At 70.6% G+C, this 113,944-nt stretch carries 107 protein-coding genes, 5 tRNA genes and 2 pseudogenes (2 of these 114 only partly in view); 74 read left to right on the top strand and 40 right to left on the bottom strand.

All coding sequences use genetic code 11. The annotated features are described in order from the left end of the window. Both OG700_RS09820 and OG700_RS09815 read right to left on the bottom strand, forming a co-directional pair. Positions 1-647 carry the start of a protein kinase domain-containing protein gene (locus tag OG700_RS09820; protein ID WP_405611874.1) on the bottom strand. It extends 1,663 nt beyond the left edge of the window, so the window shows 647 of its 2,310 coding nt (coding positions 1-647); the start codon lies at positions 645-647; its stop codon lies beyond the left edge, outside the window. A gap of 157 nt (positions 648-804) precedes the next feature. Further along, on the bottom strand, positions 805-3,003 hold the full coding sequence (locus tag OG700_RS09815; RefSeq protein WP_405611872.1) for a PQQ-binding-like beta-propeller repeat protein: 2,199 nt from the start codon (positions 3,001-3,003) through the stop codon (positions 805-807). 184 nt (positions 3,004-3,187) lie between these two features. Between OG700_RS09815 and OG700_RS09810 the strand changes: the two genes are divergently transcribed. Then, complete coding sequence (locus OG700_RS09810) at positions 3,188-3,322, top strand: hypothetical protein (RefSeq protein ID WP_405611870.1); 135 nt, start codon at positions 3,188-3,190, stop codon at positions 3,320-3,322. A 26-nt stretch (positions 3,323-3,348) separates the two neighbouring features. On the opposite strand, the gene OG700_RS09805 is transcribed toward OG700_RS09810, so the two are convergent. Together OG700_RS09805 and OG700_RS09800 are read right to left on the bottom strand one after the other, a co-directional pair. Continuing rightward, complete coding sequence (locus tag OG700_RS09805) at positions 3,349-4,812, bottom strand: flavin-containing monooxygenase (RefSeq protein WP_405611868.1); 1,464 nt, start codon at positions 4,810-4,812, stop codon at positions 3,349-3,351. 127 nt (positions 4,813-4,939) lie between these two features. Continuing rightward, the gene (locus OG700_RS09800; RefSeq protein ID WP_405611866.1) at positions 4,940-6,094 is read right to left on the bottom strand and encodes a PucR family transcriptional regulator; all 1,155 of its coding nucleotides are present in this window, start codon (positions 6,092-6,094) and stop codon (positions 4,940-4,942) included. Positions 6,095-6,269: 175 nt separating this feature from the next. Here OG700_RS09800 and OG700_RS09795 point away from each other — a divergent pair, with 175 nt between their 5' ends. Beyond that, a complete protein-coding gene (locus OG700_RS09795) occupies positions 6,270-7,196 on the top strand; it encodes a proline dehydrogenase family protein (protein ID WP_405611864.1) in 927 nt (308 codons plus the stop codon). Positions 7,197-7,291: 95 nt separating this feature from the next. Then, positions 7,292-8,923, top strand: a complete 1,632-nt coding sequence (pruA, locus tag OG700_RS09790) for an L-glutamate gamma-semialdehyde dehydrogenase (protein ID WP_405611862.1) — start codon at positions 7,292-7,294, stop codon at positions 8,921-8,923. 141 nt (positions 8,924-9,064) lie between these two features. Here the strand turns inward: pruA and OG700_RS09785 are convergent, their stop codons facing one another. From OG700_RS09785 to OG700_RS09770, 4 genes are all read right to left on the bottom strand, one after another. Further along, positions 9,065-9,898 carry a DUF1206 domain-containing protein gene (locus OG700_RS09785; protein WP_405611860.1) on the bottom strand — a complete coding sequence of 278 codons (834 nt, stop codon included), beginning with the start codon at positions 9,896-9,898 and terminating at the stop codon, positions 9,065-9,067. 69 nt (positions 9,899-9,967) lie between these two features. Continuing rightward, complete coding sequence (locus OG700_RS09780; protein ID WP_405621558.1) at positions 9,968-11,107, bottom strand: lysophospholipid acyltransferase family protein; 1,140 nt, start codon at positions 11,105-11,107, stop codon at positions 9,968-9,970. Positions 11,108-11,352: 245 nt separating this feature from the next. Then, complete coding sequence (locus tag OG700_RS09775) at positions 11,353-12,231, bottom strand: phosphatidate cytidylyltransferase (RefSeq protein ID WP_405611858.1); 879 nt, start codon at positions 12,229-12,231, stop codon at positions 11,353-11,355. Continuing rightward, positions 12,228-12,803: a CDP-alcohol phosphatidyltransferase family protein gene (locus OG700_RS09770; protein ID WP_405611856.1), complete on the bottom strand. Its 576-nt coding sequence runs from the start codon at positions 12,801-12,803 to the stop codon at positions 12,228-12,230. The genes OG700_RS09775 and OG700_RS09770 overlap by 4 nt, the downstream gene beginning before the upstream one ends. A 101-nt stretch (positions 12,804-12,904) precedes the next feature. Between OG700_RS09770 and OG700_RS09765 the strand changes: the two genes are divergently transcribed. Then, the gene (locus OG700_RS09765; RefSeq protein ID WP_405611854.1) at positions 12,905-13,450 is read left to right on the top strand and encodes a GNAT family N-acetyltransferase; all 546 of its coding nucleotides are present in this window, start codon (positions 12,905-12,907) and stop codon (positions 13,448-13,450) included. 109 nt (positions 13,451-13,559) lie between these two features. On the opposite strand, the gene OG700_RS09760 is transcribed toward OG700_RS09765, so the two are convergent. Next, on the bottom strand, positions 13,560-14,393 hold the full coding sequence (locus OG700_RS09760) for a hypothetical protein (protein WP_405611852.1): 834 nt from the start codon (positions 14,391-14,393) through the stop codon (positions 13,560-13,562). Further along, positions 14,390-14,728 (bottom strand): PadR family transcriptional regulator, encoded by a 339-nt coding sequence (locus OG700_RS09755; RefSeq protein WP_405611850.1) that lies wholly within the window; start codon positions 14,726-14,728, stop codon positions 14,390-14,392. The genes OG700_RS09760 and OG700_RS09755 overlap by 4 nt, the downstream gene beginning before the upstream one ends. Before the next feature lie 292 nt (positions 14,729-15,020). On the opposite strand from OG700_RS09755, the gene OG700_RS09750 reads away from it, so the two are divergent. The 7 genes from OG700_RS09750 (at position 15,021) to cimA (ending at position 22,277) form a co-directional block, all read left to right on the top strand. Further along, positions 15,021-15,149 carry a hypothetical protein gene (locus tag OG700_RS09750; RefSeq protein WP_405611848.1) on the top strand — a complete coding sequence of 43 codons (129 nt, stop codon included), beginning with the start codon at positions 15,021-15,023 and terminating at the stop codon, positions 15,147-15,149. A 160-nt stretch (positions 15,150-15,309) separates the two neighbouring features. Next, the gene (locus tag OG700_RS09745; RefSeq protein WP_405611846.1) at positions 15,310-16,350 is read left to right on the top strand and encodes a 3-isopropylmalate dehydrogenase; all 1,041 of its coding nucleotides are present in this window, start codon (positions 15,310-15,312) and stop codon (positions 16,348-16,350) included. A 228-nt stretch (positions 16,351-16,578) separates the two neighbouring features. Beyond that, on the top strand, positions 16,579-17,682 hold the full coding sequence (locus OG700_RS09740) for a branched-chain amino acid aminotransferase (protein ID WP_405611844.1): 1,104 nt from the start codon (positions 16,579-16,581) through the stop codon (positions 17,680-17,682). 101 nt (positions 17,683-17,783) lie between these two features. After that, positions 17,784-18,389 carry a helix-turn-helix domain-containing protein gene (locus OG700_RS09735; protein WP_405611842.1) on the top strand — a complete coding sequence of 202 codons (606 nt, stop codon included), beginning with the start codon at positions 17,784-17,786 and terminating at the stop codon, positions 18,387-18,389. Further along, positions 18,386-19,645 (top strand): MFS transporter, encoded by a 1,260-nt coding sequence (locus OG700_RS09730; protein ID WP_405611840.1) that lies wholly within the window; start codon positions 18,386-18,388, stop codon positions 19,643-19,645. Before OG700_RS09735 ends, OG700_RS09730 begins: the two co-directional genes overlap by 4 nt. A gap of 59 nt (positions 19,646-19,704) precedes the next feature. Next, positions 19,705-20,304, top strand: coding sequence for a TetR/AcrR family transcriptional regulator (locus tag OG700_RS09725; protein ID WP_405611838.1), 600 nt, complete (start codon positions 19,705-19,707; stop codon positions 20,302-20,304). A gap of 365 nt (positions 20,305-20,669) precedes the next feature. After that, on the top strand, positions 20,670-22,277 hold the full coding sequence (gene cimA, locus OG700_RS09720) for a citramalate synthase (protein ID WP_405611836.1): 1,608 nt from the start codon (positions 20,670-20,672) through the stop codon (positions 22,275-22,277). A 118-nt stretch (positions 22,278-22,395) separates the two neighbouring features. Here the strand turns inward: cimA and OG700_RS09715 are convergent. Next, positions 22,396-23,370: pseudogene (locus OG700_RS09715) on the bottom strand (glycoside hydrolase family 30 beta sandwich domain-containing protein); the annotation flags it as partial. A gap of 322 nt (positions 23,371-23,692) precedes the next feature. On the opposite strand from OG700_RS09715, the pseudogene OG700_RS09710 reads away from it, so the two are divergent. The 8 genes and pseudogenes from OG700_RS09710 to OG700_RS09675 form a co-directional block, all read left to right on the top strand. Continuing rightward, a pseudogene (locus OG700_RS09710) lies at positions 23,693-24,667 on the top strand (LacI family DNA-binding transcriptional regulator); the annotation flags it as partial. Positions 24,668-25,026: 359 nt separating this feature from the next. Next, complete coding sequence (locus OG700_RS09705; protein ID WP_405611834.1) at positions 25,027-26,697, top strand: ABC transporter substrate-binding protein; 1,671 nt, start codon at positions 25,027-25,029, stop codon at positions 26,695-26,697. A 13-nt stretch (positions 26,698-26,710) separates the two neighbouring features. Then, the gene (locus OG700_RS09700; protein WP_405611832.1) at positions 26,711-27,904 is read left to right on the top strand and encodes an ABC transporter ATP-binding protein; all 1,194 of its coding nucleotides are present in this window, start codon (positions 26,711-26,713) and stop codon (positions 27,902-27,904) included. Continuing rightward, positions 27,901-28,881 (top strand): ABC transporter permease, encoded by a 981-nt coding sequence (locus OG700_RS09695; RefSeq protein WP_405611830.1) that lies wholly within the window; start codon positions 27,901-27,903, stop codon positions 28,879-28,881. Before OG700_RS09700 ends, OG700_RS09695 begins: the two co-directional genes overlap by 4 nt. Positions 28,882-28,884: 3 nt before the next feature. Further along, complete coding sequence (locus OG700_RS09690; RefSeq protein ID WP_405611828.1) at positions 28,885-29,976, top strand: ABC transporter permease; 1,092 nt, start codon at positions 28,885-28,887, stop codon at positions 29,974-29,976. Then, positions 29,973-31,094, top strand: coding sequence for an ABC transporter ATP-binding protein (locus tag OG700_RS09685; protein ID WP_405611826.1), 1,122 nt, complete (start codon positions 29,973-29,975; stop codon positions 31,092-31,094). Before OG700_RS09690 ends, OG700_RS09685 begins: the two co-directional genes overlap by 4 nt. A gap of 68 nt (positions 31,095-31,162) precedes the next feature. Further along, on the top strand, positions 31,163-32,572 hold the full coding sequence (locus tag OG700_RS09680; protein WP_405611824.1) for a GH1 family beta-glucosidase: 1,410 nt from the start codon (positions 31,163-31,165) through the stop codon (positions 32,570-32,572). A 220-nt stretch (positions 32,573-32,792) separates the two neighbouring features. Further along, a complete protein-coding gene (locus OG700_RS09675; protein WP_405611822.1) occupies positions 32,793-34,130 on the top strand; it encodes a hypothetical protein in 1,338 nt (445 codons plus the stop codon). Positions 34,131-34,214: 84 nt separating this feature from the next. Here the strand turns inward: OG700_RS09675 and OG700_RS09670 are convergent, their stop codons facing one another. Further along, positions 34,215-34,829 carry a YceI family protein gene (locus OG700_RS09670; RefSeq protein WP_405611821.1) on the bottom strand — a complete coding sequence of 205 codons (615 nt, stop codon included), beginning with the start codon at positions 34,827-34,829 and terminating at the stop codon, positions 34,215-34,217. Between the two features lie 733 nt (positions 34,830-35,562). On the opposite strand from OG700_RS09670, the gene OG700_RS09665 reads away from it, so the two are divergent. Both OG700_RS09665 and OG700_RS09660 read left to right on the top strand, forming a co-directional pair. Then, a complete protein-coding gene (locus tag OG700_RS09665) occupies positions 35,563-37,146 on the top strand; it encodes an acyl-CoA carboxylase subunit beta (protein WP_405611819.1) in 1,584 nt (527 codons plus the stop codon). 75 nt (positions 37,147-37,221) lie between these two features. After that, positions 37,222-37,443, top strand: a complete 222-nt coding sequence (locus OG700_RS09660) for an acyl-CoA carboxylase subunit epsilon (protein ID WP_405611817.1) — start codon at positions 37,222-37,224, stop codon at positions 37,441-37,443. Between the two features lie 181 nt (positions 37,444-37,624). On the opposite strand, the gene OG700_RS09655 is transcribed toward OG700_RS09660, so the two are convergent. The 8 genes from OG700_RS09655 to OG700_RS09620 all read right to left on the bottom strand — a co-directional run bounded on the left by OG700_RS09655 (position 37,625) and on the right by OG700_RS09620 (position 48,692). Continuing rightward, entirely contained in the window at positions 37,625-38,206 is a 582-nt protein-coding gene (locus OG700_RS09655) for an ATP/GTP-binding protein (RefSeq protein ID WP_031229389.1), read from the bottom strand. Then, on the bottom strand, positions 38,187-38,867 hold the full coding sequence (locus tag OG700_RS09650; RefSeq protein ID WP_405611815.1) for a DUF742 domain-containing protein: 681 nt from the start codon (positions 38,865-38,867) through the stop codon (positions 38,187-38,189). The genes OG700_RS09655 and OG700_RS09650 overlap by 20 nt, the downstream gene beginning before the upstream one ends. 96 nt (positions 38,868-38,963) lie before the next feature. Next, positions 38,964-39,377, bottom strand: coding sequence for a roadblock/LC7 domain-containing protein (locus tag OG700_RS09645; RefSeq protein WP_078079450.1), 414 nt, complete (start codon positions 39,375-39,377; stop codon positions 38,964-38,966). Between the two features lie 10 nt (positions 39,378-39,387). Then, on the bottom strand, positions 39,388-42,942 hold the full coding sequence (locus OG700_RS09640) for a nitrate- and nitrite sensing domain-containing protein (protein WP_405611813.1): 3,555 nt from the start codon (positions 42,940-42,942) through the stop codon (positions 39,388-39,390). A 339-nt stretch (positions 42,943-43,281) separates the two neighbouring features. Then, positions 43,282-43,863, bottom strand: coding sequence for an ATP/GTP-binding protein (locus tag OG700_RS09635; protein WP_189282429.1), 582 nt, complete (start codon positions 43,861-43,863; stop codon positions 43,282-43,284). Beyond that, positions 43,844-44,251 carry a DUF742 domain-containing protein gene (locus tag OG700_RS09630; protein WP_023538417.1) on the bottom strand — a complete coding sequence of 136 codons (408 nt, stop codon included), beginning with the start codon at positions 44,249-44,251 and terminating at the stop codon, positions 43,844-43,846. The genes OG700_RS09635 and OG700_RS09630 overlap by 20 nt, the downstream gene beginning before the upstream one ends. 109 nt (positions 44,252-44,360) lie before the next feature. After that, the gene (locus tag OG700_RS09625) at positions 44,361-44,774 is read right to left on the bottom strand and encodes a roadblock/LC7 domain-containing protein (RefSeq protein ID WP_023538416.1); all 414 of its coding nucleotides are present in this window, start codon (positions 44,772-44,774) and stop codon (positions 44,361-44,363) included. Positions 44,775-44,783: 9 nt separating this feature from the next. After that, entirely contained in the window at positions 44,784-48,692 is a 3,909-nt protein-coding gene (locus tag OG700_RS09620; RefSeq protein WP_405611810.1) for a nitrate- and nitrite sensing domain-containing protein, read from the bottom strand. A gap of 581 nt (positions 48,693-49,273) precedes the next feature. On the opposite strand from OG700_RS09620, the gene OG700_RS09615 reads away from it, so the two are divergent. The 3 genes from OG700_RS09615 to gltX all read left to right on the top strand — a co-directional run bounded on the left by OG700_RS09615 (position 49,274) and on the right by gltX (position 51,832). Beyond that, positions 49,274-49,450: a hypothetical protein gene (locus OG700_RS09615; protein ID WP_405611808.1), complete on the top strand. Its 177-nt coding sequence runs from the start codon at positions 49,274-49,276 to the stop codon at positions 49,448-49,450. Positions 49,451-49,563: 113 nt separating this feature from the next. After that, positions 49,564-50,364, top strand: coding sequence for a fumarylacetoacetate hydrolase family protein (locus tag OG700_RS09610; protein ID WP_405611806.1), 801 nt, complete (start codon positions 49,564-49,566; stop codon positions 50,362-50,364). Further along, positions 50,357-51,832, top strand: coding sequence for a glutamate--tRNA ligase (gene gltX, locus OG700_RS09605; RefSeq protein WP_405611804.1), 1,476 nt, complete (start codon positions 50,357-50,359; stop codon positions 51,830-51,832). Before OG700_RS09610 ends, gltX begins: the two co-directional genes overlap by 8 nt. A gap of 77 nt (positions 51,833-51,909) precedes the next feature. Here the strand turns inward: gltX and OG700_RS09600 are convergent, their stop codons facing one another. Both OG700_RS09600 and OG700_RS09595 read right to left on the bottom strand, forming a co-directional pair. Continuing rightward, complete coding sequence (locus OG700_RS09600; RefSeq protein ID WP_405611802.1) at positions 51,910-52,149, bottom strand: hypothetical protein; 240 nt, start codon at positions 52,147-52,149, stop codon at positions 51,910-51,912. Beyond that, on the bottom strand, positions 52,146-52,472 hold the full coding sequence (locus tag OG700_RS09595) for a DUF6247 family protein (RefSeq protein ID WP_405611800.1): 327 nt from the start codon (positions 52,470-52,472) through the stop codon (positions 52,146-52,148). Before OG700_RS09595 ends, OG700_RS09600 begins: the two co-directional genes overlap by 4 nt. Before the next feature lie 137 nt (positions 52,473-52,609). On the opposite strand from OG700_RS09595, the gene OG700_RS09590 reads away from it, so the two are divergent. The 6 genes from OG700_RS09590 (at position 52,610) to OG700_RS09565 (ending at position 53,908) form a co-directional block, all read left to right on the top strand. Next, the gene (locus OG700_RS09590) at positions 52,610-53,332 is read left to right on the top strand and encodes an HAD family hydrolase (protein ID WP_405611798.1); all 723 of its coding nucleotides are present in this window, start codon (positions 52,610-52,612) and stop codon (positions 53,330-53,332) included. Between the two features lie 89 nt (positions 53,333-53,421). Continuing rightward, positions 53,422-53,493, top strand: a tRNA-Gln gene (locus tag OG700_RS09585). A 19-nt stretch (positions 53,494-53,512) separates the two neighbouring features. Further along, positions 53,513-53,585 (top strand) — tRNA-Glu (locus OG700_RS09580). Between the two features lie 61 nt (positions 53,586-53,646). Next, a tRNA-Glu gene (locus OG700_RS09575) sits at positions 53,647-53,719 on the top strand. 25 nt (positions 53,720-53,744) lie between these two features. Further along, positions 53,745-53,816, top strand: a tRNA-Gln gene (locus OG700_RS09570). Between the two features lie 19 nt (positions 53,817-53,835). Next, positions 53,836-53,908: transfer RNA gene (locus OG700_RS09565), tRNA-Glu, on the top strand. A 97-nt stretch (positions 53,909-54,005) separates the two neighbouring features. On the opposite strand, the gene OG700_RS09560 is transcribed toward OG700_RS09565, so the two are convergent. Then, complete coding sequence (locus tag OG700_RS09560; RefSeq protein WP_405611796.1) at positions 54,006-54,671, bottom strand: MerR family transcriptional regulator; 666 nt, start codon at positions 54,669-54,671, stop codon at positions 54,006-54,008. A 116-nt stretch (positions 54,672-54,787) separates the two neighbouring features. Here OG700_RS09560 and OG700_RS09555 point away from each other — a divergent pair, with 116 nt between their 5' ends. Continuing rightward, positions 54,788-55,270, top strand: a complete 483-nt coding sequence (locus OG700_RS09555; protein WP_405611794.1) for a DUF4188 domain-containing protein — start codon at positions 54,788-54,790, stop codon at positions 55,268-55,270. A 159-nt stretch (positions 55,271-55,429) separates the two neighbouring features. Here OG700_RS09555 and ndgR read toward each other — a convergent pair whose 3' ends face one another. Continuing rightward, positions 55,430-56,146 carry an IclR family transcriptional regulator NdgR gene (gene ndgR / locus OG700_RS09550; RefSeq protein WP_078074883.1) on the bottom strand — a complete coding sequence of 239 codons (717 nt, stop codon included), beginning with the start codon at positions 56,144-56,146 and terminating at the stop codon, positions 55,430-55,432. 181 nt (positions 56,147-56,327) lie between these two features. Here ndgR and leuC point away from each other — a divergent pair, with 181 nt between their 5' ends. The 4 genes from leuC (at position 56,328) to OG700_RS09530 (ending at position 59,502) form a co-directional block, all read left to right on the top strand. Next, complete coding sequence (gene leuC, locus OG700_RS09545; RefSeq protein ID WP_405611790.1) at positions 56,328-57,752, top strand: 3-isopropylmalate dehydratase large subunit; 1,425 nt, start codon at positions 56,328-56,330, stop codon at positions 57,750-57,752. Between the two features lie 5 nt (positions 57,753-57,757). Beyond that, entirely contained in the window at positions 57,758-58,366 is a 609-nt protein-coding gene (gene leuD / locus OG700_RS09540; RefSeq protein WP_405611788.1) for a 3-isopropylmalate dehydratase small subunit, read from the top strand. 104 nt (positions 58,367-58,470) lie between these two features. Beyond that, a complete protein-coding gene (locus OG700_RS09535; RefSeq protein WP_405611786.1) occupies positions 58,471-58,698 on the top strand; it encodes a hypothetical protein in 228 nt (75 codons plus the stop codon). Between the two features lie 141 nt (positions 58,699-58,839). Next, positions 58,840-59,502, top strand: a complete 663-nt coding sequence (locus tag OG700_RS09530; RefSeq protein WP_405611784.1) for an HU family DNA-binding protein — start codon at positions 58,840-58,842, stop codon at positions 59,500-59,502. An 89-nt stretch (positions 59,503-59,591) separates the two neighbouring features. Here the strand turns inward: OG700_RS09530 and OG700_RS09525 are convergent, their stop codons facing one another. Further along, positions 59,592-59,792, bottom strand: a complete 201-nt coding sequence (locus tag OG700_RS09525) for a hypothetical protein (protein WP_405611782.1) — start codon at positions 59,790-59,792, stop codon at positions 59,592-59,594. Between the two features lie 17 nt (positions 59,793-59,809). After that, positions 59,810-60,529 (bottom strand): 2-phospho-L-lactate guanylyltransferase, encoded by a 720-nt coding sequence (gene cofC / locus OG700_RS09520; RefSeq protein ID WP_405621555.1) that lies wholly within the window; start codon positions 60,527-60,529, stop codon positions 59,810-59,812. Positions 60,530-60,717: 188 nt separating this feature from the next. Between cofC and OG700_RS09515 the strand changes: the two genes are divergently transcribed. The 3 genes from OG700_RS09515 to OG700_RS09505 are packed head-to-tail and all read left to right on the top strand — an operon-like array spanning position 60,718 to position 63,660. Further along, entirely contained in the window at positions 60,718-61,470 is a 753-nt protein-coding gene (locus tag OG700_RS09515) for a lysophospholipid acyltransferase family protein (RefSeq protein ID WP_405611780.1), read from the top strand. Further along, positions 61,467-62,468: an NAD(P)H-dependent glycerol-3-phosphate dehydrogenase gene (locus tag OG700_RS09510; RefSeq protein WP_405611778.1), complete on the top strand. Its 1,002-nt coding sequence runs from the start codon at positions 61,467-61,469 to the stop codon at positions 62,466-62,468. Before OG700_RS09515 ends, OG700_RS09510 begins: the two co-directional genes overlap by 4 nt. 34 nt (positions 62,469-62,502) lie before the next feature. Then, the gene (locus OG700_RS09505) at positions 62,503-63,660 is read left to right on the top strand and encodes a D-alanine--D-alanine ligase family protein (RefSeq protein WP_405611776.1); all 1,158 of its coding nucleotides are present in this window, start codon (positions 62,503-62,505) and stop codon (positions 63,658-63,660) included. Between the two features lie 38 nt (positions 63,661-63,698). On the opposite strand, the gene OG700_RS09500 is transcribed toward OG700_RS09505, so the two are convergent. Further along, positions 63,699-64,178, bottom strand: coding sequence for a DUF3515 domain-containing protein (locus OG700_RS09500; RefSeq protein ID WP_405621552.1), 480 nt, complete (start codon positions 64,176-64,178; stop codon positions 63,699-63,701). 32 nt (positions 64,179-64,210) lie between these two features. Continuing rightward, positions 64,211-64,444 carry an Lrp/AsnC ligand binding domain-containing protein gene (locus OG700_RS09495; RefSeq protein WP_354607567.1) on the bottom strand — a complete coding sequence of 78 codons (234 nt, stop codon included), beginning with the start codon at positions 64,442-64,444 and terminating at the stop codon, positions 64,211-64,213. 264 nt (positions 64,445-64,708) lie between these two features. Between OG700_RS09495 and OG700_RS09490 the strand changes: the two genes are divergently transcribed. Continuing rightward, on the top strand, positions 64,709-65,671 hold the full coding sequence (locus OG700_RS09490; RefSeq protein WP_405611774.1) for a thiamine-phosphate kinase: 963 nt from the start codon (positions 64,709-64,711) through the stop codon (positions 65,669-65,671). Between the two features lie 32 nt (positions 65,672-65,703). Beyond that, positions 65,704-66,540: a bifunctional hydroxymethylpyrimidine kinase/phosphomethylpyrimidine kinase gene (thiD, locus tag OG700_RS09485; RefSeq protein ID WP_405611772.1), complete on the top strand. Its 837-nt coding sequence runs from the start codon at positions 65,704-65,706 to the stop codon at positions 66,538-66,540. 197 nt (positions 66,541-66,737) lie between these two features. Here thiD and rpmB read toward each other — a convergent pair whose 3' ends face one another. Continuing rightward, positions 66,738-66,923 carry a 50S ribosomal protein L28 gene (gene rpmB / locus OG700_RS09480; RefSeq protein ID WP_003957616.1) on the bottom strand — a complete coding sequence of 62 codons (186 nt, stop codon included), beginning with the start codon at positions 66,921-66,923 and terminating at the stop codon, positions 66,738-66,740. 259 nt (positions 66,924-67,182) lie between these two features. On the opposite strand from rpmB, the gene OG700_RS09475 reads away from it, so the two are divergent. The 10 genes from OG700_RS09475 to mutM all read left to right on the top strand — a co-directional run bounded on the left by OG700_RS09475 (position 67,183) and on the right by mutM (position 77,243). Further along, a complete protein-coding gene (locus tag OG700_RS09475) occupies positions 67,183-68,928 on the top strand; it encodes a DAK2 domain-containing protein (RefSeq protein ID WP_405611770.1) in 1,746 nt (581 codons plus the stop codon). Between the two features lie 110 nt (positions 68,929-69,038). Continuing rightward, the gene (locus OG700_RS09470) at positions 69,039-69,374 is read left to right on the top strand and encodes a cupin (RefSeq protein WP_405611768.1); all 336 of its coding nucleotides are present in this window, start codon (positions 69,039-69,041) and stop codon (positions 69,372-69,374) included. 95 nt (positions 69,375-69,469) lie between these two features. Next, positions 69,470-71,665: an ATP-dependent DNA helicase RecG gene (recG, locus tag OG700_RS09465; RefSeq protein ID WP_405611766.1), complete on the top strand. Its 2,196-nt coding sequence runs from the start codon at positions 69,470-69,472 to the stop codon at positions 71,663-71,665. 228 nt (positions 71,666-71,893) lie between these two features. Continuing rightward, positions 71,894-72,475, top strand: coding sequence for a 16S rRNA (guanine(966)-N(2))-methyltransferase RsmD (rsmD, locus tag OG700_RS09460; RefSeq protein WP_405611764.1), 582 nt, complete (start codon positions 71,894-71,896; stop codon positions 72,473-72,475). A gap of 26 nt (positions 72,476-72,501) precedes the next feature. Then, positions 72,502-72,981, top strand: coding sequence for a pantetheine-phosphate adenylyltransferase (gene coaD, locus OG700_RS09455; protein WP_405621549.1), 480 nt, complete (start codon positions 72,502-72,504; stop codon positions 72,979-72,981). 135 nt (positions 72,982-73,116) lie between these two features. Continuing rightward, positions 73,117-74,316 carry a cell division initiation protein gene (locus OG700_RS09450; protein WP_405611762.1) on the top strand — a complete coding sequence of 400 codons (1,200 nt, stop codon included), beginning with the start codon at positions 73,117-73,119 and terminating at the stop codon, positions 74,314-74,316. 209 nt (positions 74,317-74,525) lie between these two features. Continuing rightward, on the top strand, positions 74,526-75,134 hold the full coding sequence (locus OG700_RS09445) for a YceD family protein (RefSeq protein WP_383640589.1): 609 nt from the start codon (positions 74,526-74,528) through the stop codon (positions 75,132-75,134). Positions 75,135-75,136: 2 nt separating this feature from the next. Further along, positions 75,137-75,310: a 50S ribosomal protein L32 gene (rpmF, locus tag OG700_RS09440; protein ID WP_003965982.1), complete on the top strand. Its 174-nt coding sequence runs from the start codon at positions 75,137-75,139 to the stop codon at positions 75,308-75,310. Positions 75,311-75,329: 19 nt separating this feature from the next. Beyond that, positions 75,330-76,199: a ribonuclease III gene (gene rnc / locus OG700_RS09435; RefSeq protein ID WP_405611759.1), complete on the top strand. Its 870-nt coding sequence runs from the start codon at positions 75,330-75,332 to the stop codon at positions 76,197-76,199. 183 nt (positions 76,200-76,382) lie between these two features. Continuing rightward, positions 76,383-77,243, top strand: a complete 861-nt coding sequence (gene mutM / locus OG700_RS09430) for a bifunctional DNA-formamidopyrimidine glycosylase/DNA-(apurinic or apyrimidinic site) lyase (protein ID WP_405611757.1) — start codon at positions 76,383-76,385, stop codon at positions 77,241-77,243. 132 nt (positions 77,244-77,375) lie between these two features. On the opposite strand, the gene OG700_RS09425 is transcribed toward mutM, so the two are convergent. Then, entirely contained in the window at positions 77,376-78,299 is a 924-nt protein-coding gene (locus OG700_RS09425) for a CAP domain-containing protein (protein WP_405611755.1), read from the bottom strand. A gap of 166 nt (positions 78,300-78,465) precedes the next feature. Between OG700_RS09425 and OG700_RS09420 the strand changes: the two genes are divergently transcribed. The 5 genes from OG700_RS09420 to ftsY all read left to right on the top strand — a co-directional run bounded on the left by OG700_RS09420 (position 78,466) and on the right by ftsY (position 86,323). Beyond that, entirely contained in the window at positions 78,466-78,747 is a 282-nt protein-coding gene (locus tag OG700_RS09420; protein ID WP_405611753.1) for an acylphosphatase, read from the top strand. 462 nt (positions 78,748-79,209) lie between these two features. Next, a complete protein-coding gene (locus tag OG700_RS09415) occupies positions 79,210-79,428 on the top strand; it encodes a hypothetical protein (protein ID WP_023538382.1) in 219 nt (72 codons plus the stop codon). Between the two features lie 178 nt (positions 79,429-79,606). After that, positions 79,607-83,452: an AAA family ATPase gene (locus OG700_RS09410; RefSeq protein ID WP_405611751.1), complete on the top strand. Its 3,846-nt coding sequence runs from the start codon at positions 79,607-79,609 to the stop codon at positions 83,450-83,452. Between the two features lie 135 nt (positions 83,453-83,587). Further along, positions 83,588-85,012, top strand: a complete 1,425-nt coding sequence (locus tag OG700_RS09405; RefSeq protein ID WP_405611749.1) for a sugar porter family MFS transporter — start codon at positions 83,588-83,590, stop codon at positions 85,010-85,012. Positions 85,013-85,099: 87 nt separating this feature from the next. After that, on the top strand, positions 85,100-86,323 hold the full coding sequence (gene ftsY, locus OG700_RS09400) for a signal recognition particle-docking protein FtsY (RefSeq protein ID WP_405611747.1): 1,224 nt from the start codon (positions 85,100-85,102) through the stop codon (positions 86,321-86,323). 179 nt (positions 86,324-86,502) lie between these two features. Here ftsY and OG700_RS09395 read toward each other — a convergent pair whose 3' ends face one another. Next, entirely contained in the window at positions 86,503-87,162 is a 660-nt protein-coding gene (locus OG700_RS09395; protein WP_405611745.1) for a bifunctional DNA primase/polymerase, read from the bottom strand. Between the two features lie 440 nt (positions 87,163-87,602). Between OG700_RS09395 and OG700_RS09390 the strand changes: the two genes are divergently transcribed. The 5 genes from OG700_RS09390 to ffh all read left to right on the top strand — a co-directional run bounded on the left by OG700_RS09390 (position 87,603) and on the right by ffh (position 95,460). After that, positions 87,603-89,075: a hypothetical protein gene (locus tag OG700_RS09390; RefSeq protein ID WP_405611743.1), complete on the top strand. Its 1,473-nt coding sequence runs from the start codon at positions 87,603-87,605 to the stop codon at positions 89,073-89,075. Between the two features lie 361 nt (positions 89,076-89,436). Then, positions 89,437-90,723 carry an ammonium transporter gene (locus tag OG700_RS09385; RefSeq protein ID WP_405611741.1) on the top strand — a complete coding sequence of 429 codons (1,287 nt, stop codon included), beginning with the start codon at positions 89,437-89,439 and terminating at the stop codon, positions 90,721-90,723. Beyond that, on the top strand, positions 90,720-91,058 hold the full coding sequence (locus OG700_RS09380; protein WP_405611739.1) for a P-II family nitrogen regulator: 339 nt from the start codon (positions 90,720-90,722) through the stop codon (positions 91,056-91,058). The genes OG700_RS09385 and OG700_RS09380 overlap by 4 nt, the downstream gene beginning before the upstream one ends. Positions 91,059-91,298: 240 nt before the next feature. Beyond that, a complete protein-coding gene (locus OG700_RS09375) occupies positions 91,299-93,749 on the top strand; it encodes a [protein-PII] uridylyltransferase (protein ID WP_405611737.1) in 2,451 nt (816 codons plus the stop codon). Between the two features lie 160 nt (positions 93,750-93,909). After that, a complete protein-coding gene (gene ffh, locus OG700_RS09370; RefSeq protein WP_405611735.1) occupies positions 93,910-95,460 on the top strand; it encodes a signal recognition particle protein in 1,551 nt (516 codons plus the stop codon). Positions 95,461-95,599: 139 nt separating this feature from the next. Here the strand turns inward: ffh and OG700_RS09365 are convergent, their stop codons facing one another. The 9 genes from OG700_RS09365 to OG700_RS09325 form a co-directional block, all read right to left on the bottom strand. After that, a complete protein-coding gene (locus OG700_RS09365) occupies positions 95,600-96,820 on the bottom strand; it encodes a phosphopentomutase (protein WP_405611733.1) in 1,221 nt (406 codons plus the stop codon). A gap of 12 nt (positions 96,821-96,832) precedes the next feature. Continuing rightward, a complete protein-coding gene (locus OG700_RS09360; RefSeq protein ID WP_405611731.1) occupies positions 96,833-97,993 on the bottom strand; it encodes an alanine racemase in 1,161 nt (386 codons plus the stop codon). A 2-nt stretch (positions 97,994-97,995) separates the two neighbouring features. Further along, positions 97,996-99,099 carry an aminotransferase class V-fold PLP-dependent enzyme gene (locus OG700_RS09355; RefSeq protein WP_405611729.1) on the bottom strand — a complete coding sequence of 368 codons (1,104 nt, stop codon included), beginning with the start codon at positions 99,097-99,099 and terminating at the stop codon, positions 97,996-97,998. 1 nt (position 99,100) lies between these two features. Further along, complete coding sequence (locus OG700_RS09350) at positions 99,101-100,072, bottom strand: phosphotriesterase (RefSeq protein ID WP_405611727.1); 972 nt, start codon at positions 100,070-100,072, stop codon at positions 99,101-99,103. Positions 100,073-100,129: 57 nt separating this feature from the next. Next, positions 100,130-101,509 (bottom strand): YhfT family protein, encoded by a 1,380-nt coding sequence (locus OG700_RS09345; protein ID WP_405611725.1) that lies wholly within the window; start codon positions 101,507-101,509, stop codon positions 100,130-100,132. A 90-nt stretch (positions 101,510-101,599) separates the two neighbouring features. Next, positions 101,600-101,956 carry a DUF2620 domain-containing protein gene (locus OG700_RS09340; RefSeq protein ID WP_405611723.1) on the bottom strand — a complete coding sequence of 119 codons (357 nt, stop codon included), beginning with the start codon at positions 101,954-101,956 and terminating at the stop codon, positions 101,600-101,602. Between the two features lie 13 nt (positions 101,957-101,969). Beyond that, positions 101,970-102,356, bottom strand: a complete 387-nt coding sequence (locus OG700_RS09335) for a transcriptional antiterminator (RefSeq protein WP_405611721.1) — start codon at positions 102,354-102,356, stop codon at positions 101,970-101,972. Positions 102,357-102,485: 129 nt separating this feature from the next. Beyond that, the gene (gene yhfZ / locus OG700_RS09330) at positions 102,486-103,424 is read right to left on the bottom strand and encodes a GntR family transcriptional regulator YhfZ (protein WP_405611719.1); all 939 of its coding nucleotides are present in this window, start codon (positions 103,422-103,424) and stop codon (positions 102,486-102,488) included. Between the two features lie 147 nt (positions 103,425-103,571). Continuing rightward, positions 103,572-104,501 carry a methyltransferase domain-containing protein gene (locus OG700_RS09325; RefSeq protein ID WP_405611717.1) on the bottom strand — a complete coding sequence of 310 codons (930 nt, stop codon included), beginning with the start codon at positions 104,499-104,501 and terminating at the stop codon, positions 103,572-103,574. Between the two features lie 737 nt (positions 104,502-105,238). On the opposite strand from OG700_RS09325, the gene OG700_RS09320 reads away from it, so the two are divergent. From OG700_RS09320 to OG700_RS09255, 14 genes are all read left to right on the top strand, one after another. Beyond that, on the top strand, positions 105,239-105,832 hold the full coding sequence (locus tag OG700_RS09320; protein WP_147878267.1) for a hypothetical protein: 594 nt from the start codon (positions 105,239-105,241) through the stop codon (positions 105,830-105,832). Between the two features lie 230 nt (positions 105,833-106,062). After that, positions 106,063-106,509: a 30S ribosomal protein S16 gene (rpsP, locus tag OG700_RS09315; RefSeq protein ID WP_405611715.1), complete on the top strand. Its 447-nt coding sequence runs from the start codon at positions 106,063-106,065 to the stop codon at positions 106,507-106,509. A gap of 2 nt (positions 106,510-106,511) precedes the next feature. Beyond that, positions 106,512-106,751 (top strand): RNA-binding protein, encoded by a 240-nt coding sequence (locus OG700_RS09310; RefSeq protein WP_003980229.1) that lies wholly within the window; start codon positions 106,512-106,514, stop codon positions 106,749-106,751. 170 nt (positions 106,752-106,921) lie between these two features. After that, positions 106,922-107,524 carry a ribosome maturation factor RimM gene (rimM, locus tag OG700_RS09305; protein WP_405611713.1) on the top strand — a complete coding sequence of 201 codons (603 nt, stop codon included), beginning with the start codon at positions 106,922-106,924 and terminating at the stop codon, positions 107,522-107,524. Then, positions 107,521-108,363 carry a tRNA (guanosine(37)-N1)-methyltransferase TrmD gene (trmD, locus tag OG700_RS09300; RefSeq protein ID WP_405611711.1) on the top strand — a complete coding sequence of 281 codons (843 nt, stop codon included), beginning with the start codon at positions 107,521-107,523 and terminating at the stop codon, positions 108,361-108,363. Before rimM ends, trmD begins: the two co-directional genes overlap by 4 nt. A gap of 131 nt (positions 108,364-108,494) precedes the next feature. After that, a complete protein-coding gene (rplS, locus tag OG700_RS09295; protein WP_385798545.1) occupies positions 108,495-108,845 on the top strand; it encodes a 50S ribosomal protein L19 in 351 nt (116 codons plus the stop codon). Between the two features lie 57 nt (positions 108,846-108,902). Next, positions 108,903-109,679 carry a signal peptidase I gene (gene lepB, locus OG700_RS09290; protein ID WP_405611709.1) on the top strand — a complete coding sequence of 259 codons (777 nt, stop codon included), beginning with the start codon at positions 108,903-108,905 and terminating at the stop codon, positions 109,677-109,679. Beyond that, complete coding sequence (lepB, locus tag OG700_RS09285) at positions 109,672-110,676, top strand: signal peptidase I (RefSeq protein WP_405611707.1); 1,005 nt, start codon at positions 109,672-109,674, stop codon at positions 110,674-110,676. Before lepB (OG700_RS09290) ends, lepB (OG700_RS09285) begins: the two co-directional genes overlap by 8 nt. Next, on the top strand, positions 110,645-111,601 hold the full coding sequence (gene lepB / locus OG700_RS09280) for a signal peptidase I (RefSeq protein ID WP_405621546.1): 957 nt from the start codon (positions 110,645-110,647) through the stop codon (positions 111,599-111,601). Before lepB (OG700_RS09285) ends, lepB (OG700_RS09280) begins: the two co-directional genes overlap by 32 nt. A gap of 60 nt (positions 111,602-111,661) precedes the next feature. After that, positions 111,662-112,432, top strand: coding sequence for a signal peptidase I (gene lepB / locus OG700_RS09275; protein ID WP_405611705.1), 771 nt, complete (start codon positions 111,662-111,664; stop codon positions 112,430-112,432). Continuing rightward, positions 112,422-112,913, top strand: coding sequence for an NUDIX hydrolase (locus tag OG700_RS09270; protein WP_405611703.1), 492 nt, complete (start codon positions 112,422-112,424; stop codon positions 112,911-112,913). The genes lepB (OG700_RS09275) and OG700_RS09270 overlap by 11 nt, the downstream gene beginning before the upstream one ends. Before the next feature lie 55 nt (positions 112,914-112,968). Next, the gene (locus tag OG700_RS09265; RefSeq protein ID WP_003965949.1) at positions 112,969-113,277 is read left to right on the top strand and encodes a DUF2469 domain-containing protein; all 309 of its coding nucleotides are present in this window, start codon (positions 112,969-112,971) and stop codon (positions 113,275-113,277) included. 235 nt (positions 113,278-113,512) lie between these two features. Then, entirely contained in the window at positions 113,513-113,875 is a 363-nt protein-coding gene (locus tag OG700_RS09260; protein WP_405611700.1) for a YraN family protein, read from the top strand. Next, positions 113,875-113,944, top strand: partial view of a YifB family Mg chelatase-like AAA ATPase gene (locus tag OG700_RS09255; protein ID WP_405611697.1) — the beginning only. It continues 1,559 nt past the right edge of the window; the window shows 70 of its 1,629 coding nt (coding positions 1-70); its start codon is at positions 113,875-113,877; the stop codon falls past the right edge of the window. Before OG700_RS09260 ends, OG700_RS09255 begins: the two co-directional genes overlap by 1 nt.

Genomic DNA, 113,944 nt, shown 5'->3' with positions numbered 1-113,944 from the left:
GCGAAGGGGCCGCTCCCGGTCACCGCGTACACCAGGACCGCGCCGAGGGCGAACACGTCGCCGGCGGGTCCGACGTCTCTGCCGACGAGTTGCTCGGGCGGCATGTAGCCGGGGGTGCCGACGGCGGACCCGGTCAGGGTGAGTTTGGTGTCGTCGGCGGCCACCGAGATCCCGAAGTCGATGACGCGTGGGCCGTCGGCGGCGAGCAGCACGTTCGAGGGTTTCAGGTCGCGGTGCACCACCCCGGCGCGGTGGATGGCCTCCACTGCCTCGGCCAGCGCGGTGCCCAGCGTCAGCGCCGGTTGCTCCGGCCAGGTGCCATGTGCGGCGACCGCTTCGGTCAGGGACAGGCCGGGCACGTAGGCGGTGGCGAGCCACGGCGGGTCGGCCTCGGGCGCGGCGTCGACCACGGCGGCGGTGAAGAAGCCCGTGACGCGCCGTGCGGCTTCGACCTCGCGGGCGAACCGTCGCCGGAACCCGGGGTCGTCGGCGAGCTCCTCCCGGATGACCTTCACCGCGACGGTCCGGCCGCCCGGCGACCGGGCGGCGTACACCCGGCCCATGCCACCCGAGCCGAGTCGGCCGACGATCCCGTACGGGCCGGCCTGACGCGGGTCTCCTGCCTCCAGCGGTGCGAACGCCGCCACCTGTCCTCCCTCACTGTCCTCACCGCTCCGTGCACGGCACGGATCGACGATTCCGATTTCGCCGGTACGCCGACGACTTGGCGACCGCCTCGCGGGTGCGCGCACCGGACCCCGCTCCCTGATGCGGCCTGATCCGGCCTGATCCGAACGACAGGCCCTAGTTCAGCAGCGAGACGGCGCGCAGTCGCTCGCCGTCCTCGAAGTAGAGGGTGCCGTTGACGATGCGCGGGCGCCAATGAGTGAGGGACGTCGGCAGGTTCTCCTCCCACTTCGGTCGACCGCTGCGGGCGTCCAGGGCGTACACCATCGCGGTCGCGTCGGTGAAGTAGACGGTGCCGGCGGTCACGGACAGGGTGCCGATGTCATCCTCCGTGTCCGGGCGGTGGCGCCACAGTGCCTTGCCGGTGTCGGCGTCGAAGGCCGACACGTAGCCGTCGTTCTCGAAGTAGACGACCCCGTCGGCCACGACCGGGGTGTCCGCCCCGTCCGCGATCCGGGAGTTCCACAGCTTCCCGCCGAAGTCGCCCCGCCACACCTCCTTGCCGGTCCGGGTGTCGACGGCGTACAGGGTGCCGTTCCGGCCACCGCAGTAGACCGTGCTGCCCGCCACGGTGGGAGCCGTCATCAGGGTGCTGTCGGCCTCGAACGCCCACTGCTTCTTGCCGGTTCTGGTGTCCACGGCGTACAGCTCCTGGTCGCCGTGGGCGTAGGCCCTGCTGCCGGAGACGGCGAATTCCCCCTGTGCCGCCCCTTCACCGAGGTCGTATGTCCACAGGATCCTGCCGGTGCCGACGTCCTGGGCCAGCAGCAAGCTGAGGATGACGGAGTACGCCGAGTCGTCGAGGGTGGTGGGGGAGGTCAGGATGCTTCTCGCCTTCCAGCGTGTCTTGCCGCTGTCCGCTTCCGCGGCGTACAGGTACTGGTCGCGGATGTAGTAGAGCGTCCTGCCGGAGGCGGAGGTGACTCTCGTGTCTTCCCCCTTTCCCTCCGCCTGCCGTTGCCACAGCCGGCTGCCGTCTCTGGCGTCCAGGGCCCGCAGGGTGCCTGATTCATCGCTGCTGAGGTAGACGGTGCCGTCCGCCACAGCACCCAGCGTCAACCCGCCGTCCAACGAGCGGGACCACAGCTGCTTCACGTTCGACGGTTTCACCTTCGGTGTGTCGTGTGACTTCTCTTCGCCGCCGGACCCGAAGCCGTTCAGGGGCGTTGTCGCGGTGACGGCGGCGAGGGCCGCGGCGACTGCGAGGCTCATCAGAACGCGGCGCCGGGTCAGGCGCTTGTGGCCGTCGGGGGCAGATGGTGCGGCGGCAGGCTCGGCAGAGGGCTCCGCCGCGGGCGGGGCGGCCGAAGGAGCGGGCTCGGGGGCGGGCTCGGGGGCGGTTCCCTCCTCCTGGGCGGGTGCCGCCGCGTCCGGCGACGGGGTGGTCGCGTTCGGCAGCGGTGCGGTCGCGTTCGGCGACGGGGCGGCCTGGATGCGGGCGATTCGCTCGGCCACCGGTCCGGGCAGCCAGTCGGTCGCTGTGAACCGGCCGTCCGGCCGCTCGCGCGGGACCCGCGCCAGCTCGTTCAGCAACTCCGGTACGGCGGGCCGATTGTCCGGGTTCTTCGCCAGGCACCGGGCCACCACCCCGGCGAGTCCGGACGGCAGGCCGCCCAGGTCGGGCTCCTCGTGCATGACCCGGTAGTTCACCGCGTGCCCCGCGCCGTTTCCGAACGGGCCGGTGCCTGTCGCCGTGTACGCCAGCACCGCGCCCAGAGCGAATACGTCGGCGGCCGGGCCGGTCTTCTCGCCACGCAGCTGTTCGGGCGCGATGAACCCGGGGGTGCCGATCACCACGCCCGGATCGGTGAGCAAGGTGTCCTCGGCCGCTACCGAGATCCCGAAGTCGATCACCCGCGGTCCGTCCGCCGCCAGCAGCACGTTCGACGGTTTGAGGTCCCGGTGCACCACACCCGCGCGGTGGATGGCGCCCAGCGCCTCGGTCAGCGCGGCCCCCAACTGCCGCACCGCTTGCTCCGGCCAGGCCCCGTGCTCGGCCAGGGCGTCCGCCAGGGACAGTCCGGGGACGTACTCGGTGGCCAGCCACGCCGGGCGGCCCTCCGGGGCGGCGTCGACCACCGCGGCGGTGAAGAAGCCCGACACCCGGCGGGCCGCCGCCACCTCCCGAACGAACCGCCGCCGGAACCCCGGGTCGTCCGCCAAGGCGGCCCGTACCACCTTCACCGCGACCATGCGTCCGCTCGGCGACCGGGCCAGATACACCCGGCCCATGCCTCCCTGACCCAGCCGTCCCGCCAGCCGGTATCGGCCGACCTGTTCGGGATTCCCCGAAGCCAACGGTGCGAACGCCACCACCACACACCCCTCCTGCCATCTCGCCCCTGCGAGGATCCATCTCCCGTGCACAACAGAGGACTTGAGCGACACGACCATGGTTGCGGGTCCGAGGCCCCAGTATTCACGCCTCGGGACGGCACATGTCAGAAACCGCACTCCTCAAGAGAGCGACCGAACGACACGCGACCCGCGAGGCGGCGGGATGCCGACGGTGATGGCGGCGACGGTGGTGGACGCGGTGGCGGTGGTGGCGGCGGGTCGAGTCGGGCCGGGCCGCTTCCGGCCCGGGAGTTGTCCTGTGCTGTCCAACCCGGTGCCGTCCAACCTGGGCTTGTGACAACGAATCCGCTTCGACCTCCGCGTTCATTTCGCCGAACGCGACCGAGTCAGGCCCGCGTAGCGGTGTGCCACTCCGCCGGGAAGCAGGTATTCGGCCAGCGGGTTGCCGGCGCGGCGGGACGGCAACCCCATGTCGTGCAGGAGTTCGTCCGCGCAGTGGATGTCGTACGAGCCGAAGTCGTAGCCGCCGGAGCCCGGCAGTACCCGCTCCTGCCAGGCCAGGCGGGCGTCGATGGCTTCCCGCATCCCCCGCTCGCCCGGGGTGGTGCGCGGCGTCGCCCGGAAATGGCCGGTCAACCAGTGCGCGGTGAGTTCCACGCCCATGATGTTGTTGAAGACCTGCCGGAGACCGACGAACGCCAGCCGGTCGGCACCGGGCGGCACGATGCCTCGGTAGAGCCGCAGCCGCCCGTCGTCACCGTGCACGCGCACGCTCGGGTCCAGGAACGGGAAGACTCTGCGGTGCCCCGTGGCGAACACGACGACATCCGCCGCCACTTCCTCGCCGGTCGTCAGTCGCAGCCCGTTGTCGGTGTACGCCTCGACAGCACTGACCTTGGCGGCGACCAGGCCGTGGCGGACGGCCCGTACGTAGCCGCGTGGCATCACACCCGCGTGGGCCAGGTGGAAGGGGAGCGGGTGAGCGGGCCGCAACTGCCTCGGCAGCCGGTACAGCCCGCTGGAAAGCGGCATGTCGCGGGTGATGAGCCACCACAGCGCTCGCTTGACCCGCTCGTCGACGCGGTCGATCGGACGGACGCAGGCCGGGTCGTGGTAGCGGGGCAGGAGCGCCTCACCGGGCCGGGTGAACAGGATCCACTTGTAGCCGACCAGACCGAGCGGCAACCGCTCGGGGATCATCCAGTTCACCTTGCGCTGCACCAGCGTGGCCGAGGCCGCCTCGCGGGCGGCGCGGGTGATCAGGTCCAACGCGGACTTGCCGCCACCCACGACGACCACACGCCGCCCGGTGAACGTCCCGGCCCGCACCTCGTTGGAGTGCAACACGGTCCCGCGGAACAACTCGCGCCCCGACAACTCGGGCAGTTGGGCGTGATGATGAGCCCCACTGGCGACAACGACGTAGTCGAATGTCTCGCGACGAACGTCCGCCGCCTCGTCCCCGGTGGGCCGGGAGCCGACCGACCAGCCGGCGGCGCCCACCCGCCCGGGACCCTCCACCGGCCGGAGGGAGACCACCTCGGTACCGGGCCGGACGCGGTCCAGTACACCGAAGGTCTCGGCGTACTCCTCCAGGTAGCGCTGCGTGTCCACCGCGCAGGCGAAGTGCAGGCGGTTGGGCAGGTCCGCGAACTCGAAGATGCGGAGCGCGGACTGGTTGGCCAGCCCGTCGTAGCAGCCCTCCGACGACCAGATCCCGCCGACCTGCCGGTACTTGTCGAAGACCGTGACGTCGAAGCCGTTCTCCAGCAGCACCTTGGCGGTGACGATTCCCCCGGGGCCGGCCCCGACCACGCACGCTCGCATCAGCAGTCACTCCCCAAGGGCGATCGCGGTGTCCGGCGCGCCCATCATTCCGGCTGCGGGCCTCCGTGCCCAGGGCGCCCGCCGGTACGTGAGGCACCAGAAGCCCGAACGAGCCGGGACGGTGCTGTCATCGCCGGCGAAGCCGCGGATCCTGCGACGACCTCAGCCGTGCCGACTTCAGCGCCATGTGCAGCAGCAGCCGGTCCTCGCCGTCCGCCAGGTCCAGGCCCGTCAGCTGTTCGATGCGGGACAGCCGGTAGTAGAGCGTCTGGCGGTGGATGCCCAGCTCGGACGCCGTACGGCCCGCCTGGCCCGCGTGGTCCAGGTAGACCTCCGCCGTGTGCGTGAGGTCCGTGTGCGCGGGCGTCAGCAGCGGGCGCACCGCGGGGTCGGTGACCGGCGGCAGCGCCGTCAGCAGCCGGTACGGGCCGATCCGCGACCACTGGGCGACGGGGCCGAACCGGGGCTGCGCCGCCGAGGCGCGGGCCGCCGCGACCGCTTCGTGCCAGGCGTCCGGGAGTTCCGCCAGGGCGCTGCGCGGCGTCGCCGCCCCGGCGGTGGCTCCCGGGTCCGCGGCGTCGCGCAGCCGCGCCGTGGCCGCCAGCGCGGGCGCCAGGGCGTCGCCGGACCGGAGCCGTACGAGCACGGCCAGCGACAGATCCGGCAGCGTGCACAGCGCCGCCGTGCCGGCCACCGCGCGCACCGTCGGGTCGGCGCCCCGCCACGGCGCGACGCACACCACCATGTGCGGCCCGTCCGCGCCCGGCCCCAGCGCGGTACGCAGCGCCTCCATCGCCATGTCGCGGTGCCAGCCGCGCTCCGCCGTCAGTACGGCGCGGAACTCACGCGCCAGGTCGGCGCCCGCCCGCACCTCCTCGGCGAGCAGCGCCCCGATCCGCCCCGTCACCTCCATGGCCGCCGCCAATCGGTCGTCGGCGGGACCCTGGCCGGTGTCGTCGAGCAGCCATACGTAACCGAGCACCGTGCCCCGGTGCCGTACCGGCAGACAGATCCGCCCCCGGAAGACCCCGGCGTCCGGTGCGGCCGGGATACGGACGGGGCCGGTCGCGCGGGTGATGCCGAAGCCCTCGAACCAGGCGCGCACCGCGGGGGTGGACTTGCGCGTCAGGATCGACCGCGTCCTGACGGGGTCCATCACGCCCTCGTCGTCGCTGTCGTGCACCCCGAAGGCGATCAGTCCGAAGTCGCGGTTCTCCAGCGTCAGCGGCATGCCGAGCAGCGCCGAGATCTCGTCGACCAGCTCCTGGTAATCGTCCTTCATCCGGACATTCTCGCACCGCCTTCAGACATATGTCTGAGATCCCGGCCACGGATGCGTGACAGGTGTCGATGGCAGAGGATCGGACCGATCCCTAGATTTCACAGTGGTTCTCCGTGGCGTCGCCGGGCGTTCGCGCCCCGTACGGCCTGCTCGTTCTCTCCTGTGGAGGTGCCCTGTGCTGGGTCCCGTGATTCTCGCCGCGTCGCGCAGCGACACGATGCGGCGCGTCGTCTCGGCCGCGCCGGTCACCAGGCCCGTCGTGGACCGCTTCATCGCCGGCGAGACCGTCGACGGTACGACGCCCGTCATCCAGGACATGGCCGAAAGCGGCCTCGAAGTCACCATGGATGTCCTCGGAGAGGACATCACCGACCCGGCCGAGGCGCTGCACGCCCGCGACGCCTACCTGAAGCTGATCGAGTCCCTGGCGCCGCTGGGGCTCGGTACCCGCGCCGAGATGTCGGTCAAGCTCTCCTCCTTCGGACAGGCCCTGCGCGGCGGCCACGACCTGGCGCTGCGCAACATCACCACCGTCGTCGAGGCCGCCACCGAGATCGGCACCACCGTGACCCTCGACATGGAGGACCACACCACCGTCGACTCGACGCTCGCCATCCACAGCACACTGCGCGAGCGCTTCCCCGAGACCGGCGCCGTCGTCCAGTCGTACCTCTTCCGTACGGAGGACGACTGCCGCGCACTCGCGGCGGCCGGCTCGCGCGTACGGCTCGTCAAGGGCGCCTACAAGGAGCCCGCGAGCGTCGCGTACCAGGACAAGGGCGACGTCGACAAGGCGTACGTGCGCTGCCTCAGGACCCTGATGGCGGGTGACGGCCACCCGATGATCGGGACGCACGACCCGCGCCTGATCGCGATCGCCCAGGAACTCGCGATACGGGCCGCACGCGCGCCCGACGCGTACGAGTTCCAGATGCTCTACGGCATCCGCGAGGCCGAGCAGCGCCGCCTCGCCGCCGAGGGCCACCGGGTGCGCGTCTACATCGCCTACGGCACCGACTGGTACGGCTACTTCATGCGCCGGCTGGCGGAACGCCCCGCCAACCTCGCCTTCTTCCTGCGCTCGCTCGCCACCCGAGGCTGAGCGGCCGTTCACGACCGCAGGCCACGACCCGCCGCACCCGCCGCCCACCAACCGTCGACCGTAAACCGTCTACTGAACAAGGAGATTCGGCACCCATGGACGCTGTGACCCAGGTCCCCACGCCGGTCAACGAGCCGGTGCACGGCTACGCCCCCGGCTCCCCGGAGCGCACCCGCCTCGAAGCCAAGCTCAAGGAGCTGGCCGACCACCCCGTCGACCTGCCGATGACCATCGGCGGAGAGAAGCGGATGGGCGGCGGCGAGCGCTTCGACGTCGTACAGCCGCACAACCACCGGGCCGTCCTCGGTACGTACGGCAACGCCACCGAGCGGGACGCCCAGGACGCCGTGGACGCCGCGCTCGCCGCCGCCCCCGGCTGGCGCGCGATGGCCTTCGACGACCGCGCCGCGATCATCCTGCGCGCCGCCGAGCTGCTCTCCGGGCCGTGGCGCGAGACGCTCGCCGCCTCGACGATGCTCGGCCAGTCGAAGACCGTCCAGCAGGCCGAGATCGACACCCCCTGCGAGCTGATCGACTTCTGGCGCTTCAACGTCTCGTACGCGCGAGGCATCCTCGCCGAGCAGCCGCCGGCCAACTCCACCGGCGTGTGGAACCGGCTCGACCACCGCCCGCTCGAAGGCTTCGTATACGCGATCACGCCCTTCAACTTCACCGCGATCGCCGGCAACTTGCCGACCGCGCCCGCGCTCATGGGCAACGTCGTCGTCTGGAAGCCGTCGCCGACCCAGACGCACGCCGCCGTGCTGCTGATGCGTCTCCTCGAAGAGGCGGGGCTGCCCAAGGGCGTCATCAACCTGGTGACCGGTGACGGACTCGCCGTGTCCGAGGTGGCCCTCAACCACCCCGAACTGGCGGGCATCCACTTCACCGGCTCCACCAAGACCTTCCAGCACCTGTGGAAGACCGTCGGCGGCAACATCGAGAAGTACCGCTCCTACCCGCGCATCGTCGGCGAGACCGGCGGCAAGGACTTCGTCGTCGCCCACCCGAGCGCCGACCGCGGCGTCCTCAAGACGGCGCTGACGCGTGGGTCGTTCGAGTTCCAGGGCCAGAAGTGCTCGGCGTCCTCGCGGGCGTACGTCCCGGCCTCGATCTGGAACGACGGTTTCAAGGAGGAGTTCGCGGCGGAGGTCGACGCCATCGCCATGGGCGACGTCACCGACCTGTCGAACTTCATCGGCGCCGTCATCGACGAGCGGGCCTTCGCGAAGAACAAGGCCGCGATCGACCGCGCCGCCGCCGACCCGACGTGCGCGATCGTCGCCGGAGGCACGTACGACGACTCCGTCGGCTACTTTGTCCGCCCCACGGTCATCGCCTGTACCGACCCGGCCAACGAGGTCTTCACGACGGAGTACTTCGGCCCCATCCTCGCCGTCCACGTCTACGACGACGCGGACTACGAGGCGATGCTGGCGCAGATGGAGTCCGTCTCCGCGTACGCGCTGACCGGCGCCGTCATCGCCGGTGACCGGGCGGCGGCGGCCGAGGCGATGGCCAAGCTCCGCTACGCCGCCGGCAACTTCTACATCAACGACAAGTCGACCGGCGCCGTGGTCGGCCAGCAGCCCTTCGGCGGCGGCCGTGCCTCCGGCACCAACGACAAGGCGGGCGCCCCGCAGAACCTGATGCGGTGGACCCTGACCCGTGCGATCAAGGAATCGCTCGTGTCCCCGACGGACTACCGCTACCCGCACATGGGCTAGCCGTACGTCCCCCGCAGCCCCCGCCCCCGTGCCGGCACCCCAACCCGGTTCGGGGGCGGTGTCTTCCTTGTGAAGAGGTCGCTCCGCCGCCCTCGCCTTCTTACGGAGGCGAGGGCGGCGGCAGTGCTGTCGGCGGCGGTGTCAGACCTTCCGGTGGCGTGCCATGCCGAACGAGAACATCCCGAAGAGCACCAGCCCCAGCGCGACCAGTACCAGCAGCCAGGGACCGGCGGGGGTGTCCGTGAACGCGCGCAGCGTGTCGTCGAAACCCTTCGCCTTGTCCGGCTCGTAGTCGACGGCCGCCTTGACCACGAACCAGCCCAGCGCCGCGAACAGCAGTCCGCGCGCCAGTCCGCCGCCCACCCCGGTCACATCGGTGTACCGCTTCGCCCCGGCGGACATCTGCCCGAGCTTGAGATGCTTGCGGTACGACCGCTTCGCGGCGCGTACCCCGATCCACAGGCCGGCGGCCAGGATGCCGATACCGCCGGCGCCGACGAGCCACTGGCCCGCGGGCAGTTCCAGCGCCTTGGCCGTGATGTCCTGCGACTGCTGGTCGCCCGACGAGCCGCCCTTGTCGCCGGCCGCGAAGCTGAGCACGGAGTAGGCCACGAAGCCGTAGAACAGGCAACGCCCGGCCGACAACAGCCGCTTGCCCGCCTTGTGGCCGTCGGGTCCCGAGGCGCCGAACAGCGCCTCGGACAGCCGCCACAGGCACATGCCGACGAGCCCGATCCCCAGCGCCCACAGGACGAACGACCCCATCGGCTTCTCGCCGATCTCGGCCAGCGCGCCACCGCGGTCGGCCTGCTTGCCGCCGCCCTTGAAGGCGATCTGGAGTGCCAGCAGCCCGATCAGCAGATAGATCACGCCACGTGCGAGGAAACCCCAGCGCGCCGCGGCGTCCATCGCCGAACTGTTCGCCGCCTGGCGGCCCTTGGAACGACCTCTGAGTGACATCGTGCGTGCGTTCATGTGACACCCTCCCCATCGCCCGTCGGGTGCCCCCGGCGCGGACGGGGAAACGGAGGGCGACGACGGCGCTCAGCTCCAGCCCGCCACGATCAGTGACAGTCCGGCGGCGAAACCGGCGGCGAGCAGGGCCACGTACGCGCCGTAGTGGCGGCGGAAGCGGCGCAGCAGCAGACCGAGCACGGCGAAGCCCGCACTGACCGTCAGGGTCCGCGAGCCCCGCGCCCGGGCGGACTCCGCGAGCCAGTCGGCCGCCGGCACGTCGGCGCGGCCCGCCTCGGCGGCGTACACCTTGAACGGGATGCCGTTCCACGGCTGGTGGCGTACGGCGGACGCCGATTCGACCGCCAGTTCGTGCCGCACCTCCGCCCGCATCCGGTCCGTCGTCAGCGGCGCGGGCAACTGGAGCCCCGTGTTCGCGAGTTGGAGCGCCAGCAGCCCGCCGGCCAGGCTTCCGGCGAGCGCGGCGAGGGAGAGCCGCAGCGCCGCACGGGGGACGGCCACACAGGCGACACCCAGCAGGAGTTCGGGCATCAGCGGCCAGCTCAGCGCCTCCGCACCGGCCCAGGCGAAGGCCAGCGGCAGGCCCCATCTGGAGGTGGCCACCGCCGCCACCCGGCGCCGGACGGGGGAGTCGCGCAGCGGCTCCGTACCCGTACGGGCGTGCAGCGCCGCGACCGCCGCCCGCGCGTCCTGCGGCGTCGCCGACCGCGGCAGCGGCTCGCCGATGCTCACCCGCACCAGCGACGCGCGCAGCCGCCCGTGCTTGGGCAGCAGCCGGTCCGTGCCCGCGATGGCCACCGGTACGACCGGGACGCCCGCGCGCTCCGCGAGCACCAGGGCGCCGCGGTGGAAGGCGCCGACCGCGCCGTCCGCCCCGCGGGTGCCCTCGGGGAAGAGGACGACGGCTCGCCCGGCCCGCAGCCCGTCCGCCATGGACATCAGGTCGTCCATGCCGCCACCGGTGCGGCGTACGGGGAACCCCGCCGCCAGCACCCGGCACACGCGCCGTCGCCACGGCGAGGCGAACCAGTAGTCGGCCGCCGCCCCGATCGCGGGCCGGTGCCGTGCGTCGAGCGCCGCCAACAGCGCGGCGGTGTCGGCGTGCGAGGAATGGTTGGCCACAACTACGCACCCACGGGGCGGCAGTTGACCGTTTCGCCGGACACCGCCGGTGACGGTGAGGACGACCCACCACAGGGCGCGCCGCAGTACCGCCCCGAGGCGCGAGACCGCGACGGCGGGGTCCGGCGCCGGTCCGGGGCCGCCGGAGACGGCGCGCCGCCCCCACCCACGCCCCCGTGTCCCGCGCTCGCAGAGCCCGCCGGGCCGACCGCCCGCGACAGCAGCCGCGCCCGCGCGCCTTCGCCGGTGCCCGACGACCGTCGCGCGGCGCAGGCGGCGCCGCAGTCGTCGCGGCCCCGCGCCCGCCGCCGTACGGGCAGTGGTCCGTGCGGTCATGCCGTCACCACCATCGCGAGCAGAAGAGCCAGCAGCAGGGAGTCGATCCGGTCGAGCAGCCCGCCGAAGCCCGGCAGCCAACCGCCCGCGTCCTTCACGCCCGCCTCCCGCTTGACCATGGATTCGAGCAGGTCGCCGAGGACGCAGCCGGCCAGCACCGCCGCCCACAGCAGCGGTGTGAACTCCCCCACGGCGGCCAGGGCGAGGGCGGTCGCCACCGCGGCGCCGAGGACCCCCGCCCAGGTCTTGCTTGGGGACAGGGGCGACAGCGGCCGGGCGAGCGGGCCACGCCGCCCCAGCGCCGTACCGCCGCACCACGCCCCCACGTCGCCGAGCGCCACCGCCAGCCCGACCGCGACCGCCGTGTCCTGAAGGACGACAAGTCCGGTGAGCGGGAGGGGAATCCACAACAGGGCGAAGACGGTGCGCGCGGAGCGGGTGAAGCCCCGCTCGTGGTCCCCGGCGAGCAGCGCCGGCAGCGCCGCCGCCACGAGCAGGAGCGCCACCACCCTGAGGTCGACCGCCCGCGGGTCCACCGCGTCCGGCACCAGCCACGCCAGGCCCGGCAGTACGACGGCGGCCACGGCCAGTACGGCGTGCTCCGCGGCCGGCAGCCCCGCCATCCGTACGTACTCACTCACCGCGGTCACCCCGAGCGCCGCGGCGAGCGCGAACGCGCCCCCGGCGCCCAGGAGCAGCGTCCCGAGGAACACCGGCGCGGCGATCGCCCACGTCCGCCACCGCTTGCGCAGCTCCGCCCGCACCGCGACCCGCGACGGCAGCGCCGCCACCGCGATCCCGCTCGCCCCGAGGGCGCCGGCGACGAAGGGGACGGCGCGCCCCACGGCCTCGCCCGCGACGATGACGGCGCTCATGCGAGTTTCCTCCAGATCCAGCCGAACCGGACGGCCGCGGTGAGCGCGGAGCCCGCCGCGATCACGACGAGCACCGGCACCGCCCAGCCGGTCGCGGCGGCGATGACGACGAGCAGGCAGCGTTCGGTCTTGCCGACGGGGCCGCCGTTACGGCGCGGCGCGCCCGCCGCCGTACCCGCGAGGGACACCCAGGACGGGAGCGTCGCCGCCAGGCCCGCCACCGCGACCAGCCACAGCGGTGCCAGCGCGACGAATCCGGCCAGGACCACCAAGTCCGCCGCCCGGTCGCCGAGTTCGTTGAGTACGGCGCCGCGCCGGGTCGTCCGGCCGGTGTCCCGGGCCAGCGCCCCGTCGAGATTGGCGAAGGCCAGCCGGGCGGCGAGGAGGGCGGCGACGGGGAGCGCGGCGAGCGGTCCGGCGGGCAGCCAGGCCACGGCGGCCGCCGCACCGGCCGCGCTGACGACACCCGCCGCGGTGAGCGTGTCGGGCGACACCTCGCGACGGACGAGGGCGGCCCGGACTCCGGAGAGCCGGGACGCGTACCAGGGCTTCAGTGCGTAGAGGCCGTTCATGCAGCCAACTGTCGCGGCAGGTACGTCTTTTCGACATCGAGCACCTACTCAACCGGGCACTGAGTACGTGCGCGGGCGCCCGGCCTGAAAGAGTGAGACGCATGTCAGACCCGCTGCGCACCGCCCACACCTTCGAACTCGACCCGGCGACCCTCGGCGAGATCCGCGCCCTCCTCGACGACGCCTTCGACGGGGACTTCAGTGAGGAGGACTGGACGCACGGGCTCGGCGGCGTCCACGTCCTCGTACGGGACGGCACAGGCGCGCTCGTCGCCCACGGCAGCGTGATCCAGCGCCGGTTGACGCACGCGGGGCGGTCGTACCGCGTGGGGTACGTCGAGTCCGTCGCCGTACGCGCGGACCGGCGCGGGGAAGGGCTCGGCGGCCGGGTCCTGGAAGTGCTGGAACGGGTGATCGGCCGGGCGTACGACGTCGGCGCGCTGGGCGCCTCCGACGACGGCGCCCGGCTCTACCTGTCGCGCGGCTGGCACCTGTGGCGGGGCCGGGTCGAGACGCTGAGCCCGGAGGGGGTGGTGCGGCTGCCGGAGGAGGAGGGCACGACCTACCTCTGGCCGGTGCCGGACCGTGAACTCCCGTCCGCCGAAGACGCGTTGGTCTTCGACTGGCGTGACGGCGACGTGCTGTAGACAACGGCCCGCCGCCCCGCCCGTCGCACCCCGCCCGGCCCCCGCCCCCGTCCTGCCCCGCCTCCGTCCTGCCCCCGCCCCTACGCCGGTGGCCGCGCCGCGCCGTTCCTCAGCCCTCGGCGCTCCGGTCCTCGGCCCTTCCCTCGGCCCTGTTCTCGGCTCCGTTCCCGGCCCCGTTCTCCGTCTCGTCCCGCGTCCTGTCCTCCGCGCCGTCGATCACGTCCTTGCGGACACCGGACTGGGCGGCGATCCCGACGGCGACGGCGATCGGGATCAGGACGGCCAGGTTGAACTCCACGGCCCCGGAGCCGTACAGGAACGCCAGGATCAGCGTGCTCACCGCCAACGCGCCCAGCAGCGCGAGCGTCTTCCGGCCGAAGTGGAAGCTCCACCGCGGCGTTCCGGGCCGGGTGGCGACCGTCGCCGCCGGTCCCGCGCTCGCCGCCTTGGGCCGCTTGAGATACAGGTAGTACGTCCACTGCCCGCACGGCTCCCAGCCGTCCGGGGCGAGTTCCGACTCCACGGTGTCGCGCTCGCGGTCGATCAGCACCTCGCGCCGGTACTCCCAGCGCAGCGCCGCGCCGACGGTGCGGCGGCAGACGAAGCGGCCGAAGACGTCCAGCCGTTCGACCTCCCAGCCCTGGTCGCCGTAGGCGTTGAGCAGCCTGCGGTCGTTGTAGATGTCGGTGGTCCACTTCCACGTCTCGGCGGTGGCCTCCGGCTCCTCGGGATCGCCGTCGTCGCCACCGCCCGTGAGCCGGGCGGCGAAGTCCTCGACCGGGCCGAACTCCTCCTCGGCGCGGGAGCCCGTCTCCGCCAGATACGCCGTCAGATCGGTGACGGTGACGGTCACTTCGCGCTGTGCCATGCCACCGGCGCGCAGAGCGGTGGCCAGTTGCTCGAAGTAGCCGGTCTCGTCGGCGGATCGCTTCGGGTCACTCATGACGCCCCCTCGGTGCGCAGCATGTTCCGCACGGTGGTGTGGAACTCCAGCCAGTTCCCGCTCTCGGTGGCGAGTCGGCGCCGGCCCTCGTCCGTCAGGCGGTAGTAGCGCCGCCCGGGGCCGCGTTCGGCGGCGCGGAACTCCCCGACGACCAGTCCGGCCTCTTCGAGCCGGTTGAGCACGGGGTAGAGCGTCCCGCCCTTGATGTCGCCGAGACCGGCGCCCGCGAGGGCCTTGGAGATCTCGTACCCGTAGCTCTCCCCGTCGGTGAGACAGGACAGGACAAGGAGGTCGAGTACCCCCTTGAGCCAGCTGGATCTGCGGTCTGCTGTCATGGCTGTATTCCATCACCACCTAGATAGGAATGCAACCTAGGTCGCTATGCCGTATTGAGGTCGCCGTCTCAGATAGTAGGACGTCCGACTAACTGTGGAGACAGAACGGCCCGGCTCCCTTAGCTTTGTAGGAGCCGAACGACTCGCTCGACCCAGCGAACGGCGGACGCGAGCAATCGCCCCACGCAGGCAACCCCTGCGGCGCGTGCTCCCCGCCCATCCGGCGCCTCGCAGATGCCTCATACGGCTTCTCCCCGCCGTATGCCTCAGCTGTCTCAAGGAGTCGATCATCATGGCCGAGACGACAGTCCGCCGCGTCCGTCATCACGCCCGTGGCAGTGAGTCCGACCGCAAGAACGCCGCGGCGGCCCTCCAGCGCGCCCTCGACCGCAGGGACAACGGCGGCTCCACCGGCCATTGAGCCGGGGCGTCCCACCACGTCAGCCGGTGCCGTAACGCGCGCCGTAATCCGCGCCGTACCGACGCGTCGTACCCGATGCCGAACCCCACGCGAAACACGCGACTGTCCGAATCGTGGACCACGCGTGTCAGGCACTGGGACGCGCAGTAAGGTGCCCGTCATGTCTCGCAGCATCAACCTCGCAGTGATCCCCGGTGACGGCATCGGCCAGGAGGTCGTGGCCCAGGGCCTGAAGGTCCTCGGCTCCGTGCTTCCGCAAGATGTGAAGCTGGAGACCAAGGAGTACGACCTCGGCGCCCGGCGCTGGCACCGTACCGGGGAGACCCTCCCGGACGCGGAGCTGACCGCGCTCAAGGCGCACGACGCGATCCTCCTCGGCGCCATCGGCGACCCGTCCGTGCCGTCCGGGGTCCTGGAGCGAGGGCTGCTGCTGAAGCTGCGGTTCGCCTTCGACCACTACGTGAACCTGCGCCCGTCCAGGCTCTTCCCGAACCAGGCGACCCCGCTGGCCGGCCGCCCGGAGATCGACTTCGTCGTCGTCCGCGAAGGCACCGAGGGCCCGTACACGGGCAACGGTGGTTCCCTGCGCACCGGTACGCCCGCCGAGGTGGCCACGGAGGTCAGCCTCAATACGGCGTACGGCGTGGAGCGTGTCGTGCGCGACGCGTACGAGCGTGCCGACTCCCGTCCCCGCAAGAAGCTGACGCTGGTCCACAAGAACAACGTCCTCGTCTACGCGGGCCACCTCTGGAAGAGGATCTTCGACCTGGTCGGCCAGGAGTACCCCGACGTCTCCACCGACTATCTGCACGTCGACGCCGCGACGATCTTCTTCGTCACCCAGCCCGAGCGTTTCGACGTGATCGTCACCGACAACCTCTTCGGCGACATCCTCACCGACCTCGCCGCAGCCGTGACCGGCGGCATCGGCCTGGCCGCGTCCGCGAACATCAACCCCGACCGGGCGTTCCCGTCGATGTTCGAGCCCGTCCACGGCTCGGCCCCGGACATCGCGGGCCAGGGCAAGGCCGACCCCACGGCCACGATCCTCTCGGTCGCACTGCTGCTGCGGCACCTCGGCTTCGACGCCGAGGCCGCCCGCGTCGAGGGGGCCGTCGCGGCCGACCTCGCGGAGCGCGGCGGTGTGCCCCGTACGACCGACGAGATCGGTGACGCGCTCGTCGTACGAGTAGCGAGCTGACCCGCCGACGACTCTCACAGCCGCCGGGTCACAGCACCCGGCGGCTGTGCTTTGCGGCCACCGGGTGTCACCATCATCCGTAGGGCCGCATTCACCCCGTTTCATGCACCGCCCCGCCACGCGCGACAATTGTGGTGGGCCGTGGCATCAGGGAAAGCTCGGACGTCCTAGTACCTGTAGCGGCGTGAGCGCGGTCCGTCACACACAACCGGTGAAGGACAAGAACTCATGACCACGCCCACGACGCAGTTGCCCACGCTCGCGCTCAAGCCTTCGTCGAATCCGCTGTCCGACGCGCAGCGCGAGGCGATGCTGGCCGCCCCCGGCTTCGGCCGCCACTTCACCGACAACATGGTGACGATCAGGTGGACGGAGGGCCGGGGCTGGCACGACGCGCAGCTCGTTCCGTACGGGCCGCTCTCGCTCGACCCGGCCAACATGACCCTGCACTACGCACAGGAGATCTTCGAAGGACTCAAGGCCTACCGCCGCCCCGACGGCACCGTCGCGACCTTCCGGCCCGAGGCCAACGCCCTGCGCTTCCAGCGCTCCGCGCGCCGGCTCGCGATGCCCGAGCTGCCCGTCGAGACGTTCATCGAGGCGTGCGACGCGCTGGTCCAGCAGGACGAGGCGTGGGTCCCGCCGCACGGCGGCGAGGCGTCGCTGTATCTGCGGCCGTTCATGATCGCGGCCGAGGTCGGCCTCGGGGTGCGCCCCGCGAACGAGTACCTGTTCCTGGTCATCGCCTCCCCGGCCGGCGCCTACTTCCCCGGCGGCCTGAAGCCCGTCTCGATCTGGCTCTCCGAGAACCGCGTCCGGGCCGTTCCGGGCGGCATGGGCGACGCCAAGACCGGCGGCAACTACGCGGCGTCCCTGCTGGCGCAGGCCGAGGCGGCGGCACAGGGCTGCGACCAGGTCGCCTACCTGGACGCCGTGGAGCACAAGTGGGTCGAGGAACTGGGCGGGATGAACCTGTACTTCGTGTACGGGGACACGATCGTCACTCCCGAGCTGTCCGGCTCGCTGCTCGCCGGAATCACCCGTGACTCGCTGCTCAGACTGGCCGGCGATCTCGGCTACACGTCGCAGGAGCGCCGGGTCTCCATCGACGAGTGGCGGCGCGACACGCAGAACGGCACCCTCACCGAGGTCTTCGCCTGCGGTACGGCCGCCGTCATCACCCCGGTCGGGCTCGTCAGGTCGGCGGGCGGCGAGTGGACGCAGTCGGGCGGCGAGCCCGGCGCGGTCACGTCGCGGCTGCGCGCGGCGCTGCTGGACATCCAGACGGGGCGGGCCGAGGACGTTCACGGGTGGATGCACCAGGTGGGCTGAGGGACGCGGTCCGGCACCGTCGTACTTTGAAGGGCCGGCTGTGAAGGGCTAGATGCAGAACATCTCTTCGCGAAGGGATGTTCTGCATCTATGCTCTCTTCATGACGACCGACTCAGGCGATCCGCTGGGCCCCGATCCGGAGCACGACATCACGCTCGACGCCGCGGCGCTGCGCGTGCTGGCCCACCCCATGCGGCTGGTCATGCTGAACGCGCTGCGCGAGCGCGGGCCGTCCACGGCGCGGAGGATGGCCAAGGAACTCGAACTGGACTCCGGGGCGGCCAGTTACCACCTGCGCCGACTGGCGGCCGGTGGACTCATCGAGGAGGACCAGGAACGGGGCACCCGGCGCGACCGATGGTGGCGGGCGCGTCACCATCGGTCGTACCACGATCCGGCCACCGCGGCGCCGGACGAGCGGCAGGGCAGCCGCGCGTACACGAACGCGGTGGTCCTCGGCTACGGCGACCAACTGCGCAGGCTCGCCGCGGTCGTTCCGCTCTTCCCGGACGACTGGTTCGAGGCCTCGATCTTCAGTGACTACACCATCAGCCTGACGCCGGACGAACTCAACGAGATGAAGCGTGAGTTGGTGGGCGTGATCGACAAGTACCGAACACGGGGCGCGGGTTCGGACGCGGAGCCGACGAGCGGGACGGAGTCCGCGACAGTGTCCGTACAGCTCCAGATGTTTCCGCGGCTGTGATACCCGAGCCCGCCCGGCCCGTACGGCCGCCGGCCGCCTACCGCGATCCGAACGTCCTGCGCTGGCTCGGTGCCCACACCACCTCCGTGACCGGCGACATCGTCTACTTCCTCGCCCTGACGTGGGCCGTCACCCAGGAGTCCGGTCCCGCCCAGGCCGGTGTCGTGCTGGCCGCCGGTGCCGTGCCGCGCGCCGTCCTCATGCTGGCGGGCGGCGTCGCCGCCGACCGGTTCGGGCCGCGCCGCGTCGTCATCGCCAGCGATCTCGTCCGCTGCGTGGTGGTCCTCGCCGCCGCCACCGCCGCCTGGCTCATCGGCACGGAGCTGTGGATGCTGGTCACGCTGGCCGTCGTCTTCGGCTCCGTGGACGCGCTGTTCATGCCGGCGGTCGGGGCGATGCCTCCACGGATCGCCGCGACGGATCAACTCGCCCAGGTGCAGGGCCTGCGCCTGCTGTCCGTCCGACTGAGCAACACCGTCGGCCCGCCGATCGCCGCCGTGGCGCTGTCCGTCAGCGGCTCCCCGGGAGCCTTCGGCCTCGCCGGGGCGCTCTTCACCGTGTCCCTGATCCTGCTCCTGGCCGTGCGCGTCCGCCCGTTGCCGCCCCGGAGCACGCGGGACGGGCGGGACGCGCGGGACGTCCCCTCGCCCCGGCGGGAATTCCGCGACGGCCTGCGCTATCTGCGCGTCAACCGCCGCGTCTCGTCCCTCGTCGTCGTGATCGGGCTCGGCGAGATGTGCTTCAGCGGACCGGTCAGCACCGGCGTCGTCCTCCTCGCCGACGAACGCGGCTGGGGCACGGCCACGGCGGGCTGGATCCTCGGCGCCTTCAGCATCGGCGGGGCGCTCGCCAGTCTGCTGCTGGGCGTTGTGCGCCGTGTCCCGCGCGCCGGACTCACCATGTCCTGCGCCCTGTTGCTGACGGCGGCCCTGGTCGTCGCGACGGGCAACGCCCCCACCGCTGGGCTGTCGATCGCGCTGGGGGCGCTGCTCGGTACGGCGAGTGGCGTGGCCATGGTGGTCAGCAACGCCCTGCTCCAGAAAGAGACCGATCCCCGCTACCTCGGCCGCGTCACCTCCGTGATGACGCTGTGCACCCTGGGCCTCAGCCCGCTGCTCTATCCACTCGTCGGACTCGTCGCCGCCGGCTGGGGAATCGGTGTCTTCTTCGCGGGCTGCGGCGTCATCTGCGTACTGGCGGCCGGCACCGGCCTGCTGGTGCGCTCCGTGCGTACCGCCGTGCTCCAGGACCGTTGAGCGATGCGATGTGTGACCCGACGGCAACCCCGTGTGCCCGCATCAGGTACAACGGACGAGTGACACCCACCGCGCGCCGCCGCAACTCCGCCCCGCCCCGCGAGGCCGTGCTCGCCGCCGCCATGGACACCATCGCCGGGGGCGGGCTCGACGGGCTCACCATGGCGGGGCTCGGACGTGACGTCGGAATGAGCAGCGGGCACCTCCTCTACTACTTCCGCACGAAGGACGAGCTGCTGCTCCAGACCCTGGAGTGGAAGGAATCCCAACTCGGCGTCGAACGCCGGGGCTTACTGTCCCGGCAGGTGACGGTGCGGGAACGACTCGACGCGTACGTCGACCTGTACGTCCCCACCGGCCACCGCGATCCGTACTGGACGCTGTCCCTGGAGGTCTGGAACCGCTCGCAGGAAGCCGCCGACGGCGACCGCGCGAGGCGGGCCGCGATCGGGCGGGCCTGGCACCGGGACCTGGTGGCGCTGCTCGCCGAGGGGATCTCGCACGGCGAGCTGCGGGCGGTCGACCCCGACAGATTCGCCGCGCGGCTGCGCGCGATGCTCGACGGCTTCAGTGTCCATGTGGTGGTCGGCATACCGGGGACCGGAAGAGACCAAGTCCTGGCACATGTTCGCGAGTTCATCGAAGATTCGCTGCTCTGAGCCGCCCCGCCCAGCGAGTCGGCCCCGCCCGCCCCACCGGACCCGATGATTCCGGAATTCTCGTCTCGCGACACCCGCACCGCCCGCATCGTGAGACGGGGCTTCCACCGCAGGACAAACGTGCCAGACTGCTTGCGTGTTCTCGTTCTCCATGATTATGGGCAGCAGGCGCGCCGGTCCGCAGTGACCGCTACGTACATCACCACGTACGGAGCGGCCAACGTGCCCCAGACCCGCGCGCAGACCTCTCGCACCCGCGAGGGGTTTTTTCGTTTTCCGGCCCCACCCCGGCCGAAACGGGACGCACGCGCAGACGGTGGCAAGTGGAGCCAGACCCTCCATCACTCGACAGGAGTCACAGAGTCATGACCACAGAGTCAACGGTCACCGACGACAGTTTCCATGTCTTCGACACCACGCTGCGCGACGGAGCCCAGCGCGAAGGCATCAATCTGACGGTCGCCGACAAGCTCACCATCGCGCGGCACCTGGACGACTTCGGGGTGGGGTTCGTCGAGGGCGGCTGGCCGGGCGCCAATCCGCGGGACACCGAATTCTTCGCCCGCGCCCGCGACGAGATCGACTTCAAGCACGCCAAACTCGTCGCCTTCGGCGCCACGCGCCGCCCCGGCGGCGCAGCCGCCGACGACCCGCAGGTCAGGGCGCTGCTCGACTCCGGCGCCCCGGTGATCACACTGGTCGCCAAATCACACGACCGGCACGTCGAGCTGGCGCTGCGTACGACGCTCGAAGAGAACCTGGCGATGGTCGCCGACACCGTGTCCCACCTGTGTGAACAGGGCAGACGCGTCTTCGTGGACTGCGAGCACTTCTTCGACGGCTACCGTGCCAATCCGGAGTACGCCAAGGCCGTCGTCAGGGCCGCAGCCGACGCCGGCGCGGATGTCATCATCCTCTGCGACACCAACGGCGGCATGCTGCCCGCCCAGATCCAGGCCGTGGTCGCCACCGTGCTCGCCGACACCGGCGCCCGGCTCGGCATCCACGCCCAGGACGACACCGGCTGCGCCGTCGCCAACACCCTCGCCGCCGTCGACGCGGGCGCCACGCACGTGCAGTGCACCGCGAACGGCTACGGCGAGCGCGTCGGCAACGCGAACCTCTTCCCCGTCGTCGCTGCGCTGGAGCTCAAGTACGGCAAGACGGTGCTGCCCCCGGGCGCGCTGGCCGAGATGACCCGGATCTCGCACGCCATCGCCGAGGTCGTCAATCTGACGCCCTCCACCCACCAGCCGTACGTCGGCGTCTCCGCCTTCGCGCACAAGGCCGGGCTGCACGCCTCCGCGATCAAGGTCGACCCCGACCTCTACCAGCACATCGACCCCACCCAGGTCGGCAACACCATGCGGATGCTCGTCTCCGACATGGCGGGGCGCGCCTCGATCGAGCTGAAGGGCAAGGAACTGGGCGTCGACCTCGGCGACGACCGCGATCTGGTCGGCCGTGTCGTCTGCCGGGTCAAGGAGCGCGAACTCAAGGGCTACACGTACGAGGCGGCCGACGCCTCCTTCGAGTTGCTGCTGCGCGAGGAGGCCGAGGGCAGGGCGCGGAGCTACTTCCGTACGGAGTCGTGGCGCGCGATCGTCGAGGACCGCCCGGACGGCTCGCACGCCAACGAGGCGACCGTGAAGCTCTGGGCCAAGGGCGAGCGCATCGTCGCCACCGCCGAGGGCAACGGGCCGGTCAACGCGCTGGACCGGGCCATGCGGGTCGGCCTGGAGCGTATCTACCCCCAGCTGGCCAAGCTGGAGCTGGTGGACTACAAGGTCCGCATCCTGGAGGGCAAGCACGGCACGGAGTCCACGACGCGCGTGCTGATCACCACGGGGGACGGGGCGGCGGAGTGGTCGACGGTGGGTGTCGGCGAGAACGTGATCGCCGCGTCGTGGCAGGCCCTGGAGGACGCGTACACCTACGGACTGCTGCGGGCCGGGGTCGAGCCGGCCGAGTAGCGAGCGGCGGAGCGACAGACGTACGTACTACGTACGGGGTGTCGGCGACCGCCCGGCCACCGGCACCCCCTCCGTAGGAGGAGAACCCGCGGAGAAGCACGGACTACGTCTGAAGCCGCCACTTCTGGTTGGCCGCCCCGGTGCAGCTCCACAGCTGCGTCTTCGCCCCGTTCGCCGACGAATTGCCGGTGACGTCGAGGCACTTGCCGCCGAGACCGGTCAGGGCGCCGGCGGTGCCACCGCCACCGCCGGACTGGCCGCCGGCCCAGGTGAAGGTGGCCGACGTCTTGGCGGGCAGCGAGTAACCGAAGTTCTGGCCGCCCCAGTTGACCCGGATCTCGCGCGCCTGTGATGCCTCGTTGTACGCGATCAGCGCCTTGGAGCCGTTCGGGTTCTGCCAGGCCACGTTGGGTACCGTGGTGCCGGCGGTGGACTCGATACGGTGCGCGCCCGGCGTCACGAACTTGGTGAGGTGGCCCATCGTGTCGTACTCGATCTTCAGCCGGCCGCCGTTGAGCCGGCCGTTGTCCTTCGTCCATGCCGGGGCGGGCCAGGGCGACGCCTTCGTCGTCAGCGCCGGGTTGAGCTGCTTCGCCTGCTTCGTCAGCGGCAGCACGTCCTGGGGATAATGTGCGATCGAGAATTCCGACAGGTCGGGGTCGGTCCGGCCGGCGGGCATGTCGACGAAGGTGTAGCCGAACCGCGCGAGGTCGGAGCCGCCCAGCGGGTTGCGGATGAATGAGAGCCCGATGCCGTCGGTCGGTGAGAAGAGCTTGCGCATCGTGTCGTCGCGGGTGGCCTGGGAGAGCGCCCCACTGCCCTTCATCGGCCAGGCGGCGGTGTTCGTGAACGAGGCGCCGCCGCCGGTGAAGGTCTGGTACTTGGTGTTCTCGTTGACGGTGAGGTTCGTACCGCCGCCGTTGCCCGGCTGGAACGTGACGGGCGTCTGCGGCTGGAGGCCGCGGGTCACGGTGCGGCCATCGCTGTCGCTGGTGGTCGTCAGCCAGATGTTCACCTGCTCGCCGGCGGCCTGCGCCGTACCCGCAAAGACGCCGGTGAGTCCGGCGGTCGTGAGCACGTCGGCGAGGAGCATTTCGTCAGCCGCCGTCGAGCGCCGCCGGGCCCTTTCTTTCTGCTCGGTCTGATCATGGGGCGCTGCCCTTCTTGGCAGAGGGGTGGGGGTCTTCCATGGATCGTGAGGCGAGCGTGAACTCCGATATGAACTCCAGTCCATGATTGAACCTTCAGAACCTGAACGCATAACTCCCTCTCGGCCCCCAGGAGTTACCCCCCGATCAATTCCGGTGTGAAGTCTTGACGGTGTTGGTCTGGACCGGTTAACTCACCGCTCACATTGGAACCGGTTCCGGTACCGGTACCGGAACTGATCCCACGCAACGATTCGAGGCCCGCCGATGCGCGTCACCATTGCCGACGTCGCCCGCGCGGCAGGTGTCAGCAAGACGACCGTGTCCCGGGTCATCAACACCAAGGGTGAGGTCGACGCGGGAACGGCCGCGCGGGTCCGTGACGTGATCGCATCTCTTGGATACGTGCCCAGCTCGGGCGCCGTCGGACTGGCCCGCGGCAACAGCCGTACGGTCGGGATGCTGGTGCCCTCGCTGACCTGGGCGTGGATGGGCGAGGTCCTTCAGGGCGTCGTGGACACGGTGGAGGCCGCCGGCTACGGCCTGCTGCTCTTCACCTTCAACCGGGGCGCGGACTCGGTCGAGCGTTTCACCACCCAGGTCTCCGCACGGGCCTTCGACGGACTGCTCGTCGTCGAACCCGAGAACACGCTCGACAAGATCATCGCCATGAGCCACAGGGGGCTGCCGGTCGTCCTCATCGACGATCGGGGCAGTCACCCCGACGAGTTCCCCTCCGTCGTGACCACCAATTTCGAAGGAGGAGCGTCCGCCGCCCGCCATCTGCTGGCCGACGGACGCACCAGACCCCTGGTCATCACGGGGCCGGAGCAGTTCGGCTGCGTACGTGACCGGCTCGGCGGCTTCCGCGAGATCCTCCCGACCGACCTGGTCGTCGTGGGGGACTTCACGGAGCTGTCCGGGCGCCTCGCCGTCGAGCGACTCCTGGCCGCAGGTACGCCGTTCGACTCCGTCTTCGCGCACAACGACATCAGCGCCGCGGGGGCGCTGAGAGCGCTGCGCGCGGCGGGACGGTCGGTGCCGGACGACATCGCCGTGGTCGGGTTCGACGACATCCCGATGGCGCAGCACACCGAACCGCCCCTGACGACCGTCCGCCAGCCCACCCGGCGGATGGGGGAGACGGCGGCACGGATGCTGCTCGGGCACCTGGGAGGGACGACCGCGCCGGACGAACCGGTCGTTCTGCCAACGGAGTTGGTCGTACGGCAGTCGGCACCGCTGGCGGGGGCGAACTCCGCCGCGCCTGCGGGGAGTTCGCCGGTCGTCGGGGCGGTCGCCGATTCCGTGCCCGCGTACCACCCGTAACTCGCAAGTCGTCACTCGCTAAACGCAGACGTCCGTACGCACCACCTGCTACACCGTCAGCACTGCACTGCACTGCACAGCCGCAACGCCGCACAGCCGCAACGCCGTATTGGTGCACAGTCCTCACCGTGCACACGCGCAACGCCGCACAGCCGCAACGCCGCAACGCCGCAACGCCGCGTCAACCCAACCCAACCCGGTCCTCAGGCCGCCGGCCCCACGGGCGGCCCGCCGCCGTCCCGCAGAGCTGCAATTCCCTTTCTGGAGTCGCCATGTCCGCACCCCGCAAGCTCCGGGCGCTGGCCGCCGCCACCGTCGTGGCCGCGCTCGCCGCCGGATGTTCCTCGGCCAACTCGGACGCCAACCGGTCCTCGGGCGGCGCCTCCGGCGTCCTCACCGTCGGTATGCCGAACGGCCCGCAGACCAACAACAGCAACCCGTTCCTCGGCACCTCCGCCGGCGCGTCGCTCGGCTACCGCTACATGATCTACGAGCCGCTGGTGATGCCGAACGACGTCCGCCCCGAGAAGAAGGGGACGCCCTGGCTGGCGACCGACTGGGCGTGGGAGTCGAACTTCACCGAGGTCACCTTCACCCTGGACGACCGGGCCAAGTGGTCGGACGGCAAGAAGCTGACTGCCGACGACGTGGCGTTCACCTTCGAGATGATCAAGAAGTACCCGGCGCTCAACTTCTACGGCGTCGCCTACGACGGCATAACCGTGGAGGGCGGCAAGGTCGTCCTGACGTTCAAGGACTCGCAGTTCGTCAACCAGAGCAAGATCGAGCGCACGTTCATCGTGCCGAAGCACATCTGGGAGAAGGTCGGGGACCCGGCGACCTGGCCCAACCGTGAGCCGCTCGGCTCGGGGCCGTACAAGCTCAAGACGTTCACGCCGCAGACCACCACGCTCGACACCACGTCCTCCTACTGGAAGGGCAAGACGCAGGTGAAGGAGCTCCGCTTCACCTCGTACAACGACAACAGCGCGCAGACCACCGCACTCGCCAATGGCAAGGCGGAGTGGTCGTTCGTGTTCATGCCGAACTACAAGCAGTTGTACGTCGCCAAGGACCCGAAGAACAACAAGCTCTGGTTCCCCTCCGGACTCGGCATCCACGGCCTCTGGTTCAACACCACCAAGGGCGCGCTCAGTGATCCGGCGCTCCGCAAGGCGATGGCCATGGTGGTCGACCGCGGGGCGATCCACATCCAGGCGCAGGCCACGCTCTACCCGGAGATCACCAACCCGACCGGCATCCCGCTGCCCGCCGGTGAGTCCTTCCTGGCTCCCGAGTACAAGGGCGTCACGATCAAGCCCGACGTCGCCGGGGCCAAGAAGCTCCTGGACGAGGCCGGCTACACGCTCGACGGCGGCGTCCTGAAGGACCCGGACGGCAAGGCCGTGAAACTGACCTTCACCGACCCCGCCGGCTGGAACGACTACATCACGGGTTTGTCCATCATCAAGGACAACATCAAACCCCTGGGCATCGACGCCAAGGTCAAGACGCAGACCGCCGAGGCATGGACCGCCGATGTCTCCAACGGCAACTTCGACGCCACGCTGCACTGGACCAACTCCGGTGCCACGCCGTACGACATGTACGCGAATATCATGGACGGCGCGCTGCTCCAGCCCATCGGCAAGACCGCACCGCTCGGCAACTTCGGCCGGTTCGACAGCGACAAGGCGACCACGGCGCTCAAGGAGTACGCGAACGCCACGGAGGACTCCGCGCGTACCACGGCCCTCAACACCCTCCAGAAGATCATGGTCGACGAGGCCCCGATGATCCCGACGGCGGCGGCACCCATCGGAGCGGAGTACTCCACGAAGAACTGGGTGGGCTGGCCGACCGAAGCCGACCCGTACGCCCCGCCGCAGCCGACCCAGCCCAACGCGCTGGACGTCGTGCTGCATCTCAAGCCCGCGAAGTAGACGGGGCCGGCCGATGACCAGCGAAGACCGAGAGCCCGCCGAGAACGTCGCCACTCACGACAACGACAACGACAACGACAACGGCGTCGTGCTCGAAGCGCGCGGCGTCACGAAGCACTTCCCCGTCAGACGGACCGTCGGCGACATCGTCAGCCGCAGGCGCCGCACCGTCCACGCCGTCGACGACGTCTCGCTGCGCCTGCGGCGCGGCAGTGTGACGGCGCTGGTCGGGGAGTCGGGGTCGGGCAAGTCGACAGTGGCCCGGCTGCTGTCACAGCTGTATCCGCTCACCGAGGGTGAGATACGACTCGGCGGCACCCCGGTCAAGGCTGGTCGCGGCCGGTCCTTCCGGGCGTACGTGGAACAGGTCCAGTTGATCTTCCAGGACCCGTTCGCCTCGCTCAACCCCGTACATACGGTGCGCTACCACCTCACCCGCTCGCTGAAGATCCACGGCAAGCAGGCCACCGAGGCGCAGGCGTGCGAACTCCTGGAACGCGTCCAACTGCTGCCACCTGTTCAGTACTTGGACAAATTCCCGCACGAGCTGTCCGGTGGCCAGCGTCAGCGCGTCGCCATCGCGCGGGCGCTGGGCGCCGACCCCAAGGTGCTCCTCGCCGACGAACCCGTCTCGATGCTCGACGTCTCCATCCGGCTCGGCGTGCTCAACCTGCTGCGTGATCTCAAGGAGCGTCTGCACCTCGCGATCCTCTACATCACGCACGACATCGCGTCCGCGCGGTACTTCGCGGACACGACCCTGGTGATGTACGCCGGCCGGATCGTGGAGGGCGGCGACAGCGAGCGAGTCACCCAGCAACCCGCGCACCCTTATACCCAGTTGCTCATCGCCTCGGCCCCCGACCCCGACCGGATCGCGGGCGAGGAGGACCAGGAGGAGACCGGAAGCGGCGAGCCCCCTTCGCTCATCTCCCCGCCCAGGGGCTGCCGCTTCCACCCCCGCTGCCCCAAGGCGATGGAACGCTGCCGCACCGAACTGCCGCCGCGCTTCGAGCTGGACGACGGCCAGTGGGCGGCGTGCTGGCTGTACGAGGACCGCCCCGTCACCACGGCCGTCCCCGGCGCCCCGGCGCCCGCCGCGACCGCCCCCGACGCCGGCACCCGCACCGGCACCCGCACCGGCACCCGCACCCGCACCGGCACCGGCACCGGCACCGTGAGCACGACGGAGGTGACGGCGAAGTGAAGTTCGTCCTCCAGCGGATCCTCTTCTACCTCGTCACGGCGTGGGCGGCGATCACCATCAACTTCCTGATCCCGAGGCTGATGCCCGGCGATCCGGTTCAGGCCCTGATCGCCCGGTTCCAGGGCCAGCTCGACACCCGCGCGATCGCCTCGCTCAAGGCCCTCTTCGGCCTCGACAAGGAACGCTCGCTCTGGCAGCAGTACACCGACTACTGGGGCCAGCTCTTCCAGGGCGACCTCGGCCTCTCCTTCACCTTCTTCCCCACGCCCGTCAGCGAGGTCATCTCGCAGTCGCTGCCCTGGACACTGGTACTGGTCGGACTCACCACCCTGATCAGCTTCCTGCTCGGCACCGGCATCGGCGTCTACAGCGGCTGGCGGCGTGGCTCCTGGATGGACAGCCTGCTGCCCGTCACGACGTTCATCTCCTCGATCCCGTACTTCTGGCTGGGGCTGATCGCCATCGCCCTGTTCGCCGTGAAGTGGCCGGTCTTCCCGGCCGCCGGCGGCTACGACAGCTCGCTGGTGCCCGCGTTCGACGTGCCGTTCATCTCCAGCGCGCTCTACCACGGCTTCCTGCCCGGCGTCACGATCATCCTCAGCGCCATCGCCGGCTGGATCCTCGGCATGCGCAACATGATGGTGACCGTCTCGTCCGAGGACTACGTGACGGTGGCGCAGGCCAAGGGACTCTCCGAGCGCCGCGTGATGTTCTCGTACGCCGCCCGCAATGCGATCCTCCCCAACATCTCCGGCTTCGCCCTCTCCCTGGGCTTCATCGTCGGCGGCACGCTGCTGGTGGAGATGGTCTTCTCCTATCCCGGCATCGGCTATCAGCTCTTCCAGGCGGTCGGCGCCAAGGACTATCCGCTGATGCAGGGCGTCTTCCTGATCATCACGCTGTCCGTGCTCGCGGCGAATCTGCTCGCGGACATGGTCTATCTCTTCCTCGACCCGCGCACCCGGAAGGAGGCCTGAGCCATGTCCATTCCCGCAACAGAGGTCGCCGTACTCGACGCGGCTCCGGCGCCCACCCCCTCCAAACGAGCCAGACTGCGCTTCCTGCGCGGAGGCAAGACCCTCACCGGGATCTCGATCCTTGGGTTCTTCACCCTGCTCGCGGTCATCGGTCCGTGGATCGCCCCGTACGACCCCGACATGATGAGCGATCAGCTGCTCCAACCGCCGTCGGGCGACCACTGGTTCGGCACCACGCAGACCGGCCAGGACGTGCTGTCGCAGATTCTCGTCGGCACCCGGGGCGTGCTCCTGGTGGGCTTCGTCGCCGGTTTCTTCGCGACGGTCCTGTCCGTGCTGATCGGCGTCACCTCCGGGTTCCTCGGCGGCGTCATGGACGAAATCCTCTCCGCGCTGTCCAACATCTTCCTGGTCATTCCGGCGCTGCCGCTGATCATCATCATCGCCAGCTTCGTCTCCGACGCGGGCGACCTGCTGATCGCCGCCGTGATCGCCTTCACCTCGTGGGCGTGGGGAGCGCGCGTACTGCGCGCCCAGACCCTCTCGCTGCGCCGGCGCGACTACGTCGAGGCGGCGCGGGCGACCGGCGAACCGACGTGGCGGATCATCGGCTTCGAGATCATGCCGAACCTCACCGCCGTGATCGCGTCCGGCTTCGTCGGCACCGTCATCTTCGCCGTCCTGCTGGAGATCACCCTCGCCTTCATCGGCGTCGCCGACATCTCCAACTGGAACTGGGGCACCGTCCTGTTCTGGGCGCAGTCCAACCAGGCCCTCGCACAGGGCGCGTGGTGGTGGTTCGTCCCCGCCGGGCTGTGCATTGCCCTCCTCGGCACCTCGCTCGCGCTGATCAACTTCGGCATCGACGAGTTCGTGAACCCGCGGCTGCGCACCGAGACCGGCTCCTCGCGGAAGATCCGGATGCGGGTCGGCTTCACGCCGGTGGCGCGCACGGACCGTACGAACGGGGCCGCCAAGGCCGCCCCGCCCGAAGGGACACCTGCTGGGCCATCCGAACGGACTCCCGAACGGACCTCCCAACCGAACCCCGCACGGACGCCCGACCGCACGCCCGACAAGGAGACCCGCGCATGACGACCGGTCGCCCCGTCCTCACCATCAGCGGCCTCAATGTCGATTACGGCACCGGCCCCGGCGCGGTCCACGCGCTGCGCGACATCGACCTGACCCTGCACCGCGGCGAAGTCCTCGGCCTCGCGGGTGAGTCGGGCTCGGGCAAGTCCACGCTCGCCTACGCCGTGACCCGGCTGCTCTCCCCGCCCGGGGTGATCACCGGCGGCGACGTCCACTACCAACCGCCGCGCGACGACGCGGCACCGGTGGACCTGCTGACGCTCACGCCGCGGGAGTTGCGCGCCTTCCGCTGGCAGGAGCTGTCGATCGTCTTCCAGGGCGCGATGAACTCCCTCAACCCCGTGCACACGGTGCACAGTCAGCTCACCGATGTGCTCAAGGCGCACCGTCCGGAGATGAGGCCGGCCGAGCGCACCGTACGCGCCGAGGAACTGCTGACGCTGGTCGGCATCTCCCGCGACCGGCTCGGCGCGTTCCCGCACCAGCTCTCGGGCGGCATGCGCCAGCGCGTGATGATCGCGATGGCGCTCGCCCTGGAGCCCGAGATCGTCATCATGGACGAACCGACCACCGCCCTGGACGTGGTGATGCAGCGTCAGATCCTGCGCAAGCTCGTCGCACTCCGCGAGGAGCTGGGTTTCTCGGTCGTCTTCATCACCCACGACATCTCGCTGTTGATCGAGTTCTCGGACCGGATCGCGATCATGTACGGCGGCCGGATCGTCGAGGAGGCGGGCGCCGCCGAGATCTACCGCGACCCGCGCCACCCCTACAGCGACGGGCTGCTGCACTCCTTCCCCGCGCTGCACGGACCCCGCAGGGAGCTGACCGGCATCCCCGGCTCTCCGCCGCATCTGACGGCGATGCCGACAGGCTGCGCCTTCCATCCGCGCTGCGGCAAGGCGTTCGACCCGTGTGCCGAGCGGGTACCGGTGCTGGCCGCCCCGGACCCCGCCCCGGACGCCGCGACCGAACGCACCGTGGCGTGCTGGCTCCACCAGGCCGCCCCGGAACCGGCGTTCGCGCCGGCATCCGATCCCGCGACCGCGGCCGGGGCCGGGGCCGGGGCCGGGGCCTCCGAATCGGCCGATGACGCCTCGGCGGCCCGCTCCGGCTGATCCGCTTCCAGACCACCGCGCCCCCGCCCTCGCCCCCGCCGTGCGCTCATCCATGAACCAGGAGACCCATGAACGCCACCCCCACCCAGAACCTCACCCGCCCCGCCGCGGCGCTCAAGGGTCTGCCGGCCGACTTCCGCTGGGGCGTCGCCACCTCCGCGTACCAGATCGAGGGAGCGGCTGCCGAGGACGGCAGGACCCCCTCGATCTGGGACACCTTCTGCCGGGTCCCGGGCGCGGTGGAGGGCGGTGAGCACGGCGACGTGGCGTGCGACCACTACCACCGGATGCCGCAGGACGTGGAGCTGATCTCGGGCCTCGGCGTCGACACGTACCGCTTCTCGCTCGCCTGGCCGCGCATCCAGCCCGGCGGGCGCGGTCCGGCCAACGCGAAGGGCCTGGACTTCTACAAGCGCCTCGTCGACGAGCTGCACCGCCGGCACATCACCCCGTGGATCACGCTCTACCACTGGGACCTGCCGCAGGAGTTGGAGGACGCGGGTGGCTGGCCCGCCCGCGACACCGCGTACCGCTTCGCCGACTACGCGGCAATCGCCTACGACGCGCTCGGTGCCGACGTCGAGAACTGGACCACGCTCAACGAGCCCTGGTGCTCGGCGGTCCTCGGCTACGACGTGGGCGTCCACGCCCCCGGCCGCAAGGACTTCGGCGACTCCATCCGCGCCGTGCACCACCTCCTGCTCGGCCACGGACTCGCCTCGCGGCGCATCCGCGCCGCCGCCGGCGACAACCCGCTCGAACTCGGCATCACCCTCAACCTCGGTACGGCCACGCCCGAGACCGACAGCGAGGCGGACCGCGAGGCCTGCCGCCGCGCCGACGGACAGGGCCGGCGCCTCTATCTGGACCCGCTCGTCCACGGCCGCTACCCCGAGGACGTCGTCGCCGACCTCGCGCTGCGCGGCGCCGAACTGCCCGTCCAGGACGGCGACCTGGAGATCATCGCCGATCCGCTGGACGTCCTCGGCGTCAACTTCTACCGGGGAGCCCTGTTCTCCGGCGTCACCGAGAGCGGTGCCCCGGTGGACGACAACGGGCTGCCCGTCACCCGCGGCGTACCCCGTGACCTGCCCCGTACCGCCATGGACTGGGAGATCACGCCCACCGAACTCACCGACCTGCTCCTGCGCCTTCAGCAGGACTACGCCGTCCCCACCGTCATCACCGAGAACGGGGCGGCCTTCGCCGACACCGTCGCCGCCGACGGCTCCGTCCCGGACGCGGACCGGACCGCGTATCTCGCGGACCATCTCGCGGCGGTCGCCGAGGCGCGTGCGCGGGGCGCCGACGTACGCGGCTATTTCGCCTGGTCGCTGATGGACAACTTCGAGTGGGCGTACGGCTACGACAAGCGCTTCGGCATTGTCCGCGTCGACTACGACACCCAGGTCAGGACCCTCAAGGACAGCGCCAAGTGGTACCGCGACACGATCGGCCTCACCCGCGAGGCGCGATAGCACCCGCCCCGCCCCGGACCGCGAATCCCGAACCCCCATGAGTGACGCGCCCGGGCCTCCCCGTCCGGGCGCGCCGCTCGTTCCGCGACAGGGTCGCGAGCGTTCCGTGCCCACCCGGCCCCGTTCCGTAACAGCGCCGTACCCGCCCCGCCCCGTTCCGTCCTCGTTCCGTCACATTCGGGCCGCTCCGGATCGAGGCGCCCTCCGGTACCGTCGTGATATGAGGACGAGGCTGTTCACCACTCTGTCCGGGTTGCTGCTCGCCTTCGCAGGCGCCGCCGTCGTCGCGGCGCCGGGCGCGCAGGCAGCCACCGGCCCCGATGCCGTGGCCGCGGCCTTCAAGAAGGGCCCGGTCTATGTCGACCCGCGCGCCTCCGACCAGCTCTCCCGGTCGGACGCCGACGCGCTGACGAAGAAGATCAAGGACGCGGACAAGCCGGTCTTCGTCGCCGTCCTGCCGCGGGCCGCCGAGTTCGATCCGGACACCACACTGCTGAACAGACTCAGGGACGCGACCGGGGTGTCCGGCGTCTACGCCGTACGCCTCGGCGACACGTTCGACGCCGCCGCCGACGCCCGGGTCCTGCCGCCCGGCGCCGTCCGTACGATCACCGACGGCGCCAAGGGCACGGGCGGCCCCGTCGCGGCGTCGGTGGAACTCGACAACTTCGTGGACCAGGCCCTCGCCGAATCGCGCGGCCGGGCCCCGGCGGGCTGGGACACGTCCTCCGGTGACGGCACCGGCACCGGCGGCGCGACCGGGCTGATCACGCTCGGCGGTGTCGTCGTGCTGGGCGGCGCCGGGGTGTACGCGGTGCTGCGCCGCAACCGCCTCCGTAAGGAGGAGCGCGACAGGCAGGCCCTGGGCAGGCTCCGGGTCGTCGTGGACGAGGACATCACCGCCTTCGGCGAGGAGCTCGACCGCCTCGACTTCCATCCGGGTGAGAAGGGCGCCGACGACGCGATGCGCACGGACTACGAGCACGCGCTGGACGCGTACGAGCAGGCGAAATCGCTCATGGCCTCCGCCGGGCATCCGGAGGATGTGCGCGGGGTGACCGAGGCGCTGGAGGACGGCCGCTTCTCGCTTGCCGCACTCGCCGCGCGGCGCACGGGCACGCCGCTCCCGGAGCGCCGTTCGCCGTGCTTCTTCGATCCCCGGCACGGCCCGTCCGTCAAGGACGTGGACTGGTCACCACCGCCCGGCGGCGCCGTGCGCCCCATCCCGGTCTGCGCGGCCGACGCGGCGCGCCTGGCGGACGGCGACGACCCGATGACGCGGATGGTGCAGACCGAGCACGGCCCGCGCCCGTACTACGACGCCGGGCCCGCGTACGGCCCCTGGGCCGGCGGTTACTTCGGCGGCGGCGTGCTTCCCGCCCTGCTGGTGGGCACCATGCTCGGTACGGCCCTGACCACCCCCGCCTACGCCGCGGACTACGGAGGCGGCGACTACACCGGCTACGACGGCGGCTCGGGTGGCGGCTTCGACGGAGGCGGCTTCGGCGGGGGAGGGGACTTCGGAGGCGGTGGCGGCTTCGACGGGGGCGGATTCTGACTGTCGCCCCGCGCCGTACCGCCACCCGCGCTCCGCACACCGCGTGCGCGGCGGAACGACCCCGGTGCGGGCCGTTCCGGCCGGTCAGGCGGTCTCGGGCTGGGTCTTGATCGCCGAGATGTCGAAGGCGAGCTTCACCTTGTCGCTGACCAGCATGCCGCCGGTCTCCAGCGCCGCGTTCCAGCTCAGGCCCCAGTCGGAGCGCGAGATCGTGGCGGTGCCCTCGAAGCCGACGCGCTCGTTGCCGAACGGGTCCGTCGCCTTGCCGTTGAACTCCAGGTCGATGCTGAGCGGCTTGGTGACGTCCTTGATGGTGAGGTCACCGGTGATGCGGTAGTCGTCGCCGCCGAGCTGTTCGGCGCTCGTCGAGCGGAAGGTCATCTTGGGGTACGTCTCGGCGTCGAAGAAGTCCGCGCTGCGCAGGTGGGCGTCACGGTCGGGGGCGCCGGTGTCGATGCTCTCGATGTCCACGTCGATGGACGCGGTGGAGTTCTCCGGCTTCGAGCCGTCCAGGCTCAGCGTTCCCTCGTGCTTGCTGAACGCGCCGCGGACGTTGGTGACCATGGCGTGACGCACGGTGAAGCCGATGCTGCTGTGCGACGGGTCGATGGTGTAGTCACCGGTCAGCGTGGCCAGCTCGGGGTTGACCGGCGCGGCGTCGGCGGAGTCGGAGTCGGACTTGCGGTTGAAGAGTGACATGTGTTTCTCCCGGGACGTTTTTGTTTAGCCTTCAAGTACGTTCACCGTAGACCCATCTCGTTCAAAGTTCAACATCTTCCGTCGATCAGGCGGGTCTGTCCGAAACCTTGCCCGAAACTCCACCCGTGCGCGCGCACGACGGTGCCCCGTCACCCCTCGGAAGGCGGGGGCGACGGGGCACCGTCGGTCCGGTTGCCGGAGTTCAGGAACCGACCGGCACGGTGAACCGCACCGGGTTCCCGTCGTGCGCCGCGCCCGAGACGTCCGGCTCGCCGTCCGGCTTGCCAGGTGTCCGGGACGCGTCAAGAGTTGCGGGTGAGTGCGCTCTCAAAGTTTGCGAGTCTTCACAACCTGACGTCACAACCTGACGTCACAACCTGACGTCACAACCTGACGTCACAACCTGACGTCACGGCCTGACATCACGACCCGACGCCGACCGCTCACCCACCACGCACCGGTCGCTCACCCACCGCCGTCCACATCGGCCCCGTCCGCCGCCCCGCCCCGCACGGTGACCGAGGCATGACCCCCGGTCGGCCACCGGGCCGACAGCGGGCCGACACGGCCGACACGGGTCGGCGTCTGGAGGAACCTCACAACCGCGAGGGCCGCCGGGCTGTCGAATCGGCCCGTGCCGACCCCGGTTCTGTCCAGCCCCACCAGGAATCCGGGCAGGAGACTGTGTGGAGTCGACGGCGGCTTTCGGCTCGGATGTTCGTAGGGTCGGTACATGACCGTTGTGGACCAGACGCCGAGTGAGCCCGTCGACGCCCGTGGGCGCGTGGCCGAGCTGCACTCGCTGCGGGGGCAGGCGCTGAGCGGGCCGAGCGAACGCGCGACCGAGGCGCAGCACGCCAAGGGCAAGCTGACGGCGCGCGAGCGCATCGCGCTGTTGCTCGACGAGGGCTCGTTCCGGGAGGTCGAACAGCTGCGCAGGCATCGGGCCACCGGCTTCGGCCTGGAGGCCAAGAAGCCGTACACGGACGGGGTGATCACCGGCTGGGGGACGGTCGAGGGCCGTACGGTCTTCGTCTACGCGCACGACTTCCGGATCTTCGGCGGCGCCCTGGGCGAGGCCCACGCCACCAAGATCCACAAGATCATGGACATGGCCATCTCGGCCGGTGCCCCGCTCGTCTCGCTGAACGACGGCGCGGGCGCGCGTATCCAGGAGGGTGTCTCGGCGCTCGCCGGTTACGGCGGCATCTTCCAGCGCAACACCAAGGCGTCGGGTGTCATCCCGCAGATCAGCGTGATGCTCGGCCCGTGCGCCGGCGGCGCCGCCTACAGCCCCGCCCTCACCGACTTCGTGTTCATGGTCCGTGAGACGTCGCAGATGTTCATCACCGGACCCGATGTCGTCAAGGCGGTCACGGGCGAAGAGATCACCCAGAACGGCCTCGGCGGCGCGGACGTGCACGCCGAGACCTCGGGCGTCGCGCACTTCGCGTACGACGACGAGGAGACGTGCATCGCCGAGGTCCGCTACCTGCTGGCGATGCTCCCCTCCAACAACCGCGAGAACCCGCCCACCGCCGAGTCCGACGACCCGGCCGACCGCCGCTCCGACGTGCTGCTCGACCTCGTCCCGGCCGACGGCAACCGCCCCTACGACATGCGCAAGGTCATCGAGGAGCTCGTCGACGACGGCGACTTCCTGGAGATCCACGAGCGCTGGGCCACCAACATCATCTGCGCGCTGTCCCGGCTCGACGGCCAGGTCGTCGGCATCGTCGCCAACCAGCCGCAGTCCCTCGCCGGCGTCCTGGACATCGAGGCATCGGAGAAGGCCGCGCGCTTCGTGCAGATGTGCGACGCCTTCAACATCCCGATCGTGACCCTGCTGGACGTACCCGGCTTCCTGCCCGGCGTCGACCAGGAGCACGGCGGCATCATCCGCCACGGGGCGAAGCTGCTGTACGCGTACTGCAACGCCACCGTCCCCCGGATCTCGCTCATCCTGCGCAAGGCGTACGGGGGTGCTTACATCGTCATGGACTCCCAGTCCATCGGCGCCGACCTCACCTACGCCTGGCCCACCAACGAGATCGCGGTGATGGGCGCGGAGGGCGCCGCCAACGTCATCTTCCGCAAGCAGATCGCCGAGGCCGAGGACCCCGAGGCCATGCGCGTACGCATGGTCAAGGAGTACAAGGCCGAGCTGATGCACCCGTACTACGCCGCGGAGCGCGGTCTGGTCGACGACGTCATCGACCCGGCCGAGACCCGCGAGGTCCTCGCCTCGGCCCTCGCGATGCTCCGTACGAAGCACGCCGACCTGCCGTCCCGCAAGCACGGCAACCCGCCGCAGTGAGACCGCGCCCGCCGGACGCGGTCCCCGCAGCCCACGCCGCAGCCCACCCGCCGAGAAGACGGAGACACGAGCCCGATGAACGATCCCGCCGGTTCCGCCGACAACTCCCTGCTCCGCGTCGAGAAGGGCCACGCGGGCCCCGAGGAGCTGGCCGCCATCACCGCCGTCCTCATGGCGCGCGCCGCGGCCCGCACCGACGCGGACGCAGCCCCGGCCCACCGGGGCCGCTCCACGGCCGGCTGGCGCCGCCTGGAGCGCACGCCGGGCTTCCGGGCCCCGCACAGCTGGCAAGGCTGAGCCCAGGCGCCCCAGCGGCCGTACAGCACCGCGAGAGCCCCGCACGGACCACCGTGCGGGGCTCTCGCGCTGACCGGCGGGGCCGGCCCGGCGCGCGTGCCGATGACGGCGGCCCCGCACTCCGAGGAGTGCGGGGCCGCCGCCGTTGTCGGTCAACTCCGGGCGCGTGGCCCGAAAACGCTTAACGAAGTCGTGCCATGAGTGCGTGTTCGACGAGGGTGATGAGTCCGCTCTTGGCGTCCGCGCGGTGTCGGGCGTCGGTGGTGATGATGGGGGTGTCGGGGCCGATCTGGAGTGCTTCGCGTACTTCGTCGGGGGTGTAGGGCTGGTGTCCGTCGAAGCCGTTGAGGGCGATGACGAAGGGGAGCCCGGAGTTCTCGAAGTAGTCGACGGCGGGGAAGCAGTCGGCGAGGCGGCGGGTGTCGACGAGTACGACGGCGCCGATGGCGCCGCGTACGAGGTCGTCCCACATGAACCAGAAGCGGTCCTGTCCGGGGGTGCCGAACAGGTACAGGATCAGGTCCTGGTCGAGGGTGATGCGGCCGAAGTCCATGGCCACCGTGGTGGTGGTCTTGTCTCCGGTGTGGGTGAGGTCGTCGATGCCGGCGGAGGCGCTGGTCATGACGGCTTCGGTACGCAGCGGGTTGATCTCCGAGACGGCGCCGACGAACGTGGTCTTGCCCACGCCGAATCCGCCCGCCACCACGATCTTCGCGCTGGTGGTTGAGCGGGCTGCACCGCCGCTAGAGCTTGCGAAGTCCACTGAGCACCCTTTCGAGCAGTGTCACATCTGGTTGACCCCCGGCGGTCTCGTCGCCGCCGGGTTGATGAATGGCGACAAGTCCGGCCTCCGCCAGGTCGGCTACGAGGATCCGGGCGACGCCCAGGGGGATGGAGAGCAGTGCCGAAATCTCGGCGACCGATTTGATCTCGAAACAGAGCCGGCAGATCCGCTGGTGCTCGGGCAACTGCCCTTGCAGCCTTGACGGATCGGCCGTTGTGCTGACCAGTGCCTCGATGGCGAGCTGGTACCGCGGCCGGGTCCGGCCGCCGGTCATGGCGTACGGACGTACCAACGGGTTGTGCGCGGCGTACTCCGGCTCCTGATGGCGCCTCGGCTGCACCGGCTGGATGTGGGGCGGCTGCTGACCGTACTGCGGCTGCTGCTGCCCCTGTCCGTACGACGGCTGTTGACCGTACGGCTGTTGCGGCCCCTGTCCGTACGACTGCTGCTGTCCGTACGGCTGTTGGGGCTGCTGATACGGCTGTCGCTGCGGATGGTACGGCTGTCCGCCGCCGTCCCGCCGCCCGCCCTGGCCGCCGTTCCCGCCCGGCGTGGAAGGGGAGTTGAAGTGGTTTCGGGCATGCTCACCCGGGACCTGTCGGCCACCGTCGTAAGGGTGTCCGCCTGGGGGTGTTGCCACCGTTTCCTCCTCCGACTCCCGATCGCCGGTAACTGTCCTGTGGAGTCGCGCCACCGAACCCTATGGTGCGGTGACGCGAAACGCACTGTCTGTCTGTTAGTTGAGAAGACTTCCCTGGAGTTCGGCGCGCAGGTCCGGTGTCAGCACCGTTCCCGCCCGGTCGACGAGCAGAGCCATTTCGTAACCCACCAGGCCGATGTCGGCCTCGGGGTGCGCGAGGACGGCCAGCGATGAGCCGTCGGAGATGGACATCAGGAAGAGGAACCCGCGGTCCATCTCCACCACGGTCTGGGTGACGGCACCGCCCTCGAAGATCCTGGAGGCCCCGGCGGTCAGCGAGGTCAGACCGGAGGCGACGGCCGCCAGCTGGTCGGCGCGGTCCCGCGGGAAACCCTCCGACATGGCAAGCAGGAGTCCGTCGGCGGAGACCACCACGGTGTGGGACACCCCGGGGGTGTGGTCCACGAAGTTGGTGATCAACCAGTTGAGATTCTGCGCCGCCTGGCTCATCGGGCTCACACTAACGCTCCTGGTTGTAGGTACTGCCCGGGCCTCGACCCGGTCCGTTCGTATCCGTCCCCGTGGTTCCCGCGTCGCCGCCGCTGCCCGTCCCCGCGTTGCGGCCCCGCTGGACGCCGCGCCGCAGGTTGCTCAGCCTGCCGCGGACATCCTCCGGCGCACGCGAGACCTGGGGGCCGTTCTGCGGCGTCGACTCCGCCGTTCCCTCGATCAGGTTGGCCTTGGGAACGCGCCGGGGGAGCCCCGACGGGGTGATCCCGCCGGCCTTGGGCTCGCGGAGCTTCTCGGCCCGCTGCCAGCGGTCGTCGTTCGTCGAACGCCAGTTGTCGGGGCCGTTCGCCTCACTCTGTCCGTTCTGCGGCTGCGGTTGCGGCTGCTGGTTGGCTGTCGGTGCGTACGTCTCGTGCGTCTGGTGTGCCTGGTGTGTGTCGGGGGCCGGGGCCTGCTGCTCGGCAGCCTGCGCCGTCCCCTCCGCCGTACCGGCCGAAGGGGAGGTCCGGCCGAAGAAATCGGCCCGGCCACCGCTGTCCTGACCGCTGTCCGGTCCGTTGCGCTGCCCGGCGTCCTCACCGGTGGGCTGCCACGACTCCGGCTTCGGAGGCTGTGCGCTGCCGCCACGGCGTGGCAGTCCCGCTCCCGTCAGTGTGTGACTGTTGCTCGGGGAGGGACCCGGACGTTCGAATTCTACGCGCTCCCCGGTGCCCGCCGCAGCGCCGTCGGAGGATTCCGATTCGGGCTGCCGCTCCGGCTCGTACCCACCCTGGTAGCCGACTTGGCCACTCCAGCCACCCTGGTCGGCCTGGGGGGCGAAGAGGCTGTCGTAGCCCGCCCCGTTCGCCTGCGGGGCCCCGTAGGCCCCTTCCGTATATCCGCCGCCCAGGGGGTCCTGCTGCTCCGGGTACCCGTCGGGCGTCTGATAGCCGTCGGGGGTCGTCCGGTATCCGTCGGGGGCGGCGTACGCGTCGTACCCCGCGCCCTCGTACGTCTGCTGGCCGCCCTCGGCCCCGCTCTGCGGGGAGGCGTAGCCGTTCTGCTCGTACGACGCCTCCTGCGGCGCGTACCGGCCGTCCGTCTCCTCGCGGTACCGCCCGTCCACCTGGTCGCCGTAGAGCGGCCTCTCGCCACCGGGCGGGGGCGCGGCGGCGCCGTTGCCCGAGCCGTTGTCACCGCCCAGCGCCGCGCGCCGCTCGTCGCGCCTGAGGGAACGGTTCACCGGGTCGAGACTGCGCGGATTCGCCGCCCCGTTCCCCGCCCCGTCCCCGGCCCCGTTGTCGTATCGGGAGTCGTCGAAGCCGAGTTCGGCCGCCGTCAGGATCGGCGTCGAGAACGCCCGCGCCTCCGGTTCGAAGGCCGGGGCCTGCTGCTCCGGAATGATCTGGGAGACCGTGAAGTCGTCCGGCGGTGGCGGCTGTTCGCCGCCGCCACCGTGGGTGATCGCGTCCGGGAGCATGACCAGCGACGTGGTGCCCGCCTGCTCGCCCGAGGGCCGCAGCTGCACCCGTACGCCGTGCCGGTCGGCCAGCCGGCCGACCACGAACAGGCCCATGCGCTGGGACACCGCGGCGTCCACCGTCGGCGGGTTGGCCAGCTTGTGGTTGATGTCGGCGAAGTCCTCGGCGGTGAGGCCGATGCCCTTGTCGTGGATCTCGATCATCACGCGGCCGTCAGGCAGCCGGGTCGCGGTCACCCGCACCTTGGTCTGCGGCGACGAGAACGTGGTGGCGTTCTCCAGCAGCTCGGCGAGCAGGTGCACGAGGTCGGTCACGGACTGGCCGTGGATGTCGGTCTCCGGCACGCCGGTCAGCTCGATGCGCTCGTAACTCTCCACCTCGGAGGCCGCGGCGCGCAGTACGTCGACCAGCGGCACCGGCTGGTTCCAGCGGCGGCCCGGCTCCTCGCCGGCGAGGACCAGCAGGTTCTCGCCGTTACGGCGCATACGCGTCGCGAGGTGGTCCAGCTTGAAGAGGTTCTCCAGCTGCTCGGGCTCGGCCTCGTGGTTCTCCAGCTCGGTGATCAGGGTCAACTGGCCCTCGATCAGCGACTGGTTGCGCCGCGAGAGGTTGGTGAAGATCGCGTTGACGTTGCCCCGGAGCATGGCCTGCTCGGCGGCGAGCCGGACGGCCTCGCGGTGCACCTGGTCGAAGGCGCGCGCCACCTCGCCGATCTCGTCCCTGGAGTCGATCGGGATGGGCTGGACGCGGGTGTCGACCCGGCCGGGCTCGGTACGCGACAGCTGGTCGACCAGCATCGGCAGCCGCTGCTCGGCGATACCGAAGGCGGCCGTACGGAGCCGGCGCATGGACCGGCTCATCTGCCGCGCCATCATCCCGGCCAGTACGAAGGCGGCCAGCAGGGCGATCAGCACGATCGCGCCGTTGATGACCGCGTCGTTCCTGGCGCTGTCGGAGATCTGCGCGGCGTCGCTGACGGCGTTGTCGACCAGGTCCTTCTCGATGATCGTGTAGCCGTCGAACTTGGCGGTCGTCGCGGCCATCCACGCAGTGGGGGTGACGCCGCGCTCCTCCAGCTGCGAGGGGCTGTCACCGGTGGCGATCGCGGCGACCATGCCGTCGACCACCGAGCCGTCCTGGGCCGGCGGGGCGATGAACTTCTGGCCCGCCGCCGCGGCCTGCTGCCGCGCCGTCGCGAGCTTCTTGGCGCCTTCGGTGGCCTGTTCGGCCATGATCTTCTGGAGCTTGGCCGTGTCCGCGTCCGTGCCGCCGGAGACGTACTCGGCGACCGCGATGTCCTCCAGGTAGGCGTACGAGGAGAACGCGATCGACTGGCCCGACCTGATCGCGGGCTTCTCGCTCGGCCGTACCAGCAGGTGCAGACCGATGGAGCGCTGGAGCGAGGAGGCGGCCTTGGAGAGCTGGACGGCGTAGACGGTGCGGCCGTAGCTGGTGATGTTGCCGGTGCCGAGGCCCAGTTCGTTGGAGAACTCCATGAGGGAGTGCTGGACCAGCACGTATCCCTCTTCGGTCGCCACCGGACCGCCGTTGCGGCCGGCCTTGTCGGGCGTCTCGACGCCCGCCGTGTAGGCGGTCTTGCGGATCGTCTCCAGCTTGGGCTCTTCGGCGCGGAAGAGCCGCAGCCGCCGCTCCAGGCCCTCGTCCTGCGGCATGGACTCGACGGCGCGGTCGAACGTGGCCTTCGCGGCGTCCGTGGTGGCCCTGGCGTCCACGACGACCTTGTCGTCGCGCTTGTTCGTCAGCAGGGGCCGGGCGGTGAGGTCGCGCTCGTTGAGCAGGGCCTGGCCGTACTCGGACGCGGCCCGTACGACGAGCGCGGTGCGCTCCGCGTCCTGCGCCTCCTGCCAGGTGTCGATGGAGCCCTTGACCTGGAAGCCGCCCATGACGAGGCCGACGAGCACGGGTATCAGGAGGATCGCGTTGAGCCGCGTCGGCACGCGCCAGTTGCGCGGGGACAGCCGACTCGTGCTGCCGGGCACCGGAGGCTTCCCTGGCGCGTCCGCAGGCGGCGCCGCTGTACGCCGCGGCGGGGTGAAGTTACCCCGCGCCGCCTGCTCCGCGGAGCTCGTCTTGCTGCGCGTCACTCGACCAACAACCTCTCGGCGTCGGCACCTACGTTGTGCCGTTTTTCGTTCAGGGCTGTACTACTCGGGAGTTCATCGAATTCCAGCACGTGAGGCGGTCCCGTTCCAAACAGTGGGAATCGGCCATTCCGAGTGGTCCATACCGCAGATAAAACGGGCATAAAGAACGAGCCCCGTCAAAAGACGAGGTTGATGTGAGCACAGCGATACCAGTCGAACGCGTCGGGTGTCCGAGCGGCGTGAATTCTCTCTCGAAACGTTATGAACACCGAGGTGGGCTATGTCCAAAGACACAGCCCACACCCGGTCCGGGCTACGGCAACTGCCGTACGCGGTCGTCTACTTGAGCCGCGCCATGAGTGCGTGTTCGACGAGGGTGATGAGTCCGCTCTTGGCGTCCGCGCGGTGTCGGGCGTCGGTGGTGATGATGGGGGTGTCGGGGCCGATCTGGAGTGCTTCGCGTACTTCGTCGGGGGTGTAGGGCTGGTGTCCGTCGAAGCCGTTGAGGGCGATGACGAAGGGGAGCCCGGAGTTCTCGAAGTAGTCGACGGCGGGGAAGCAGTCGGCGAGGCGGCGGGTGTCGACGAGTACGACGGCGCCGATGGCGCCGCGTACGAGGTCGTCCCACATGAACCAGAAGCGGTCCTGTCCGGGGGTGCCGAACAGGTACAGGATCAGGTCCTGGTCGAGGGTGATGCGGCCGAAGTCCATGGCCACCGTGGTGGTGGTCTTGTCTCCGGTGTGGGTGAGGTCGTCGATGCCGGCGGAGGCGCTGGTCATGACGGCTTCGGTACGCAGCGGGTTGATCTCCGAGACGGCGCCGACGAACGTGGTCTTGCCCACGCCGAATCCGCCCGCCACCACGATCTTCGCGGAGGTGGTCGATCGTGCCGCTCCGCCGCTAGAGCTTGCGAAGTCCACTGAGCACCCTTTCGAGCAGTGTCACATCCGGCGTGCCGCCGGCCTCTCCGTTACCCGGCTGGTGGATGGCCACCATGCCTGCCTCGGCCAGGTCGGCCACGAGGATGCGCGCCACACCGAGCGGCATGGACAGCAGTGCCGACACCTCCGCGACGGACTTCACCTCGCGGCAGAGATGGCAGATCCGCTGGTGCTCGGGGAGCAGCCCGGCGAGATGTGCCGGATCGGCCGTCGTGCTGACCAGTGCCTCGATGGCGAGCTGGTATCGCGGCCGGGTCCGGCCGCCGGTCATGGCGTACGGACGTACCAACGGCTGATCGCCTTCAAGTCCGTAGGACGCGTCGACTGAGGCGCCGTACGGATCGTGAGAGGCGGGTGGCGGGGTCATGAATCCTCCGGGCGTGACAGCAAGATGTCTTCGTGCCGTCTGACTGGGCCGGGGTGGGGCCGGTTGGCGGCCTGACGGTGTGTGGCGCTGTGGGCGGTACCTGGAAGCCTCAGTGGAGCAGACTCCCCTGGAGTTCGGCGCGCAGGTCCGGCGTCAGCACCGTTCCCGCCCGGTCGACCAGAAGGGCCATCTCGTAGCCCACCAGACCGATGTCGCAGTCGGGGTGTGCGAGCACCGCCAGTGAGGAACCGTCGGATACGGACATGAGGAAGAGGAACCCGCGGTCCATCTCCACGACGGTCTGGGTGACAGGCCCGCCCTCGAAGATCCGGGACGCCCCCGCGGTCAGCGAGGTCAGACCGGAGGCGACGGCCGCGAGTTGATCGGCACGGTCGCGCGGGAAACCCTCGGACATGGCCAGCAGCAGGCCGTCGGCGGATACGACCACTGTGTGGGACACCCCGGGGGTGTTGTCCACAAAGTTGGTGATCAACCAGTTCAGATTCTGCGCCGCCTGGCTCATCGGACTCAACTAACGCTCCTGCTGGTGAGAGGGGCCGAGGTTGAAACTGCCGGTCGTCGAGTTGTCGGCCGGACGGCCGCCAGCCTGACGACCCTGCTGAATGCCCCGGCGAAGGTTGGTCAGCCGGCCGCGTACGTCGTCTGGCGCACGCGAGACCTGCGGACCGGTCTGGTTGCTCTGCTCCTGCGCGGTTCCCGGTACCAGGTTGGCACGCGGGACCCGACGGGGCAGCCCTGAGGTGGTGATTCCGCCCGCGGCGGGCTTCTTGACCCGCTCGGCCTGGCGTACCAGCTCGTCATTGGGTGACGTGCGCCAGGAGGACGTTACGGCGCCGTTGCCGTTGGTGTTGCCGTTCGCCGGCTGTCGTTGCGGCATCGGGGGAGGAGAGGCCGCCGGCCGGTCCGGCAGCTCCTGTGGGGAGTGCTCCGCGGTCGGTGGCTGCTGCGCGGGTCCCTCGGGCTGCTCCGGCCGGCCCGAGCCGCCGCTCTGCTGCCCGTGGAACCAGTTCGTCTCCAGCGTGTCGAACAGCGGCGTACGGCCGTCGCCCGGCCCGGCCGGGGGCAGTGCCTCCGGCTGCGACTGCTGGGGAAGCTCGCCGATCGGCTGGCGCGGCGCGCCGAAGTCCGCGCCGTCCGGGCCGTTCTGGCCGAAGTCGGCTCCGTTCGGGCCGTTCTGGCCGAAGTCGGCTCCGTCCGGGCCGTTCTGGCCGAAGTCGGGACGACCCTGGCGCTGGTCGGCGCCCGGCCGACCCTGGCCGGGCGGCGGGGTCCGGCCGAAGAGATCGGGGTCCGGCGAGCCGGGCGCGGGGGCCGGCACCGGGGGACGGGGCGCGTTGAAGTCCGGGCGGGGGAACTGGGCCGTGGAGCCCTGTTCCTGCCAACCGCCATTGACGTCGCCCGAGTTGGGGACGGGATGGGAGCCGGTGTCGCCGTATCCGCTGCCGCCGTCGGTGGCACCGGGGCCGCTGTCCAGGTCCGGTCGTGGACCGTCGAAGTCAGGACGCGCGAACTCGGCCGTGGAGCCGGGCCCCTGCCCGGCCGACGCCGCCGGGAACTGACCGGTGGTCTCGGGCTCCTCGTGGCCGCGCGGGGCGTCCGGAGCGAAGCGCCGCGGCCCGGACGGCTGCTCGCCGCTGCCCCAGCTGGTGGTGCCGGGACGCTGCGGGCGCCGCTGCGGCTGCGGGTTGCCCCCCGGCAGCTCGGCGCGCGGTCCGCCGGGCGGCGGCAGCTGACGGCCGCGGTCGACCGGCGGCGGTCCGCCGGCCGGTCCGTTCGCACCCTGCGGGAACGCTCCGCGGTCGCGGTTGCCGGGGCCGCGTCCGTTCGGGCCGCTGGACAGGCTCTGACCGGGCCGGGCGAGCCGGCCACCGGCCTGCGGCACCGGACCCTGACCCGGCTGCGGACCGGCGCCGGGATCCGCCGGGGCGCCCGGACGGCCCGGCGCCGCCTGGTCGCGGGGGCTCGTGCCGAACAGGCTCGGACCAGAACTCTGGCCCCCTGGCTGGGGGTTCTGCGGCGGACCGGACTGCGGCCGGGTGGGCAGGCCGCTCTGCATCCCGCTCCTGGCCGGCAGCGCGGCGCGGGGCCCCGTACCGGCGCCGACCTGACCGCGTGACGGCGGAGTGGCGAGACGCCCGGCCCCGGCCGCGCCGCCCGCGAGCCCGGCGGCGATGCCGGACTGCTGGCCGCCGCCGAGGGCGCCCGGGCCGGCGGGCGACTGACCGCCCGCACCGTTGTGCCCGCCGACGCCGGGGCGCGGCGGCATTTTCTTGCCGCCGTTGGCGACATCGACCGGCAGCATGACCAGCGCGGTCGTGCCGCCCGAGTCGGAGGGCCGCAGCTGGATCCTGATGCCGTGGCGCAGCGACAGCCGGCCGACCACGAACAGACCCATACGGCGCGACACCGAGACGTCCACGGTGGGCGGCGAGGCGAGCCGTTCGTTGATCGCCGCCAGGTCCTCGGGGGAGAGGCCGATACCGGTGTCGTGGATCTCGACGAGCACACGCCCGTCGGGCAGCGCGTGACCGGTGACACGGACCTTGGTCTGCGGCGAGGAGAACGACGTCGCGTTCTCCAGCAGCTCGGCGAGCAGGTGCACGAGGTCGTTGACGACGCGGCCGGCGACCTCGGTCGTGGGCACCGAGGCCAGTTCGATCCGCTCGTACTGCTCCACCTCGGAGGCCGCGGCACGGAGCACGTCGACCAGCGGGACGGGGCGCGTCCACCGCCGGCCCGGCTCCTCACCGGCGAGGACCAGCAGGTTCTCGCCGTTACGGCGCATACGGGTCGCGAGGTGGTCCAGCTTGAACAGCGAGGACAGCTGGTCCGGGTCGGCCTCACGGGATTCGAGTTCGGAGATCAGCGACAGCTGACGCTGGATCAGACCCTGGCTGCGGCGCGAGAGGTTGGTGAACATCGCGTTGACGTTGCCTCGCAGCAGCGCCTGCTCGGCGGCCAGTCGGACGGCCTCGCGGTGCACGTCGTCGAACGCCGCGGCGACCTTGCCGATCTCGTCCCTGGAGTGCACACCGACGGATTCGACGGAGGTGTCCACGTCCTGCGGGTCGGCCTCGGACAGCTGCTTGACCAGCTCGGGCAGCCGGTCCTGGGCGACCTTGGTGGCCGTCTCCTGGAGGCGCCGCAGCGAGCGGATCATGGAGCGCGCGACGACGAAGGCGCCGACCAGTGAGACACCGAGGACGACGAGGATCAGCGCACCGTTGATGTACGCGTCCTGCTGCGACTTCTCGCGCAGCTGACGCGCCTTGTTCTCCATCTCACCCAGCAGCGTCTGCTCGATGATGTTCATCGCGTTGATCTTGGCGGACGCCTGGTCGGTCCAGTCCAGATACGAGCGGTTCGGCCGCCCCTGAAGACCACCGGAGATACCGAGCACCCGGTCCGCGTACTCGTCGGCGGCGTTGATCTCGGGGTTGCCCTTGCCGCTGAGCGGCGCCGTCAGCTCCTCGGCGTTGCCGCCCATCGACTCGTACAGCGCGTCGAAGGAGGCGAGGGCGTTGTCGCCCTTGGTGGACGCGGCCAGACCGTAGAGCCGGTCGTTCTCGTTGAGATCGCCCTTCTCCTTGGGGTCGGCGGGGAGCGCGGAGGCGATGATCGCGCGCTGGATCGACGCGTACTCCTTGGCGGAGGAGAAGGCCGCCAGGGCGCGGGTCCGCTTGATCATGTCCGGGTTGCTGGTGGCCTGCGCCATGTCCTGCGAGAGGCTGAGCAGCGAGTCGATGAGACCGCTGTACGCGTCGACCGTCAGGGAGTGCGTGGCCTCCGTGTCGTACGCGTCCTTGCGAATTTCCTGGATCTTGTTGACCTGGGTCGCGATCTGGCTGACGTTGGCGCGGATCGACTCCAGCGCCTGGTCGCCGTCGGTGTCCCCGATCTTCACGGTGGCGCCGAGGAACGCCTTCTTGGCCCGGTCCGTCTTGGTGCGACGGTCCTGGACCTTGAAGTCCTTGGGGTTCGCGCCGTTGGTGAGCGGACCCGCCGACTCGTCGCGCTCGGCCTGGAGCGCGGCGGCGAGGCTGGTCGCTTCCTTGGTCATCTCGGTCAGCAACTGCATGTGCTCCAGCTGCTGCATGTCCTTCATGGACTCGTTGATACGCAGTCCGCCCAGCGTGGTGGCCGCGACCACCGGCAGGGTGAGCAGTGCCACCAGACGGGTGCTGATGCGCCAGTTGCGCAGCGCTATTCGCGAACCCGCGTCGGTCGACGCCGACTTGGGCGCGGGGTTCGGGGTGTCGCCACCGGGCGCCGTACCGGACTGGGCGCCCCGGTCACCACCCTCGCCGGCCGGACCCTGACCCGGGTTCTGGGTGTGCTGGGGCGAGGAGCCGCGGTCGGTTCCGCCGCGGGGCTCCTGCTCCGCCGCAGCGCTGCTGTCCCTCTTGAAACGTCCCTGCACTAGCGTCGCAACCTCTGGACCAGGCGTCCCCCCGCGGAACGGCGGGACGGTGTCGGCGTCGTGGAGCGCGGAGTGCGCCCCAAGGTGGTCGTTGAGTGGCCGGCGATGCTCCCCTTCCCCGCATGCCACTCGGCGCCGCGTCGCGCCTTTACGCGCCGGTCTTGAAGAACCCGCGGCGGTGCGTGGAATTTCAGCACAGAGCAGGATCTCCAACAAGGGCCGCGTACCGGGCTGTGACCTACGTAACGCGTCGTGAGTGAGGGGTGACGATCAGTGGAAGCCGTTCAGGGAGGAAACGGACTTCCCGTCACGAGTCCCTTGCGGGCGAGGGTTGTCCCAGTCCTGATGATCAGGAGCGGAATGCAGGGTTCGGTAGTGCAATGTCCGTTTCCAGAGGACTCGACCACTGTCCGTGATGGGCGAATTGCCCGGCACGTCGTGAGCAAACTCACATGGAGATCACCGCAGCTTCCAGTCTTTCCCAGGCAATCACGTGTTTAGCCTGACGCTTTACAGAGATGGCATATTCGACAACCGGTGCGCCCTGGCACCCACAACCCCGACAAGGTCTGAAACAGCCGATGAAGACGACGAAGATGTTCCGCAACACCGCCAACCCCCGCCGCACCACGCTGGCGAACCTGGACGACGCCGGGGAACTCCTCCCGCCCGCGCAGCCGGAACACGCCGTCGATCTGCCCCTGCGCACGGCCAACCCGCGCCGTACGACGCTGATCGACGCCCCCCTCGCACAGTAGGGCACGCGCCCCGGCGCCCCCGCACCGCGTCGGCCGCCGCCCCCACCGCGCTAGCCTGGGACGCCAGTCTCCAGTCAGCCAGCCAGCAGCAAAGTGAGGGGCGACAGCATCCCGTGCGCATCGCCAGATTCTCCATCGACGGCAATGTCGCCTTCGGCGCGGTCGAGGAGGACGGCACCGGCGGTACGGCCGCCGGCCTCGTCCTCGACATCATCAAGGGCATTCCGTACGCCGACTTCGAGCTCTCCGGCACCAAGGTCCCGCTGAGCAAGGTCCGCCTCCTTCCGCCCGTGCTCCCCAACAAGGTCGTGGGCGTCGGCCGCAACTACGCGGCGCACGCGGCGGAACTCGGCAACGAGGTGCCCGAGACGCCGGTCGTCTTCTTCAAGCCGACCACCTCGGTGATCGGCTCCGGCGACGCCGTCGAGTACCCCTCGTTCTCCGAAGACCTGCACTACGAGGCCGAACTGGCCGTCGTGATCGGCCGGATGTGCCGCGAGGTCCCCCGCGAGCGCGTCAAGGACGTCATCCTCGGCTTCACCTGCGCCAACGACGTCACCGCTCGCGACACCCAGAAGCGCGAGAACCAGTGGGCCCGCGCCAAGGGCTTCGACACCTCCTGCCCGCTCGGCCCCTGGGTGGAGACCTCCCTCACCCTGCCGGCCGTCAGCGCCGGCCTCGCCGTCCAGTGCACCGTCAACGGCGAGCAGCGCCAGCTCGGCAGTACGAGTGACATGGTCCGCTCCGTGGAGGATCTCGTCGTCCACATCACCGAGGCCATGACGCTGCTGCCCGGCGACGTCATCCTCACGGGCACCCCCGCCGGGGTCGGCCCCCTCAGCGTCGGCGACGAGGTCGCCGTCACCATCGAAGGCATCGGCACTCTCACCAACAAGGTGATCAAGCGTGGCTAACGCGACCGTCCGCGTACGTTTCTGTCCCTCGCCGACCGGCAACCCCCACGTGGGCCTGGTCCGCACCGCCCTCTTCAACTGGGCGTTCGCCCGCCACCACGGCGGCACCCTGGTCCTGCGCATCGAGGACACCGACGCCGCACGCGACTCCGAGGAGTCGTACGAGCAGCTGCTCGACTCGCTGCGCTGGCTCGGCCTCGACTGGGACGAGGGCCCCGAGGTGGGCGGCCCGCACGCGCCGTACCGCCAGTCGCAGCGGATGGACATCTACCGGGACGTCGCCGACAAGCTGCTCGCCGCCGGCCACGCGTACCACTGCTACTGCACCGCCGAGGAGCTGGAGACCCGCCGCGACGCCGCCCGCGCCGCCGGCCGCCCCTCCGGGTACGACGGCCACTGCCGCGACCTGAGCGCCGAGCGGAAGGCCGAGTACGAGGCGCGGGGCCGCACCTCCATCGTCCGCTTCCGGATGCCCGACGAGCCGATCACCTTCACCGACCTGGTCCGCGGCGAGCTGACCTTCACCCCGGAGAACGTGCCCGACTACGGCATCGTCCGCGCCAACGGGGCGCCCCTCTACACCCTCGTGAACCCGGTCGACGACGCGCTGATGGAGATCACCCACGTCCTGCGCGGCGAGGACCTGCTCTCCTCGACCCCCCGCCAGATCGCCCTCTACCAGGCGCTGATGGGGCTGGGCGTGGCCCACTTCGTGCCGCAGTTCGGGCACTTGCCGTACGTGATGGGCGAGGGCAACAAGAAGCTCTCCAAGCGCGACCCGCAGGCCTCGCTGAACCTCTACCGCGAGCGCGGCTTCCTGCCCGACGGACTGCTCAACTACCTGTCCCTGCTGGGCTGGTCGTTCGCCGCCGACCAGGACGTCTTCTCCCGCGCGGAGATGGTCGGTGCCTTCGAGATCACCGACGTCAACGCCAACCCGGCGCGCTTCGACCTGAAGAAGGCCGAGGCGATCAACGCCGACCACATCCGGCAGCTGGACGTGAAGACCTTCATGGAGGCCTGCGCGCCCTGGCTGCGCGCCCCGTACGCCAACTGGGCGCCGGAGGACTTCGACCAGGCGGCCTTCGAGGCGATCGCCCCGTACGCGCAGACCCGCGTGACGGTGCTCTCGGACATCACGGCCAACGTGGACTTCCTCTTCCTGCCCGAGCCGGTCGAGGACGAGGCGTCCTGGGCGAAGGCGATGAAGGGCGACCCGGTGGCCCTGCTCACCACGGCCCGCGCGAAGCTGGCGGACGCGGACTGGTCGAGCGCCGAGTCCCTGAAGAACGCGGTCCTCGCGGCCGGCGAGGAGCACGGCCTCAAGCTCGGCAAGGCCCAGGCCCCGGTCCGCGTCGCGGTCACCGGCCGCACCGTGGGGCTGCCGCTCTTCGAGTCCCTGGAGATCCTGGGCAAGGACCGCACACTCACCCGCATCGACGCGACGCTGGCCAAGCTCGCGGCGTAGTCCTGGGTACGTACGGGAAGGTGCGGCGACCGACCGGGCCGTCGCCCCTTCCCGTACGACCGGAGTCCTCGCAGGGGTCAGAGCGCCACGAGGTCAACGACGTTGATCACGACGTGCCGGTTCGACACGACGTAGGTCACGAAGCCACCGGTGAACGTCGCAGACCAGCTGTTGTCCCGATTGCTCGTCGCCGGCGCTCCGAACGGATTGACGGCGAGCCGTTTCTCCAGCGCGGAGAGCGCGCTGCGTTGGGGGGCGGTCAGTTCGCCCTTACGCCGGGCCGCCCGATCCGCGTACCGGATCGCGTACACGCTCACCCGCGCCCCCGCACGTCCACCGGGTTGTTGTCGGCGTCGTACGCGTTGCCTTCGTCGTCATGGAAGACCATGCCCTCGGTGTCGCCTTCCGACATGCGCTTGATCGTGTGCTCCACGTTGTCCAGATAGCCCGGGGTCGCGCACGCACAGGCGAAGGGGAACCACTTGTCCATGACGTCCGCCAGAGCCACCTGATCGAAGTCGGCCGCCGCGCTCAGCCAGTCCCGCTCGAACGCCTGCAACCAGTCGGGACGGCGCCGCAATGCCGTACGAACGGCCTCCGGAGTTCTCTCGCAGGCCTCCGGGTCCACTTCAGGGACCATGGTCAACTCCCTCGGCGGGTGGGCGAACGGGACCGTCATGCTAGGCCCTGCCCGGCACGTGGCACGCTGCCCACCGCGACATCGAACCCGTACGAGGGATGGGGCCGGCGGCGCGCCCCCCCCGGTACCGTCGTCGTATGCCGATCCGCGCCGTCGTCTGGGACATCGACGACACTCTCTTCGACTACACCACGGCCGACCGCGCCGGTATGCGGCTGCATCTCGCGGCCGAAGGGCTCGCCGACCGCTTCGGCACCGTCGAGCGGGCCCTGGCGCACTGGCGTGAGATCACCGACATCCACTGGCTGCGGTTCGCCGACGGGGCGACCACCTTCCAAGGACAGCGACGCGACCGCGTGCGGCAGTTCCTCCGTACGGAGACGCTGAGTGACAGCGCCGCCGACGCCTGGTTCGACCGCTACGTCGCGCACTACGAGTCCGCCTGGAAGCTCTTTCCCGACGCCCTCGCCGCACTGGACGCGCTGGCCCCCGACTACCGCCAGGCCGTGCTGTCCAATGCGAGCATTCGCAACCAGGACCCCAAGCTCCGCACCCTCGGCGTACGTGACTACTTCGAGGCGGTCCTGTGCGCCGCCGAGCTGGGTGTCTCCAAGCCCGACCCCGCCGCCTTCCACGCGGCGTGCGACGCGCTGGAGCTCGACCCCGCCGAGGTCGCCTACGTCGGGAACGAACCGGACATCGACGCCGGCGGTGCGACCGCCGCCGGACTGGCCGGAGTCTGGCTCGACCGGGGGCGGCTCGGCGGGCGCCCCGAGCTGGTGACGATCACCGATCTGGACCGCCTCCCCGCTCTGCTGCGCGGTGATACTCGTTTTGGAGCGCCGTCCCCCATCGGGTAATGTTCTTCCTGCGCCGCCCGAGAGACCGCAAGGTCTGGCCGGAAGGCGCAAACCCAAACAAAACCCCCACTCCGGGGGTTGAGTTTTGGTGGGCTATGGTGTAATTGGCAGCACGACGGTTTCTGGTTCCGTTAGTCTAGGTTCGAGTCCTGGTAGCCCAGCGCAGAGTTCTTCTGCAACGCCCCCGTTGTGTAGCGGCCTAGCACGCCGCCCTCTCAAGGCGGTAGCGCCGGTTCGAATCCGGTCGGGGGTACAGATCCTTCTCTCCGATTTCTTCGGGTCGCACCCGGACATGTCGATGCAGGATCGCTAGGGCCCCCGTTGTGTAGCGGCCTAGCACGCCGCCCTCTCAAGGCGGTAGCGCCGGTTCGAATCCGGTCGGGGGTACGCAGGACGCAGATCTGAACCACCTTGGGCTATGGTGTAATTGGCAACACGACGGTTTCTGGTTCCGTTGTTCTAGGTTCGAGTCCTGGTAGCCCAGCTCAACGCTCCACCAGCTAGCCCCCGTTGTGTAGCGGCCTAGCACGCCGCCCTCTCAAGGCGGTAGCGCCGGTTCGAATCCGGTCGGGGGTACGTGACGACGAGGCCCTCCGCGAACGCGGAGGGCCTTTTCCGTTGCCCCGTACCGTCGGCTCCGTAGCGCTCGATGCGCTCGATGTGCTCGACGCGCTCAATTCCGGCGACTGTAGCGCCGGTTGGACTCCTCGGCCTCCGCCAGCCGGCGCAGGCTGAGCAGCACCGGCTCGTACAGCACGGTGAGCGCGACCGCCGCCTCCACCTGCTCGTACGGGTCGCCGTACCGCTCCACCATGTCGATGTCGGTGACGCCGAGTTGGCCGGCGAGCCGCCCGTACGGCAGCAGGTCCGCCAGCTCGCACGGATAGCCGGTCCTGGACAGCCCGGCGATCGCGCCCACCAGGACGCGGTACGCGCCCTCCGAGGCGCCCCGTTCGGCCGCGTGCGTCCAGCCCAGCTCCTCGAACAGCTCCTCCGCCCGGCGCCGCGCGGACCGCGTCGCGTCGTCCGGTTCTCCGGCGTCGAACGAGGAGTCCACCGCCCCGGCGTTGGGGAGCGCCCCGATCGCCGCGCCCAGGCGCATGTGGTGGTCGATGGACTCGTCCTCGATGGCCGTGAGGACCTCTCGCGCGGTGGCCACCGGCATCCGGCCCACCTGGATCAGCGCGCGGACAAGGCGCAGCCGGCGCAGGTGCTCGTCGTCGTACGCGGACTGCGTCGCGGTGACCCGGCGGCCCGGCCTGAGCAGCCCCTCCCGCAGGTAGTACTTGATCGTGGCGGTGGGGATCCCACTGCGTTCACTCAGCTCCGCCATGCGCATACCGCTTGCACCTTCCATTGGAGAGTGCCACTATCCAATCATGGATAGTGGCACTCTCCAATGGGAGTCGCCGCCCGTACCGTCGCCGCCGTGCGGCCGGAAGCAGGGGGACCGTCATGGGTACGAAGCCGATCGAGGGCCGGATGACCGCGGACGCCGAGGGTGATGTCGTCGTCTTCGTCATCGGGATGCGCATCAACAACTTCCGCGCCCTGCGCAGCTGGTGGCCGGTGTTCATGGCCATGCCGAGGATGCTCAGGGAGCTGTCGCGGGACAAGGACAGCGGGCTCATCGGCGTGCAGACGCTGCTGGGCTTCCCGCGGGTGCTGTACAACGTCCAGTACTGGGACTCGAAGGAGAAGCTGCTCGCCTACGCTTCCGCGCCGGACCGTGAACACCGCCCCGCGTGGGCGGAGTTCAACCGCCGGCTGCGCGCGGGCCGGGGCAAGGTGGGCTTCTGGCACGAGACGTACGTCGTCCCGGCCGGTTCCTACGAGAGCCTCTACATCAACATGCCGGCGTTCGGCCTCGGCGCGGCCACGGACGTCGTCCCCGTGGGCCGCCGCGGCGAGCGCGCGGCCGACCGGCTCCGCTCGTGAGTGCGCGAACGTCCCGTGCGTCGCGAGAGCGTGAACCGCGCGGCGTACGGGGCGGAGTTGGGCAGGTGCGCGGCGTACGGAGGCGGTCACCGGCGACGCGCGACGGCGCGAGGTCACACGACACGGCACGGCCACGGCGCCGCTCGGAACGGCGCGCACTCAGCTCGTGCGGCGCAGCGCCTCCGACAGCCGTCCGGCCGCGTCGATGATCGCCTGGGCGTGCATCCGGCCCGGATGCCGGCTCAGGCGCTCGATCGGACCGGACACCGAGACCGCCGCGACGACGCGGTTGGACGGCCCGCGCACCGGCGCCGAGACCGAGGCGACGCCCGGCTCGCGCTCGCCGATCGACTGGGCCCAGCCCCGCCGCCGCACGCCGGAGAGCGCCGTGGCCGTGAACCGCGCGCCCTGGAGGCCGCGGTGCAGCCGCTCCGGCTCCTCCCAGGCCATCAGGATCTGCGCGGACGAGCCCGCCTTCATGGTGAGCGTGGAGCCGACGGGCACCGTGTCCCGCAGACCGGACAGGCGCTCGGCGGCGGCCACGCAGATCCGCATGTCGCCCTGGCGCCGGTAGAGCTGGGCGCTCTCCCCGGTCACGTCGCGCAGATGTGTGAGCACCGGCCCCGCCGTCGCCAGCAGCCGGTCCTCACCGGCCGCCGCCGCCAGCTCGGCCAGCCGCGGGCCGAGAATGAAACGGCCCTGCATGTCCCTCGCCACCATCCGGTGGTGTTCCAGGGCCACGGCCAGCCGGTGGGCCGTGGGCCGTGCGAGCCCGGTCGCAGCGACCAGCCCGGCGAGGGTGGCCGGACCGGACTCCAGGGCGCTCAGTACCAGAGCTGCCTTGTCGAGAACGCCGACGCCGCTAGAGTTGTCCATGCAACGATACTCGCGTCTCACTCTGTGAAACGCAAGTTCAATTTTCCGAGGAACTTGCCAACCTGTGTGGACGGGCCCGTACACGGACCGGGCTCGCAGCCGACGCGGGCACGTGGGACACCGGCGTGGGCCCCACATATCTCCAGGACTGCCGGCGGCGCTGCCGGCCGAAGGGAAAGCGATGGGTAGGACACTCGCGGAGAAGGTCTGGGACGACCATGTCGTCCGGCGCGCCGAGGGCGAGCCCGACCTTCTCTTCATCGATCTGCACCTGCTGCACGAGGTGACGAGCCCGCAGGCCTTCGACGGCCTCCGCCAGAACGGCCGACCGGTGCGGCGGCTCGACCTCACCATCGCGACCGAGGACCACAACACCCCGACGATCGACATCGACAAGCCGATCGCCGACCCCGTCTCGCGTATCCAGCTGGAGACGCTGCGCAAGAACTGCGCGGACTTCGGCGTCCGGCTGCACCCGCTGGGCGACGTCGAGCAGGGCGTCGTCCACGTCGTGGGCCCGCAGCTGGGGCTGACCCAGCCCGGCACCACCGTCGTGTGCGGCGACAGCCACACCTCCACCCACGGCGCCTTCGGCGCGCTGGCCTTCGGTATCGGCACCAGCCAGGTCGAGCACGTCCTGGCCACCCAGACGCTGCCGCTGGCCCGCCCCCGCACCATGGCCATCACCGTCGAGGGCGAACTGCCCGCCGACGTCACGGCCAAGGACCTGATCCTCGCCGTCATCGCCCGGATCGGCACCGGCGGCGGCCAGGGCTACATTCTCGAATACCGCGGTTCCGCCATCGAGAAGCTCTCGATGGAAGCCCGCATGACCATCTGCAACATGTCGATCGAGGCCGGCGCCAGGGCGGGCATGATCGCCCCGGACCAGACCACCTTCGACTACCTTCAGGGCCGCGACCACGCCCCCGAAGGGGCGGACTGGGACGCGGCGGTCGAGTACTGGCGGACGCTGCGCACCGACGACGACGCCGTCTTCGACGCCGAGGTCTTCATCGACGCCACCGAACTGGCCCCGTTCGTCACCTGGGGCACCAACCCCGGCCAGGGCGCGCCGCTGTCGACGCACGTCCCCGACCCTGCTTCGTACGAGGACGCTTCGGAGCGCCTCGCCGCCGAAAAGGCCCTGGAATACATGGGGTTGACCGCCGGGCAGGCGCTGCGGGACATCAAGGTGGACACCGTCTTCGTAGGTTCGTGCACCAACGGGCGTATCGAGGACCTGCGCTCGGCCGCCTCGATCCTGGACGGCCGCAAAGTCGCCGACGGTGTACGGATGCTGGTGGTCCCGGGCTCCGTACGCGTCGCGCTCCAGGCCGTCGCCGAGGGCCTGGACAAGGTCTTCACGGGCGCGGGCGCCGAATGGAGGCACGCGGGCTGCTCGATGTGTCTGGGTATGAACCCCGACCAACTGGCGCCCGGCGAGCGCTCCGCGTCGACCTCGAACCGCAACTTCGAGGGCAGGCAGGGCAAGGGCGGCCGGACCCACCTCGTCTCGCCGCAGGTGGCCGCGGCCACCGCCGTGCTGGGCCATCTGGCCTCGCCCGCCGACCTGTCCGACACCCGTACCCCCGTGGAGGCCTGAGCGCCATGGACGCTTTCACCACACACACCGGCCGGGCCGTCCCGCTGCGCCGCAGCAACGTCGACACCGACCAGATCATCCCGGCCCACTGGCTGAAGAAGGTCACCCGAGACGGCTTCGAGGACGGGCTGTTCGAGGCCTGGCGCAAGGACCCGGACTTCGTCCTCAACCGGCCCGAGCGCCAGGGCGCGTCGGTCCTCATCGCCGGATCCGACTTCGGCACCGGCTCGTCACGCGAACACGCCGTGTGGGCGCTGCAGAACTTCGGTTTCCGCGCCGTCATCTCCTCCCGGTTCGCCGACATCTTCCGCGGCAACTCCCTCAAGAACGGCCTGCTGACGGTCGTTCTGGAGCAGCGCGTCGTCGACCACCTCTGGGAACTGACCGAGGCCCACCCGACCGCGGCCGTGACGGTGGACCTCGAAGCGCGCCAGGTGCGCGCCGAGGGCCCCGACGGAGCAACGGTGACCACCGATTTCGAGCTGGACGAGAACGCCCGCTGGAGGCTGCTCAACGGCCTCGACGACATCGGTCTCACCCTGAAGAACGAAGCGGACATCGTGACGTACGAAACCTCCCGACCGTCCTTCAAACCCCGCACGATTGCCGTCTGATCAGCGCTTTTCCCTACTCGCGCCCCCTGCCTCCAGGTAGGGGGCGCAGTGCCTTGTTGAGACCCCGCCGGGCGACAACTCGCCCCAGATGGCACAATCGGTGCATGGAACGCGACAGCCAACTCGAGCTTTACGGAGTGGTCGCGGACCGGCTCAAGGAAGCGCACACAAGGGTGCGCGCACTGCAAGTCCCGGAGGGCGTACGGATGGCGCTGACCCGGAAGCTGCTGGTCATCACGGCCGCGGCCAAACACGACCTCTTAGGCGCGGCCCGTCGTCTGGACCGCTTCATGAAGGACCTCGACGAGGGCCGATTCCCGGAAGACGGCTGAAGCCGCGGAACTCCGCGGGGTCGACTTCGTTGCGGCACTAGGGTGATTAGCCCGTTTCGTGTTTGATTTGCGGTATATATCTGCCTAACGTGCGGAAAAGCTTGAACACTTTCGTTCTGGCAATGTCTCGAAGGGGAAGACGTGAACAAGGCGCAGCTCGTAGAAGCAATTGCGGACAAGGTCGGAGGTCGCCAGCAGGCGGCCGACGCGGTCGACGCGGTACTGGACGCTGTTGTCCGCGCCGTCGTCGCGGGTGAGCGGGTCTCCGTCACCGGCTTCGGTTCGTTCGAGAAGGTCGACCGTCCGGCCCGTTACGCCCGTAACCCGCAGACGGGTGAGCGGGTCCGGGTCAAGAAGACGTCGGTACCGCGCTTCCGCGCGGGACAGGGCTTCAAGGACCTGGTGAGCGGCTCGAAGAAGCTTCCCAAGAACGACGTGGCCGTCAAGAAGGCCCCCAAGGGCAGCCTGTCGGGCGGTTCTTCCACCCGTACGACCGCCAAGGCCGCGGCCAAGAAGGCCACCGCCAAGAAGGCCACGGCGAAGAAGACCGCCGCCAGGAAGACCGCGGTCGCGGGCACCGCCAAGAGGGCGACGGCCAAGAAGACCTCGGCCACCGCCAAGAAGACGGCCACGAAGAAGACCACGGCCGCCAAGAAGTCCACGGCCAAGAAGGCGAGCACGGCCAAGAAGGCCACGGCGAAGAAGACCGCCCCGGCCAAGAAGGCGACCGCCAAGAAGGCGCCCGCCCGCAAGGTGGCGTCGCGCAAGACCACCGCCAAGAAGACCACCGCGAGGAACAAGTAAGCGGCACAAGGCCGTAGGGCCACTCACGCGCCGGGCCGGGCTCCCCTCGGGGAGCCCGGCCCGCGGCGTTGGGACGGCTGTGACGGCCCTCAGAACGTCTGGAGCGTCACCAGTGTGATGTTCCCGCTGTTCCCGCCCGCGCGTTCGATACGGACCCGCTGGCCGGGCCGGAGCAGCCGCAGACCGCCCGCGTCGAACGCGGCGGCGTCGAAGTCCACCGGGGTCCCGTCGTCGAGCAGCACACTGCCGCTGCGGGTCTCGGACACGAAGGTGTACGCGGTCGCCTGCATGCCCGCCAGCGTATCGGTCAGCATCCCGGCCGCGCCCCGCAGACCGGGCCGGACACCGGGCGGGGGGCCGCGTGACGTCGCGCCGTGTGCGGGCCGAGCCCCAGGACCGCGGCGGCCAGCAGATCCTCGCCCGTATCGACATCCCGCCGTACGGAATCCACGCCGGTCAGGACAATTTCCCTGGCACCCGTGGACAAATGCCGGTCCCGCGAAGCGCCGCCGAATGCCGGATTCAATTCCGACCCGGCCCGCGCGGCCAGCAAAGTCGTACCGATTTCGGCGGCGTCCGCGAGAAATGCGCGCGGGAAAGCCCCGGCGGCCGTGAGCACCCGCGCCAGCTCGGCCGGCCGCAGCGCCGGCAGATCGGCGTTGAGCGCCGCGATGTCGGCCCGCGGCCTGCCGGCCCTGACCGCCCGCGCGCCGTGCGCCAGCGCGGCGTTGAGCCCGGCCGCCGGACTGTCGGGGACGGTGCGCGCGCCCAGCGCCGCCAGTTCGGCCGCGGCCAGCGGATCGTCGGTGACGACCACCACGTCGCGTACGACGGGGCAGGCCAGCGCCGCGGCCACGGTGTCCTGGGCGAACGCCAGCGCCAACTGGGGCCGCAGCAGATCGCCCGTCGACCTGGCGAGCCTGCTCTTGGCCACCACGAGCGGCTTGAGCGGGACGACCAGGGACCAGGCGGCGGTCGGGTCGGTGTTCGTGGCGGGCTCTCCGTCCTTACGCGTTCGGCCCTCTATTGTGGCCCGATCGCGCCGCGCGGTGCGGTACAGGGGCCACCAGGGCCCCGGGAATGGCGAACTGAGCCCGCAGGCCCGGTCCGCGGGCCGGGGCGTACGGTGTTCTCGACAGAGCAGAGGCCTGGGGCGACACTTGACCCCCAGCAGCCAGGGCCGGCCCAAGCCAGGCCACAGAGAAAGGTGTCCGAGTGTCCCGCCCCAGAATCGGCTTCTGGTACCGCCTGGCAGCGGTCATCGCGAAACCGCCGTTGATCGTTCTGTTCAAGCGGGACTGGCGGGGAATGGAACACATTCCGGCCGACGGCGGATTCCTTACCGCCGTGAACCACAACTCGGCTCTGGACCCTCTCTCCTACGGACACTTCCAGTACAACAGCGGCCGGGTGCCGCGACTGCTCGCGAAGGCCGCGCTCTTCGACGTGCCTTTCGTCGGCATGATGCTGCGCGGCACCGGACAGATTCCCGTCTATCGCGAGAGTTCCAACGCCCTGGACGCATTCCGGGCCGCCGTGGACGCCATCCACCGCGGGGAATGCGTCGCGTTCTATCCCGAGGGCACCCTCACCCGCGACCCCGACATGTGGCCGATGACCGGCAAGACCGGTGCGGCACGCGTCGCCCTCCTTACGGAGGCGCCGGTCATTCCCGTCGCACAGTGGGGCGCCAATCTGGCGATACCGCCGTACGCCAAGGAGAACAAGGTCCGCCTCTTTCCGCGCAAGACCCTGCGGGTGCAGGCAGGCCCGGCGATCGACCTCTCCCGTTTCTACGGGAAGGAACCGACGCCCGAACTCCTGCGCGAGGTCACCGAGGTCATCATGGCCGCCATCACCGAACTGCTCGCCGAGGTACGCGGCGAACCGGTACCCGCCGCACCGTACGACCACCGCAAGGTTCTGGAAGCGAAGCGGCGCAAGGCCGCGGAAGAGGGGTTGAAGTGACGCGCGTCGCGGTCTTCGGGACGGGATCGTGGGGAACGGCGTTCGCCATGATTCTCGCCGACGCGGGATGTGAGGTGACTCTCTGGGCCCGCCGCCCCGAGGTCGTCGACGCGGTCAACAACACCCGCACCAACCCGGACTATCTGCCGGGCGTCGAACTGCCCTCCTCGGTACGGGCGACCACCGACCCGGCGGAGGCCGCCAGGGACGCCGAGTTCACCGTCATCACCATCCCCTCGCAGACTCTGCGCGCCAATCTCGCCGAATGGGCCTCGCTGCTGCCCCCGGACACCGTTCTCGTCTCCCTGATGAAGGGCGTCGAACTCGGCACCACGAAGCGCATGAGCGAGGTGATCGGCGAGGTGGCCAAGGCGTCCGCCGACCGGGTCGCCGTTCTCACCGGCCCCAACCTGGCCGGCGAGATCGCCGCCAGGCAGCCCGCCGCCGCCGTCGTGGCGTGCACCGACGAGGCGGTGGCCAACCGGCTCCAGGCGGCCTGCCACACGCCGTACTTCCGCCCGTACACGAACACCGACGTGGTCGGCTGCGAACTCGGCGGCGCCGTCAAGAACGTCATCGGGCTCGCCGTCGGCATCGCCGACGGCATGGGACTCGGCGACAACACCAAGGCGTCGCTGATGACCCGGGGCCTCGCCGAAACCACCCGCCTGGGGCTGGCGATGGGCGCCGACCCGCACACCTTCTCCGGCCTCGCCGGAATGGGCGATCTGATCGCGACCTGTTCCTCGCCGCTGTCGCGCAACCACACCTTCGGTACGAACCTCGGACGCGGCATGACGCTGGAGCAGACGATCGCGGCGAGCACGCAGACCGCGGAGGGCGTCAAGTCCTGCCAGTCCGTGCTGGATCTGGCCCAGCGGCACGGCGTCGACATGCCCATCACCGAAACGGTCGTGAGCATCGTCCACGAGGGGAAGCCCCCGCTCGTCGCCGTGAAGGAGCTGATGGCGCGCAGCGCCAAGCCCGAACGCCGCTGACTCCGCGGCGGTCAGCGGGTAACCTCATCGCGATATGAGCAGCGAGAACCTCCCCCAGAGCCCTGAGCAGCAGCTCCGCAAGCCGCGTGTGGCGGTCGTATTCGGCGGCCGAAGTTCCGAGCACGCCATCTCGGTGGTCACGGCCGGCGCCGTACTGCGGGCCATCGACCGTACGAAGTACGACGTGCTGCCCATCGGCATCACCACGGACGGACGCTGGGCGCTCACCGCCGACGAACCGGACCGCATGGGCATCGCCGACCGCCGGTTGCCGAGCGTCGAGGATCTGGCCGAGTCCACGGACGGCGCCGTCGTCCTCTCCGTCGACCCCGGCAACCGCGAAGTCGTCTACAGCGAGCAGGGCTCCGTGCCCAAGGCGCTGGGCGACGTCGACGTCGTCTTCCCGGTGCTGCACGGCCCGTACGGCGAGGACGGCACCCTCCAGGGCCTGTTGGAGCTCTCCGGCGTCCCGTACGTCGGCGCGGGCGTCCTGGCGTCGGCCGTCGGCCAGGACAAGGAGTACATGAAGCGGGTGTTCCTCTCGTACGGGCTGCCCGTCGGGCCGTACGAGGTGATCCGCCCGCGCGAGTGGCAGCTGGACCCCTCCGGCGCCCGCAGGAAGATCGTGGACTTCGCCGCCGAGCACGGCTGGCCGGTCTTCGTGAAGCCCGCACGCGCCGGATCCTCCATGGGCATCACCAAGGTGGACGCCCTGGAAGGGCTGGAGGACGCGATCGAGGAGGCGCAGCGCCACGACCCGAAGATCCTGGTCGAGTCGCTGCTGCGCGGCCGGGAGATCGAGTGCGGGGTGCTGGAGTTCGAGGACGGGCCGCGTGCGAGCGTGCCCGCCGAGATCCCGCCCGTCACGTCGCACGAGTTCTACGACTTCGAGGCGAAGTACATCGACGCCGCCACGGGCCTGGTGCCCGCGCCTCTTACCGAGGAGCAGACGGCCGAGGTCCAGCGGCTCGCCGTCGAGGCGTTCGACGCCGTGTCCTGCGAGGGACTGGTCCGCGCGGACTTCTTCCTTACGGAGGACGGTGGTTTCGTCATCAACGAGATCAACACCATGCCGGGCTTCACGCCGATCTCGATGTACCCGCGGATGTGGCAGGAGAGCGGCGTCAGCTACCCGGAGCTGATCGACCGGCTGATCAAGGCGGCACTGCGCCGACCGACCGGACTGCGCTGAGGGGCGACGCGCACGGTCCGTACGGCGTCCTTGGGACCTCAGAGGCTGGACGGCACCGTGTCGGCGACCGGTGCCGCGAGGTCCGACAGCGGACTGATGTCGTGCAGGTACCGCTCGTCCAGCGTGACCTCGACGTACGTCTTGCGGTACGTGGTGGTGAACCGCGGCCCCGAATCCCGTTCCTCCAGCATCCAGTTGACGCCGTCGACGTCCACGCCCTCGGCCTGGGGGTCACTCATCCGCTCGGGCCGGGGGATGCCGCAGCGCAGTACGATCGCGGCGTCCCCCCACCCGGCGGTCAGTTCGGAACCCGGCTCCGGATCACTCCGGTCGTGCCCCGCGACGGTCTTCGGCAGCTCCTTGTCCAGCGCGTGGCAGAACGCCGCCTCGTCCGCCGGCGGGCCGGGAACCGGGACTGTGGCCGGGGCGTCCGTGGAGGAGCAGCCGACTGTCACGGCGAGCGCGAGCACCAGGACGGCGGGCAGGCGGGCGAATCGGGGGCCGGATAGCCTGCGCATCGGAAAGGTCACCGGCCAAGCGTAGACGGGGGCTACAGGTGCACGACCGGGCAGGTCAGGGTGCGGGTGATGCCGTCCACTTGCTGGACTTTGGCGACCACCATGCGGCCGAGGTCGTCCACGGTGTCGGACTGGGCACGCACGATCACGTCGTAGGGGCCGGTGACATCCTCGGCCTGTATCACTCCAGGGATCTTCGCGATGGTCTCGGCGACGGTCGTCGCCTTGCCCACCTCGGTCTGAATAAGGATGTACGCCTGTACCACGGAACCTCCAGGGCGGCCACGAGGATCTTGTGGGGAGAAGGGACGCCACGGTATCGCGTCACCCAGTGCCGCGGGGAGACCCGCGCGGACGGCGGCACCGGCGGCGTGACGTACCGGGCGGTGAGGTTGACGTACGCGTCGACGCCGCCGCGGGCGGTGAACGGTTCGCGACCGCGGGCGCGCAGCCGACGCAGGGGGCCGGAACCCCGGCCGGACAAGCAGGTTGGCCGGATCTGCCGGCCGCACGACGAGAGGTGGGACTCGGTGAAGGGCACCGTGGGCGAGTTGGGGGAGTTCGGACTCATCAGGGAGCTCACTTCCCGGCTCACCACCACCCCGGCGGTCCGGCTCGGGCCGGGCGACGACGCCGCGGTGGTGGCCGCACCCGACCGCAGGGTCGTGGCGAGTACGGACATCCTCCTTGAGGGGCGGCACTTCCGCCGCGACTGGTCGACCGCGTACGACGTGGGAAGGAAGGCCGCCGCACAGAACCTCGCCGACATCGCGGCGATGGGGGCGGTTCCGACCGCGCTGCTGCTCGGCCTGGTCGTCCCGGCCGAACTCCCGGTCACCTGGCCCACCGAACTGATGGACGGCATCCGTGACGAGTGCCAGGTCGCGGGCGCGGCGGTGGTCGGCGGCGACGTCGTACGGGGCGAGACGATCACCCTCGCGATCACCGCGCTCGGCGATCTGCGCAACCACGAGCCGGTGACGAGATCGGGCGCGAAGCCGGGCGATCTCGTCGCGTACACCGGCTGGTTGGGCTGGTCGGCGGCCGGACACGCGGTGCTGTCGCGGGGATTCCGGTCACCGCGTGCCTTCGTCGAGGCGCACCGGCGGCCCGAACCGCCGTACCACGCCGGGCCGGCGGCGGCGGGGCTCGGTGCCACGGCGATGACGGACGTGAGCGACGGTCTCGTCGCCGATCTCGGGCACATCGCCGACGCCAGCAAGGTCCGTATCGATCTGCGCTCGGGGCTCATCGACATTCCGTCGCAGATGAACGACATCGGGCAGGCGGTGGGCGTGGATCCGCTCCAGTGGGTGCTGACCGGGGGAGAGGACCACGCGATCGTCGCGACGTTCCCGCCGGACGCCAAGCTGCCCGCCCGATGGAAGGTGATCGGCGAGGTCCTCAACCCGTCGGCGCTGCCGCAGGTGACGGTCGACGGGGCGCCGTGGACGAGCAAGGGCGGCTGGGACCACTTCGGGGACACGACGTAGGCGCCTGCCCGGCGGGCCAGTAGATTCGAGGCATGGCCATACCCCCCGCGTCCGCCGAGTCCGCCGCGTCATCAGGGCCTGCCGGCGTGCCGGCCCGTGTTCTCACCGTCGCCGGGTCCGACTCCGGCGGCGGTGCGGGCATCCAGGCGGACCTCAAGACCATGCTGGCGTTCGGCGTGCACGGCATGAGCGTGCTCACGGCCGTCACCGCGCAGAACTCGCGCGGCGTGCAGGGCGCTTGGGAGCTGCCCGTGGCTGCGGTACGGGCCCAGTACCGCAGCGTCGTGGACGACATCGGCGTCCAGGCGGTGAAGACCGGCATGCTCTCGTCGGCGCCGCTGGTGGAGGCCGTCGCCGAACTCCTCGCAGGGACCGACGCCCCCGTGGTGGTCGATCCGGTCGGGGTCTCCAAGCACGGGGACCCGCTGCTCGCGGCCTCGGCGCTGGATTCCGTACGGAAGCGGCTGCTGCCGACGGCGACCGTCGCCACCCCCAACCTCGACGAGGTGACCCAGCTGACCGGCGTGGAGGTGGGGGACGAGGCGGGGATGCGGCGTGCCGCGACTGCCGTACTCGCCTTCGGGCCGCGCTGGGTGCTGATCAAGGGCGGGCATCTGCCGGGGGACGCCGTGGATCTGCTGACGGACGGCGATGAGGAGCACTGGCTGCGCGCACCGCGCCACGACAACCGGCACACGCACGGGACCGGCTGCACGCTCGCCTCGGCGATCGCGGCGGGGCTGGGGACGGGGCAGGGGGTCCTGGAGGCCGTCGTCGCCGCGAAGGAGTACGTGACGGGCGCGATCGCCACCGGCTTCCCGCTGGGCAGCGGGATCGGCCCCGTGGACCACGGCTGGCGCTTCCGTTGAGGCCTGACGCCTGACGTTGTTGCTTGGCGTTGTTGCTTGTTGCCGGTGCCTGACGCGGTCGGCCGGTGGTCAACTGCGGGAACACGGTGCGGCAGTTGGGCACGGGGGAGACCCGGCGCGGGGCACGACAAAAAGCCGGTCCACCGAGGTGGACCGGCTTTCAAGGCAACCGCAGGGGCTGCGCTACGACGAGAACGTCAGCGCGAGACCTTGCCGGCCTTGATGCACGATGTGCAGACGTTGAGCCGCTTCGGCGTCCGACCGACCACGGCACGCACGCGCTGGATGTTCGGGTTCCAGCGACGGGACGTACGGCGGTGCGAGTGCGAAATGTTGTTGCCGAAGCCCGGCCCCTTGCCGCAGACGTCGCAGTTGGCAGCCACGGGTCACTCCAAAGACTTCAGATGCACTTACGGTGAATTCCGGCGCGACAGAATCATTGACTGATGTCGGCTGCGCCGGGGGAGAAGGCCCGACTTTCGCCGGGCAACCGGAGGAGCATACAACGCCCGATCCGGTTGAACGAAACTACCATGGCTGGACCCGCCCCCGTCCCGCCCCCTCTCCCACCTGCCACTACGGTGCGGGCGGACTACCCTGCGGTGCAGTTCGCAGCCCCAGGCCGCCAAGGAGGATCCTCAGGTGCCGCAGACCCTCGACGCCGCAGCGGTGCGTACCTGGTGCTCGCTGGCGCTGGACGCCCTGGGCCGGGACCGTGAGGAGATCGACGCGATCAACGTCTATCCGGTCGCCGACGGGGACACCGGCACCAACCTCTATCTGACGGTGGAGTCCGCCGTGCAAGCGGTCGAGGCCGTCTTCGACGCGCACGCGACGGGGACGTCCGTACCGGACCTGCCCGACGCCGTACGGGCCATGGCGCACGGGGCGTTGATCGGCGCCCGCGGGAACTCCGGGACGATCCTGGCGCAGTTGCTGCGAGGCATGGCCGAGGTGCTCGGCGAGGACGCGGCCTCAGGCGGGGACGCGGGCGGGGCGGGGACCGGGACCGGGATCGGCGCCGACGGGGCGGCGGAAGGCGGCGGGGACCACCTGGCCAGGGCGCTGCGCCGGGCCGCCCAGCTGGCGCGCGAGGCCGTCGCGCATCCGGTCGAGGGCACGATCCTCACGGTGGCCTCCGCGGCGGCGGACGCCGCGACGCGCACGACGTCCGGCGGCGCGGGTGGCGAGGGCGCTCCGGGCGGTGCGGGCGGTCCGGGCGGCGACGGTGCGGCGTACGGCAGCGGGGCGGCCGTCCACGCCGCCTACGCCGGGGCCCGCGTCGCGCTCGACGCGACACCCGGTCAGCTCGCCGTCCTCGGCCGCGCCGGGGTCGTCGACGCCGGTGGACGGGGCCTGCTCGCCGTCCTGGCCGCACTCGTGGAGGCCGTCACGGGCGACGCCCCGTCCCCCGTCGCACCGGGCGCCCGCCCGCACGACCTGCCCGCCGCCGTGGAGTCCTGCGACGCCGACGACAGCCCCGCCGGCCCCGCCTTCGAGGTGATCTACCTCCTGGAGACGGACGAGCCGGGCATTGCCCGGCTCCGTCGCCGGCTCGACGCGCTGGGCGACTCGCTCGTCGTGGTCGGCGGCGACGGCCTGTGGAACGTGCACGTGCACGTCGACGACGCGGGCGCCGCCGTGGAGGCCGGTGTCGAGGCGGGACGCCCGTACCGGATCCGTATCACGCACTTCGGCGCCGCCGCCGGGCACCGGCGGGAGCGGGCGCAGCGCGCCGTGGTCGCCGTGGTCCCGGGCGAAGGCCTGGCGGGACTGTGCGCCGAGGCCGGAGCCACGACGGTGCTCGCGCGCCCCGGGGAGCCCCCGGCGAGCGGCGAACTGGTCGAGGCCATCCGGCGCGCCCACGCGCACGAGGTGGTGCTGCTGCCGAACGACGCGGAATTGCGCCACACCGCCGCTGTCGCCGCCGAACAGGCCCGCGCCGAAGGCATCCGGGTCGCCCTCATCCCCACCAGGGCGGCCGTGCAGGGCATCGCCGCCCTCGCGGTGCACGAGCCGACCCGCCGCTTCGACGAGGACGTGGTGGCCATGACCTCGGCCGCCGGCGCCACTCGTTACGCCGAACTGGCCGTCGCGGAGCGGCAGTCCTGGACCATGGCCGGCATCTGCCAGGCGGGCGATCTGCTGGGGCTGATCGACGGCGACGTCGCGGTGATCGGCACGGAGCTCGCGGCCACCGCCGAGAGCGTGCTGGACCGGATGCTGTCGGCGGGTGGCGAACTGGTCACCCTTGTGCTCGGCCAGGACGTGCCCGACAGCCTCGCCGAACGCCTGGAGCGCTACGTACGGGACGGACACCTGGCCGTCGACACGGTGGTCTACCGCGGGGGCCGTCAGTCGGTGCCGCTGCTGATCGGTGTGGAGTAGTCGCGTGGCCACGTAGTGGCCACGGCTTGCACGGGGCGCCGTACCTGTGACGATGGTGGGTAAGCGCACCAGGACAGACGCGCGCACCGCCCGAGGTGAGAGGCCCACCGATGGACGACCTGACCGCACTCGCCCGCCATCAGCTCGACGACGCACGCGCCAGCGCCCACGGCCGGAGCGCGCATCTCTTCCTGCACGACGGACCACTGCGGCAGACGGTCATCGCGCTGACCTCCGGCTCGTCCCTCGACGAGCACAACGCGCCCCCGGCGGCCAGCCTTCAGGTGCTGCACGGCCGGGTACGGCTGACGAAGAAGTCCGGGGACCAGGACATGATCGCCGGACAGGTGGGCCCGATTCCGCACGAACGGCACGGCCTGGAGGCCCTGGAGGACTCCGCCGTCCTGCTCACCGCCGTCACCGAGGTCCGGGCGACCAGCCGCTGAACCGGCCCCGGACACGTCCGTCGGCCCGGCTCTGACCCGCCTTCGACCTGGAGTTGTCCACAGGTGCGCGACGGATGTCAGTGATGTGGTGTGCAATGGATCGTGTGTCCGCGCTGGATGAATCACTCAAGAAGACGCTCGGCCCCGCCACCGCGAAGGTGATGGCCGAGCAGCTGGATCTGCACACGGTCGGTGATCTGCTGCACCACTACCCGAGGCGGTACGAGGAGCGGGGCCAGCTCACCCGCCTCGCCGACCTCCCGCTCGACGAGGACGTCACGGTCGTCGCCCAGGTCGCCGACTCCCGCATCCTGAAGTTCAACGGAGGCCGGGGCCAGCGGCTGGAGATCACCCTCACCGACGGCAGCGGCCGGCTCCAACTGGTCTTCTTCGGCCGGGGGATCCACAAGCCGCACAAGGATCTGCTGCCCGGCAGCCGGGGCATGTTCGCCGGCAAGGTCTCGATGTTCAACCGGAAGCTCCAGCTCGCCCATCCCACGTATGTGCCGCTCGGTACGGACAGCGGCGACGAGGCCGTGGACGCCTTCGCGGGCAGGCTGATCCCGATCTACCCGGCCTGCAAGGGACTGGAGTCCTGGAAGATCACCAAGGCGGTCGACGCCGTGCTGCCCAGGGCCACCGAGGCCGTCGACCCGCTGCCGCCCTCGCTGCGCGAGGGGCGCGGCTTCGTACCGCTCCCCGAAGCGCTGTTGAAGATCCACCGGCCCGACACCAAGGCCGATGTCGCCGAGGCCAGGGACCGGCTCAAGTGGGACGAGGCGTTCGTGCTCCAGGTCGCCCTCGCCCGGCGCAGGCACGCGGACTCCCAACTCCCCGCGGTGGCGCGCGAACCGGTGGCCGGGGCCCTGCTCGACGCCTTCGACGCCAAGCTGCCCTTCACCCTCACCGACGGCCAGTTGAAGGTCACGGGTGAGATCTTCGACGATCTGGCGACCGAGCATCCGATGCACCGCCTCCTTCAGGGCGAGGTCGGCTCCGGCAAGACGATGGTGGCGCTGCGCGCGATGCTCACCGTCGTGGACGCGGGCGGCCAGGCCGCGATGCTCGCGCCGACCGAGGTGCTCGCCCAGCAGCACCACCGTTCGATGACCGAGATGATGGGCCGGCTCGCCGAGGGGGGCATGCTGGGCGGCGCCGAGACCGCCACCAAGGTGGTGCTGCTCACCGGCTCCATGGGCGCGGCGGCGCGGCGGCACGCGCTGCTCGACCTGGTCACCGGCGAGGCCGGGATCGTGATCGGCACGCACGCGCTGATCGAGGACAAGGTGCGGTTCCACGATCTGGGTCTGGTCGTGGTGGACGAGCAGCACCGCTTCGGCGTCGAGCAGCGCGACGCCCTGCGCTCCAAGGGCAAGCAGCCGCCTCACCTGCTGGTCATGACGGCGACGCCCATTCCCCGTACGGTCGCGATGACGGTCTTCGGTGACCTGGAGACGTCCGTTCTGGACCAACTGCCCGCAGGGCGCTCCCCGATCGCCACCCATGTCGTGCCGGCCCAGGACAAGCCGCACTTCCTGGCGCGCGCCTGGGAGCGGGTGCGCGAGGAGGTCGGCAAGGGGCACCAGGCGTACGTCGTCTGTCCCCGGATCGGTGACGGTGAGGACGAGCCGAAGAAGAAGGCCGCGGCGAAGGCGGCCGAGGCCGACGGGGACAGGCGTCCGCCGCTGGCCGTGCTGGACATCGCGAAGCAGCTCACCGCCGGGCCGCTGGCCAGCCTCCGTATCGAGGTGCTGCACGGCCGTATGCAGCCCGACGACAAGGACGACGTGATGCGCCGCTTCGCCGCGGGCGAGGTGGACGTCCTGGTCGCGACGACCGTCATCGAGGTCGGTGTCAACGTCCCCAACGCCACCGCGATGGTGATCATGGACGCGGACCGGTTCGGCGTCTCGCAGCTCCACCAGCTGCGCGGCCGGGTGGGCCGGGGCTCCGCCCCGGGACTGTGCCTGCTGGTCTCGGAGATGCCGGAGGCGAGCCCCGCCCGTGCCCGTCTCGGCGCGGTCGCCTCCACCCTCGACGGCTTCGAGCTCTCCCGTATCGACCTCGAACAGCGCCGCGAGGGCGATGTCCTCGGCCAGGCCCAGTCCGGGGTCCGTTCCTCGCTGCGGGTGCTCGCCGTCATCGAGGACGAGGACGTCATCGCCGCGGCCAGGGAGGAGGCCGTGGCCGTCGTCGCCGCGGACCCGGAGCTGGACGCCTTCCCGGAGCTGCGTACGGCGCTGGACGCCCTGCTGGACACGGAGCGGGAGCAGTATCTCGACAAGGGCTGAACGGGCCGCACAGCCCCGCTCAGCGGCCCCGGCGCCACCGGGCGGGAGGCTCCCGGACCCCTCCCGGCGGGCCGCGTCGGGAGGGACGCCATATCGTGGATGACGGCGCACGTGCCGCCTGCCGCCGCTCGGCACTCCACGTCAGCCACGTCCACGGACGCCCGCACACGTCCACGCACGCCCCAGGCACGCACCCCGCGCACTCCACGAACCGAGGACCCGACACCCATGACCCGCGTGATCGCCGGTACCGCCGGCGGACGCCGTCTCGCCGTCCCTCCCGGCAACGGCACCCGCCCCACCTCCGACCGGGCGCGCGAAGGTCTCTTCTCCACTTGGGAGGCGCTGCTCGGCACCCTCGACGGCCTGCGCGTCGCGGATCTGTACGCCGGCTCCGGCGCCGTAGGCCTCGAAGCCCTTTCGCGCGGCGCCGCGCACACCCTCCTTGTGGAGGCGGACGGCCGCGCGGCCCGTACCGTCCGGGACAACGTCCGCGTCCTCGGACTACCGGGCGCCGAAGTCCGTACGGGCAAAGCCGAGCAGATCGTGACAGGACCGGCCCCCGAGGTCCCGTACGACGTCGTGTTCCTGGACCCGCCGTACGCCGTCACCGATGACGATCTTCGCGAGATCCTGCTCACACTCCGTTCGCGGGGCTGGCTCAATGGCGATGCCGTCGCCACCGTGGAGCGCAGCACCAGAGGTGGGGAGTTCACCTGGCCGAAGGGCTTCGAACCGTTGCGGGCACGTCGCTACGGCGAGGGGACCTTTTGGTACGGTCGCGCCGCCGCACCCGAAGACGCCCGATGACCGGACCGGAGAGCGAGGGAGTTCAGTTGCGCCGCGCCGTCTGTCCGGGGTCCTTCGACCCCATCACCAATGGTCACCTCGACATCATTGGCCGTGCCTCCAAGCTGTACGACGTCGTCCACGTCGCTGTGATGATCAACCAGTCCAAGAAGGGGCTGTTCACGATCGAGGAGCGGATCGATCTGATCCGCCGGGTCACCGCCGAATTCGGCAACGTCGAGGTGGAGTCCTTCCACGGCCTCCTCGTCGACTTCTGCAAACAGCGCGACATTCCGGCCATCGTCAAGGGCCTTCGGGCGGTCAGCGACTTCGACTACGAGTTGCAGATGGCCCAGATGAACATAGGCCTCTCCGGTGTCGAGACCCTCTTCGTGCCGACCAACCCCATCTACAGTTTCCTCTCCTCCTCGCTGGTCAAAGAGGTGGCGACCTGGGGTGGGGACGTGTCTCATCTGCTGCCCCCGCTCGTGCACGAGGCACTGGCCGAGCGCCTTGAGAAGCGGTGACGGACGGGGCGGGGCACGGGGCGGCGCACCGGGTCCGGAACTGACGGTCCGTCACCCGGTGTCGGGCGCGCACCGACTGGCCGTACAGTCGTTGCGTCCGTCTCCAACCCGGCTGTAGAGAGTGGCGAGCACACGGTGGACGTGCAGAAGAAGCTCGACGAGATCGTCGACGCGGTGGGGAACGCCCGTTCCATGCCCATGTCGGCCTCCTGCGTGGTCAACCGCGGCGAACTGCTCTCGCTGCTCGAAGAGGTACGGGAGGCCCTGCCCGGCTCCCTCGCCCAGGCGCGGGAGCTCCTCGGCGGCCACGAGCAGCTCTCCGAGCAGGCCCGCCAGGAGGCGGAGCGCATCGTCGAGGCGGCCCACGCGGAGCGGTCCACACTGATCTCCGACACCGTGATCGCCCGCACCGCCCAGGAAGAGGCGGACCGCATCCTCGCCGACGCCCGCAGGGACGCCGAGGAGATCCGCGCCGAGGCCGACGACTACGTCGACTCCAAGCTCGCGAACTTCGAGGTCGTGCTCAACAAGACCATCGGTTCCGTGGACCGTGGCCGCGAGAAGCTGCTCGGCCGCGGCCCGGGGCTCGACGAAGCGGGGTTCGCCGACGAGGACGCCCCGGAGCACAGCGCCGACCCCGCCACCCTGATCCGCCGCGCGGACGACTACGTCGACGCCAAGCTCGGCGCCTTCGAGGCCGTCCTCTCCAAGACCCTCGACGCGGTCGGCCGCGGCCGGCAGAAGCTGCACGGCCGGGTCGCCAGCGACGACCTGGGCCTGCACATGGCGGAGCAGGACGCGGCGGGACGGCAGGGGCACACCAGCGACGCGGACTACCTGTCCGGTCTCGCCGAGCTGCCGGGGCAGCAGTCGCTCCAGGGCGCCGGGGCGCCCGCCCGCCAGCAGTTGGAGCCGCAGTCCCCGCCCCAGGTCCCGGAGCGGCCCGCCCAGATCCCGATCCCGGCGCAGGCCCCGCAGCAGTACGCCGACCCCGCCTACGGCGGTTACCAGCAGCAGGACCCGTACGCCTACCAGCAGCAGGATCCGTACGCGTACCAGCAGGCCCAGCAGGCCCAGCAGCCGGTCTACGACCCGGCCGCCTACGACCCGAACTACAGCCAGGGCTACGGGCAGAACTACGACCAGGCGGCGCAGGGCTGGCAGCAGCACCCCGACGCCCAGGGGCAGCAGCAGCCCCAGCAGCACCCGCAGCAGCACCCGCACCCGCAGCAGGCCCAGTCCCAGGACCCGCAGGCCGCTCTCGACGAGACCAGTCTGTTCGACACCAGCATGATCGACCTGGAGCAGCTGCGCCGGTACGAGCAGGGACGCTGACGCCGAGCCCCGCGCGGTGTGCCGTACCGCCGCCGGACGGCCCGCTTACGACCGGATTGGGCCAACGGCGGCCGGTCAAGTATCCTGGCTCTTCGGTCGCGTGATGTCCGCGATCCGGCCGCCCGCCTCGTACGCGACATGGCGGCCCACTCCACGATTCGAAAGCAGGAACAGCCCTGAACGCCCGCCTCGACCACCGCAACCCCCTCGTGTTCGACACACACGAGCTGGGTCGGCGTCCCGGCGCGCTCAAGCGGCTGACCCGCTCCGCGGCGGCGCCCAAGGACTTCGGCATCGACGGAGTCATCGGAGTGCCGGAAGGCGCGCCGGTGGAGCTCAGGATCCGCCTCGAATCGGTCATGGAGGGTGCGCTCGTGACGGGCACCGCCCGTGCGACCGCCGAGGGGGAGTGCGTAAGGTGTCTGGAGCCGGTGCGCCAGGACGTGGCAGCGGACTTCCAGGAGATGTTCTCGTACCCTGACGCCGACGACCGGGGCCGCAGCAAGCAGGCGGAACCGGCCGACGACGCCGAGGACGACGAGGACAGGCTCTTCATCGAGGACGGACTGTTCGACCTCGAACCTGTGCTGCGCGATGCGGTGGTGCTCGCACTGCCGATGCAGCCGGTGTGCCGGGAGACCTGCGCCGGCCTGTGTTCCGAATGCGGAATCAGGCTGGACGAGAACCCGGACCATCACCACGACGCCGTCGACATCCGGTGGGCGTCACTGCAAGGACTCGCCGAAACCATCAAGGACGGCGAGAAGGACAACATGGGCGGCGCCGACGCCGGCGCCGACGAGAAGCAGGAGAAGTAGCCGTGGCTGTTCCGAAGCGGAAGATGTCGCGCAGCAACACGCGCCACCGCCGGTCGCAGTGGAAGGCTGCGGTCCCCACCCTGGTTTCGTGTGAGCGTTGCCAGGAGCCGAAGCTCCAGCACATCGCGTGCCCGAGCTGCGGCACCTACAACAAGCGCCAGGTCCTCGAGGTCTGAGCGGCTGGTGAGAGGCTCGATGTCTGAACTGTCCAGTGCCAAGAAGGCAGACAACGTCAGCACAGCCTCGTCCCACACGCTTCTGGAAGGGCGGCTCGGCTATCAGCTGGAGTCCGCCCTTCTGGTACGTGCGCTGACCCATCGCTCGTTCGCGTATGAGAACGGCGGTCTGCCCACCAACGAACGGCTCGAATTCCTCGGGGATTCGGTGCTCGGACTGGTGGTCACCGACACGCTGTACCGCATCCACCCCGACCTGCCCGAAGGCCAACTGGCCAAGTTGCGGGCCGCGGTGGTCAATTCGCGTGCGCTGGCGCAAGTGGGGCGCGGCCTCGAACTCGGCTCCTTCATCCGGCTCGGCCGTGGTGAAGAGGGCACGGGAGGCCGGGACAAGGCGTCCATCCTCGCCGACACCCTGGAAGCGGTGATCGGCGCGGTCTATCTCGATCAGGGCCTCGACGCGGCGTCCGAGCTGGTACACCGGCTCTTCGACCCGCTCATCGAGAAGTCCTCCAACCTCGGTGCCGGTCTGGACTGGAAGACCAGTCTGCAGGAACTGACCGCGGCGGAGAGTCTCGGCGTACCCGAGTATCTCGTCACGGAGACCGGCCCGGATCACGAGAAGACCTTCACCGCTGCCGCCCGCGTCGGTGGTGTCTCGTACGGCACCGGCACCGGCCGCAGCAAGAAGGAAGCGGAACAGCAGGCGGCGGAGACCGCGTGGCGGTCCATCCGTGCCGACGCGGACGAACGGGCGGCGGCGGCGAAGGCTGCCGTCGAAGTCGGGACCGAGGCCGAGACGCAGGTCGAGGCCGGGGCCGACGTCGAAGAGGTCACCGACACCTCGTCGGTGGCGGCGTCGGAATCCCCCGACGTGGCCAAGTCCTGACCTGCCTTTTGTTCCGTTCCCTTCCCGGTGCGCCCCTTGTGTCGATACGGCACGAGGGGCGCAGCTCGTGCCCGCCCCGGGCGCCCACCCCCTGTCGGTCCAACTCTTGTCCCCAACTCCCGCCCCGTGTTCGCCCAGTTGGCCTCCGAGGCCGCTGGTCGGCCCGCCCCCTGAAGGAGCACCGTGCCCGAGCTGCCCGAGGTCGAAGTCGTACGGCGCGGACTCGAACGCTGGGTCGCGGGCCGGACGGTGGCCGAGACACAGGTGCTGCACCCCCGCGCCGTACGGCGCCACCTCGCCGGCGGCGCGGACTTCGCCGCCCGCCTCACGGGGCACCGTATCGGCGTCGCCCGCCGCCGCGGCAAGTACCTGTGGCTGCCGCTCGCCGACACGGACGCCTCGATCCTCGGTCACCTCGGCATGAGCGGCCAGCTCCTCGTACAGCCGGAATCCGCCCCGGACGAGAAGCACCTGCGGATCCGGGTCCGTTTCGACGACGACCTCGGAACCGAGCTCCGCTTCGTCGACCAGCGCACCTTCGGCGGACTCTCGCTGCACGAGAACACCCCCGACGGGCTGCCCGACGTCATCGCCCACATCGCACGCGACCCGCTCGACCCGGCGTTCGACGACGCCGCCTACCACACCGCGCTGCGGCTGCGCCGTACCACGATCAAGCGCGCGCTGCTCGACCAGTCCCTGATCAGCGGCGTCGGCAACATCTACGCGGACGAGGCGCTGTGGCGCGCCAAGCTCCACTACGACCGGCCGACGGCCTCGCTGCCCCGCCCCCGCTCGGTCGAACTGCTGGGCCACGTACGGGACGTGATGAACGCCGCGCTCGCGGCCGGCGGCACCAGCTTCGACAGCCTCTACGTCAACGTGAACGGCGAATCGGGCTACTTCGACCGGTCTCTGGACGCGTACGGCCGCGAGGGCGAACCGTGCCGCCGCTGCGGCACCCCCATGCGCCGCCGCCCCTGGATGAACCGGTCGAGCTACTTCTGCCCACGCTGCCAACGCCCGCCCCGTGTCACACCGTAACGCCGCCCCGTCCCCGCACCCGTACCCGTGACACGGACAAGGCCCGCGACGTGGCGCCGTCGCGGGCCTTGCTCAGTCGTGCGGGTGCGGGGGGTGCGGGGGATGACACGGAGGTACGGATGGGGCGGTGGCTCAGAAGCCGAAGTCCTGCGTCCACCACGGGCCGCCCTCGGCGAAGTGCGCGCCGATGCCGATGGTCTTGTAGTCGCAGTTCAGTATGTTCTCGCGGTGGCCGTCGCTGGCCATCCAGGAGGCCATCACCGCTTGGGCGTCGGCCTGGCCCCGGGCGATGTTCTCGCCGCCCAGGTTCGTGACGCCCGCCTGCTCGGCGCGGTCCCAGGGGGTGTCGCCGTCCGGGTCGGTGTGGTCGAAGAAGCCGCGGTCCGCCATGTCCTTGCTGAACGCCTCGGCGAGACCGTTAAGGGCCTTGTCGGCGCGCAGCGGCTGACAGCCGGCCTTCGCCCGCTCCTCGTTGACCAGCGCGAGGACTTCCGCCTCCGCCGTGGCCGGGGCCGAGACGGAGGGACGCGGAGTCTGCGGCGGCTTGACACGGTCGGTGGTCTTCTCGGGCGCGGGCGCGCGACTGGACGGGCTGCTGCCCGGCTCCTCGCTCCGGCTCCCCGTGGGGTCACTCCCGGGCGTCTTCGCCGGCTTCGACGGGCTCGTGGACGCGGACGGCTTGTCCGGCGCCGACGAGGCGGACTTCGACGGCGCGCTCGACCGGTCGCTGCCGCCGCTCGGCGGCGTAGAGGCCCCGTCGGTCGGCTCGGCGGTCGAGCCGCCCTGCTGCTGGAGCTCGGGCGCGCCCGCGGTGCGGACCTGCTCGCCCGGGAGTTTGCCGCCGCCGACGGTGTACTGCCCGCCGCCGGGCAGCAGCCCGGATGCCACGGCTACGGCGCCCATGGCCATCGCGGCGGACGCGCCGAGCAGTCCGGTGCGTATGGGAACACCGATGCCCCTCTTGCGGCCGCCGCCCCGGCCGCGGTGCCGACCTGCCGCACCGGCCGCGTGGTCCTCAGCGGCGGGTGCGCCGGCCGAGCGACTATGGCGTCCCATCTGCTGCGCCTTCCTCGATGTGCTCAGGTGCTCGTGATTGCTCTCGCACCGATCATGACGTCAATGCGCTTCACCCATTCGAGTGAGGCTCATTTCGACGGGACTGTACGCCAAGCTGGGTGGGGGCGAAGTACTCACTGCGGTATTGGCCCATTAGCTTGCACCCATGAACGAAGATGTACGGATCACCGCTTGGGTACGCGGTCGCGTCCAGGGAGTTGGCTTCCGCTGGTTCACCAGGGCAAATGCCTTGGAGATCGGGGACCTGGTGGGCTTCGCCCTCAATCTGGACGACGGCAGGGTGCAGATCGTCGCCGAAGGGTCACGTGACAATTGCCACCGTTTGCTGGAGTGGCTCCGTTCCGACGACACGCCCGGCCATGTTGACGGAGTCACTGAGATTTGGGGCACACCGCGCGGTGGATACGAGACCTTCGCCATCCGGTGACCGGGACCGACGGCGCCCTGTCCCGAAGTCGTCCGGACGATCCCGATCATTCCTGGTCGATCTTGAACGGGGCGCGGTATGCCGGGACGCCTCCGACCGAGATACGGTCCGGCCTGCCCGTATGCCTCGGGCACGTGCGTCCGGCAGGAATCCGCTGATGGTTGCCAAGAATCGGCTCTCATGCCAGGCTGCCGCGTTAACGATGATCTCCACGCCCTCCAGGGCCGCAGGAGAGGCGGCGCCGCACCGTACGCGGACGCTCGCCCCTGGGCCGCTCGGCGATGACGGGCTGTGATCGTGTTGACCGTCAAACTTTTTGGTGAGACTCTGGAAGCCCCGCGCACCTTGGCTGTTTGGCAGTAAGAATCACAGTGCGGAACCGCTGCCAGGCAGCGCGGGTGCGGAAATCCCTCACGACCCACACCGCTTCGGTCGGTCACTCAGTGTGGAGGCCCATCCATCATGGCAAAGGCGCTTCTCGGTTACGTCGGCGGTTCTGACCCGCGACTCCTCGCCGAGATGCGACGGCTTCAGCAGCGCGTCCAGGACCTCGAATCCGAGCTTGTACGGATCCAGTCCGAGAATGACGCGTTGAGCGCTGCCGCCGCACAGCACCATGGCGATTCGCCGTTCGACGGCATCGACCTCGATGTACCCCAGGCGGAGCCGGCGCTCACCTGACAGCAGCCCCCGTCGGGGCCAGGTGAGAAACACTCTCGCGAGAACATGCAAGGGACGCTTCGGCGTCCCTTCTTTCTTTCCCCCCACCGCGAAACGGTTCTTCTCACGTCTGATGTGCCCCCCTCATTCAGCGGTGAAACCGCCGTCGGGTGATGTGAGGAAGGTAGAGTCCGGCGGCGTGCACCTCAAGGCCATGACCCTGCGCGGGTTCAAATCCTTCGCCTCCGCCACGACGCTGCGGTTCGAACCCGGCATCACCTGCGTCGTGGGTCCGAACGGCTCGGGCAAGTCCAATGTCGTGGACGCGCTTTCCTGGGTCATGGGGGAGCAGGGGGCAAAGTCGCTGCGCGGCGGCAAGATGGAAGACGTGATCTTCGCCGGGACGACCGGACGGCCGCCACTCGGGCGCGCCGAAGTCTCCCTCACCATCGACAATTCCGACGGCGCGCTGCCCATCGACTACGCCGAAGTCACCATTACGCGGATCATGTTCCGCAACGGCGGCAGCGAATACCAGCTCAATGGAGACACCTGTCGGCTGCTCGACATCCAGGAACTGCTTTCCGACTCCGGTATCGGCCGCGAGATGCATGTCATCGTCGGCCAGGGACAACTCGATTCCGTCCTGCACGCCGATCCGATGGGGCGCAGGGCATTCATCGAAGAGGCCGCGGGCGTCCTGAAGCACCGTAAGCGCAAGGAGAAAGCGCTGCGGAAGCTGGACGCGATGCAGGCCAACCTCGCGCGAGTGCAGGATCTGACCGACGAACTGCGGCGACAGCTCAAGCCGTTGGGGCGACAGGCCGCGGTGGCGCGGCGGGCCGCCGTCATTCAGGCAGACCTGCGCGACGCGCGGCTGCGACTGCTCGCCGACGATCTCGTGAAGCTGCGCGACGCCCTCCGTACGGAGGTTGCCGACGATGCGGCGCTCAAGCAGCGCAGGGAGGAGGCGGAACTCCGGCTGAGGAACGCGCTGGCGCGCGAGGCGGAGCTGGAGGACGAGGTACGGCGGCTGGCGCCGAGACTTCAGCGCGCGCAGCAGACCTGGTACGAACTCTCCCAGCTGGCCGAGCGGGTCCGGGGCACCATCTCGCTGGCCGACGCCCGGGTGAAGAGCGCCACCGCCACGCCCGAGGACGAACGGCACGGGCGGGAGCCGGAGGACATGGAGCGTGAGGCCGCCCGCATCCGTGAGCAGGAGGCGGAACTGGAGGCCGCGCTCGAAGCGGCGGAGCGCGCGCTGGAGGACACCGTCGCGCACCGTTCCGACCTTGAGCGTGACCTCGCCGCGGAGGAGCGCCGTCTCAAGGACGTGGCGCGCGCCATCGCCGACCGGCGGGAGGGACTTGCCCGGCTGAACGGGCAGGTGAACGCCGCCCGTAGCCGCGCCGCGTCGGCGCAGGCCGAGATCGGTCGACTCGCCGAGGCCCGCGACGGGGCGCGGGAGCGCGCCGTCGCCGCCCAGGAGGAGTACGAACAACTCAAGGCCGAGGTCGACGGCCTGGACGCCGACGACCACGAACTGGGCGAGCGGCACGACGAGGCCAAGCGGGCGCTGGGCGACGCGGAGGGCGCGCTGACGGCGGCGCGAGAGGCGGCCACGGCCGCCGAACGTGAACGTGCCGCCCTCTCCGCCCGCCACGACGCGCTCGCCCTCGGGCTGCGCCGCAAGGACGGCACCGGTGCGCTCCTGGGCGCGCGGGACCGGCTCGCCGGCCTGTTGGGCCCCGCCGCCGAACTGCTCGCCGTCACACCGGGCTTCGAGGTCCCGGTGGCGGCGGCGCTCGGCGCGGCGGCCGACGCGATCGCGGTGACCGACGCGGTGGCGGCGGCGGAGGCGATCCGCCTCCTGCGTAACGAGGACGCGGGCCGGGCCTCCCTGCTGCTCGGCGGTGAACCGCCCGCGCGGGCCGCCTGCGTACCGGGGCAGGCGGCGCGGCCGGGCGGAACCGGCGACGGCGCCCCGGCCGAGGGGGCCGGCTCCGTTACGGCGCCGGGCGTGCCCGGACAGGGCGGCGGGGCGCCCGGCGGCGACGGCGCGCGGGGCGTCGAAAGCCCTGCGGGAGCGGGGCCGCGCCAGGATGGTGACGCCCGCGCCCCGTCCGGGGCCGTGCCCGGTCACCGGGACGGGGCACGCGACGCTCCCGCGGTCGTGGAGGGCGCCGGTGCCGACGGGGCCGCCCACACCCGCCCCGTACACGCCGCGGCCGTCACCGACCTGGCGGTCCCCCGCGTCGTCGACCTCGTACAGGGTCCTGACGCGCTCATGGGCGCCGTACGACGCCTCGTCCGGGACATGGTCGTCGTCGGCACCCTGGAGGACGCGGAGGAGCTTGTCGCCGCGCATCGCGGCCTGACCGCCGTGACGGCGGAGGGCGACCTTCTCGGCGCGCACTTCGCGCACGGCGGCTCCGCCGGGGCGCCCAGCCTGCTCGAAGTACGGGCATCCGTCGACGAGGCGGCGGCCGAGCTGGCCGAACTCGCCGTACGGTGCGACGAACTGGCCGAGACGCAGCGCGGGGCGACCGGCCGCCGTACCGAATGCGCCGCGCTCGTCGAGGAGTTGGGGGAGCGGCGGCGGGCCGCCGACCGCGAGAAGTCCGCCGTGTCCGGCCAGTTGGGGCGGCTCGCCGGCCAGGCCAGGGGCGCCGCAGGCGAGGCCGAGCGGACCTCGACAGCCGCCGCGAAGGCCCAGGACGCGCTGGACCGGGCCACCGAGGAGTCGGAGGAACTGGCGGAGCGCCTGCTCGTCGCCGAGGAGGCACCCGCCGAGGAGGAGCCGGACACGTCCGTACGGGACAGGCTCGCCGCCGACGGGGCCAACGCCCGGCAGACCGAGATGGAGGCCCGCCTCCAGGTCCGTACCCACGAGGAGCGCGTCAAGGGACTGGCGGGCCGTGCGGACTCGCTCGACCGGGGCGCCCGCGCCGAGCGCGAGGCACGGGCACGCGCCGAGCAGCGGCGGGCCGGACTGCGCCACGAGGCCGCCGTCGCCGGGGCCGTCGCCTCCGGCGCCCGGCAGCTGCTGGCGCACGTGGAGGTGTCGGTCGTACGCGCCGACGAGGAGCGCACGGCGGCCGAGGCGGCCAAGGCGGGTCGCGAACAGGAACTCGTCGCGGAGCGGAACCAGGGGCGCGATCTCAAGAACGAACTCGACAAGCTCACCGACTCGGTGCACCGGGGCGAGGTCCTGGGCGCCGAGAAGCGGATGAGGATCGAGCAGTTGGAGGCGAAGGCCCTGGAGGAGCTGGGCGTCGAGCCGGCCGGCCTCATCACCGAGTACGGCCCGGACCAGCTCGTACCGCCGTCCCTGCCCGCCGAGGGCGAGGAGTTGCCGGAGGACCCCGAGGACCCGCGCAATCAGCCCCGGCCGTACGTACGGGGCGAGCAGGAGAAGCGGCTCCGGTCGGCCGAACGGGCGTATCAGCAACTCGGGAAGGTGAATCCGCTCGCCCTGGAGGAGTTCGCGGCGCTGGAGGAGCGGCACAAGTTCCTCTCCGAGCAGCTCGAAGATCTCAAGAAGACCCGTATCGATCTCCTCCAGGTGGTCAAGGAGGTCGACGAGCGGGTCGAGCAGGTCTTCACGGAGGCGTACCGGGACACGGCCCTTCAGTTCGAGGGCGTCTTCTCACGGCTCTTCCCCGGGGGCGAGGGACGCCTCATCCTTACGGATCCCGACAACATGCTCACCAGCGGTGTGGACGTCGAGGCCCGGCCGCCCGGCAAGAAGGTCAAGCGGCTGTCGCTGCTGTCGGGCGGTGAGCGGTCGCTGACCGCCGTGGCGCTGCTGGTGTCGATCTTCAAGGCGAGGCCGAGCCCGTTCTACGTGATGGACGAGGTCGAGGCCGCGCTGGACGACACCAACCTCCAGCGGCTGATCCGGATCATGCAGGAACTCCAGGAGAGTTCGCAGCTGATCGTGATCACGCATCAGAAGCGCACGATGGAGGTCGCCGACGCGCTGTACGGCGTCTCGATGCAGGGCGACGGAGTCTCCAAGGTGATCAGCCAGCGCCTCCACTGAGGGGCCGTCGAAACGCGCGCCGTCACCTGCGGCTGAACGGCGACCGTCAGGTGGTGGGCCGGACGGAGCTGTGCCCCACTGGAAGGGCTTTCCACCCATGCCCGGCGCATCCTCCGGGCAGCCACAGGAGCCCATGTGACGAGCACAGCGCAGTCGCCGCAGTCCGGTGGCCGACAGGCCCACCCGGAGCACCTCGGCCACGTCATCTTCATCACGGCGGCAGCCGCCATGGGCGGCTTCCTCTTCGGCTACGACAGCTCCGTCATCAACGGCGCCGTCCAGGCCATCAGGGAGCGCTTCGACATCGGCTCCGCGGCACTGGCCCAGGTGATCGCCGCCGCGCTGATCGGCTGCGCCATCGGCGCCGCTACGGCGGGCCGGATCGCCGACCGGATCGGCCGTATCCGCTGCATGCAGATCTCCTCCGTGCTGTTCACCATCAGCGCCGTCGGCTCGGCGCTGCCGTTCGCGCTCTGGGACCTCGCCATGTGGCGGGTCATCGGCGGGTTCGCCATCGGTATGGCCTCCGTCATCGGCCCCGCGTACATCGCGGAGGTGTCGCCGCCCGCGTACCGGGGCCGGCTCGCCTCGTTCCAGCAGGCGGCGATCGTCCTCGGCATCGCCCTCTCGCAGCTGGTGAACTTCGGCATCCTGAACATCGCCGACGGCGACCAGCGAGGCAAGATCGCCGGCCTGGAGGCCTGGCAGTGGATGCTCGGCGTCATGGTCGTCCCGGCGGTCCTCTACGGCCTGCTCTCCCTCGCGATCCCCGAGTCGCCCCGTTTCCTGATCTCCGTCGGCAGGAACGACGCGGCCAAGGGCGTGCTCGCCGAGGTCGAGGACAAGAACGTCGACCTGGACGCGCGAGTGCGGGAGATCGAGGTCAACCTCCGTAAGGAGCACAAGCCGACGTTCAAGGACCTCCTCGGCAGGGTCGGCTTCCTGCCGGTCGTCTGGATCGGCATCGGCCTCTCCGCGCTCCAGCAACTCGTCGGCATCAACGTGATCTTCTACTACAGCGCGTCGCTGTGGCAGTCCGTCGGCATCGATCCCACCAGCTCGTTCTTCTACTCGTTCACCACGTCGATCATCAACATCATCGGCACCGTCATCGCGATGATCTTCGTCGACCGGATCGGCCGCCGGCCGCTGCTGCTGATCGGCTCCGCCGGCATGACGGTGTCGCTGGCCCTGGCCGCCTGGGCGTTCTCGTACAAGAGCGGCAGCGGCAGCAACATCTCGATCCCCAACACCCAGGGCACCGTGGCGCTCGTCGCCGCCCATTCCTTCGTGCTCTTCTTCGCGCTGTCGTGGGGCGTCGTCGTCTGGGTGCTGCTCGGTGAGATGTTCCCCGGCCGGATCCGGGCCGCCGCGCTCGGCGTCGCCGCGTCGGCACAGTGGATCGCCAACTGGGCCATCACGGTCTCGTTTCCGACCCTGTCGGACTGGGATCTCTCGGGGGCGTACGTGATCTACTCCGCCTTCGCCCTGGTCTCGATCTTCTTCATCCTGAAGTGGGTTCCCGAGACCAAGGGCAAGGCGCTGGAGGAGATGGGCTGACCGGCCCCGGGCCCCGGATCGCCGCCCCGTCGGGGCCCGAAATCTCCCCATCGGCCGAAGCCGCCCACCGCCTGCGAAGATGACGTGGTGGACATCGTCATTCTTGCCGTAGTCATCGCCCTGGTCGCTGTCGGTGTGATCAGCGGGCTCGTGGTCAGCAGCCGTAGGAAGAAGCAGCTGCCGCCCTCGGCACCGTCGAGCACGCCGACCATCACGACCCCGCCCGCCGAGCCGCACGTCGGCGACGAGGCGGGGCCGCCACGGGAGGAATCCCGCCGCACCATCGAGGAGGTGGGCCTCCCCGGCGCGGCCGACGCGACCGCGACGCCGCCCGCCGTCGAGGACCCGGTCGTGGGCGCCCCGTCCGTGGTCGAGATCGAGATCCCGGAACCGTCGGCGGGCCGTCTGGTCAGGCTGCGGGCCCGGCTCGCCCGCTCGCAGAACACCCTCGGCAAGGGGCTGCTCACGCTGCTGTCGCGCGAGCACCTCGACGAGGAGACGTGGGAGGAGATCGAGGACACCCTGCTCACCGCCGACGTCGGTGTCGCGCCCACGCAGGAGCTGGTGGAGCGGCTGCGTGAGCGGGTCAGGGTACTCGGTACGCGTACTCCCGACGAGCTGCGGGCGCTGCTGCGCGAGGAACTGCTCGTCCTGCTGCGTACGGACTTCGACCGCGCCGTGAAGACCGAGAGTGGTCTGGACACGCCGGGCGTCGTGATGGTCGTCGGTGTCAACGGCACCGGCAAGACCACGACGACGGGCAAGCTGGCCCGGGTGCTGGTGGCCGACGGCAGGTCGGTCGTGCTCGGCGCCGCCGACACGTTCCGCGCCGCCGCCGCCGATCAGCTCCAGACGTGGGGCGAGCGGGTGGGCGCGCGTACGGTGCGGGGTCCCGAGGGTGGCGACCCGGCGTCCGTCGCGTTCGACGCCGTCAAGGAGGGCATCGCCGAGGGGGCCGATGTCGTCCTCATCGACACGGCGGGGCGGCTGCACACCAAGACCGGGCTGATGGACGAGCTCGGCAAGGTCAAGCGTGTGGTGGAGAAGCACGGTCCGCTGGACGAGGTACTGCTGGTCCTGGACGCGACGACGGGGCAGAACGGCCTCGTGCAGGCGCGGGTGTTCGCCGAGGTCGTGGATGTCACCGGCATCGTGCTGACCAAGCTGGACGGTACGGCCAAGGGCGGCATCGTGATCGCGGTCCAGCGCGAGCTGGGCGTGCCGGTCAAGCTGATCGGGCTGGGTGAGGGTCCTGACGACCTGGCGCCGTTCGAGCCGGAGGCGTTCGTGGACGCGCTGATCGACGGCTGACAGGCGCGTCGTACGGGGCGCCGTACGTACGAAGAAAGGGCCCTTCCGCGTGGTGCGCACGCGGTGGGGCCCTTCGTACGGAGGCGACGCGGCGCGGTCGGGCCGGTGCGGTCGGGCCGGTGCGGCCAGGGGCGCTGCGGCCAGGGGCGCTGCGGCGGGCGGAGGCCGTTGGCCGGGGCTCAGTCGCAGACGGACGAGCGGTGGCAGACGTACGCCAGGGTGCCGAGCAGCAGCCGCGCCTGCGGCGGGTCCGCCGCCGTGTCCAGGGCCGGCGGCCGGAGCCAGCGGACGGGCCCGAGGCCGCCGAGGTCGGACGGTGGGGCGGTGACATGGTCGCCCGCGCCGAGACAGCGCAGATCGAGACCGGCGTCGTCCCAGCCCATCCGGTAGAGCAGGTTGGGCAGTTCGGCGGCGGCGCCCGGCGCGACGAAGAAGTGCGCCCGCCCCGTCGGTGTGGCGGCGACGGGGCCCAGCGGCAGCCCCATCCGCTCCAGCCTGACCAGGGCGCGACAACCCGCCGGTTCGGCGACGTCGATGATGTCGAAGGTGCGCCCCACGGGCAGCAGTACGGCCGCTCCGGGGGTCTTGGACCAGGCCTTGGCCGCATCGTCCAACGTGGCGCCGGCGGGGACTTCCAGCGCGGGGTCCAGCGGATGCGCGCCCGGTGCGCGGCATCCGGCGGCGCCGCAGGAGCAGCGGCCCGCCGCGGCCCGTGCGCCGGGGACTACGTCCCAGCCCCAGAGTCCTGTGTACTCGGCCACCGTCGTGCACTCGATGGTGCGGCCGCGGCGCCGTGAACCGGACCGCATCTCCCGGATTCCGCCGATCGTGAAGCCCATGCCCTCTCCAACAGGTCGAACTTGTCGGTAGTTACGATGCGGAGCCCCGTTGTGACCCTCCGTCGGCGTCCCGCCTCCTTCGTGCACGTTCCGGTGGCGCGAGGCGGCACCCGGGGGGTGGTGAGTCCGCCTCCGTGCGCCCCCGCGTGCACCTCTCCGCCTGTTCCTGATCGTCGTCCGCCAAGTGAATCGCGCCTGGCCGCAGGCGAGTTCATTCGAAGGGGTGGCGAATGGTGGCGTTTACGGAATCCCCCTCGCGGGAGGGGTGATCGTAGGATTACTTTGAGTATGCGAACGATGGGAAGTCACACGTTCGTGGTTATGCCGCGGGCAACTCGGTTTCCTGTTCGAAGGAGCGCGACCTCCGGACAGACGACCGTAACTGACGGCATTCTGGTAGAAGTTCGCGCGACAGGGCTTCAGCGGATGGGGGCGTTCCAGTGGTCGGCAGCGGCGCAGACGGTACGGCTACCGGCAAGCGCTCGAACGAGCAGTTGAGTTCGTGGTTCAGGCGCAGCGGCTGGTCCAAGGGCGAACTCGCGCGCCAAGTCAACCGCAGAGCGCGCCAGATGGGCGCTCACCACATCAGCACGGACACCTCGCGGGTACGCCGCTGGCTTGACGGCGAACAGCCGCGGGAGCCCATCCCGCGCATCCTCTCGGAGCTGTTCTCGGAGCGCTTCGGCACCGTTGTCGCGGTCGAGGACCTCGGACTGCGCTCCGCGCACCAGTCGCCCTCGGTGTCCGGCGTCGATCTGCCCTGGGCGGGACCCCAGACCGTCTCCCTGATCAGCGAGTTCTCGCGCAGTGACCTGATGCTGGCCCGACGCGGCTTCCTTGGGACGTCGCTCGCGCTCGCCGCCGGACCGGCCCTCATCGAACCGATGCAGCGCTGGCTGGTGCCCACCTCACCGGCCGACCAGGACGGCGCGGGCGCGGCCACGGTGCGCCGCCCCTCCAAGCTCTCCACGCCCGAGCTGGACCTCCTGGAGTCCACCACGGTGATGTTCCGCCAGTGGGACGCGCAGTGCGGCGGCGGGCTGCGCCGCAAGGCGGTCGTGGGGCAGCTCCACGAGGTGACGGACCTGCTCCAGGAGCCCCAGTGCGACGTCACCGCGCGGCGGTTGTTCCGGTGCGCGGCCGAACTGTCCGAGCTGGCAGGCTGGATGAGCTACGACGTGGGCCTCCAGCCCAACGCCCAGAAGTACTTCGTCCTGGCCCTGCACGCAGCCAAGGAGGCGGGGGACAAGGCCCTCGGGTCGTACGTCCTGTCCTCCATGAGTCGTCAGATGATCCATGTCGGCCGCCCCGACGACGCCTTGGAGCTGATCCACCTCGCGCAGTACGGCAGCAGGGACTGCGCCACGGCCCGTACGCAGTCCATGCTGTACGCGATGGAGGCACGGGCCTACGCCAACATGGGCCAGCCCGGCAAGTGCAAGCGGGCGGTGCGGATGGCGGAGAACACCTTCGCCGACGCGGGGGACGACGGCGAACCGGAGCCCGACTGGATCCGGTTCTTCTCCGAGGCGGAGCTCAACGGGGAGAACGCGCACTCCTACCGAGACCTGGCCTACGTGGCCGGGCGCAGCCCGACGTACGCCTCGCTCGCCGAACCCGTCATGGAGCGCGCCGTCCAGCTTTTCGAGAAGGACGACGAGCACCAGCGGTCGTACGCGCTGAACCTCGTCGGGATGGCCACCGTCCACCTCCTTAAGAGGGAGCCCGAGCGGTCCACGCCACTGATCAAGGAAGCGCTGGGCATCGCCAAGAAGGTGCGCTCCGAGCGCGTCAACACGCGACTGCGCAAGACGGTGTCCACAGCCACCAGGGACTTCGGGGACGTCTCCGAGATCAGCCAGCTCACCGAGCAACTCACCGAGGAGCTTCCGGAGGCCGCAGAAGCCGTCTGAGGGGCCCGTGGAACGCCTCGTAGGGTTCCCCCGCGCCGTTCCCGCGCCGGCGGGATTCTCGCGCGTCCCCCGGGCGCCTCTCGGTGTCCGGCAGTGGCGCTCACCCTCCCCCGTACGACCCGACACGCTTCCCCACGCCGGGTCACCTGGGTGGGTGCCGCGGCCGGATTCTGCCATCACCGCACCGTGCGACACGGCAGTTCATCCAGGCGTAACACCTTGGACCACTTCGTCACTGGCGTGAAACATCGGGCGGCATCGACCGAAATCACCCCACGTCAATCTCCTCACCACTAGTCGGCCCACAGAAGTAAGAGCATCCGCACGGGCCGTATTTCCCACCCACGAGGAGACGCCGGCCTTGAATGGCGCAGATACCGCATTCGTATTGATCAGTGCCGCGCTCGTCATGCTGATGACGCCCGGCCTGGCCTTCTTCTACGGCGGCATGGTCCGGGTGAAGAGCGCCCTGAACATGCTCATGATGTCCTTCATCTCGCTCGGCATCGTCAGCGTGCTGTGGGTGCTCTACGGGTACTCGCTCACCTTCGGTGACGACATCGGTGGAGGACTGCTCGGCAACTTCGACCACATCGGTCTGAAGGGCATCACCGCCGAGACGCTCACGGGCGGCGACGAGGGAATCCCCGTCTACGCCTTCGCCCTGTTCCAGCTCATGTTCGCCGTACTGACCCCGGCGCTGATGAGCGGCGCACTCGCCGACCGCGTCAAGTTCAGTGCCTGGGCGCTGTTCATCGGCCTGTGGGTCACCGTCGTCTACTTCCCGGTCGCGCACTGGGTGTGGCAGGCCGACGGCTGGCTCTTCAAGCTGGAAGTGATCGACTTCGCCGGTGGCACGGCGGTCCACATCAACGCCGGTGTCGGAGCACTCGCCGCGGTCCTTGTCGTCGGCAAGCGCATCGGGTTCAAGAAGGACCCGATGCGGCCGCACAGCCTGCCGCTGGTGGTTCTCGGCGCCGCGCTGCTGTGGTTCGGCTGGTTCGGCTTCAACGCCGGCTCCGCCCTCGCCGCCAACGGCACGGCCGCGACCATGGCCTTCAACACGCAGATCGCCACCGCCGCGGCCATGCTCGGCTGGCTCATCTACGAACGCATCAGGCACGGCGCGTTCACCACACTCGGCGCGGCCTCAGGAGCCATCGCCGGTCTGGTGGCGATCACCCCGTCCGGCGCGGCCGTCAACCCGTTCGGCGCGCTGCTCATCGGCGTCGTCGCCGGCGCGGCCTGCTCGTGGGCCGTCAGCCTCAAGTACAAGCTGGGCTACGACGACTCGCTCGACGTGGTCGGCGTCCACCTCGTCGGCGGCGTCATCGGCACCCTGCTCGTCGGCGTCCTCGCCATCGACGGCGTCGGCGGCTTCTCGCAGCTCGGCAAGCAGGCGGTCGGCGCCTTCTCGGTGATGGCGTACTCCTTCGTGGTCTCCTGGATCCTGGCCAAGATCGTCGATGCCACCATCGGCTTCCGGGCCTCCGAGGACGACGAGACCAGCGGTGTGGACATGGCCTTCCACGCCGAATCCGCCTACGACTTCAGCGCGGTGGGAGGCTCGCCCTCGGGCCGAAGCAGTGTGACCGCTCCGGACAAGGACCTCGCCGCCGCGACGCAGAACAAGAAGGTGGACGTATGAAGCTCATCACCGCAGTCGTCAAGCCACACCGACTGGACGAGATCAAGGAGGCCCTTCAGGCCTTCGGCGTCCAGGGTCTGACGGTCACGGAAGCAAGCGGCTACGGCCGGCAGCGCGGCCACACCGAGGTCTACCGGGGCGCCGAGTACACCGTTGACCTCGTACCGAAGATCCGCATCGAGGTGCTGGTCGAGGACGGCGACGCCGCGCAGCTCATCGAGGTCGTCGTGAAGGCCGCCAGGACGGGCAAGATCGGCGATGGCAAGGTGTGGAGCGTGCCGGTGGACACGGCGGTCCGGGTCCGTACGGGGGAACGCGGCCCCGACGCTCTCTGACACCGGACCCGGTCCGATGCCGGCGCGTGCTCGGTGAGCGGGCACGCTCCGGCGCCGGGCGCACTCCGCCAAGAGGTGCGCCCGGCGCCGCTCGCGTCTCCGGGCACGGGGCGCGAGTCGGCGCCCAACTCGCGACAACGTCGCGCGAGTTGAGACACCGAGCGCGCTCGGAGAGCCGGACGCGCAGCGAAACCGGGCGTCCCGCACGCGGGACGCCCGCCGAAAGACGGGACCTGCCGGGTGACCACTCCTGAACAGACCACCGGACAACCGGACTCGGAACCCAGCGGCTACGCGGCGGCCCGGCTGCGCCTGCTTCACGAGAAGACACGGTCCGGGCCACCGCGCAGGGCCGCCCTGGCCCGGCTCACGGACGACTGGCTGCACGCGCTGTTCACCGCCGCGGCCCGCGCGGCCGGCGTCCAGGGCGCCGCCCTCGTCGCCGTCGGCGGCTACGGACGTGGCGAACTGTCGCCCCGCAGCGATCTCGACCTGCTCCTCCTGCACGACGGCAGCTCCGACGCCGCGGCCATCGCCGCGCTCGCGGACCGCGTCTGGTACCCGGTGTGGGACCTCGGTCTCGCCCTCGACCACTCCGTACGTACGACCGCCGAGGCCCGCAAGACCGCCGGCCAGGACCTGAAGGTGCAACTCGGACTCCTCGACGCCCGGCACATCGTCGGTGACCCGGCGCCCACCGCCGCCCTGCGCACCGCCGTACTCGCCGACTGGCGCAACCAGGCCCCCAGGCGCCTTCCCGAACTCGACGAACTCTGCCGCGAACGCGCGGAGCGCGGGGGCGAGCTCCAGTTCCTCCTCGAACCCGACATCAAGGAGGCGCGGGGCGGGCTCAGGGACGCCACCGCGCTGCGCGCCGTCGCCGCGTCCTGGCTGGCCGACGCCCCCCGAGAGGGGCTGGCCGACGCCCGTCGCGCGCTCCTCGACGTACGTGACGCCCTGCACCTGACGACCGGCCGGGCCACCGACCGGCTCGCCCTCCAGGAGCAGGACGGCGTCGCTGCGGACCTCGGCGTCGGCGACGCCGACGAACTCCTGCGACAGGTCTACGAAGCGGCGCGCACCGTGTCGTACGCCTGCGACGTCACCTGGCGCGAGGTCAACCGCGTCCTGCGCTCCCGCGCCGCCCGCCCCCGCCTCCGCGCCCTCCTCGGCGGCAGCAGGCCCGCCCCGGAGCGGACACCGCTCGCCGAAGGCGTCGTGGAGCAGGACGGCGAGGCCGTACTCGCCAGGACGGCGCGCGTGGAACGCGACGCCGTCCTGCCCCTGCGCGCCGCTGCCGCCGCCGCCCAGTCCGGGCTGCCGATCTCGCCGTACGTCGTCCGACGGCTCGCCGCCGCGCGCCCGCTGCCCGTGCCGTGGCCAGCGGCGGCACGTGAGGAGTTCGTCACGCTGCTCGGCGCGGGGGAGCCGACCGTCGCCGTCTGGGAGGCGTTGGAGGCCGAAGGCCTCATCACGCGCCTCATCCCCGAGTGGGAGCACGTACGTTGCCGGCCCCAGCGCAACGCCGTGCACACCTGGACCGTGGACCGCCACCTCGTCGAGACGGCGGTCGAGGCGTCCGCGCTGGCCCGGCGCGTGAGCCGCCCCGACCTGCTCCTGGTCGCCGCCCTGCTCCACGACATCGGCAAGGGCATGCCGGGCGACCACTCCGTGGCCGGCGAGCCCGTCGCGCGCTCCGTCGCCCTGCGGATCGGCTTCGACCGCGCCGACGCGGACGTCGTCGCCGCACTCGTACGCCACCATCTGCTGCTCGTCGAGACGGCCACCCGGCGCGACCTGGACGACCCGGCGACCGTCAGCGCCGTCGCCGAGAAGGTCGACTCGCTGTCCACCCTCGAACTGCTCCACGCGCTCACCGAGGCGGACGCCCTCGCCACCGGGCCCGCCGCCTGGTCCACCTGGCGCGGATCGCTCGTCACGGACCTCGTCGGCCGGGTCGCCGCCGCCCTCGAGGGCAGGGCGCCCGCCGTCCCCCGCCCCGTGGTGACCAGCGCGGAACAAGAACGCCTCGCCGTCGAGGCGCTGCGCACCGGCGGCCCCGTCCTGTCCCTGCACGCCCAGCCGGAGCCTCCCCAGGAGGACGACGAACCCGAGCCGGTCGGCGTCGAACTGCTCATCGCCCTTCCCGACCGCCCCGGCGTCCTGCCGGCCGCCGCCGGGGTCCTCGCGCTGCACCGGCTCACCGTGCGGGCAGCCGATCTGCGCACCGTCGAACTGCCCACGGCGCTCGGCGAGGTCTCCGACGTCCTGCTGCTGAGCTGGCGGGTCGCGGCGGCGTACGGCTCCCTGCCTCAGGCGACGCGGCTGCGCGCCGACCTCGTACGCGCCCTGGACGGCTCGCTCGACATCCGGTCCCGGCTCGCGGAGCGCGAGGCCGCCTACCCCCGACGGCGCGGTACACAGGCACCGCCGCCCCGGGTGACGGTGGTGCCGGGCAGTTCGGACCTCGCCACCGTCATAGAAGTACGCGCGCAGGACGCCCCCGGTCTGCTGCACCGCATCGGGCGGGCGCTGGAGGACGCGGCGGTACGGGTCCGCAGCGCGCACGTCTCGACGCTGGGCGCGAACGCCGTGGACACCGTGTACGTCACCCGCGCCGACGGCGCCCTCCTGACGGAAGGCGAGGCGACGACGGTCGCGAAGATGGTGGAGGAGGCCCTGCGCAGGTGACCGGGGGGTGGCGGGAACGGCGCCGTACGGGGCGGAACGACGCCGCGTGCGAGGGCCCCGTAGGGGCATTCCCACCGGGCAGCGCCCTCCGTGTTCGCCCGGCCGGATACCCTGGAGAGCAATCCACTCTGCCCCCGACCCCTGAGGACCTACGAGCGCCGTGTTCGATACCCTCTCCGATCGCCTCTCAGCGACTTTCAAAACCCTCCGCGGCAAGGGGCGACTGTCCGAGGCGGACATCGACGCCACCGCACGCGAGATCCGCATCGCGCTCCTCGAGGCGGACGTCGCGCTCCCCGTGGTCCGCGACTTCACCGCGAAGGTCAAGGAGCGGTCGCGCGGTGAGGAGGTCTCGCGGGCGCTCAACCCCAGCCAGCAGATCATCAAGATCGTCAATGAGGAGCTCGTAGGCATTCTCGGCGGCGAGACGCGACGCCTGCGCTTCGCCAAGCAGCCCCCGACCGTGATCATGCTCGCGGGTCTCCAGGGCGCGGGCAAGACGACCCTCGCGGGCAAGCTGGGCCTCTGGCTCAAGGGCCAGGGTCACTCCCCGCTGCTGGTCGCCTGTGACCTCCAGCGCCCCAACGCCGTCAACCAGCTCTCCGTCGTCGCCGAACGCGCGGGCGTCTCGGTGTACGCCCCCGAGCCCGGCAACGGCGTCGGCGACCCGGTCAAGGTCGCCGAGGACTCGATCAAGTACGCGAAGGACAGGGTCCACGACGTCGTCATCGTCGACACCGCCGGTCGCCTCGGCATCGACGAGGAACTGATGCGGCAGGCCGCGGACATCCGCGACGCCGTCAGCCCCGACGAGGTCCTGTTCGTCGTCGACGCGATGATCGGCCAGGACGCGGTCAACACCGCGGAGGCCTTCCGTGACGGCGTCGGCTTCGACGGCGTCGTGCTGTCCAAGCTCGACGGCGACGCCCGCGGCGGCGCCGCGCTCTCCATCGCGCACGTCACCGGCAAGCAGATCATGTTCGCCTCCAACGGCGAGAAGCTGGACGAGTTCGACGCGTTCCACCCGGACCGCATGGCGTCGCGCATCCTCGACATGGGCGACATGCTCAGCCTCATCGAGAAGGCCGAGCAGACCTTCAGCCAGGCCGAGGCCGAGAAGATGGCCCAGAAGCTGGCGAAGGGGCCCAAGGAGTTCACGCTCGACGACTTCCTGGCGCAGATGGAACAGGTCCGGAAGATGGGCTCCATCTCGAAGCTGCTCGGGATGCTGCCCGGCATGGCGCAGATGAAGGACCAGATCAGCAACATCGACGAGCGGGACGTCGACCGTACCGCCGCGATCATCAAGTCCATGACGCCGGGCGAGCGGCACGAACCGACCATCATCAACGGCTCACGCCGGGCACGCATCGCCAAGGGTTCGGGCGTCGAGGTCAGCGCCGTGAAGAGCCTGGTGGAGAGGTTCTTCGAGGCCCGCAAGATGATGTCGAAGATGGCGCAGGGCGGCGGGATGCCGGGAATGCCGGGCGCCCCGGGCTCGGGCGGCGGGCCCGGCAGGCAGAAGAAGCAGCAGAAGCAGGCCAAGGGGAAGCGGCGCTCCGGCAACCCGATGAAGCGCAAGGCCGAGGAGCAGGCCGCCGCGGTACGGCGCGAGGAGGCGGCGCAGGCGGGCGGGGCGTTCGGCCTGCCGGCGGCCGAGGCGGACAAGAACTTCGAACTGCCCGACGAATTCAAGAAGTTCATGGGCTGAGGCTGGGGCTGAGGCCCCGCTTCGGCCGGAGGCACGGTGACGTGGTGGCGGGGTCGGCCTGCGCGGTGGCTCCGGCCGCCACGTGACGCGGCGCCCGGCCACGGCGCGGCACTTGCCGCGGTCACCGCGTGCGGCCGGACTACCGACCGAGCAGCGTCGTTCCCGTTGTGAGGGCGTCCACGTCCAGTCCCAGGGCCGCCGCGGCCGTCGCCCCCACGTCCGCCAAGGTGGCGGCGTCCGGGAGGAGTTCGATCCCCGTGGCGTCCGGGCGATGGATCAGGACGGGGACGTACTCGCGTGTGTGGTACGCGTGGCCGATCGTCGGATCGTTGCCGTGGTCCGCCGTGACGATCAGACGGTCACCCGGCGTCGTGAGCAGCCCCGTCAGCTCGGCGAGCCCCACGTCGACCTGCTCCAGGACGCTTCCGTAGCGCCCCGTGTCCTGCTGGTGGCCCGCGAGATCGGTCTCCTGGACGTTCGCGACGACGAGTCCGCCCCGCCCGCCCCGTACCGCCGCCAGCGTGTGCTCCAGCACTTCCCCCGTCGCGACGGCGGGGCGCCGTACCGCTGCCTCGCACGCCAGGATGTCGGCCGCCTTGCCGACGAGGGTGACCGGGACGCCCGCACGGGCGGCGACGTCGGGCAGTTGCCCGGTGTGGTCGAGGTCCACGCCCAGATGCCGCACCTGGAGGCCGCCGTTGCGGTAGAAGCCGGTGGCCGGGGTGTCCAGGCCCACGGTGCCGCCGTCACCGGCTCGTACGTACGTGGCGAGCGCCCCGTCCGCGTGGCCGCCGACGGCGATCACGCGGGCGACCGGCGCGACCGCCCGTACCGTGCGGGCGATGGCCAGGATCCCGTCGAAGGACATGTCGTCCAGGCGCCCGGAGGCGTTCCAGTTGATGCCGGGGTCGGCCTCCAGATTGTCGTGGACCAGTACGGCGCCGTCGACGAGCAGAAGCGGCTGCCCCCGCAGCGGCTCGACAAGGTGCCCTGCGGACTTCAGCGCGCCGCTCACCTCGTCCAGATGCCCGGCGAACGGGGCCACCGTCACCCGGCTGAAGTCCGCGCCCATCATGGTCTGATGACCGGCGAAGGTGTCGGCGCCGGGGTAGCCGAGGGCTGCCCGGCCCGCGGCGACGGGGCGGGCGGTCCGCCGCGCGAGATCAGGGTGCGGATGGACGAGGCCGAGGCCCAGCGCCCCGAGCGCGGGCAGCCGGAGCGGCCGGCCCAGCGACGCGCGGCAGTGGTCGAGGACATGCCCGCAGGTGTCGGCGGTGAGATCGCCGGGCCGTAGCGACCCCGCGTCCGGCATCGGGCCGACACCGAACCCGTCGATGACGACGATCACGGTCGTGCTCATGGCTCTGACTCCTTACCGGGCCCGCCCCTGGGCGTCGTACAGGCCGGTCAGCCGGGGTTCTCCGGTGGAGAGCCCGGCGACGACCGCGACGGTCGAGCGGGTGACGAAGATCTGGGTGCGGAAGGCGAGTACGGCGGTGTCCCCGACCTCAACGTCCGCGGCGTGGGTGGGGCGTTGGAGCAGCCGGTAGTAGTCGATGTTCTCCGGCGGAGCGTCCTGCACGGGCAGGCGCAGCCCGGTGCGCGGCAGCAGGGCGTCGCGGATGTGTGCGCGCGGGTAGAAGCCCCCGCCGTGGATCGCGGGCCGTCCGTCGGCGAGCGTGTGGGCGACCTCGCTGACGTACACGTAGGCGGGGCGTTCGGGCTGCTGGTGGTCGACCGCGTGCAGCGGGGTCGTCCCGGTGAGGGCGTGGCCCGGCTCGCCGTGCGTGGCGCCCATCTCGGCGAGGAGGGGGAGGGAGGCCATGGATGTGGCACTGGGCGCGCTGAGCCTCAGCCCTTCGTGTCCGCGCGCCGCCAGCAACTCGCGCGCCGTGATCGCGAGTTGAAAGTTCTGCGTGGGTGTCGGCGCGCCGGTCAACGGATCGCACAGGACGCAGGGGAACGCGGTGACGCCCGAGAGCCTGATGCCCGGCAAGGCCTCCGCCGCCGCCGCGAAGCCGTCGAGGCCGGCGAGCGGTACGCCGCCCTCCTGCCCCGGGTAGACCTTGTCGGTGCCCTCAAGACGCACGAGAACGTCCTGGACGAGGCCGAGCCGCCGGGCGGCGTCCGAGACGGCGCGGGCGTTGGCGAGGTCGAAGACGGTGACCGTCTCCGGCCGCCAGCCGAGCATCTCGGGCAGCTGACGGGGCGGGATCTGTACGAGATGGCCGAGGTTGCCGGCGCGTGCCCCCGCGTCGTGCAGCAGCCGCGCCTCGTACGGCTCGATCGCCGCGAACCGGGGGATGTGCCGGGCGATCGCCCGGATCAGCGCCGGATTGCGGCCGATCTGCTTGACCACGAACCAGAGCGAGAGGCCGAGCCGTTCGGCCTCACCGGCCAGCAGAGCGGCGTTGGCCTCCACGGTGTCGGCGTCGACCACGTACGTGTCGGGTGGGATGGCGCCGGAGCGGTGCAGCGAGACCGCCACATCGACGAGCGCGGGGTTGCGGGCCAGGACAGCGTCCAGGAACACGGTCAGTCCTTCAGGTCGTGCAGCGAACGGCGGAGGATCTCGATCACCAGATCGGCCCCGGCCCGCATGGGGTTGATCCGCACCGTCCGGTCGGCGAGTTCCGGAGCGTCGTCGAGGGACGAGCTGGACATGCGGTAGAAGAGCGGGGCGATCTCGTAGCGGGAGTTGGAGCCTACGGGGTACGGCGCGGCGCCGTACCGCGCCGCCGCGGTGGGCAGTTGACGCGCGACGGGGCGGTCCAGGCGTACGAGCAGACAGCGGTCCTGGGTGTTGGCGATCCGTACCTCCGCCACTCCGGGCACCTCGCCGGCGGCGAGGCGGTCGGCGATCTCCGCGCCGACCTGTGACTGGACGGCCCACATCACGGGGACGTGGGCGAGGGCGCGCAACGCGTCGAGTGCCTGGTGCCCCTGTACCTGGCCGCCGCCCGAGTAGTTGTCGGCACGCACGCGCTCCACGAGGTCGGCCGCCCCGACGACGGCGCCGACCCCTTCGGGTCCGTGCAGTTTGAAGAGCGAGAAGCACGAGGCGTCGGCGCCCAGCTCAACTCCCGACAACGGGGCGCGCATTACCGCGTAGTTGTCGTCCACGATCGTGCGCACCCCCGTGCTGCGGCAGGCCGCGAGAACGTCTCCCGCGTCGTACGAGTCCGTGAGCCGTTGCCGGCTGTGCTGGACGTACGCCCACCCGGATTCCCCCGAGTCCAGGGCCCGGCGGAGCGCCGCGTCATCGTTGAAGTCCGTCTCGACGGTGCGGACTCCGAGCCCGCGCAGTGTCACCGCGGTCGTGCGGTAGACCGGCGCCCGGTGGATCAGCAGCGGATCGCCGGGCCCGACGGCGCCCTGGAGCGCCGCCCGGATGGCGCCCGTGCCCGCGCCCTGCACCAGCGCGGCGTCCTCGGCGCCGAAGAAGTCGGCCAGCACCGATTCGACCCGCGCGGTGGTACGGGGCCGGCCCAGGCCCGGCACCACACCCGCGTCCGCCTCGAAGAGCTGCTGACCCTCGAAACGCGCGGCGGTGCACTCCAGCAGCCGGAACTGCATCCGGACCGCGTCGTCCAGCGGGATCGTCGCCAGGGGAAAGGTGCGCGGCAGTTGTGCGGACATCTCAGTTCTCCTTCGGGTCCGCGCCGGTCAGGAACCGCAGCGGATTGCGCCGTGTCATCAGGTCGATCAGGTTCTCGTCCACACCGGCCGCGCGCACCCGGGGCAGGAACGACCGGAAGAGATGCCCGTACCCCTGGCCGCCCTCCGACCGAAGATAGGCGTGTCGGGAGATGTCGCAGCTGAGCAGTACCCGGTCGGCATGGCCGGCCTCCACCAGCGCGAGCAGGAGGCGCAGCCGCGTGGTGTCGCTCTGGTAGCTCTCCTTGCCGACGGTGTCGAAGGCGACGTACGCGCCGCTCGCCGCCAGCTCACGGTGCACCGCCGGGGCGTCAAGAAGGTCCTGGTGGCCCACCGAGACGCGGTGCGGTGACAGACCTGCCCCGGTGAGCAGTTCCAGCTGGGCGAGGCCGCCGCGGCCGAGCTGGGCGTGGGTGGCGACCGACAGGCCGGTGGCGACGGCGGCGCGCGCCGAGGCCAGCAGCGCGCGGCTCTCGGGCTCGGTCGGCATGTCGCCGTGGCTGCCGATCTCACCGAGTACGCCCGGCCGGATTCCGGTGTCGCCGAATCCGTCGTCGCTCTCACGTACGAGCGTCGCGGTCAGCTCCTCGACGCTCGCCCCGTCGAGCTCCGCCGGGTGGAACGGTTCGTAGTACCAGCCCGTGGCGGCCACCACCGGCACCCCGGACTCCGCGGAGATCCGCGCCAGGGCCTGCGGTGAGCGGCCCATGCCGCGGCAGGTCAGCTCGACGACCAGGCCGAGACCGTACTCCTCGCGCAAGGCCGCCAGTTCCGTGGTGACGGCTGCCCCGTGCCGGTCCACGTGGAGAACCGCCGCGCCCTCCCCGGCACGGTCGAGGTCGAGGACCAGGTGCTCGTGGGCGAGCGCCGGCCCGCGTACGGCGGAGGTGGGCAACGGGCCGGTGACGGTGCGCAGATCGCCTGGTCGGAGCGCCTGGTCGGAGTACTGCTGCATGGTGCGGGGGCCTTCCTGTGGGGTGCGTGTTCGCCGCGGTGGGTCCCGGAGCGCCCCTTATCCCTTGATCGGAGTGAACAGGTCCAGCCAGTAGAGGACGTTCAGCAGTACGCCGCCGACGATGACCGCGGCGGGCGCCGCCGCCATCCGCACCACGGGGCGCCCCATCGACTCGTTGAGCAGGTAGAGCCCGCCCACGATGAGAATGCCGAGGCCCCCTCCCATGACGTTGGCGGCCATCAGCGAACCGAAGAGGATCGCGAGCCCCAACGCGTCGCCGATCGCGCTGCGCAGGTGCTCGGAGGAGTCACGCACACTCGGCAGCTTCCCGAGGACCTTGCCGATGGCGGAGAGCGCCAGCACCTCGATGGCGAAGACCGCCGCGCCGACGACGGCGGCGAGGAACGGGTTCGGCATGAGGTAGCCGATGGGGTAGACGAAGGTGAAGCCCGCGATGCCGTACGCGCCGGAGGCGAGCGCGGTGGTAGCGATCAGCGGTAGGAAGCCGAACGCCCGGTAGAAGTCCACCTGGGCGGCCTCCGCGTAGTCGCCCTTGGCGATCAGGAAGCTCGTCGCCTCCCCGCCGCCGAACACATGCGACTGGGCGAGCACGCAGACGCCCGCCCCGAGCAGCATGAAGAGCGGCAGGTGGCGGCGCAGTCGCAGCGCGCTCGCGCTGAAGAGCGAGGCCATCGGATTGTCCGCGTCGTCCGCCGCCCCGTCCTTCCCCTCCGGGGGCACCTCGCCCGCCGCGACAGCCTTCGCCGCCTCGGCCCGGTCCAGCCTCCGCTGCGCCAGGTCCTTGTTGACGGCGAAGCCGATGAGCGTCAGGACGCCGACCGCCATGGCGATGGAGCCGGGGAAGACATCGGGCCAGACCTTCATCGTGATCACGACAAGGGCCAGCTCGACGACCGCGGCTATCCCACCCCGTAGCCGCCCGAACTGCTTGGTGATGGCGAGCACCGGAAACAGCGTGAACAGGAACAGGATCGGCGTCGACATCTGCTGGAGCGCGGTCAGGAAGTCCACGGGCAGGTCGTGCGCGACGTTGTTGGCCCCGTTGAGGCCGAACACGACGACGGCGCCCCACGCGCCGCCCAGCAGCGGAGCGATCCACTTCTTGGGCGACAGGATGCCCAGGATGTCGGTGGGCAGGAAGACCAGCCACGGGTTGAGCACGCCGGTGGACAGCGCCATCGGGGCGCCCAGACCGAAGATGAAGCCGGCCGAAAGGCCGAAGGACACGGCGGTGGTGGCGTTGCGCGTCGACCGCCCCTGGATGAAGTCGAGCATGAACGGGCGTACGCCGTCGTTGAAGACGGCCAGTGCCATATGGGAGATGAACGCGGTCAGCGCACACAGCGCTATCACGGTCAGTTGCTGTGCCAGCGAGAAGTCGAGGTTCGTCGAGCTCGCTGCGAGGACGCTGTTCACGGGATTCACTCCTCAGTGCCCGGCGGGGTCTTGGGCCCGGCGCGGGGTCTTACGCGGTCTGTCAAGCCCTTCCGGGCTCATACGGGGCCGTCAGCCGCGGGCGGCGATGGCGCGGGCCATGAGCGGGGCGATCACGTCGATCTGGTCGATGGCGAAGCCGAAGACCTTCTTGCCTTCCGCCAGCAGGGCGTTCACCTGGTCCTCCGTGGGGACGGAGCGGCCGAAGGTGTGGCAGGCGGGCTTGCCGAGCAGTCCGACGAGGACGCCGAGGGAGGCGCCGGCGCCGGTGTGGCAGGTGCCGAGGAAGTAGTCGGCCTGGCCGCCGCGGATTTTCATCGCGGCGTCCATGTCGTTGGAGACAGTGATCTCGATGCCGTCGAGGCCGAGCTTCTTCACGGTCTCCGTGACCTCGGCCTTGCCGACGCCACCGGTGAGGATCTTCGTCATGGCTGGTTCCTTCTCATGTCTCGCGCCGTGGAGGCGAGTTCTGGTCGAGCAGGGCGAGGTGCAGTCCGAGGAAGTTGATCTCGGAGTCGGGGAGGGGCGCGCCGAGTTCGGCGGCCGCGCGTACGGAGACGGCGCGGGCCCGGGCCACCGCGTCCGGGTGCCCCGCGAGTTCGGCGGTGATCTCCGAGTCGGTGGGGAATTCCGCGATCGGCTCGCCGTTGAGCAACCTGGTGAGCGCCATCATGAGGTGACTGGTGAGTGTGCCCGCGGTCTCCTCGGTGACGGTGCGGCCCTCGGTGCCCAGGGCGTCCAGTTCGGCCGTCACGAACGCGGCGATCTCGGGCCGGACCTGGCCGCTCTCGCGGAACAGCTGGATGCGGAGGGCGAGTTGGTCGTCCATGGTGTTCCCTTCGTCCCTTCAATACGACAGTAACCAGGATTCTGGATTTTGAGCAGAGGCTCGGCCGCTTCTTTTTCGCGGTGCGGGGGGAGGGTGGCCCCGCACCGGACGGTGCGGGGCGTGGCGGGGTCAGTACGACGGTGCCCGCTCACCTCGCAGCACCTCGGCCTGGCAGGCCGTGATGACCGACAGGTCGAGCGAGTCGCGTACGGCGTCGAGCGCCTTCGCCCCCTCGGTCCTGCCGATGATCGCGGCGCGCGAGTTGCGCAGCGACAGGTCGCGGGTGACCTCGTCGCCCAGCGGCAGCACGTCCACGCCGGCGCCGAGCCGGTCCTGCACCTCGTCGAGGTTCCACAGGGTGGCGTCGACACGGTCGTGCGCGAACAGATCGCGCAGCTGCATGTACGACGCCTCGACCCATCTGATGTCCGTGCGTCCGGCGAAGACCCGTTCCGCGAGTATGCGTTGGTCCTCGGAGGCGTGGTCGACGGCGACGCGCAGCCCCTTCGTCTCCAGAGCCGCGCCGTGGCGCAGCAGCAGCCCGTGCGCCCCCACGTACGTCGCGGGTCCGAGGTCCGCGACGAGTTCCACGGGGCGCTCCTCGATCAGCCGGTCGGCGGCGAAGCGCGAGAGAACCACCAGGTCGACCTTGCCCTCGATCAGCGCGGTGGTGCGGGCCCCGGCGCCGCGCATGAACGTGATCGCGAAAGGCGCCCCGGCCTGCTCGAACGCGGCGCGCAGTCCGGTGGCCAGGCCTTCGTATCGGTGGGAGTAGGGCAGCGGCATGGCCGCCAGGAGGGTGCCGAGCCCCGAGAGTCGCCAGAGGACCGAGCGGTCGGAGTGGACGAGGAACGTGCCGAGATGGCCGCGTGCGGTCGTGCGGATCGCGCCCGCGGTCTCCAGGAGTTGGAGCGCGGCCTGGACCGTGCCGTTGCCGACGCCCAGTTCTTCGGCGAAGTCGCGGACACGGGGCAGGCGGGTGTCCGGCTCGTGGTTGAGCAGCAGAACGGCGAGCTGCCGGGCGGCGAGGCCGTTGCGGGTCAGAAAGCGTTCGTCGAAGCCGGTCACAGAAGGGACAGTAACCAGGATTCTGGATACTGACAAGGGACTCCCGGCTTCCCCATCCGCGTCAGGTCTGTTTCGGTCCGTCCGCTCTGTACTGTCCCGCTGCCCTCGGTGCGAAGGGCGGTCGGCGGCGCACCGTACGGGCCGTCGTCAGGGCGTGCGTGCGATCAGGTAGCGGAAGACGTTGGGCATCCATACGGTGCCGTCGCGCCGGACATGCGGGTGCAGCGCCTCCGCTATCTCCTTCTCCACCTGGGACTGGTCCGTCGCCCGCACCGCCGCGTCGAACACTCCGGTCGACAGCAGCCCGCGCAGCGCGCTCTCCATCCCCGCGTAGCCGAACGGGCAGGACACCCGCCCCGACCCGTCCGGCTTCAGCCCCGCACGCGCCGCCACGTCCTCCAGGTCGTCCCTGCGCGGCGCACGGTAGCCACCGCCCTTGCGCAGCCGGTCGGTCAGTCGCCCCGCGACCCGCATGACGGCGGACGTCGCGCAGCGCTCCGGCGGTCCCCAGCCGGCGAGCACCACCGGGGTGCCGCGGTCCGCCATGGGCACCGCCTCCGCCAGCGCCGGTCCGAGCCCGTCCGAATCGCCGGTGGCGACACCTATGGGCTGGAAAGCCGTGATCACGTCGTAGGAAGGGCGCTCCGTCTCGACGGCAGCGGTCGCGGTGGCGCCGCCGGTCAGCACGCGCGCCCGCGCCCGGCCGCCGAACATCCCCCAGGAGCCGTCCGCGGACCTCCCGGGCGCCGAAGACGGTGCCGCGTGGGCCATGGGGCGCGCGTCGTCGACGAGCCGCTCGCGAGCCAGCGCGACGCGTTCCTTGTCGGCGTCCACGCCGGTGACATGGGCGCCCCTGGCGGTCGCGATCAGCAGCGCGAGGCCCGAGCCGCAGCCGAGGCCCAGCAGCCGGGTGCCGGGGCCGACCTCCAGGCGCTCGTACACCGCCTCGTAGAGCGGCACCAGCATCCGTTCCTGGATCTCGGCCCAGTCACGGGCGCGCCCGCCCGCCTCCGTAGAAGGATCCGTCGACGCGGCGTTCACCTGCTGCTGGTGGTGCTGGACGAGCGTACGAGTCATTGATAGCGCCCCAATCCGGCGAGAGTCCTTGTGCCCTGATTGACAGCCCCCGTGTACGTGCGCGCCTTCGTTCCCCGTATGCCAGGGAACTCCGCATCCGTGCCCGCGTCCAGTGGTGCGCGGGCAATCCTTGCGTGCTCCGGTCGTACGCCCCGGCGCACGGAGAATCGCCCTCACCGGACGTTGTCCGCCTACGGTGCGAGCCTCCGCCGAATCGCCCCTGGCCGCGCCCCGAAGGCCGCCCGTGCGGCCCCGCGCACAGCCCGCGCGGGCAAGGCGGAACGGTGCACGGGGGTTACCGAGGGGCATCGGCGGAGACTGGGCCGAAAGGGTGAGGCCGCCGGGGTGGGATCTCTCAACTCCCCACCGCCGGAACCGGTATCGGGTGATTGCGCGCGCCCCGCCCCGACCGGGGCCGATGCCGGGGATCGGCGGCGCGCCCGATAATGTCGTTCTTGTGGTCCCGCCCGTCCGGAGAGGCCTGGGCGGCGACGGCATCGGCGCGATCGCCCGAGTAGTCGTCGGCATGTGTGGCTTCGGTCTGGTGTACGTATTTCTCCTACGCGTCCAGACGTAGCCGACACTACGTACCGCCTTGTGGCGAGAAGCGAGGCTTCTCCGCAGATCTACGCACCCGCCCTCGTCAGGACGCATCAATGGCAACTGACGGGTACGTGCAAAATATTTGGGATGCCCCGGAATGGAACCCGGGAGGGTCCAGGCTCGTTGTTCACGACGTGAGCACGACACCACCTGTTCTCGCCGCAGAGCTGGCGCAGGCGTGGGCCGAGATTCAGCGGCACCACACCGAGCTGCCCGATCTTGCCGCGCCAGAGTCCCTGATCGGAGAATCGTCGTCCGCCTGCGGCGCCGAGCTCTCCTTCGAACGACTGCTTCACGAGGCAGTCCATGGCATCGCCGCCGCCCGGGGGGTCCGAGACACCTCCCGAGCCGGCCGCTACCACAACCGCCGATTCCTTGCGATCGCCGAGGAGTTGGGCCTGGACCATTCCGAGGAGCCGCATCCCAGCAGCGGCTTCTCCCTGGTATCACTCAACCCCGAGGCGAGACGGCGCTACCGCCCCACCATCGAGCGGCTCCAGCGCGCCCTCGCGGCGCACACGGTCGCGACGACGTCCGACACCGAGCGCAGCTTCCGCGGCCCCGCCGCGCGGCACGGCTCGTCGGGCGGCGGGGTGCGCGTGAAGGCGGTCTGCGACTGCGGCCGCAACGTGCGCGTCGTTCCGTCGGTCCTCGCCCAGGCCCCGATCGTCTGCGGCGGCTGTGGCAAGCCGTTCCGCATTCCGGAAGTGGTCGCCGCTGCGAGCTGAGCACCACCGTTTGTCCGCCCGGCCCCGGAGCCGCCCCTCGTCAGGAGCTGCCCCGGTCGGGCGGGGCGCGGCGCGCCTCAGGCGTGTGGCACAATGGCCAGCTGTACTCGACAGTCGCACAGGACCCCTCTCTCCTCCGGCTGACGCGTCCATCGGGCACACGAGTACCGCAACCCCACGCGGCATGTCGATGTGCCCAACCACGTCAAGATCCAGGAGAGACCACTTCCGTGGCAGTCAAGATCAAGTTGAAGCGTCTGGGCAAGATCCGTTCGCCTCACTACCGCATCATCGTCGCCGACTCCCGCACCCGCCGTGATGGCCGGGCGATCGAGGAGATCGGCCTGTACCACCCGGTGCAGAACCCGTCGCGTATCGAGGTCGACTCGGACCGTGCGCGTTACTGGCTGTCCGTCGGCGCCCAGCCGACCGAGCCGGTTCTCGCGATCCTCAAGCTCACGGGCGACTGGCAGGCGCACAAGGGCCTGCCCGCGCCGGCGCCGCTGCTCCAGCCGGAGCCGAAGGCCGACAAGCGTGCCCTCTTCGAGGCGCTCACCAAGGACGGCGACGAGCCCAAGGGTGACGCCATCACCCCGAAGGCGAAGAAGGCGGACAAGAAGGCGGACGACGCCGACGCCGCTGCTTCGGCGCCCGCCGCTGAGCCGACCGAGGCCTGAGCATGCTCGAGGAGGCTCTCGAGCACCTCGTGAAGGGCATCGTCGACAACCCGGACGATGTGCAGGTCGCCTCGCGCACCCTGCGCCGCGGCCGTGTGCTCGAGGTACGGGTCCATCCCGACGACCTCGGTAAGGTGATCGGCCGCAACGGCCGCACCGCACGCGCCCTGCGCACCGTCGTGGGCGCGATCGGCGGCCGTGGCATCCGCGTCGACCTCGTCGACGTGGACCAGGTCCGCTGACAGAGTTGTGAACCGGCAAAGACCGGGGAGGGCCATGGCCCTCCCCGGTCTTTGCCGTCTTCGAGGCACGGACGCGGAACGCCGCGGGGTCGCTCCGCCGACGCGCCGATGCCGGAGAAGCCGCAGAAGTTGAAGACGTTGAAGATGTTGAAGAACAGGGGCGTGTGCAAGTGCAGTTGGTAGTCGCGCGGATCGGCCGTGCCCACGGCATCAAGGGCGAGGTGACCGTCGAGGTGCGTACGGACGAGCCCGAGCTGCGGCTCGGCCCCGGAGCCGTACTTGCCACCGAACCGGCCTCCACGGGCCCCCTGACGATCGAGACCGGCCGGGTGCACAGCGGCAGGCTGCTGCTGCGCTTCGCGGGGGTGAGCGACCGTACGGGCGCCGAGGCCCTGCGCAACACCCTGCTCATCGCCGAGGTGGACCCGCAGGACATGCCGGAGGACCCGGATGAGTACTACGACCACCAACTCATGGATCTGGACGTCGTCCTGGGCGACGGCACGGAGGTCGGCCGGATCACCGAGATCACCCACCTCCCGTCGCAGGATCTGTTCATCGTGGAGCGGCCCGACGGCACCGAGGTCATGATCCCCTTCGTCGAGGAGATCGTGACCGAGATCGACCTGGTGGAGCAGCGGGCCGTGATCGACCCGCCCCCCGGCCTCATCGACGACGGCGCGGTCGTCGCCGCCGCCACCGACGGTGCCGACAGCCCCGACGGCGCGGATGGCGGTGGCCCCGACGGTGCGGGGAAGGGTGATTCGTCATGACGCAATCCACCACCACACTCCGGGCGGACGTGATCACGATCTTCCCCGAGTACCTCGAACCGCTGAACGTGTCCCTCGTCGGCAAGGCACGTGCGCGTGGCCGCCTCGACGTCCACGCGCACGACCTCCGGGAGTGGACGTACGACCGGCGCAACACGGTCGACGACACCCCCTACGGCGGCGGCCCCAGCGTGGTCATGAAGACCGGCCCCTGGGGCGACGCCCTGGACGAGACGATCGCGAACGGCTACGAGACGGGCGCACACGCGCCTGTCCTGGTCGTTCCCACCCCCAGCGGGCGCCCTTTCACCCAGGAGCTCGCCGTCGAGCTCTCCGAGCGGCCCTGGCTGGTCTTCGCGCCGGCCCGGTACGAGGGCATCGACCGCCGCGTCGTTGACGAGTACGCGACTCGGATGCCCGTGTACGAGGTGTCCATCGGCGACTACGTCCTGGCCGGCGGCGAGGCGGCCGTACTGGTCATCATGGAGGCCGTCGCACGGCTGCTGCCCGGCGTCCTGGGCAACGCCGAGTCCCATCGGGACGACTCGTTCGCCCCCGGAGCTATGGCCGACCTGCTGGAAGGCCCGGTCTATACGAAACCCCCGGAATGGCGCGGGCGCACCATTCCGGACACTCTGCTCAGCGGTCATCACGGCAGGATCGCGCGCTGGCGGCGGGACGAGGCTTTCCGGCGTACAGCTCTCAACAGGCCCGACATGATCGAGCGTTGTGACGCCGCGGCCTTCGACAAGAAGGACCGCGAGCTGCTTTCCATCATGGGCTGGGCCCCGGAGCCCGGTGGCCGATTTTGGCGCAGGCCCGAGGCCGTGGAAGAATGAGCCGCTGCCGTACGTCCGGTGCGCGCCCCTGCCACAGGGGGAACGACGCCCACCCGACGCGAACGGCGCTCCGAATTTTCCTTTCGACATTCCGTTGATGACCTGTGGCATCAGCGAGGAAGCAGATCATCATGGCTCACCTGCTCGACACCGTCGACTCGGCGTCGCTGCGCAGCGACCTCCCCGCGTTCCGTCCCGGCGACACCGTGAACGTCCACGTACGGGTCATCGAGGGCAACCGCTCCCGTATCCAGCAGTTCAAGGGTGTTGTCATCCGCCGGCAGGGTTCGGGCGTCCGTGAGACCTTCACGGTCCGCAAGGTCTCCTTCTCCGTCGGCGTCGAGCGTACCTTCCCGGTGCACAGCCCGATCTTCGAGAAGATCGAGCTCGTGAGCCGTGGTGACGTACGTCGCGCCAAGCTCTACTACCTCCGTGAGCTGCGCGGCAAGGCCGCGAAGATCAAGGAGAAGCGCGACAACTGAGCTCAGGCTCGAACTCGCGCACGGTGCCACCGCACGGCCGGATAGGCTCTGAGCCCGATGGACACCGAACCACAGCACTTGGAGCGCGACCCCTCTTCCACACCCGCCACAGGGAAGGAAGAGGGGTCGCGCTCCGTGCGTATGGCGCGATTCCCCGAATTTCTGCGAACCCTGTCGTGGCGCCGGGCCGCGACGCTGGGCGTACTCGGCACGGCCGCTCTCCTGCTGTTCAGCGCCTTTGTCGTGCAGCCCTTCCTGATCCCCAGCGGCTCCATGGAGCCGGGCCTCCAGGTCGGGGACCGGGTGCTGGTCAACAAGTTGGCGTACCGTTTCGGTACCGAACCGCAACGCGGTGATGTGGTCGTCTTCGACGGCACCGGGTCCTTCGTCCAGGAGCCCGCGCGGGAGAACCCCCTCGCCGGGCTCGCACACGGGGCGGCGGCGGCCCTCGGTCTCGCCGAGCCTGCCGAGACCGACTTCGTGAAGCGTGTCGTCGGCGTGGGGGGCGACCGGGTGGTCTGCTGCGACAAGGGGGGCAAGGTCGAGGTGAACGGCCGGGCGATCGACGAGCGGTACGTGCACTTCGGCGACGTGCCGTCCAGCGCGCCCTTCGACATCGTCGTACCCTCCGGAACCCTCTGGGTGATGGGCGACCACCGCAGCAACTCCCGCGACTCACGTGACCACTTGGGGCAGCCCGGCGGTGGCACGGTGCCCGTCGGCAAGGTCATCGGGCGGGTGGACTGGATCGGCTGGCCGCTGGGTCGCTGGGCTTCGCTGGAGCCCACCGACGCCTTCTGGGACGTACGAGATCCGGACGGCGCCCATGGGTAACCGAGGACGGCCCGGGGGCCACCGGGCCGACACCCGGCTGCCGACAGGCACCAGACCCACCGCGGAACGCGCCCTGCCGGGGCGCGCGGAGCGGCGCAGGCTCGCACGCAGGGTGAAACGGCGCCGTCGCCGCTCCGCGGTGACGGAGATCCCGCTCCTGATCACCGTGGCGCTGCTGATCGCCCTCGTGCTCAAGACCTTCCTCGTCCAGGCTTTCGTGATCCCCTCCGGCTCCATGGAGCAGACGATCCGGATCGACGACCGGGTGCTCGTGGACAAGCTGACGCCCTGGTTCGGTTCCCGCCCCGAGCGTGGCGACGTCGTGGTCTTCAAGGACCCCGGTGGCTGGCTCCAGGACGAGACCGAGGCCCCCCCGGACGATCCGGTCGTCGTCAAGCAGGTCAAGCAGGCCCTCACCTTCATCGGACTGCTGCCGTCCGCCGACGAGCAGGACCTGATCAAGCGCGTCGTGGCTGTGGGCGGCGACACCGTGAAGTGCTGCGACAAGGACGGGCGCATCGTCGTCAACGGCGTACCGCTGACGGAGCCGTATCTGAATCCCGGCAACCCGCCGTCGAAGCTCGACTTCGAGGTGAAGGTGCCGACGGGGCGGATCTTCGTGATGGGCGACCATCGGTCCAACTCGGCCGACTCGCGCTTCCATCTCGACGAGGAGTTCCGCGGCACCGTCTCGGAGGACGAGGTCGTCGGACGGGCCGTCGTCATCGCCTGGCCGCTGGGCCACTGGCGGCGCCTGGAGGAGCCGGAGACGTACGCCTCCGTACCGGATGCGCGCGCCGCACCGACCACGGCGCTCGGCCCGTCGAATAGTGTGTCCTCTCAGGATCCGAACGGAATGATCCTGCTCCCGACCCCTGCGGAACTCCCGCTCGTTATGGGAGTAGTGGGCCTGCTCCGTCTCCGGAGCGGGCAGTTGCACGGAGTGAGGAGTGGATGTGGGGGATTTGGCCGTCGGCGCACGATCCGGACACGGTGAGCCCGAGGACAGGCCCGAGCAACTCGCCGAGCCTTCCGTCGGTTCTGCCGGTTCCGCCGCGGAGACCCCATCCGCCGGCGCGTCCGCAGACATGAAGGACCAGATGGTGGAGCGGCCGGACGGCGAGCCGGACGACGACGGGGCCTCGGACGTGAGGAAGCAGCGTTCCTTCTGGAAGGAACTGCCTCTGCTGATCGGTATCGCGCTGCTGCTCGCGCTGCTGATCAAGACCTTCCTGGTGCAGGCGTTCTCGATCCCCTCGGACTCGATGCAGGACACCCTGCAACGGGGCGACCGGGTGCTCGTCGACAAGCTCACGCCGTGGTTCGGCGCGGAGCCCGAGCGCGGCGAGGTCGTGGTCTTCCACGACCCGGGCGGCTGGCTCGACAGCACGCAGGCCCCCGAGCCCAATGTGGCGCAGAAGTTCCTCAGCTTCATCGGCCTCATGCCGTCGTCCGAGGAGAAGGACCTCATCAAAAGGGTCATCGCGGTCGGCGGCGACACGGTGGAGTGCAAGAAGGGCGGCAGTGTCCAGGTCAACGGGAAGGCGCTGAACGAGAAGTCGTACATCTACCCCGGAAACAGCGCCTGTGACGACGAGCCGTTCGGACCGATCACGGTGCCCGACGGCCGGATCTGGGTGATGGGCGACCACCGGCAGAATTCGCTCGACTCCCGCTACCACCAGGAGCTGCCGGGGCACGGCACCGTCTCCACCGACGAGGTCGTCGGCCGTGCCGTCGTCATCGCCTGGCCCCTCGACCGACTGTCGACGCTTCCCGTGCCTGACACGTTCGACCAGCGGGGCCTCAACGCGGCGGCCGTCGCGGCGGCGGGGGCTCCTGCCGTGCTGGGCGTCGCCGGCGCCCTGCCGCTGGTGTTCTGGCGCAGGCGAAGGCTGACCGGCGGCCGTACCGACGGGTAGGGTGCCGTCCCAGATCGCCGATCCGGCGATGATCATTCTCCGGAACGGGGGACGGCTGGGATGAGCGGGACAGGACGTACGAACGGCGGCCACGGCCGCCTCGGCAGTGTGCTGTCGGGGCTGGCCGTGGCCGTCGGCAGTGTGCTCTTCCTCGGCGGATTCGTCTGGGGAGCGGTGGAGTACCAGCCCTACACGGTGCCGACGGATTCCATGGATCCGACCGTGAAGGCCGGCGACCGGGTCCTGGCGCAGCGGATATCCGGTGACCAGGTGCGGCGTGGCGATGTCGTGGTCTTCAACGACGCGCAGTGGGGCGACATGCCGATGGTGAAGCGGGTCGTCGGCGTCGGGGGCGACAAGGTCGCCTGCTGCGACGACAAGGGGCGCCTGACGATCAACGGGAAGTCGATCGAGGAACCGTACGTGCGGCGGATGCCGGGCGGGCTCGCTTCGACCACCGGCTTCGGGGCGACGGTCCCGAAGGGACAACTGTTCCTCCTCGGCGACGAACGCGGCGGGTCGCTGGACTCCCGGGTCCACCTCCAGGAGCAGGGGCAGGGCTCGGTGCCGCGCTCGACGGTGACGGCGCGGATCGACGCCGTCGCGTGGCCGCTGGGCGGCCTGGTCGAACGCCCGGGCGCGTTCGCGGCGCTGCCGGGCGGGGTGTCGGAGCCGGGACCGGTGACACCGCTGGTGGGCTCCGTGATCCTCGGGGCAGTGCTGATCCTGGGCGGCGCGGCGTACGGGCCGTTCGTGCGGCGGTTCGGCGGGGCGCGGCGTACGGGGCCCACGGGGCGGACCGACGGGGAGGTGTCGACCGGTGTCCGGTGACGCGTTGCGGAAGGTCTCGCGGGTCGTACTGCTCGACCCGGACGACCGAATTCTGCTGATGCGTGGGTACGAGCCGGGCGACCCTGCGAACGACTGGTGGTTCACGCCCGGCGGCGGCCTGGAGGGCGACGAGACGCGGCAGGAGGCCGCCCTGCGCGAACTGGCCGAGGAGACCGGTATCAGGGAGGTCGAGCTCGGGCCGGTGCTCTGGCACCGTACCTGCTCCTTTCCGTTCGACGGGCGGCGCTGGGACCAGGACGAGTGGTACTTCCTGGCACGTACGGCGCAGACCGAGACCACCGTCGAAGGGCTGACGGAGCTGGAGCGGCGCAGTGTCGCGGAGCTGAGGTGGTGGACCTCCGCCGAACTGTCGACGGCGCGTGAGACGGTGTATCCGACCAGGCTCGCCGGGCTGCTGCGCACGCTGCTCGACGAGGGTCCTCCGGGTGCACCGGTGGTTCTCGCCTCTGAAATCGTCTAGGGGCGTATGGGGCCGGAGCACAATAGGGGGACGTACGGCTGAAGGGGAACATGCCATGAGCGCCGAGGACCTCGAGAAGTACGAGACCGAGATGGAGCTGAAGCTCTACCGGGAGTACCGCGATGTCGTCGGTCTGTTCAAATACGTGATCGAGACCGAACGCCGCTTCTATCTCACCAATGACTACGAGATGCAGGTGCACTCGGTGCAGGGTGAGGTCTTCTTCGAGGTCTCGATGGCGGACGCGTGGGTCTGGGACATGTACCGGCCGGCCAGGTTCGTCAAGCAGGTGCGGGTACTGACGTTCAAGGACGTGAACATCGAAGAGCTGAACAAGAGTGATTTGGAGCTGCCGGGCGGCTGAGGTGGCCGACGCGGGCGGTGCGGGTGGAGGGCGGTGTGGGTCGGCGGGGGACGAGTGGCAGGGGCGGGTGGGAGCGGCGCGACCGGGGACGACCGGGGTCTGCGTGGCACCTGCGGCCCGTGTGATTGGTGGTGCGCTGGTGGGTGACGGAGTTATCCACAATCGATGAGTTGTCCACCAAGATCCGCCCGCTTCTGGATTTCGCCCCAGAGTCGGTGCCGGAGGTGGTGCCGACATGAACGCGACGGGGGCACTGGGGCGGTACGGCGAAGGACTGGCCGCACGGCGGCTGGCAGCGGCCGGGATGACCGTGCTGGACCGCAACTGGCGGTGCGGCAGGACGGGCGAGATCGACATCGTGGCCCGCGACGGGGACGTGCTGGTCGTCTGTGAGGTGAAGACGCGCCGGGAAGGCTCCTTCGAGCACCCGATGGCGGCGGTGACGCCGGTGAAGGTGGATCGCCTGAGGCGCCTCGCGGCCTGCTGGCTGGAGATGTGCGGCGGGCCGCCCCCGGGCGGCGTCCGTATCGACCTGATCGGGGTGGTGCTGCCCAGACGCGGCGCTCCTGTGGTCGAGCACGCCCGAGGGGTGGCCTGATGGGATTCGCGCGTGCGTGTTCGGTGGCGCTGGTGGGTGTCGAGGGTGTGGTGGTGGAGGTCCAGGCGG

Source organism: Streptomyces sp. NBC_01508 (genome assembly GCF_045040315.1).
Taxonomy (GTDB): Bacteria; Actinomycetota; Actinomycetes; order Streptomycetales; family Streptomycetaceae; genus Streptomyces.
Note: the sequence above shows the minus strand (reverse complement) of the source record. Positions and strands in the feature narration are given on the sequence as shown.

What these genes read in the sequence shown, in the direction of transcription:
- OG700_RS09810 (WP_405611870.1), top strand. Translation starts at nt 3,188, where the DNA reads ATGCCGACGGTGATGGCGGCGACGGTGGTGGACGCGGTGGCGGTGGTG.
- OG700_RS09805 (WP_405611868.1), bottom strand. Translation starts at nt 4,812, where the DNA reads ATGCGAGCGTGCGTGGTCGGGGCCGGCCCCGGGGGAATCGTCACCGCC.
- OG700_RS09800 (WP_405611866.1), bottom strand. Translation starts at nt 6,094, where the DNA reads ATGAAGGACGATTACCAGGAGCTGGTCGACGAGATCTCGGCGCTGCTC.
- pruA (WP_405611862.1), top strand. Translation starts at nt 7,292, where the DNA reads ATGGACGCTGTGACCCAGGTCCCCACGCCGGTCAACGAGCCGGTGCAC.
- OG700_RS09785 (WP_405611860.1), bottom strand. Translation starts at nt 9,898, where the DNA reads ATGAACGCACGCACGATGTCACTCAGAGGTCGTTCCAAGGGCCGCCAG.
- OG700_RS09775 (WP_405611858.1), bottom strand. Translation starts at nt 12,231, where the DNA reads ATGAGCGCCGTCATCGTCGCGGGCGAGGCCGTGGGGCGCGCCGTCCCC.
- OG700_RS09770 (WP_405611856.1), bottom strand. Translation starts at nt 12,803, where the DNA reads ATGAACGGCCTCTACGCACTGAAGCCCTGGTACGCGTCCCGGCTCTCC.
- OG700_RS09765 (WP_405611854.1), top strand. Translation starts at nt 12,905, where the DNA reads ATGTCAGACCCGCTGCGCACCGCCCACACCTTCGAACTCGACCCGGCG.
- OG700_RS09760 (WP_405611852.1), bottom strand. Translation starts at nt 14,393, where the DNA reads ATGAGTGACCCGAAGCGATCCGCCGACGAGACCGGCTACTTCGAGCAA.
- OG700_RS09755 (WP_405611850.1), bottom strand. Translation starts at nt 14,728, where the DNA reads ATGACAGCAGACCGCAGATCCAGCTGGCTCAAGGGGGTACTCGACCTC.
- OG700_RS09750 (WP_405611848.1), top strand. Translation starts at nt 15,021, where the DNA reads ATGGCCGAGACGACAGTCCGCCGCGTCCGTCATCACGCCCGTGGCAGT.
- OG700_RS09745 (WP_405611846.1), top strand. Translation starts at nt 15,310, where the DNA reads ATGTCTCGCAGCATCAACCTCGCAGTGATCCCCGGTGACGGCATCGGC.
- OG700_RS09740 (WP_405611844.1), top strand. Translation starts at nt 16,579, where the DNA reads ATGACCACGCCCACGACGCAGTTGCCCACGCTCGCGCTCAAGCCTTCG.
- OG700_RS09735 (WP_405611842.1), top strand. Translation starts at nt 17,784, where the DNA reads ATGACGACCGACTCAGGCGATCCGCTGGGCCCCGATCCGGAGCACGAC.
- cimA (WP_405611836.1), top strand. Translation starts at nt 20,670, where the DNA reads ATGACCACAGAGTCAACGGTCACCGACGACAGTTTCCATGTCTTCGAC.
- OG700_RS09705 (WP_405611834.1), top strand. Translation starts at nt 25,027, where the DNA reads ATGTCCGCACCCCGCAAGCTCCGGGCGCTGGCCGCCGCCACCGTCGTG.
- OG700_RS09700 (WP_405611832.1), top strand. Translation starts at nt 26,711, where the DNA reads ATGACCAGCGAAGACCGAGAGCCCGCCGAGAACGTCGCCACTCACGAC.
- OG700_RS09690 (WP_405611828.1), top strand. Translation starts at nt 28,885, where the DNA reads ATGTCCATTCCCGCAACAGAGGTCGCCGTACTCGACGCGGCTCCGGCG.
- OG700_RS09685 (WP_405611826.1), top strand. Translation starts at nt 29,973, where the DNA reads ATGACGACCGGTCGCCCCGTCCTCACCATCAGCGGCCTCAATGTCGAT.
- OG700_RS09680 (WP_405611824.1), top strand. Translation starts at nt 31,163, where the DNA reads ATGAACGCCACCCCCACCCAGAACCTCACCCGCCCCGCCGCGGCGCTC.
- OG700_RS09675 (WP_405611822.1), top strand. Translation starts at nt 32,793, where the DNA reads ATGAGGACGAGGCTGTTCACCACTCTGTCCGGGTTGCTGCTCGCCTTC.
- OG700_RS09670 (WP_405611821.1), bottom strand. Translation starts at nt 34,829, where the DNA reads ATGTCACTCTTCAACCGCAAGTCCGACTCCGACTCCGCCGACGCCGCG.
- OG700_RS09665 (WP_405611819.1), top strand. Translation starts at nt 35,563, where the DNA reads ATGACCGTTGTGGACCAGACGCCGAGTGAGCCCGTCGACGCCCGTGGG.
- OG700_RS09660 (WP_405611817.1), top strand. Translation starts at nt 37,222, where the DNA reads ATGAACGATCCCGCCGGTTCCGCCGACAACTCCCTGCTCCGCGTCGAG.
- OG700_RS09645 (WP_078079450.1), bottom strand. Translation starts at nt 39,377, where the DNA reads ATGAGCCAGGCGGCGCAGAATCTCAACTGGTTGATCACCAACTTCGTG.
- OG700_RS09630 (WP_023538417.1), bottom strand. Translation starts at nt 44,251, where the DNA reads ATGACCCCGCCACCCGCCTCTCACGATCCGTACGGCGCCTCAGTCGAC.
- OG700_RS09625 (WP_023538416.1), bottom strand. Translation starts at nt 44,774, where the DNA reads ATGAGCCAGGCGGCGCAGAATCTGAACTGGTTGATCACCAACTTTGTG.
- OG700_RS09615 (WP_405611808.1), top strand. Translation starts at nt 49,274, where the DNA reads ATGAAGACGACGAAGATGTTCCGCAACACCGCCAACCCCCGCCGCACC.
- OG700_RS09595 (WP_405611800.1), bottom strand. Translation starts at nt 52,472, where the DNA reads ATGGTCCCTGAAGTGGACCCGGAGGCCTGCGAGAGAACTCCGGAGGCC.
- OG700_RS09590 (WP_405611798.1), top strand. Translation starts at nt 52,610, where the DNA reads ATGCCGATCCGCGCCGTCGTCTGGGACATCGACGACACTCTCTTCGAC.
- OG700_RS09560 (WP_405611796.1), bottom strand. Translation starts at nt 54,671, where the DNA reads ATGCGCATGGCGGAGCTGAGTGAACGCAGTGGGATCCCCACCGCCACG.
- OG700_RS09555 (WP_405611794.1), top strand. Translation starts at nt 54,788, where the DNA reads ATGGGTACGAAGCCGATCGAGGGCCGGATGACCGCGGACGCCGAGGGT.
- ndgR (WP_078074883.1), bottom strand. Translation starts at nt 56,146, where the DNA reads ATGGACAACTCTAGCGGCGTCGGCGTTCTCGACAAGGCAGCTCTGGTA.
- leuC (WP_405611790.1), top strand. Translation starts at nt 56,328, where the DNA reads ATGGGTAGGACACTCGCGGAGAAGGTCTGGGACGACCATGTCGTCCGG.
- leuD (WP_405611788.1), top strand. Translation starts at nt 57,758, where the DNA reads ATGGACGCTTTCACCACACACACCGGCCGGGCCGTCCCGCTGCGCCGC.
- OG700_RS09535 (WP_405611786.1), top strand. Translation starts at nt 58,471, where the DNA reads ATGGAACGCGACAGCCAACTCGAGCTTTACGGAGTGGTCGCGGACCGG.
- OG700_RS09525 (WP_405611782.1), bottom strand. Translation starts at nt 59,792, where the DNA reads ATGCAGGCGACCGCGTACACCTTCGTGTCCGAGACCCGCAGCGGCAGT.
- OG700_RS09505 (WP_405611776.1), top strand. Translation starts at nt 62,503, where the DNA reads ATGAGCAGCGAGAACCTCCCCCAGAGCCCTGAGCAGCAGCTCCGCAAG.
- OG700_RS09500 (WP_405621552.1), bottom strand. Translation starts at nt 64,178, where the DNA reads ATGCGCAGGCTATCCGGCCCCCGATTCGCCCGCCTGCCCGCCGTCCTG.
- thiD (WP_405611772.1), top strand. Translation starts at nt 65,704, where the DNA reads ATGGCCATACCCCCCGCGTCCGCCGAGTCCGCCGCGTCATCAGGGCCT.
- OG700_RS09470 (WP_405611768.1), top strand. Translation starts at nt 69,039, where the DNA reads ATGGACGACCTGACCGCACTCGCCCGCCATCAGCTCGACGACGCACGC.
- recG (WP_405611766.1), top strand. Translation starts at nt 69,470, where the DNA reads ATGGATCGTGTGTCCGCGCTGGATGAATCACTCAAGAAGACGCTCGGC.
- rsmD (WP_405611764.1), top strand. Translation starts at nt 71,894, where the DNA reads ATGACCCGCGTGATCGCCGGTACCGCCGGCGGACGCCGTCTCGCCGTC.
- rnc (WP_405611759.1), top strand. Translation starts at nt 75,330, where the DNA reads ATGTCTGAACTGTCCAGTGCCAAGAAGGCAGACAACGTCAGCACAGCC.
- OG700_RS09425 (WP_405611755.1), bottom strand. Translation starts at nt 78,299, where the DNA reads ATGGGACGCCATAGTCGCTCGGCCGGCGCACCCGCCGCTGAGGACCAC.
- OG700_RS09420 (WP_405611753.1), top strand. Translation starts at nt 78,466, where the DNA reads ATGAACGAAGATGTACGGATCACCGCTTGGGTACGCGGTCGCGTCCAG.
- OG700_RS09415 (WP_023538382.1), top strand. Translation starts at nt 79,210, where the DNA reads ATGGCAAAGGCGCTTCTCGGTTACGTCGGCGGTTCTGACCCGCGACTC.
- OG700_RS09395 (WP_405611745.1), bottom strand. Translation starts at nt 87,162, where the DNA reads ATGGGCTTCACGATCGGCGGAATCCGGGAGATGCGGTCCGGTTCACGG.
- OG700_RS09380 (WP_405611739.1), top strand. Translation starts at nt 90,720, where the DNA reads ATGAAGCTCATCACCGCAGTCGTCAAGCCACACCGACTGGACGAGATC.
- OG700_RS09365 (WP_405611733.1), bottom strand. Translation starts at nt 96,820, where the DNA reads ATGAGCACGACCGTGATCGTCGTCATCGACGGGTTCGGTGTCGGCCCG.
- OG700_RS09355 (WP_405611729.1), bottom strand. Translation starts at nt 99,099, where the DNA reads ATGTCCGCACAACTGCCGCGCACCTTTCCCCTGGCGACGATCCCGCTG.
- OG700_RS09350 (WP_405611727.1), bottom strand. Translation starts at nt 100,072, where the DNA reads ATGCAGCAGTACTCCGACCAGGCGCTCCGACCAGGCGATCTGCGCACC.
- OG700_RS09340 (WP_405611723.1), bottom strand. Translation starts at nt 101,956, where the DNA reads ATGACGAAGATCCTCACCGGTGGCGTCGGCAAGGCCGAGGTCACGGAG.
- OG700_RS09335 (WP_405611721.1), bottom strand. Translation starts at nt 102,356, where the DNA reads ATGGACGACCAACTCGCCCTCCGCATCCAGCTGTTCCGCGAGAGCGGC.
- OG700_RS09325 (WP_405611717.1), bottom strand. Translation starts at nt 104,501, where the DNA reads ATGACTCGTACGCTCGTCCAGCACCACCAGCAGCAGGTGAACGCCGCG.
- OG700_RS09310 (WP_003980229.1), top strand. Translation starts at nt 106,512, where the DNA reads ATGCTCGAGGAGGCTCTCGAGCACCTCGTGAAGGGCATCGTCGACAAC.
- trmD (WP_405611711.1), top strand. Translation starts at nt 107,521, where the DNA reads ATGACGCAATCCACCACCACACTCCGGGCGGACGTGATCACGATCTTC.
- rplS (WP_385798545.1), top strand. Translation starts at nt 108,495, where the DNA reads ATGGCTCACCTGCTCGACACCGTCGACTCGGCGTCGCTGCGCAGCGAC.
- lepB (WP_405611709.1), top strand. Translation starts at nt 108,903, where the DNA reads ATGGACACCGAACCACAGCACTTGGAGCGCGACCCCTCTTCCACACCC.
- lepB (WP_405611707.1), top strand. Translation starts at nt 109,672, where the DNA reads ATGGGTAACCGAGGACGGCCCGGGGGCCACCGGGCCGACACCCGGCTG.
- lepB (WP_405611705.1), top strand. Translation starts at nt 111,662, where the DNA reads ATGAGCGGGACAGGACGTACGAACGGCGGCCACGGCCGCCTCGGCAGT.
- OG700_RS09265 (WP_003965949.1), top strand. Translation starts at nt 112,969, where the DNA reads ATGAGCGCCGAGGACCTCGAGAAGTACGAGACCGAGATGGAGCTGAAG.
- OG700_RS09260 (WP_405611700.1), top strand. Translation starts at nt 113,513, where the DNA reads ATGAACGCGACGGGGGCACTGGGGCGGTACGGCGAAGGACTGGCCGCA.